The sequence below is a fragment of the Micromonospora sp. NPDC049366 genome, from assembly GCF_044466625.1.
Lineage (GTDB): Bacteria > Actinomycetota > Actinomycetes > Mycobacteriales > Micromonosporaceae > Micromonospora.
The window spans coordinates 54969-161551 of record NZ_JBITMV010000015.1; the positions used below are offsets into that span (position 1 = coordinate 54969).

Below are 106583 nucleotides of genomic sequence, written 5' to 3' on the forward strand. Positions count from 1 at the left end.
CGACCTGCCCGGCCAGCCCGTCGAGCATCTCCACGGCGTCGGGCGGCAGCTGACGGCCGGCCCAGCCCCACAACACCGTCCGGAGCTTCTCCTCCACGTGGAAGGTGACGCCGTGGTCGACGCCGTAGATCCGGTCGTCCGGGCCGATCAGCACGTGCCCGCCCTTGCGGTCGGCGTTGTTGATCACCGCGTCGAGCACCGCGAGCCGGGCCAGGCGGGGGTCGTCGGCGTGCGCCAGCGCGTAGGGGGTGCCGTCGTCGTCCCGCGCCGCCGCGATCGGGAACCAGCGGGGCGGCAGCTCGTCGGCCGGGACGAACCCGACCAGCGGCTCGCCGTCGTCCGGCTCGTCGATCCACAGCTGGCAGGAGCCCGGCCCGAGCGGGCCGTCGCGCAGCACGGTCGGCGGCACCAGGTCCCAACCGGTCGCCGCCGAGACCAGGTAGGCCGACACCTCTCGCCCGGCGAGCGTGCCGTCCGGGAAGTCCCACAGCGGCCGCTCGCCGCGCACCGGCTTGTAGACGCAGCGGGCGGTCATCCCGTCCAGCGTCAGCACCCCGCGCAGTGTGGTGTTGGACGCGTCGACCAGCCGACCTTCCAGCTCCAGGTCACCGTCGCGGAGCAACCGGAGCGCGGCGCTGCCGTCCTGGCGGGGTTGGATGCCGGACGAGGTCACCGGTGGTAACCGTTGTGCCGCGGGCAGAGGTGCCCGGCGGGGTCGAGCGGTTGGCCGCAGAGCGGGCAGGGCGGACGGCCGGCGTTGACCACCCGGCGGGCCCGCTCGATGAACTCGCGGGTCGCCTGCGGGGTCAGCCGGACGCGCAGCCGGTCGAGGTCCTCGTCCGGCTCGTCGTCGTCCTCGTCCTCGTCCTCGTCGTCCAGCTCGACCTCGGCCTCCGCCTCACCGGCGGCGATCGCCTCGATCACCACGGTGGCGGAGTCGACGTCGAAGGCGAGCCCGAGGGTGCCGACCCGGAACTCCTCGTCGACCGGTGTGTCCAGCGGCTCGTTGTCACCCGCCGCGACCGGCGCCTCGGGCAACTCCACCCCGAACCGGCGCTGCGCCTCGGTGAGCAGCTCCTCGAGCTTCTCGGCGAGCAACGAGACCTGAACCTTCTCCAGCGCGACGCTGACCAGCCGGCCACCGCCGCGCGCCTGGAGGAAGAACGTGCGCTCCCCCGGCGGCCCGACGGTCCCGGCGACGAACCGCTCCGGCGGCTCGAAGGCGTGCACCTGGTGGGTCATACCCACGACCCTATCCGGCCCGCCGAGGCGCCGCGCACCCCACCGACCCGAATCGCGCCCGGGCGGCGGCCCCCGGTGTAGCGGGGCTCACGACACCGCAGGTGGGGTGGTTCCCCGGGCCCGGGGCGGCGTCAGGCGGTGGCCCCGGCACCGCCGCCCACGGCGGCGTCCGAGTCGGCCGGTCGGGCCGGCCGCCGACGCCGCTTGCGCGCCGGCGGGACCAGGCCCGCCAGGTCGCCGCCGGTGTCGTTCAACCGGACCAGGAACGGGCGCAGCGGCGTGTAGCGGATCGCGGTCACCGACGCCGGGTCCGCGACGATCCGCTGAAAAAGATCAAGGTGTACGCCGAGCGCGTCCGCCACGATGGCCTTGATCACATCGCCGTGGCTGCACGCCAACCAGATCGCCTCCGGGCCGTGCTCGGCGGTGATCCGGGCGTCCCAGGAGCGGACGGCCGCGACCGCCCGGGCGGCCATCGCCGCCATCGACTCCCCGTCCGGGAAGACGGCCGCGCTGGGATGCTGCTGGACCACCGGCCAGAGCGGCTCCTTGGCCAGCTTCTTCAGCGGCTGCCCCTCCCAGCTGCCGTAGCCGCACTCGATCAGCCCCTCCTCGACCACCGGGGCGGCCTCGGGCAGCGCCAGCTCCAGGGTCTGCCGGCAGCGGATCAGCGGGCTCGTGACGACCGCGGCCAGCGGCAGCGCCCGCAGCCGTACGCCCACCGCCGCGGCCTGCGCCCGACCGGTCTCGTCCAGCTCGACCGGTTGCCGGCCGGCCAGCCCGCCGTCGGCGTTCGCGGTCGTCCGGCCGTGTCGCAGAAGCAGAAGGGTCGCCACGGTCCCCACCCTAGGGCCTCGCCGGCCGGTGCGACCGGCCCGCCCGTCGGGCGCGCCACCGGCCCGGTCCCGGGCACCCGGCGAGGGCATGATCGGCTTCTCCGGCGCCGACGGATGTATGGGCTCGGGGCCGGTCCGGCCCGTATGCGATGTGTCGGCGTCGGCATGTCAGGCCGCATCGCGGCCCATGGGGTCCGAGCCGCATCGCGGCCTATCGGGTCCGAGCCGCATCGCGGCCTATCGGGTCCGAGCCTGTCAAGCTGCCCCAGATCTGGGACGGACCCCGATTCGGGGTGTCATTCGTGTCGTTGCCGGCCTCGGTGTTCGGCCACCCCGAGATCGCATCCGCAGGGCGCGCCGCCGTCGGGCGCGGACTCGACGGGCAGCCGCTGCCCACCGCCGGGGCGACGCGAGGCTCACTCGCGGGGAAGGCGTGATGTCACCGGTCGCCGGGCCGAGCAGGATCGACTCCCTTCTCGTGATGTCACGGTGTCCGGCTCGGCCGGATAGCGCGGCATCAAGGAAACGGTGTGGATCACCTCGGCCTCAGGGGGGCCTGTGTTGGGTCACCTCGGCCCCGTTGGCCCCGACGGCGGGGAAGCATGGTGCCGGCCGTGACGTTCAGTCGGATTTGTCCGGCTCCGGAGGGTCGGATCGGGGTGCCCAAAGCCCGGTCGTCTCTCCCAGACCTGCTGCGGATCAACAGGCCCGCACCGTGATCCGGACGATGCGGCGGATCGGGAGACGCTGGCCGTAGATCTTGGTGAGTTGTGGCCCCTCTGGGGGCCTCAATCGTCCAAGATCTGCAAAACCTCGGGTTCGCGCCGCCGGGGGTGGATCGCTGCGGACGCGTCTGTCCGCGTGGTGGTTGGTTGGGGGGTTGTCTGGTTTCGGGTGGGTGGGGTGTCGGGTTTGTGGCGTGGGGTCCTGTGGTCGGGGCCACGGTGGGGTTGGAATGGTGGCTGGGTCGGGGGCGTTGAACATGCTCTGGCGGCCGAGGTAGCAGCCCTGGTTCCGCTGGCCCGGTGGGTTGGTGGGTGCGGGTGAGCGGCCCGGAATGATGGCCCCGCCCCGGTCGTTGGACATGGACCCGGCGATCGGCGAGCCCCGGAATGACGGTGGGCTGCGGGTCGTTGGACATGGACCCGGCGATCGGCGATCCCCGGGAATGACGGTGGGCTGCGGGTCGTTGAGCATGGACCCGGCGATCGGCGGGCCCCGGGAATGACGGCGGGTCGCGGGTCGTTGGACATGGACCCGGCGATCGGCGGGCCCCGGGAATGACGGCGGGTCGCGGGTCGTTGGACATGGACCCGGCGATCGGCAGACCCCCGGGAATGACGGTGGGCTGGCGGTCGTTGGATAGGGACCCGGCGCGGTGAGCCCCCCGGCTCGACCCGGTCGCCGGAACATCCGGTCCAGGTGAGCAAACCTTTCTGCTCCCGGGCCTGTCGGGTCAGGCACACCGCCGACCCACACACCCAAGACTTTCCCCCTTGCTTTTCAGGGCGCCGGTTCCCCGGTGCCGTCCCCGTGCCGATCCTTTCCCCCTGGTCGGTGTGGGCTCCCCCGAGCATTGGAGCTTCTGACATGAACACGATCATGCGTAAGAGCGTTCTTGGTATCGCTGGTCTGGCTTTCGCCGGTGGGATCGCCGGTGGTCCGATCGCCGCGCACGCCGCCACCCCGGCGGTGGACGCGAAGCCCGTCGCCGTCGTGCAGACCGACAAGGTCGATGCGGCGAAGTTGATCCCGCATGGTGTGCAGGGCGCGCAGTCGCACATCGACCTCAACGATGAGCAGGTCGGCAACGTGAAGGCGATCATCGCCGCCACGAAGAAGTCGGGCATGGACGAGCGGGCCGCGGTCATCTCGGTCGCGACGAGCCTGCAGGAGTCGAAGCTGGAGAACCTGGGCCACCTCGGCGACCGTAACGACCACGACTCGCTGGGCCTGTTCCAGCAGCGCCCCTCCTCCGGTTGGGGTAGCCCGGAGCAGATCACCGACCCGATCTACTCCACCCAGGCGTTCCTCAAGGGCCTCAAGCAGGTCGACGGTTGGAAGGACATGCCGCTGACCGAAGCCGCCCAGACGGTGCAGGTGTCGGCCTACCCGGACGCCTACGCCCAGTGGGAGCAGCAGGCCGCCGACCTCGTCGCCCACTACTGGAACAGCTGACCAACAGCAAGAACCACAGCCGCTGGCCGGCACCCCACCACAGGGGTGCCGGCCAGCGGCATGTTCGGCGACGGTCAGGTGGCGCTGATCGTGCCGGTCATGAGCAGGGCCAGGACCAGCGTGCCCAGCGCGACCCGGTAGAGCACGAAGACGTACAGGGTGTGGTGCGCGACGTAACGCAGCAGCCAGGCGATGGCCGCGTACCCGACGCCGAAGGCGATGATCGTGGCCACGACCAGCATGGCGACGGTCGGGGCCGCCGTGCCGGGCGCCGCCGGCTCGAAGACGTCGCCGAGGCTGAACACGCCGGAGAGCACCACCGCCGGGATGGCCAGCAGGAACGAGTACCGCGCGGCCGTCTCGCGGGTGAGGTTCAGCAGCAGGCCGGCGGTGAGCGTCCCGCCGGAGCGGGACACGCCGGGGATCAGCGCCATGGCCTGGGCGAAGCCCATGACGATGCCGTCGCGCATCCGGAAGTTCTCCAGGGTGCGGGTCTGCCGGCCCCAGTACTCGGCGAAGGCGAGCACGAACGCGAACACGATCAGCGTCGTGGCCACCAGCCAGAGGTTGCGGCCGGCGGTGCGGATCTGGTCCTTGAACAGGAAGCCGAAGATGCCGATGGGGATGGTGCCGACGATGACGTACCAGCCCATCCGGTAGTCCAGGCTGCTGCGCACCGAGCGGTCCCACAGGCCCACCACCCAGATGCGGGTGATCCGCCAGATGTCCTTCGCGAAGTAGATGAGCACCGCCGCCTCGGTGCCCAGCTGGGTCACCGCGGTGAACGACGCGCCCGCGTCCCGGCCGAAGAAGATCGCCGAGGTGATGCGCAGGTGCCCCGACGAGCTGATCGGCAGGAATTCCGTGAGCCCCTGGACCAGGCCCAGGACGATGGCCTCGATCCAGGTCACTCGCCCACTCCGGAGAGCTCGAGGGCCTCGGCGACGGTACGCAGGGTCTGCACGCCGCTGTCCCGGTCCGCCACGAACAGGGTCACCGACAGGGTGGTGACGCCCGCGGCGGCGTACTCCCGCATCCGCTCGGCGATGCGCTCCTTCGGGCCGAGCAGCGAGGTGCGGTCGATGAACTCCATCGGCACCGCCGCGGCCGCGTCGCGCTGCCGCTTGGCCAGGTAGAGGTCCTGCACCTCGCGGGCGGCGTCACCGTAGCCCATCCGGGTGGCGAGCTGGTTGTAGAAGTTCTGCTGGCGGCTGCCCATCCCGCCGACGTAGAGCGCGGCGTACCAGCGGACCAGCTCGGCGCAGGAGGCCACGTCGTCGCCGACCACCACCGGCACCGACGGCACCACGTCGAAACCGGCCAGCTCCTTGCCGGCCCGGGCGCGCCCGGCGCGCACCGAGTCGAGCTGCTCCTGGGCGAACTCCGGGGCGTAGAAGACGGCGAGCCAGCCGTCGGCGATCTCACCGGCCAGTTCGAGGTTCTTCGGGCCGACGGCGGCCAGGTAGATCGGGATGTGCTCGCGCGGCGGGTGGAAACCGAGCCGCAGCGCCTTGCCCGGCCCGTCGGGCAGCGGCAGGGTGTAGAACTCGCCGTCGTACGCGACCTCCTTGCGGGAGATCGCCAGCTTCACGATGTCCACGAACTCCCGCGTACGGGCCAGGGGCTTGCCGAAGCGCACGCCGTGCCAGCCCTCCGAGACCTGCGGGCCGGACACCCCGAGGCCGAGCCGGAACCGACCGTCGGACAGCGCGTCGATCGTCGCCGCCGTCATCGCGGTCATCGCCGGGGTGCGGCCGGGGATCTGCATCACCGCGCTGCCCACGTCGATCCGCTCCGTCTGGCCCGCGATCCAGGCGAGCATGCTGGGCGAATCGGAGCCGTACGCCTCCGCAGCCCACACCACCGAATAGCCGAGCCGATCCGCTTCCTGAGCCAGCGCCAGATGATCGGCGGGTTTACTCCACGCCGTCTGGTAGCCGAGGCTGAGCCCGAGTCGCACTGGTCCTCCCCCATCCGCACCACAGGTCGCATCAGGTTACGCAATGGCGGCTGTGCGCTCGATCACCGGCTCACCGACGGCGCCGAGCGGGCCCGGCCGCACGGAGAACCGGCAGAAGTCCAGACATGACGGGAGCGAGGATATCGGTTGCGGCGGGTTCGAAATAAGGTTCACCCATGCAACAGCGACCGCTCGGCCGAAGCGGGCTGGCGGTTTCGCGGCTCGCGCTCGGCACCATGACCTGGGGACGGGACACCGACGCCGACGATGCGGCCGCCCAGCTGAAGAGTTACCTCGACGCGGGCGGCAACCTGATCGACACGGCCGACGTCTACGGCGACGGTGACGCCGAGTCGGTGATCGGGTCGCTGCTCGGCACCCTCGTGCCCCGCGACGAGCTGCTGATCGCCACGAAGGCGGGGCTCCGGCCGGGCAACGGCCGGCGCCGCGACAACTCGCGGGGCCACCTGCTGCGTACGTTGGACGCCTCGCTGCGCCGGCTCGGCACCGACCACGTCGACCTGTTCCAGGTGCACGGGTACGACCCGGACACGCCGCTGGAGGAGACCCTCGCCGCGCTCGACCACGCGGTGGCCAGCGGTCGGGTCCGGTACGTCGGTGTGTCGAACTTCTCCGGCTGGCAGACCGCCCGTGCCGCCGCCTGGCAGACCGCCTGGCCGGGTCGGGCGCCGGTGGTGGCCGCCCAGGTGGAGTACTCGCTGCTGGAGCGGGGCGTGGAGCGGGAGGTGCTGCCCGCCTGCGACGCGCTCGGTCTGGGCGTGCTGCCGTGGTCGCCGCTCGGGCGCGGGGTGCTCACTGGCAAGTACCGGCACGGCCGGCCCGCGGACTCGCGGGCCGCGTCGCCGCACTTCGAGCGCTTCGTCGCCACGTACCTGGAGCCGCGCTGCTCCAGCATCGTCGAGGCGGTGGCCACGGCCGCGGGCGGGCTCGGCGTCTCCCCGCTGGAGGTGGCGCTGGCGTGGATCCGCGACCGGCCCGGCGTGACCGCCCCGATCCTGGGCGCCCGCACGGTCGGTCAGCTGCTGGGCGCGTTGCAGGTGGAGCGGATGACCCTGCCGGAGGAGATCACCACCGCGTTGGACGACGTGTCGGCGGTGCCGGTCGGCTACCCCGAACGCGACAGCTGACTCTCCGGGGCCGACCGGCTCCGGAGGCGACGCGGCGGGCCGGCGGCCGACGCGACAGAGCCGGCCCCGGGGGGCCGAGCCGGCCAGCGGTCAGGTCAGACGGTCGGCCGACGGCCCGGGATCTCCCGGATCGCGGCCAGGAAACGGTAGTGGTCGTCGCGGATCGTCGGGTGGACCACCCGGATCCACGAGCCGTCGTCGAAGACGATGGTGGACGGGAACTGCACCAACCGCGCGTTGCCGTGCTCGGAGTCGATGCGGGCCACCCGGCTGCGCTCCACGCTCCACAGGATCCTCGGCTGCCGCCGGTCGGGCTTGTCCGGCGGCGGGCGCAACCCCATCCGCAGCAGGTAGAGGTGGGTGTCCGTTACCGCGAGCGGCGTCCCGGTGTAGCGCTCCAGGAACAGCAGGAGGCTGCCGGCGAGGCTGGCGAGGTCGCCGCTGAAGACGTAGCGACGCCGGTAGGCGATCTCGGCGAGCTGGTCGGCCAGCGGCCGGTAGAGACTGAGCCGGAACAGGGCGCGGAACGCCTCCTGCTCCTCGGTCAGCGGGATCGGCTCCCGCTGCGCCGGCAGGTGCGGCGGGACCGACAGCGGTGCCGGTTCGTCGCCGGCGCCGGCGGCCACGGCCGCGGCCTTGCCGGGCAGCAGCAGCACGCCGGCGGCCATCCGCACGGGTGTCATCACCGCCTCGACCCAGGCCACCGGGTTGACGATGTTGAGCAGACCGAACAGCAGCCGCGGGTCGAGCGAGTCGGCCAGCTCACCGGCAACCTGGTCGGCGAGCTGGCTGCCCGCCCGATGCGTCTCCGGCGTACGGATCGGAATGACGCCGGCGTAGCGCAGCTCCTGACCCGGCAGCAGCGGCGCGACGAGCGCCCGCTCCGGCTCGTCGTTGCCGCGCAGCTCCTCGCGGAGTTCGCGGGCCTTGTCGCGCGCGGCGCGCGCGCCACCGACCACCGCGTCGGCGAACCGGCCCAGCCGACTCCGCTCCCCAGACGTCACGCGTTACCTCCTCGACCGGTCAACGACCCGCGGGCTGCTCGGAGGGCGGCTGCCCGAAGACATTCTGGTCGATCCAGTCGGCGCCGTCCTGCACCGCCTGGCCGACCTGGTCGCTGACCAGGTCGGAGCCCGGCACCGACAGGCCACTGACGAGGGCCACCGAGCCCCAGGTGACACCGTGGACGACCGAGTTCGGCACGTTCCACGGCAGGTTGGTCGCCCAGTCCCGGGCGATGACCCGGGCGCCGTCGGTGAGGCCGTGCGCGCGCAGGGCGGCGGCCCGGTCGAGGGTGCCCATGTCGAACGGCGAACCGGACTTGCCCAGCTTGAAGGTGCCCTTGGCCGGGTCGGTGACCTTGTGGTACCACTTGTCGGCCTTGCCGGCGGCGCGCCGCTTGTTGACGGACTTCATGCCGCGACGCAGCGCCCGCTGCTTGTCGACCAGCTTGTCGAGGTGGCTGCGCAGGCGGTGCAGGTGGTGGAGCACCTTCTGCAGCAGTCGGATGACCTTCTGCAGGTGCATGGCGAGTGGCCGGATGAACTGCCCGAGCGCCCGGGTCACCGTGATCATGCCGCGGGTCACGGACATGGCCACGCCGGTCGCCCAGGACGCCCCCATCGTGAACGGCGCCATCAACAGGGCGGTGACCAGCGTGACGAGCAGCCAGTTGACGAACTCGACGCACAGGTCGACGAGGACGTCGTGGGTGACCTGGAGGGCCTCGGCGACGTTGCGCAGGTACTCCGCCGTCGCCGCGAACTGGTCGGCGACCTCCATCAGCTGCTGCTCGACCTCGTCGAGCCGCCGCCCGTACGCCTCGCCGGCCGGTGACCGCCACCCCACCTGGGCGGCCTCGCGGGTGCCGCGGTGGTTCTGTGCCAGCTCGCGCACCTTCGTGGCGAGCGCGTCCCACTCGACGGCCTTGGCCTGCAGGGCGGCCGGCTCCCCGTCGACCATGTCGACCAGTTGGATCAGCGGCCAGGCGAGGGTGCGGCAGACGCTGTCGACCGCGGCCTCCACGCCGGAGAGCGCGTTGTCGAGGCCGTTCCAGAGTTGGACGGCGCTGCCGGCGGGCCCGCTCACCGGCCCATCCCCGACTGGATCGCCTTGAAGCCGGCGTCGATGTCCTGCTCGTTGCGCTCGTAGGCGTCGACGGTGTCGGACAGCGCCGAGGCGACCCGGCCGAACGCGGCCTGCGCGGCGCGGAACAGATCCGTCCCGCCGGTGACCTGCTCGGCGTACTTGGCGCGGAGCATGTCGCTGGCGAACGGCAGGTGACCGAAGGCGTCCGACGGCACGTCACCGGCGGCGGTGAGCTGCGCCTCCAGCGCGGTGAGCGTGCTGGTCACCTGCTTCGCGGCGGCCTCCAGCCGGCGGACCGCCTGCTCGTCGACCTCGATGTCCGATGGCATGCCGTTCCTCCCCCGTGTGTCCGGCGCTCCGACGATACGATTCCCCGGCCACCGGGCACCACCCCGGTCCACCGTCCACGGGGGAGGGACCTCATGACTGATCCGATGTCCGCGTTCGACGCGCTCGCCGGGCGGATCGCCGACATCGAACGCCGGTTCGCGGGGCTGCGCGACGATCTGACCGAACTGTCCGCCACGGCGTCCGACGAGAGCGGGCTGGTGTCCGCGACGGTGGACGCCACCGGCGCCCTCACCGGCGTCACCTTCGCGCCGGCCGCGCTGCGCGCCGGCACCGAGGCGCTGGCCGAGCTGGTGCTGGAGGCGTACGGGCGGGCCCGGGCGACCGCGACGGAGCAGGTCGAGGAGCGCACCGAAGGGCTGGACGCCACCCTCGGGGCGGGGCTGGGCGAGCTGTTCGGCAAGCCCGGCGACTTCTCGGCCCTGGGCCGTCTGGAGGAGACCATCGGCCGGCTGGGGCGCCTCGACGGCCGCCTGCCGGGCTCGCCGGCATGACACCGACCTGGCCGGAGATCGTCACGCGGCTGCGGGACACGCTCGCCCGCTGTGACCGGGACACCGACCTGGAGCTGTCCACCGGGGCGCGGAGGATGCGGCTGCTGGTGCGCCGCGACGTCATCCGGGTGGTCTGCCCGGGCTACGACGAGGCACGCCTGGCCGCGCTCGGCTGGCACCGTCCGGTCGGCGGGGCGCAGTGGTGGTACGAGACACCGCGCACCCCGCAGCGGCTGGAGCCGCTGAGTGTTCTGGTCGCCCGTACGGCCGCCGAGGTGCTGACCGACGACCCGGGCACGCTCTCCTGCCGACCGGTGCCGGCGGCCGGCGCTTCGGCCGCGGGCGGGGCGCACCGGGCAGACCCGGGCGTCATAGCGGCCGTGCCGGGGCCGCGCCACGCCACGGCCGCCGAGCCGGCGACCGGCGCGCCCGGCGGCGGCGCGGGACCGGTCGCGCCGGCGACCGGGGTGCCCGGGGGCGCCGTCGGGTCGGCCGACCCGACAGTGGTGGAGCTCCTCGACGCGGCCGCCGACCGGCGGGACCTGCCCGGCTACCTCGGGGTGCTGGCCGGGGCCACGGTGTGCGTCCCCCTGGCGGGCGAGCCGACGCCGGGCGGCGACTTCCCGTGGACGGTCGTCGCCGACGCGACCGGCGGGCACCTGCTGCCGGTGTTCACGTCGCCGGCCGCGCTCACCGCCTTCGCCGGGGACGGGGTGCCGTTCGTCGCGCTGCCCTGCGCCGAGCTCTTCGAGGACTGGCCGGACCCGTCGTGGGGGCTGGCGGTGGACCCGGGCAGCCCGCGCGCGGTGGCCCTGTCCGCGCCGGCCCTGGCGGCCCTGATCGTGGCCAACTCCCCGACCGGCTGACGGGCGCCGCCCACCGTCGCCGGGCGGAACGGACGCGGCGCGGAATCGACCGGCCGGCCCCAGGGTGGCACGAACCACCGCGACGGCGGCGTCGGTCACCCCGCCGGGGGTGGCAAACGGCCGCCGAGCTGGGCAGCATAGGGCCATGGACTACGAATACGCGCCGCTGCGGTTGCCGCCGAACGTCGACCGGTTGACCGCCGCGGCGCAGCTGGCGATCCAGGCGGAGTTCTCCGGATGGGAGTTGGCCCGGGTGCGGCTGTTCCGCGACGGGACGCGGCAGGTGATGCTGCGCCGCCGGCGGGTCAACCAGCCGCAGCCGGGCCTGTCGTACTGAGCGGCCCGCCCGGCGTACGCCGGAGGCCGTGCCCCCGGGGCCGGGCCGGATCGGCCGGGCCCCGGGGCGTCGCGCCCTAGTGGGCGTGGTCGTGCTCCTCGTCGAGGTCGAGGAACGGGTGCTCGTCGAGGCGGCCGATGAGCCGGTCGTCGGCGGCGGGCTGGAAGGGCCCCGCCGGGTCGTCGTCGTCGAACGACTCCAGGTCGACGGGCGTGCCGACCTCGCTGACCATGACCACGCCGTCGAGCGGCTCCAACTCGGGAACGTCGAGCGCGCTGAGCGAACCGTCCCCGTTCTGCAGCAGCTCCAGCACCGCCTCGCCCACGCCCTCCACGGGCGCCGGCTCGTCGTCCTCCGGGGTGCCCTCGCGGCGGGCGATCTCGGCGACCCGGATCAGCGCCGAGACGCTGGGAACCCGGTAGTCCCGGCGCTGGCGCACCGAGATGACCCGCGGGTGCGGGTCGGTGGCCTCGACGCCCTCGCCGCCACCGAAGCGCTCGTCGGCCTCGTCGGGGTCGATCGAGTCGACGTCCCACGGGGTGACCTCGCCGAAGGCGTCGAGGAGTTGCTCGTCGTACGCGTAGGAGGCGTTGTTCAACGCCACGTACGCCTGCCAGACGTCGTCGTCGTCGATGCGGCCCTGCGCGGCACGTACGGCGGTGAGGTGCCGGCGGGCCGCCTCGATCACCCGCTCGAGGGCGGCGTCCAGCTCACCGTGCTGGTCGGTCATGGGAGGGTGTCCCTTCACGATGGGGAGGTTCCGCGCCGGGTGCGGCTAACGGACACGGGCTAGCAGGTGCGGAGGAACCGGTCCAGAACCCGCACGCCGAACTGTAGCCCGTCGACCGGAACGCGCTCGTCGATGCCGTGGAACAACGCGGAGAAGTTCAGGTCGGGCGGCAGCCGCAGCGGGGCGAATCCGAAGCAGCGTACGCCCATCTGGGAGAACGCCTTGGCGTCGGTGCCGCCGGAGAGCATGTACGGCACCGGGCGCGCCCCCGGGTCCTCGGCGCGCAGCGCGGCCGACATCGCGTCGACCAGGTCGCCGTCGAAGGTGGTCTCCAGCGCCGGCTGCCGCTGGATGTACTCGATCGCGATGTCCGGGCCGACCAGCTCGCGCAGCTGCTGTTCGAGCAGCTCCGACTGGCCGGGCAGGCTGCGGCAGTCGATGGTGGCGGTGGCCCGGCCGGGGATGACGTTGTCCTTGTAGCCGGCGGCCAGCCGTGTCGGGTTGGCGGTGTTGCGGATCGTCGCGCCGATGAGGTTGGCGATCGGGCCGAGCTTGGCGATCGCGGTCTCCGGGTCGTCCGGGTCGAGCGCGACGCCGAGCAGGTCGGAGACCTCATCCAGGAACGCCCGCACGGTCGGGGTGACCACCACCGGGAAGCGGTGCCGGCCGATGCGGGCCACCGCCTCGGCGAGCGCGGTGACCGCGTTGTCGTCGTGCACCATCGAGCCGTGCCCGGGGCGGCCCTTGGCGTGCAGGCGCAGCCAGTCGAGGCCCTTCTCGGCCGTCTCGATCAGGTAGAGGCGCTGCGAGTCGTTGATGGAGTAGGAGAAGCCGCCGACCTCCCCGATCGCCTCGGTGCAGCCGTCGAAGAGGTCCCGGTGCCGCTGCACCAGGAAGTGGGCGCCGTAGTCGCTGCCCGCCTCCTCGTCGGCGGTGTAGGCCAGCACGATGTCGCGGGCGGGGCGGACGCCGGTGCGCTGCCAGTGCCGCACCACCGCGAGCACCATCGCGTCGAAGTCCTTCATGTCGATGGCGCCGCGACCCCACAGGTAGCCGTCGCGGAGCTCACCGGAGAACGGGTGCACCGACCACTCGTCGGCGTCGGCGGGGACGACGTCGAGGTGACCGTGCACCAGCAGAGCGCCCCGGCTCGGGTCGGTGCCGGCGATCCGGGCGATCACGTTGGCCCGGCCCGGCGCGGACTCGTGGATCTCGGCGGCGATGCCGACCTCGGCGAGCTTCTCCGCCACGTACTCGGCCGCGCGGCGCTCCCCCGCGCTGGTGTCGTTGTCGCCGGTGTTGGTCGTGTCGATCCGGAGCAGGTCGCGGCAGAGGTCGACGACCTCGTCGGTGGGATCGGGTCGGGCGGGGGCGGCGTCGCTCGTCATCGCTTCTTCATACCAGCACCGCCCGCGCCCACCGGCCTCGACCGTCCGGCCCGCGTCGGCCGCGCCGCGGTGCGGCGTCGCCCCGCCGCCCGCGCGTCCCGACCAGCGGACGGTTTCGCGGCGTGCCCGCCCGGGTAGAGCCGCCCGCGACCGAACGTCCCCGCACCGCCCCCGCGCGAGGAGGGCAACCATGACCGTCCCCCTGCCGCCGCTGCCTCCGGTCCCCGACGAGGGCTACCGGCCCGGCGGGCGCAGCGTCGCCGACATCGTCGACCGGGAGCACCGGCAGCTGCTGGAGCTGGTCGCGCAGCTCACCGGCCCGGACGCGGTGCCCGCCGAGGGCCTGCCGGTGCTGACCGCCGCGCTGTCGCGGCACCTCTCCGGCGAGGAGCAGTACCTGTTGCCGGCTGTCCGCTCGGCGCTGCCCGACGCGACCGACCGGGTGGAGCGGGAGATCGACGCCGACGCCGCCCTGCTCACCGCGTTGCAGGCGCTGACCGAGGACGGGCTGGCGGAGGTGGCGCAGCGGGTCCGCCGCCACGTCGACGGGGTGGGCGCGCTGGTCCGGGAGCTGCGCGCGGTGGCCACCGAGGAGGAGCTGATCCGCCTCGGTAACCGGCTGGAGATCGCCGAGGAGGCGGCACCGACGCGTCCGCACCCGGGCACCCCGGCCACCCCACCCTGGAACCGGGTGGTGGAGCCGGTCGTGGGTGTCGTCGACAAGGTCCGGGACGTGGTGACCGGTCGTCCGACGTACCTCGCGGACCTGCCGGAGCCGCCGCGCGGCTGACGGGCGCGACGGCGGGTGCGGTCCGCGCAGGTCGCGCGGCACCGGTCATCCACCGTCACCGATCCATCCAGGCCCTTCCGCAGGTCCGGCTGTGGTCCTACCGTCACCGTATGAATCTGGAGCTGCGACACCTGCGGGTGGTCTGCGCGATCGCCGAGACCGGCAGCGTCACCAAGGCGGCCTCCACCCTCGGCCTGGCCCAGCCGGCGCTCACCGCCCAGCTCCAGCGGATCGAACGGACGCTCGGCGGCCCGCTCTTCGAGCGGGACCGCCGCGGCGCCCGGCCGACCGCGCTCGGTGAGCTGGTGCTCGCCCGAGCCCGGGTGCTGCTGCCGGCGATGAAGGGGTTGCAGGACGAGGCGGCCCGGCTGGCCGGCGCCGCCGACGCGCCGCGCCGCTACCGCTTCGGCGGAGTCAACAGCCCGATCCTCGGTCGGCTCGTGCACCGGCTCGCCGCCGAGCAGCCGCAGGCGCAGATCACCACGTACGCGTCGTGGTCGGTGGACGAGTTGGCGCAACTGGTCGTCGGCGGGCGGCTGGACTTCGTGCTGACCGGGGTCTGCGGCGATTCGAGCCCGTCGGCGGCGTCCGGGCTCAGCTGGCGGGAGGTCGCCGTCGACCCGGTGCTCGTGCTGCTGCCGGAGACCCACCCGCTGGCCGGCCAGGAGGAGGTACGCCTCGTCGACCTGCGCCACGAGCAATGGGTCGCCGCGCCGGGCGACGGGTGCTTCGGCGACTGCTTTGCCGCCGCCTGCGCCCGGGCCGGTTTCACCCCCCGCAAGGTGTACGAGGCCGACATCCGCGCCTGCATGGACCTGGTGGACGCCGGCGCGGCGGTCGCGCTGTGCCAGGCCACGTTCCGTCCGGTGGCCGGCCTGGTCACCCGGCGGTTGGCCGGCGTGCCGCTGCGCTGGCGGCTGATGTTCGGCTGGCACCCCGACTCCCCCGCCGCCCGGGTCGCCGAGCTGGTGCTGGAGACGGCGAAGGCGGCGTACACCGATTCTCTGGCCGCGCACCCGGACTACCTCACCTGGTTGACCCGCAATCCCGCGTTCGGGGTGCGCCGGCCGGCGACGGCCGGCCCGGTCGGCGGCACCGGCGGGGTGCGAACGGCGTGACGCCGGGTATCACCGCCCCATGACCGACCCGAACAACGCCTCCGACGACCGTCAGCTGCTGCGCCGGGCCGCCGCGGCCCACTCCGCCGCCGCCCAGGACGTGGAGGCGTTCCTCCGCCGGCTCCCCGACGTGCCCGGTCCCGCCGAGATCACCGAGTACGCGAACCTGCTCACCCGGGAGGAGCAGCTGCGCAACGACCGGGCGACGGCCGCCGACGCCGCCGGCCTGACCATCGGCAGCCTCGAACCCGACCAGGGCCAGTAACCCCACCCACCCACCCTGGACCCGGTGAGGCCGCGCGCGGGTGGGTGGGTGGGTGGGTCAGCGTTCGATGAGGATGTCGTGGCCCAGGTCGAGCAGGGAGTGGCGCCACTCGTCGTCGGCGTTTCCGCGCGGCGGCCGGGCGTCCACCAGGGACTGGATGCGGTCGATCGCCTCCCGCATCACCTCGATGTCCTCCGGCGTGATGTCCACCTTGCGCTTCGTCAGCACCTGGAGGATCTGCCGGCCCGGCTCGGGCAGGCCGAGATCCGGGTCCGCGCCGAACGCCTCCTCGCCGGAGCCCCGCGTCAGCAGCCACTGCCGCAGCTGCGCGGACGGGACGTTGACCTGGGCGTGGAAGTCCTCCCAGAGCACCTCCACCTCGGGATCGAGTCGCTGCTCGCGTGCCATCAGCTCTCCTCTCCGGGTGGCGGCCCGGACTCCTCCGGGTCCCCCTCGTGCTTCTTGCGCGGACCGTCCGCCGGCATCCGTACGCGCGACGGGTTGGCCGTCGGTCGGGCATGGATGGGTTCGACGTGCTCGTCCTCCGGCGACTTCCCCGGTTCGCGGTGCTCCTCCGGCCCGCTCATCGCGGGTGCGTCGTCGTGGCGGCGCTGTAGCCACGCTCACCGGCGCCCACGTCGATGGTCAGCTCCCCGTCCCGAGCGTCCACGGTGACCCGCTGCCCGGGCGAGACCTGCGACTCCAGCAGCATCCGGGACAGCCGGTTGTCCACCTCGCGCTGGATCACGCGGCGCAGCGGGCGGGCGCCGAACTCCGGCTGATAGCCGTGCTCGGCGAGCCAGTCGATGCCGGCGGTCGTGAAGGTCACCTCGATGTCCTGGGCGTGCAGCCGTCGCCGGGTGTCCTCCAGCAGCAGCTCGGTGATCTGGCGCAGCTGCGCGGCCTCCAGCCGACGGAAGATGATCACCTCGTCGATGCGGTTGAGGAACTCCGGGCGGAAGTTCTCCTGGAGCCGGCGCATGAGCCGTTCCCGCAGGTCGTCGCTCTCCTGGGCGCTGCCCGGCTCGCCGGCGCCGAAGCCCACCGAGCGCTGCGCGCCGGTGATCAGCTCGGAGCCGAGATTGCTCGTCATGATCAGTACGGTGTTCTTGAAGTTCACCGTCCGGCCCTGACTGTCGGTGAGGCGCCCGTCGTCGAGCACCTGGAGCAGGATGTTGAACACGTCCGGGTGCGCCTTCTCGATCTCGTCCAGCAGCACCACCGCGTACGGGCGGCGACGGACGGCCTCGGTCAGCTGTCCCGCCTCCTCGTAGCCGACGTACCCCGGAGGCGCACCGACGAGCCGGCTGACCGTGTGCCGCTCCTGGAACTCGCTCATGTCCACCCGGACCATCCGGTCCGACTCGCCGAACAGCGCCTCCGCGAGAGCCCGCGCCAACTCGGTCTTGCCGACACCGGTGGGGCCGAGGAACAGGAAGCTGCCCATCGGCCGGTTCGGGTCGGCGAGGCCGGTGCGGGAGCGGCGTACCGCCTCGGCGACCGCGGAGACCGCGTCGTCCTGACCGACCACCCGCTCGTGCAGGTGCCCCTCCAGCCGCAGCAGGCGGTCCCGCTCCTCCTCGGTGAGCTGGGCGACCGGGATGCCGGTGGCGCGGGAGACCACCTCGGCGATCTCCTGCGGCCCGACCTCGGGCACCTGCGAGCCGGTCCCGTCCTCCCCGTGCGCCCGCCGGATCTGCTGCTCCAGTTCGCTGATCCGGTCGCGCAGGTCGGACGCCCGCTCGTACTTCTCGTCGGCGACGGCCTGCTCCTTGTCGCGGCGGACCTCGTCGAGCTGGCGCTCCAGGTCGCGCACGTCGGCGTCGGGGGTGCGGGTCCGCAGCCGCACCCGGGCGCCGGCCTGGTCGATCAGGTCGATGGCCTTGTCCGGCAGGTACCGGTCGGTGATGTACCGGTCGGACAGCTCGGCCGCGGCGATCAACGCCTCGTCGGTGAAGCGCACCTGGTGGTGCGCCTCGTACCGGTCGCGCAGGCCGCGCAGGATGGCGATGGTGTCGTCGACGCCCGGCTCCGGCACCAGCACCGGCTGGAACCGGCGGGCCAGCGCCGCGTCCTTCTCGATGCTCTTGCGGTACTCGTCGAGCGTGGTCGCGCCGATCACCCGCAGCTCACCGCGGGCCAGCGCGGGCTTGAGCATGTTGGACGCGTCCATGCCCCCCTCGCTGCCGGCCCCACCGGCGCCGACGAGGGTGTGGATCTCGTCCAGGAAGATGATCAGCTCGTCGCGGTGGGCCCGGATCTCGTCGATCACCTTCTTCAGCCGTTCCTCGAAGTCACCCCGGTAGCGGGTGCCGGCGACCAGGCCGGCGAGGTCGAGCTGGACGACCCGCTTGCCGAGCAGGGTCTGCGGCACGTCGCCGTCACAGATCCGCTCCGCCAGCCCCTCCACGATCGCGGTCTTGCCGACACCGGCCTCGCCGATGAGCACCGGGTTGTTCTTCGTCCGCCGGGAGAGGATCTCCACCGCCTGCTCGATCTCGTCGGCTCGCCCGATCACCGGGTCGATCTGGTCGTTGCGGGCGAGGTCGGTGAGGTCCTGGCCGTACTGGTCGAGGGTCGGCGTGCCGCGGTCGGGCCGGGGGCCGGTCATCGGGCCCCGCTCGGCGTTGGCGGCCTGCAGCGACTCCGGTTGGATGCGGCCCGCCGCGAGCATCCGACCGGCCGGCGACTCCGGGTTCAGCGGCAGCGCCATCAGGATGTGCTCGGGGCCGATGTAGTTCGCGCCCATCGCCCGGGAGAGCTGGTGGGCGTCGAGCAGGGCCCGCTTCGCCGCCGGGGTGAGCGACAGATTCGGCGGCACCTCCCCGCGCGGCGCGCCGTCGCCCTTGCCGCCCAGCGCGTTGAGCAGGGTGTCCGGGTCGGCCCCGGCGCGCCGGACCAGGTCACGCAGCGGCTCGCGCTGCAATGCCGCCCAGAGCAGGTGGTCGGTGTCCAGGTCGTTGCTCTGCTTCTGGGCCGCGCGCCGGGCCGCGTCGGCGAGCATCTCCCGCGCGTCGGCGGTCATCAGCCGGGTGATGTCGACCCGGTGCGCCGGCCGGCGCCCGCCCTCACCCCGGCCGAAGTACCGGGCCAGGAACTCGTCCCAGGGGTCGGTGCCGAAGTCGCCGGGTCCCATCATGCTGTCCTCCGCAGTCGGCGGCACGGTCGGCAGGGGCTACCCGGCGGTCGGCCCGACAAACGCCACCGGCCGCGTGACGGTGTGGATCCGACACACCGGGCGACCCGCCCGGGAGACCGCGCCAGCCGCTTTTTCGCCCCCGCCGGTGGCAGGCTGGAGACCATGGAGATGCCGCCGCTGCTGATCGTGGACGCCGCCAACGTCGTCGGGTCGCGCCCGGACGGCTGGTGGCGGGACCGCCCCGGCGCCACCGCCCGCCTGCGGGACGCGATCGCCGGGGTGGGCGATTCCGGGCTGCCGGAGCTGCCACCCCCGGTCGAGGTGGTGCTGGTGGTGGAGGGGGTCGCGCGGGACGTGCCGGCCACTCCCGGCGTCGCGGTGGTCGCCGCCCCGGGGTCGGGCGACGACGCCATCGTCGACCTGGTCGCGGCCGCGCCGCAGCGTCGACGCCTGGTCGTCACGGCCGACCGTGAGCTGCGGGAACGCGTCACCGCGCAGGGCGCCGAGGTGTACGGGCCGCGCTGGCTGCGCGACGGCGCACGGGACCAGGCGCCGGCCGTACGGGAGTGAGGCAAGTTGGCCCCGGGTCCCGCCAATCGGACTCGCGGCGCTTCCTGGTGACAAGCGGTCACCGGGGCAGGAACACTGACAGGGCGGATGTTCCCCCGCCGTCCGAATAGGCTCTAATGAAGGCCTCCCCGCCCCCAGGAGGTACGCCCCGTGGCGAGCGTCGCCGAGCTCAAGGCAGCCATCGACGTGGCACTGCAACAGATCGGCGACGGCCAGAGCGCCGTGCAGGCCGCCGGTGAGAAGCTCGCCGAGGCCCAGCAGACCCTGGCCGGCGCGCTGGAGGGCAGCGGGCACGAGACGGTCGAGGCGGCCCAGGCGTCGCTGACCCAGGCCAGCCAGGAGCTGGAGGAGTGCCTCGCCGCCACACTCGTCGCGGTCGAGCAGGCGCAGCTCTACGTCTCCGCCCTCTGAGGCCGGCCGTGTCCATCGTCGAGGATGTGGCTGCGCAGGTGCGCGCCGCCGCCGAGGAGCTGCCCGTCGGCCTGCTCGGGCAGGCGCTGGAGAAGTTCGGGCTGGCCAGCGAGCGACTGCGCTGGGTACGCCAGGAGTCGGCCAACCCGATGGGGGTGCCCGAGCTGTCCGCCGCGACGGAGCACGCCGAGACCGCGGGCTACGCGCTACGGCTGGCGCAGGAGCAGCTCGCCGCCTACCTGGCGGCGATCGGGGTGGGCGCGGGTGGTGAGGCGCCGCCACCGCAACAGCGCCGGGAGCCCCGCCACGACGCGCCACGCGAGGGGGCTCCGGTGGCCGTGCCGCCCGAGCCTGCCGAGCAGGTGCGGCTGCGCCGCTGGTGGGCGGTGCGGGTGGCGGAGCTGACCGGAGGTTCCGAGGGCACCGACGAGCTGGACGAACGGATCGACGACTCCGCCGAACTGCTGCGCCGGGTGGTCCGCGGGGTGCGCGGCGGCGACCGGGACCGACTGCGTACCGAACTGCGGCGGGCACACGCGGACGTGGGGTTGGGGCTGGCGGCCATCGCCCCGCCGCTGCTGCGTGACCTGGCCGGTGAGGTGCTCGGCCACCCGCCACGCGCAGACGACCTGGGGCGGCTGCGCGGCGTGGTGGAGGCGCGGGTGCGGGACCTGCTGCCCGGTCTTCCGGCGCCGGTGCTGGAGACGCTGCTGACCCGGGTGTGCCGGATGCCCCCGCCCCGGCGCTCCGGCGAACCGCCGCACGCCGCCGACTCGGCCGTTACCGCCGGGGTCCTCACCGGTGTGCTGCTGGCCCGCCTCGGTCGGGACCTGCCCGCCGACGCCGGTCGGGCGGCCACCGGCGCGGGGAACGCCCCGGGCGACGGGCGGGCCGCGGCGACCGACGCCGGCCGGCCCGGAACGCGCGACGCCCGGGTGGGCGCGGGAGGCCGGAGCCGGGACGCGGCGAGAGACCGGGCCGGGGACCGTGAGCGGCGCACGGAGGGGTCCGGCGCGGGACACCCACGCCTGCCGGGTGACCGCACGGCGGCCCGACCCGGCGCGGCGTCGCCCGTCACGGAGTCCCGGGCCAGGTCGGGCGGGACGGTGGGTGGCGCCGGGCGGGTCCCGCCCCGGTCCGGCCCGTGGCACGACGCGCCGCAGCGCCGGAGCTCCGATGGCTGACCGGCGCGCCCAGCTGGTCACCCGGGTCCGGGACACGCTCGCCGACGCGCTCGGCGCGACCCGCACCCGGCTGTCCGCCGCGCAGGCCGACCTGACCGCCGGACGTGAGCGGCTGACCCGGGTGCGCCGCGCGGCGGCGGCCGTGCCGGAGCGGGTCGGCGCCGAGCGCGACCGCCGGCTCGCCGAGATCGACGAGCGGCACGCGGCACGCCTCGCCGAGCTCGCCCGCCGGGCGGCGGCGGCCGCCGAGCGGGAGGCGCCGGGCGCGGCCAGCGAGGAGTGGCCACGTTGGAAGGCCATCCCCGCCGGGCGGGGCGAGCCGGCCGGCGCGCTGCGCATCGGCGCCGTCCGCATCCCCGGCGCCGAGCCGGTCCCGGCGCTGGTGCCGTTGCTCGACAGCGGGCACGTCCACCTCAGCGGCGACGACCGCGACGGCTGCGACGCCGTGGTCTCGGCGCTGCTGCTGCGGGCCATCGGCCGGGCCGAGCCGGGCGCGGTCCGGCTGATCGGGTACGACCCGGAGCACCTGGGCGGCGGGCTCGCCGGGTTCGCCCCGCTCGGCACCGCCGGGCTGCTCACCTTCGTCGGCCCGGGTGGCCTCGCCCGGCTCCTCGACGACCTGGTGGAGCAGATCCGCCGGATCAACGAGACGGTGCTGGCCGGCGAGCACGGCTCCCTGCGCGAGCTGGCCGCCGCGACGGGCCGCCGACCCGAGCCGTGGCGGGTGGCGGTGCTGCTCGGCGGCGACGAGCTGTCCCGGCACGAGCGCGGTCAACTCGACCGGGTGGTCCGCACCGGCGCGGCGTGCGGGGTGCACCTGGTCGTCCGCGGTGTGCCGCTGCCCGACGACCCGACGGTCACCCGGGTGGTCGCCGGGGTGGACGGCGCCCGGGTGGGCGGCCCGCCCGGCCTGCCCGTACGGCTCGACCCGCCGCCGCCGGCCACCCTGCTCACCGAGACGTGCCGGGAGGTGGCGTCCCGGGTCAACGCCGGTCCTCCGCCGACGCCGTTCACCGACCTGCTGCCGACGCCCGAGCGGATGTGGCAGGAGGATTCGGCGACCGGGCTCACCGCGCCGATCGGCGAGGGCCCGCACGGCCGGCCGGTCCACCTCACCCTCGGCGACTATCCGCCGCACGCGCTGATCGGTGGGCCGTCGGGCACCGGCAAGACCAACCTCATCTTCGCCTGGATCGGCGCCCTGGCCGCCCGCTACTCCCCCGCCGAGCTGGAGTTCTACCTGCTCGACTTCAAGGAGGGCGTGTCGTTCGCCCGGTTCGCGCAGGGTCGGCGCGACCCGAGCTGGCTGCCGCACATGCGCCTGGTCGGCATCAACGTCAACACCGACCGGGAGTTCGGTCTGGCGCTGCTGCGCTTCCTCGCCGAGGAGCTGCGCCGGCGTGCCGACGCGGCCAAGAAGCACGAGGTCACCAAGCTCGCCGAGCTGCGCGCGGTGGACCCGACCGGGCGCTGGCCCCGGATCGTCGCGGTGGTCGACGAGTTCCAGATGCTGCTCGCCGGGCGGGACGTGGTGGCGCGGGAGGCCGCCGACCTGCTGGAGGACCTGGCCCGCCGGGGCCGTTCGCAGGGCATCCACCTGGTGCTCGCCTCGCAGGACGTCCGGGGCATCGAGGCGCTGTGGGGCCGGCCCGCGCTGGTCGCCCAGTTCACCCTGCGCATCGCGCTGCCGAAGGCGCTGCGCATCCTGGCCGAACGCAACGACGCCGCCCAGTCGCTGCCGCGCTGGCACGCGGTGGTGAACGCCGAGTCCGGTCTGCCGGAGGGCAACGAGGTCGCCCGGATCCCGTCGGCCAGCGACTGGGAGACGTGGAGCGGCCTTCAGCACCGGCTGTGGCGGATGCGCCCCCAGGACGCCGCGCCGGCCCGCCTCTTCGACGGTGACGCCATTCCCCGGCTCGCCGACGCCCCGGACTTCCGGGCCCTGCGCCCGGAGGCCGGCACCCCGCGCGGCCCGGTCGCGCTGCTCGGCGAGATCATCGACGTGCAGGCCCGGTCGGCGGCGCTGCGGCTGCCCCGCGCCCCGGGCCGGAACCTGGCGGTCCTCGGCACCCGGGTCGACGAGGCGTGCGCCGTGCTCGACGCGGCGGCGCGGTCCCTCGCCCGCCAGCACCGGCCCGGCACCGCCCGGTTCTCCATCGCCTGTCTCGACCCGGACGCCGACCCGGTGGCCCGTGCCCTCTACGAGGACCTCGCGGAGGACGCCGCCTGGTACGACGAGGAGACCGTGCCGGAGCTGATGGCCGAGACGGCGGACGGGCTCGCCGCCGCCGGTGACCCGCACTACCTGCTGCTCTTCGCGGTCGACGCGGCGGCCGGCTCGCTCGCCGCCCGGGTCGGCCGGCGCACCGGGCTGGAGCAGCTGCGCCGCATCCTGCACGACGGGCCGGAGCGGCGGACGCACGTGCTGGCCTGGTGGCGGGGGGTGGCCCGGATGCGCGCCGACCTGGGCGGGCCCGCGGCGCGCACCGACCAGATCGGGGCGTGGGTGGCGCTGGACGCCCACGGCGGCGAGCTGGGTTCGTCCCTCTATCCCGGCACCGGGGGCCCGGACTGGTATCCGCGGCCGTGGCGCGGCCTGTTCTTCGACCGCGCGGTGCACCGCACCGGCCAGGTCATCATCCCCTATGGACCGTCACGATGAACGAGCCGGTGACCAGCGAGACGTACGCGGCCCAGGTGCGTCGCCTGGCCGACCTGAGCGCGCGGGTGCACGCCCAGCGGGCGGAGGCGCACGCCTGGTACGAGCGGCAGTGCGCGGCGGCCGAGCAGGCGGTGGCCGAGGCCGCCGAGCAGGTCCGGCACGCCGAGCAGGAGCTGGTCGACGCCCGTGAGCTGCAGGAACGCGTCGACGCGGAGGCGGCCCACCTGTGGCAGCAACTGCGTGGCCGGCTCGGCGGCGCGGGCCGGCGCCTCGGCGGGCCGCCCGCGCCGGCGACGGGGGTGGACGGTGACCCGCGTCCGCTGCTGGCCGGGGTACGGGATCTGCTGGACCGCACCCGCCAGCGCGGTGAGCTGCCCGGATCGGTCAACCCGCTGCTGGCGCTCTGCGGGGTCGCCGGCGCCGGCGTGGCGTACGCCCTCGGGATGGGCGCCCGGGCGGCCGGTGTCGGCTACGGCGGCGACCTGGCCGTCGGGATGCCGGTGCTCGCGCTGGTCGTGACGCTGCTGGGCCCGGCGGCCGGCCTGGTGCCGGCGAAGGTGCTGGCCGACCGGCGGCACGCCGTGCTCGGCCCGCGGGCGATGACCGTGGTGCTGGCCGCCGGTCTGGTCACCACGGCCCTGCTGCTGGTGCTCGGCCGCTGACCCGACCCGGCCCGGATCGGGACGGGACAGCGGCGTGGCGACGCGGACCCGGCTCAGGCCGGGACCACGACCGCCTCCCGGAGCAGCCGGCGCGCGAGGACCAGCCGGTCGTCGTCGTCCGGCAGGCCGGGCAGGTCGCCGACGCGGGTGGCGGCGCCGGTGAGCAGCGCGCGCACGGCCGGCTCGCACTGCGTGGGCAGCGTGATCGTGCGGTCGAACAGGCGCAGCGCCACCCGGTCGCCGTCCTGCGGCACGAGCTGCCAGCGCAGCCCGGCGCGTGGGCTCAGCCGGGCGTCGGCGTCGAGGGCGGCCAGCGCGGCGGCCTGGGCGAGGGGCCGGATCGGCGCGGGTCGGGACGCCGGCCAGGCCCGCTGCCGCAGGCGGCCGGCCACCGCCGCCGGGTCGGCCCGCAGCAGCCAGGCGCGCAGCGCCTCGACGGTCTCGGTGAGCTCCGGCTCGATGGCGTCGGGGTCGGCCACGTCGGTGCCGAACGGCAGGCTCGCCCGCAGCCGGGGATCCTCGGCCGCCAGCGCCAGCAACTCCTCCACGAGCGCGTAGCGGGTCAGCGCGCGGACGCCCACCGTGAGGTGCAGCGAACTGGATTCCTGCGCCTGGGCGCTGTGCAGCCAGCCCCGGGGCAGATAGAGCGCGTCGCCGGGGGCGAGGACGACGTCGAGCGCGGCGGGCCCCTGCGCGGTCGCCGCCACCTCGTCGGCGCGGCCGCCCCAGGGTTGGCGCTCCAGCGGGTCCGGCAGCACCGGCGGGTGGATCCGCCAGTGTTTGCGGCCGTCCACCTGGAGCACGAACACGTCGTGGGTGTCGTAGTGGGTGGCGAAACCCTGGTTGCCGGGCGGGGTGAGGTATGCGTTGACCTGCAACGGCTGGGCGAGCGCGAGGCTCAGGTCGCGGGTGAAGTCGATCAGGGCCGGCCAGAGGCGGTGCAGTCCCTGCAGGACCAGCGTGGCGCCGCCCGCGTACTGCTCCAGCACCCGCTCGTCGAGCACCTGGTCGCCGATCTCGGCGCCGGCGCCGCCACCGCCGGTCCAGCGGCCCGCGGCGACGAGGTCGCCGTCCTTCGCGATCCGCAGGAAGGGGGTACGCAGCCCCCGGCGGCTGAGCAGTTCGTCGGCGTCGGCGGGGCTGAGCAGGTCGGTGAAGCCGGCCGGGTTGGGCAGCTCGTCGGCGCGGGACAGCAGCGGCGTGCGCCCCCAGTGCGCGGCGGCGAACTTCGCGGGCTCGACGGACACGCAGCGGGCGAGCGCCGCGGCCGGTTCGGCGGACGCGACCGCCGGGCGGCCGTGGCCGCCCGGCGGGTCGAGGTGCGTCACGGCCCGCTACCGGGCGCTGCCGTCGGCACCGCCGTCGTGCTGGCCGGGGGTGGCGCCGCCGTCGGCGGGACCCTCGGCGCTGCCGTCCGCGCCACCGTCGTGCTGGCCCGGCGTGGCACCGCCGTCGGCCGGTCCCTCCGCGCTGCCGTCCGCGCCACCGTCGTGCTGGCCCGGCGTGGCACCGCCGTCGGCCGGTCCCTCCGCGCTGCCGTCCGCGCCACCGTCGTGTTGGCCCGGCGTGGCACCACCGTCGGCCGGACCCTCCGCGCCCCCGCCGCCGGTGGTCTGCATGTCATCGTCGTTGAGTGGCATCGGTGCTCCCTCGGATGTGCCGCCCCGCCGTACGCCGGGGTCCGTCGTGCAGCGGGTGGTACCCCCCACGATCTTCTCTAACCCACCGTAGACGCCGGAACGTGCCGGCACGGGCGCTTCCCGCGGGGCCCCGGGGCGGGCGCGGCCGGCGGGCGCGTCGGCGCCGGCGGTGCCAGGATGAGGGAGATGATCCTGGTGGGCACCTCCGGCTGGCGGTACCGCGACTGGCGGGACCGGTTCTATCCGGCCGGCCTGCCCCAGCGGTTGTGGCTGGAGCACTACGCCGAGCGGTTCGCCACGGTGGAGGTCAACGGCGACCGCGCTCGGCGACCGGCTCGGCCCGGCCCTGGTGCAGCTCCCGCCCAACCTCCGCGCCGACGTGCCGGCGTTGGACGCCACGCTGCGCCTCTTCCCGGCGCGGGTGCGGGTGGCGGTGGAGCCCCGTCACCCGTCCTGGTGGACCGCGCAGACCCGGGCGCTGCTGGAGCGGTGCCGGGCGGCGCTGGTGTAAGCCGACCGGTCGGGCCGACCGATCGCCCCGCTGTGGCGGACCACCGACTTCGGCTACCTGCGGCTGCACGAGGGGCGGGCCCGGCCGCACCCCCGCTACGGGCGCGCGGCGCTCGCCTCCTGGGTGCGCCGGCTCGCCGACACGTTCGGCGACGCCACCGCGTACGTCTACTTCAACAACGACCCGGGCGGGGCCGCCATCGTCGACGCGACCGCGTTCGCCGGTCTCGCCCAGCGCGCCGGGCACCCGGTGAGCCGGGTCCCGGCGGCGTGAGCGGCACCGCGGCCCGTCCCCGACGCGGGGCGGGCCGGCGGCTCGTCAGGGCATCATCCTCGCCAGGTCACGCGGCATGGTCTCCTTGACCTCCTGCCACTCACCCTGGGTGACGTGCTTGCGCAGCGTGTCCAGCACCACCTGGGTGACCCGCTCCGGGCCGCCCTCGACGTCGTACGGGAAGCCCTGCCGGACCTCGTAGAGGAAGTCCTCACGGTTCAGCTTCACCGGCACGTCCGACGGACGCCAGCCGTCGAAGTAGATGCCGCGTACCAGGATCGGCAGCTGCTGCGCGAACTCGACGCTCTCCTGCACGGGCAGCCGGTCCCGCAGCAGGTGCAGCACCGTCCGCAACGCCGCGTAGGACTGGTTGCGCTGTGCCTTCGGCCAACCGTAGGCGTTCTCGATGTCCTTCAGGATCAGGTTCGTCTTGTCCAGCGAGGACTCGAACGCCGATATCAACTGCTCAGCCATGTTCCCACCCCCGGTCCTGGGTCTCCCAGCGTCGGTCGTCGTCGCGCCGTGGCGGCCCCGCCGGGCCACCGCGCGCGCGTACCGGGCTCCGCCGGCCGGCGCGCTCGCCCCGCCGGGGGCTCTCGTTCGCACCGACCACCCGCAGGACCGCGCCCCGCCGGGGATCGGCCACCACCCGAGCCGTCATTCCCGGTCACCTCCTCGTGGTGCGCCGGCCGCGTCGGGCCGTACGCGAACTCCACGCTGCCCCCGGACCGGGTGAGCCGGCCTCACCCGGCGGGGGTGAGGGCGCGCTCAGTCCGCGCCGAGCTGCCCGGCGAGGGCGGTGGCGTTGGTCTGGGCGTAGTTCCCAGGAAGACGACGGCGGCGATTGACAGCCCTGAGTTGAGGTCCGAGTTTGGACGCGGGGCGGCTACGTGCGCCGTCCCGGCGTCTCGGACGCGTGAGGGTTCGTGGCGCTGTTCACGTGGGCCGGTTGCTACCCGGACGTCCCCCTGACCGGTATGCCCGCCACCTGGTACCGGCTCGTGCGGAACACGGCGACCGGCACTCGCCGGGTCAATCCGGCGCGAAGTGCCGGGCGCGGCAGAACGGTGCGGCGGCGAGGCGTCAGGGGCGCCACTCGTCGCGGTAGCCGGGACGGTCCGCGAACGGCAGGGCCAGCAGGCGGAGGGTCAAGCACGCCTCACCCTTGAGCACCCACGCGCAGTTGTCCACGATGCGCCGCTTCGCATCCACCTCGGCCAGCACCCGGTGGGGCCGGAACGTGTCGAGGTACGCCTCGGCGGCGTTCAGCTCCACCGCGCCACCGTAGGTGACGTGGTCCGGCCAGACCGGCGTCTGGTCGGTGTCGGCCACACCGAACGCGCTCAGTGACGCCCGCGCAATCCGCTCGTCTTCGTCGAGCTGTGCCCGTAGCCAGATGATCAGGTCGTCCATCCCTACTCCTCGGTCTCGAACATCACGTTAGCGGCTGGCGTTGCGGACCCGCACCGGCGGGCCCGACCCGAGGGCATCTGCATAGCGAGACGGTTCCACGCCTTCCGACCCCACCGCAGCCGGGCGCCGGAGCCCTTGCACCGGCGGCACAGCCGCGGCCCGCCCGTACCGGTCAAGCTTGGTGCGGTTGCTCCACCCGCTGAGAACCAACAGTCCCCTTCGCTGGCGCCAGCCTTCCGGAACTGCGACGCCCAGGTGGCGGAACATGCGAGCGTACGGTGGCGGCGGCGTTCCCGGATGTACCGGTCGAGCGCGCGGGCGGCTTTGGCGCCCAGTGGAACCGCCCGCCTCCGCGGCCCCGACCGGTTGCTGCCTTTCCCGAAGACGAACACCATCCGGGCAGCCAGGTCGGCCTCGTCCACGCGTAGGCCAGCGACTTCAGCGAGGCGAAGTCCGCCGTCGGCGAACAGGAAGATGCTCGCGGCGTCGCGCCGGTCGGCGAACCCTCGCCTGGAGAGGTGGCTAGTGCGGTGGCCGCGGACGTTGGCCGGTTGGTGTCGGTCGGAAAAGTTGTCGTGCGGGTGGTGTCGGGAGTTGGCCGTGCCGGGCCGGGCAGGTTCGGTGAACTGGACAGCACGGGCGCCCGGTCGGTGTTACGGCGGTTCTCTGACGCGCGGTTCGCCGCGGCGAAACCAGTCCCGACGTGACCCCCGCCGCCCGCCCCAGACGACGCGAGGATCAGTCGGCCCGCGGAAGCCCGCCCCACCACCCGGTGAGGAGTCGCTCGCCCCCAGGCGAGGATCCACCACACCACCGCAATGCCGGTGAACGTTAGTGGACACCGCACTAGCTGCTCAGGAGCCCTTTCAGGGTTTGTGCGTTGGTGGTCGCATAGTCCCGATAACAGTTGTTCATGAGCACGTGCGTCTGCTCGGCCGAGTCGGCGAGCTCGCGCAGCCGGGGCGCCCAGTCCCGCAGCTCCCGGTCGGAGTAGCGGTAGCCGAACTTCTCGTGGATGTCGGTGCTCGTCCACTTGTCGCTGTGCCCGTGGAACCGCACGACGGCGAGGTCCGCGGTGGCGGCCAGCACCGGCGGCACCGACGAGCGGTGCCCCTGCGGCATGTCCACACAGACGTACGGCAGCCGGTGCTCGCGCAGGAACGCGAGCGTCTCGTCCCGGTTGGCGCCGTCGAACCAGGACGCGTGGCGGAACTCGTAGACCGCCCGCAGCGGCGCGCAGCGCCGGGCCACCTCCAGCAGGTACTGCTTGTTGTCCCGCTTGATGGTGAACCACGGCGGGAACTGGAACAGCAGGGCGCCCAGTTTGCCCGCCTCGACCAGCGGGTCGAGGGCGGACAGGAAGCGCGTCCACACCTCCTCGTACGCCTGGGCGGGCAGCGCGTCGGGGTAGACGGTGCGCTTGTCCGTCTCCGGGCGCAGGTCCTTGTAGAGGGCGCTGACCTTCGTCGGGTGCCCGGTGAGGAGGCTGAACGCCTTGACGTTGAACGTGAAGCCGGCTGGGGTGCGCTCCGCCCATAGCCGCGCGGTGCGCTCGGCGGGCGGCGAGTAGTAGGTGGCGTCCACCTCGACCAGGGGGAATCGGCGGGCGTAGTACGCGAGGCGCTTCTCCGGTGTGTCGGCGGTCTGCGGATACCAGCCGGAGTCCAACAGGGTCCGGTCGGTCCAGGACGCGGTGCCCACCTTGATGTCACCCATGGGTGGAGTCCACCGCGCTCCGGACCGACCGGCAACCGCTGCGTCTGATCAGGCCGCCCGACGTTCGCGGGTCTGCTTGCAGGACACGCACGTGGTGGCGGAGGGGAAGATCTCCAGGCGCTCGACGGGGATCGGCTTCGAGCAGCCCTCGCAGAAGCCGTAGGTGCCCTCGTCGAGCCGGGTCAGCGCGTGCTCGTACTGGGCGCGGCGGTCGAGGATCGTGCGCAGCAGGGACTGAGCGGTGTCGCGCTCCGCGGTCTTCGTGCCGCTGTCGGCCTGGTCGTCGCCGGCGGTGTCCCCGACCTCCACCAGCCGCAGCACCTGGCTCTGCAGCACGGCCTGCTCGTACTCGGCCGACAACTCGTCGTAGCGCGCCTGCAGGGACTGCCGGATCTGGTCGGTCTCCGCCTGCGAACGGGCCGTTCCGACCGTGTCATGGACGAGCATCGCTGGCCTGCCTTTCTGGCATCTGGTCAACCGGCGGCCCGGTGCCCCCTGGCCCCGGTCACGGTCGCGCGCGGTGCACGGGCGATCACCCGTGCTCTGTGAGCCGGGCGATTACCCGCCGGATGACTCGACCAAACCGGCGAATTCGGGGACGTCACGCAGCCCCGGACGGCTCCACGACGGCGGGGTGACGGGGGTCGTCGAGGCGTACCACGACGTCGGCGAAGGAGGCGGGGTCGACCTCGTCGGCGTACCGGTCGAAGGCCGGCAGCGTCCACCGCTGCTCCGGGTCGGTGCGGCGACGCAGCGCCGCCGGTGAGAGGGCGAGGTGGACGGTCACGTCGAAGTCGAGGGCCCCGCCGAGCAGCAGCGCCCCGCTGACCAGCACCACCCCGCCGGTGGGCAGGTCGACGTACGTGGCCCGGCTGGCCCGGTCGGTCGTGGCGTCCCAGAGCGAGGGCAGCACGCGTCCGGAGCCGCCGGGGCCGGCGGGGTCGAGCACCTCCCGCCGGAGCCCTGCCTCGTCCACCCAGCCCTCGTAGTAGGCGTCGGGATTGGTCCGGCCCTGCTCCAGCCGCACCGAGGCGGGGCGCAGGAAATCCGTGGTGCGAACGTGCAACACGGGCCGCCCCCGGGCGCGCAGCGGGTCGATCAGCGCCGCCGCGAGGTCCTCGGGGCGCGCGGCGCTCGGGCCGTCGACGCCGACGCGCAGCCGGGCGTCGGCGACCTGGTCGGCCCGCTCGGTCAGGCGGTCGGTCAGCTCGGTGACGAGTCGTTCGGGTGTGATGGGGCGGATGCGCACCCGACCATCCTGCCGCGCCGGCCGGGCGGGCCGTCGGGGTCGGGCGGCGCGGGGGTGCCCGTCACGCCGCGCGGTCAGGCGTTGCGGTCGACGGTCACCCGGGCGTCGTCGGCGAGGCGGTAGCCGACGCCGTAGACCGTGGTGACCAGCGGCACGTCGACGCCGACCTTGCCGCGCAGGCGGCGGACGTGCACGTCCACGGTGCGGACGCCGGCGTGCTCGTAGCCCCACACGGCGTTGAGCAGTTGCAGCCGGGTGAACACCCGGCGCGGGTGGGCGACGAGGTGCAGCAGGAGGTCGAACTCCAGTCGGGTGAGCGGCAGCGGCTCGCCGTCGCGCAGGACGGAGCGGGACGACGCGAGGATGTGCAGAGCCGGGATGGTCGGGGCGAGGGGACGGGCCGGGGCGCGACCGGCCGGCACCTGGTCGGGGCGCCGCTCCTGGGGGACGGTGCTCGCGATGACCCCCTCACCACGCTCGATCATCTCGCGGGCGGCCTCCAGCAGCCGGCGGGCCGGCGCGGTCAACGTCTCCTCGGCGGCGAGCGGGATGCAGAGCGTCACGGTGAGCACGGGCCCGGCCGTCGTGTTGGCCGGGCGACGCTGGCCGCCCGGGGGTCGACCGGGGACCGCGGGTTGGGACGTATGCCATCCGGCGCGCGACGAGGCGGGGCTGACCGACATGGTCCTCCTTGGCTGATCCGGGTATCTCCCCACGGCCCGGGACGCCGCTTCATCGATGCTTCCCGGCGCCCGTGCGAGGGTCAAGAGGCGGCTGCGTTGCATGAATGTGACAATTGACGAACACATCGGAGCCGTCTGCTCGCTCTGCGTACGAGGCCTGATGATTACAGCAGAGTCGACGAGATGACCCGATACGGGGGGTGCCCGCCCGGTTCACGTTCCGTCTCCGGCGCCACGGACGGTGGTGGCGCCGGGTCGGCGACCTCGGGCGGTCGCGCTCCCATGTGGACGTCACCGTCACGGGGACGGGACACGACGCGGGCGGACACGCCGACCGGGGGTGCCGCGGCCCGGTGTGCCGCATCCCGGACACGCCGACGCGGCACGTCCGTTCCTCCGGGCGTGCCGCGTCGGGTCGGCGGGTCAGCGGGAGGGGTCGACCGTGATCGGGGCGTCGTCGGCCAGCCGGTAGCCCACGCCGTAGACGGTGGCCACCACCGGCGTGTCCACGCCGAACTTGGCGCGCAGCCGCCGCACGTGCACGTCGACCGTCCGGGCCACGGCGTGCTCGTAGCCCCAGACGTTCGCGAGCAACTGCAGCCGGGTGAACACCCGTCGGGGTCGCTCGGCCAGGAACAGCAGCAGGTCGTACTCGATCCGGGTGAGCGGGACGACCCGGTCGCCGTGTCGTACGACCCGGGAGCCGGCCTGGATGCGGACCTCGTCCGGCCGCGCGGCGGGCAGGTCCGTGACGGCGCGGGGACCGGTGGGGACGGGCTCCGCGGTGCGGGGCGCCGGGACGGCGGCGTCGGCGCGCAGCCGCCCCTCCCCCGACTCGGCGAGCTCCCCGATCAGGTCGAGCAGGCGGGCCAGCCGGGGCGTCACCGGGCCTGGCGCGAGGTCGACGGTGAGGGTGAGGGTGGCCGCAGACCGCGCCGGGCCGGTCCGGTCTGCGCGGACCGGCCGATGAGGCCGTGGGGAGACGGCGACGACGGACATGGTGCCTCCTGTGACGGCGTACGCCCGCCACGCCCGGTCGAGCGTGACGGTCAGCGAAGCGCCCGGTCGGCGGTCACCGGGGGCGCGAGAGGGGACGGCCGCAGCGCGGTCGGGCCGAGGGCGGGAAGGCCGGCGATCCGCCAGGCGGCGAACCCGCCGACGACGTCGGTGGCCCGGTGCAGCCCGAGGTCCTGGAGGGCGGCGGCGGCGAGCGACGAGGTGTAGCCCTCCTGACAGATGATGATCACCTGGAGGTCGTAGTCGACCGCCTGGGGCAGCCGCGCGGACGAGCGCGGGTCGAACCGCCACTCCAGCACGTTGCGCTCCACCGCGAGGGAGCCCGGCACGGTGCCGTGGGCGGCCCGCTGGGCGGCGGGCCGGATGTCGACCACTAACGCGCCCGCGCGGTACGCCAGGTGCGCCTGCTCCGGGTCGAGTCGGTCGAGCCGGGCGCGGGCCGCGGCCAGGATCTCGTCGATGCCGCGGGAGCCCGGCGGCGGGACCGGGGCCGGACAGCGGGTGGCGCGGGACTGGTGCATGCGCGGTTCCTTCCGGGAACGTTGGCGGACGGTGCATCCGGGTCAGCCGGAGGTCACCAGGCGAGGCCGGCCTCGGCCACGTCGGCGACCCGGAGTCGACCCTCGATGATGGTGTAGCGCGTCATGCGACGCAGCGCCGGGCGGTAGACGTGCACGCTGACGGCCGGCTCGGCGTCGTGGTTGGTTACCTGGTGCACGTGCCGGGTGCCGAAGCGACGTCCGGCGCCGGCGGTGAGCCGGTGCGGGCGCAGCCGTCCCCCGCTGACCGTCTCCTCGGTCAGCGTCCCGGAGACCACCAGGAAGGCGCCCGCCGAGCCGCCGTGGTCGTGCAGGTCGGTGCCCTGGCCGGGCAGCCAGCTCAGCGCCCACACCTCGTGGTCGGCGGCGGTGGCCAGGCGCGCGTACCAGCGTTCGGCGGGATCGAAGCGCAGCGGCACCGGCCAGTCGGCGGGCTCGGCCGCCCACCGGGTGGCGACGGCGAGCAGGTCGGGCTCCGGGCGGTCGCGGTTCATCGGGTCCTCACGGGTCGGGCGGCGCGGTCACTCCCCACTCTAGGCGGCAAACCCTATCGGTTTAGTAGGTCTTCCGTATGCTGGGACGCGGGTGAACGCCCGACCGCCGCAGGTCAGCGCCGCACCGGCGGCCCCACCCGGTAGCCCGGCACCGACGGCCAGCGCACGGTCAGCACCACCGACTCGGTCTCCGCGTACCAACTGTGGTCCACACCCCGGCCCCACACCACGTAGTCGCCGGGCTCACCGAGCACCACCGTGCGGTCCGGCAACTCCACCCGGAACCGACCGCTGACCAGCACCAGAAGCGCCGTACGCCGCTCCCCGGTCGCCCACCGGGCCCGGGTCTCCCCCGCCGCGTGGACGCCCCACTTCACCTCGACCTCGGTGCTGTGCCGCGGGTCGCCCGGCGGCATGAAGTGCCCGAGCAGCCAGCCCGCGTTGACCGCGCCGTCCGCGCCGGCGTTGCCCACGTACACCCGGTCGTCCATGTCCTCCCCCACCCGCCGGGCGAGGACCGTACCAGGCGGGGCCACGCCGTCAGCCGTGTGCCGACGGTCCATCTCGGCGAAACGGTCGACACCCGCCTAACCTGGACCGGTGAGCGAGGAACTCGACACCGCGACGCTGGCGTTCGCCCACCGGATGTTCGACCTGGCCCGGGCGGGCGCCACCGAGGAGCTCGCCGCGCAGGTCGACGCCGGCCTGCCGGTCAACCTGACGAACGACCGGGGCGACACCCTGCTGATCCTGGCCGCGTACCACGCCCACCCGGACACCGTGGCCGCGCTGCTGGCCCGGGGCGCCGACCACACCCGCACCAACGACCGGGGGCAGAACGCGCTCGCCGCGGCGGTCTTCCGCAGCAGCGCCGACGCCGTACGGGCGCTGCTCGACGCCGGCGCCGACCCCGACCTGGGCAGTCCGTCGGCCGTGGACACCGCCCGCTTCTTCGACCTGCCCGAGATGCTGGCCCTGCTCCGGCCGGAGTGACCGTCGGGCCGGCGACCGGGGCGCGCGCCGCCGGCGGTGAGTGCCGGCGGCCGGGCGTGGGGCGGCACGGGTGAGATCCGCGCGGGCCGCGACGACAGCCGGTATACAGAGGCGGTGGAGGATCCCCTGCCCGAGCAGATGCGCGCCGCCGGCACGGCGCTGCTGGCCGCCCTGAACGAGCCGGCGCGCGCCGCCGCGGCGTACCGGTTCGACGACGAGAGCGCCCGGCGCTGGCTGGAGTACCGGCCGCGGGCCCGCCCCGGGGTCTGCCTGGCCGACCTGGACGTCGCCGGCCGCAAGGCCGCCCACCGGTTGCTGGCGACGGCGCTGAGCCCGGCGGCGTACGCCCAGGCGATGGCGATCATCGCGCTGGAGGAGGTGCTCGACCGGGCCGAGGGGTGGCGCCGGGGCCGACACAGCGGCGACTACTGGGTGGCGGTCTTCGGGGACCCGCGACGCGACGACCGGTGGGCGTGGCGGCTGGAGGGGCACCACCTGTCGGTCAGCATGACGGTGGTGGACGATCGGGTCTCCCCCGCACCGATCTTCTTCGGCGCCAACCCGGCCGCCGTCCGGCACGCGGGCCGCCCGGTGTCCCGCCCGCTGGGCATCGAGGAGGACCTGGGCCGCGAGCTGCTGGCCGCGATGGGACCGGCCGCCCGCGCCGCGGCGATCATCGCCGACGAGGCGCCCGACGACATCGTCAGCGCCACCCGACCCCGGGTGGACGCGCCCCTCGAACCGCTCGGCGTGCCCGCGGAGCGGCTCGGCCCCACCGGCCGGGCGCTGCTCGACCAACTCGTCGCCCTCTACCTGGACCGGCTCCCGCCCGAGCTGGCCGTCCGGGAGGCGCGCCGGCTGGACGGGCGGGAGCGACACTTCGCGTGGGCCGGCCCCACCCGCCCGGGCCAGCGCCACTACTACCGGGTGCAGAGCGACGACCTGCTGATCGAGTACGACAACACGACCGAGGACGGCAACCACGCGCACACCGTGCTGCGCCGCCCATCCAGTGACTTCGGCGAGGACGTCCTGGCCACCCACCACCAGTCCCCCCACCCCTAATGTCTGACCCACCCACCCACCCACCCATCCCCGCCCAACTCCGGCACCGGCCCCACCCCCACCCGGCTCGGCTCACCCCGGTGATCATGAAGTAATCGCTCCGACACGCCGTGCGCGAGCGCAACAACTTCATGACTGCCGGGGGCAGGGATCGCCGGGGGCAGGGCGGGGCCCGCGGCGGGGCGGGTCAGCGGTGGGCTTCGATCAGGAAGCGTCGGGCGTGGGCCACGAACGGGCCCTCGGCCCGGATGCGGTGGTGCAGGGCGAGCAGCTCCGCCCGGTACCGGTCCACGGTGAAGCCGGGCACCGTCCAGACGACCTTCCGCAGGAACCAGACCACCGCGCCGATGTCGTGGAAGACCGTACGCAGCGTGGCCTCGCGCAGGTCGACCACGGTGAGCCCGGCGGCCCAGGCGGCGGCCACGGCCTGGTCCGGGTGCCGCTGGGTGGGCGGCGGCAGCGGACCGAGGATCGCCTCGCTGACCTCGCGTACGGTGCCCGCCCCGATCTGCTGCGACAGGAACGTGCCGCCGGGGCGCAGCACGCGGGCGGTCTCCGGCCAGTCCGTGCGTACGGGGTGCCGGCTGACCACGAGGTCAAACGCGGCGTCCCGGAACGGCAGCGGGGCGTCCGGGGTGACCGCCACGACGGTGGCGCCGAGCGGGGCCAGGGTCCGGCGGGCGACCGCCACGTTCGGCGGCCAGCCCTCGGTGGCCACCAGCAGCCGGGGCGGCCGGGGCACCTCGGCGAGCACCTCACCGCCGCCGGTGTCCACGTCCAGTGCGGCGTCGGCGCTGGCCATCCGGGTGGCCACCATCCGGGCGTACCCCCAGGGTGGCCGCTCCTCGGTGGCCCGCCCGGCGAGCCAGTCGAAGGCCCAGCCGTCGACGGGCGCGGCGGCACCCTCGGCGAGCAGCTTCGCGAACTGCGGGTCGGTCGTCACCCGGGCGAGCCTGCCGGGCCGCCGGGGGCCGCGCAACGGAGTTCAGCGCGACGGTGACGGCGGTGGGGCGGCGACGCCTCACGGACGGGGTCGGACGATCTCCACGGTGGAGCCGGCGACGCCGGGCAGGGCGTCGAAGTTGGTCTCGTCGGCGCCGGCCTCGTCGAACCGCCGGACGAGCCGCGCGCCGAGGCGTACGCCCACCGCGCCGACGGTCAGGGCGACCAGCTCGGTGACGAGCATCGGGACGGAGGCCCCGCGCTGCGGGGAGTCGGACCGGATGAGGCAGGTCACCAGGAACAGCCCGGCCATCGCCAGGTTCACCAGGTTGAACGCGATGGCGGTGCGCCGGGTCCGGCCGCCGGGCACGTCCCACAGGTCGACCATGCCGGCCATCGCGGTCAGCCCGGCGGCGACCAGGGCCGCCACGGCCGTCCAGTAGCCGACCTCGCCGAGGAAGGCGGGCCCGCCGATCACGTCGGTCAGGTCGAAGACGACCGCGCTGACGAAGAGCCCGTACGGGAACGTCACCAGCATCGGTTGGATCGGGTGCCCCTGGACCCGCAGCCGGCTCTGCATCGTTCCCTCCCCTGGTCGCTGCGCTCACTGAGCCCAGGGTGCTACCCGGGCGCACGCGGGACGAAACGACACGACCGGGACGGGGTCAGCTCTCCCGGGGTCGGGCCACGGTGCGGACCAGCCGTTCGGCCACCTCGCGGAGCGGGATGTCGAGCGAGGACGCGGCGGTGCGCAGGACGTCGAGGGCCTCCTCGGCGGGGCAGCCCCGCTGCGTCATGATCACTCCGACGGCCTGCCCCACGACGCCGTCGTGCAGCAGCGCGGCGTCCCACTCGCCGGCCACCGCCAGCCGGTGGGCCCGGTCCCGGACGGCCGCCAGCAGCAGACCGGCGTGCTCGGCGAGCAGCATCGCGGTGAGCTGGTGCTGGGTGCCGAGCCGGTCGGGGGCGTCGGCGTAGAGGTTGATCGCACCGAGCACGTGGTCGTCGACGTCGAGCGGTGCCGAGATCACGCCGTGGACGCCGAGGTCGACGGCGCGCAGTCGCCAGTCCGGCCAGCGGGTCTCCCGGCCGAGGTTCTCCGACAGCACCATCTCCCGCCGCCGGATGGCGTCCATCGCCGGCGAGTCGGGCCCGCGCCGCGGGTCGTCCAGGTCGGCCAGCCGCGGGTCGGAGGCCGCGCCGCCGGACGGTTCACCGGCGCGCAGGACGGTGAAGCCGGACCAGGTGACGCCGGTCACCGCGTCCCGGGTGATCCGCACGAGGGCGGCCAACGCCTCATCGAAATCGGTCACGGCGATGAGGCCGGCGGTCAGTTCGCGGAGCAGCGCGGCGGTCTCCAGCGCGCCGACGGTCTCCACCACCGGTTGCTGAGTGTCCAGGTTCACCGGGTCACAGCCCCCGCTTCCGGGCCCGCGGCGGCACGCCCGGCCGGTGTCCTCACGTGCGTCATATCTGCTCTCCCGAGTCTTCAGACCCGCCCCTACTACCCCGGGAACATGGGTCGAAACGGACGTAACGGGGTCCCGCACGGGCCGTGACGGCCGAACGGGACCCCGCGGACGTCAGCGGGGCGCGCCGGTGAGCCGCCGGCCCACCGCGGCGATCAACCGGTCCAGCTCGGAGCCGAACGGGTTGTCGTGGACCAGGTAGGTCCAGGTGGCGCTGGGGCGCACCAGGTCCGCCTCGTCCGGCTCCCAGTCGTCGTCGAATTCGGTCTCGGCGAAGGTGGCGAGCGTACGCGCCTCGATCTCCGGGATGAGCGCGTTGAACGCCGGCACGGCGGCCCGGTGGAACTCGTCGAGCGGGTCGAGCCGGCCCAGCGCCCGCAGGTGCACGCCCTCGCGGACCTCGGACAGCTCGGCCAGGTGCTCGGCCCAGAGCCGGTCGAGATGGTAGAGCGCGATCGAGCGGGCGACGCGGGCCAGCAGGTCCTCGTCCATCTCGCCGGCCTTCTCCGGCATCTTGTCCAGCAGCATGAGCGCGGCCACGTCGCTGGTGAGCAGGCGCTCGCGCCGCTCGGCGAGGGCCTTGCGCTGCTGCTCGATCACCACGCTGTAGCGCCAGGTGTTGCGGTGGATCTCGTGGTTGACGCCCTCGGCGACCCGCTGGGCGTGCTCCACCGCGTAGTCGACCTGCTCGTCGGTGACCAGACCGTCGGCGTTCATCCGGGGCGACGCGGGCACCGAGTCGGCCGCGTGCCGGACGACGAGGTCGTCCTCCAGGCTGACGAAGAAGATCGAGCCACCCGGGTCACCCTGCCGGCCGGCGCGGCCGCGCAGCTGGTCGTCGACCCGGCGGCTGTCGTGCCGGCCGCTGCCGATCACGTAGAGCCCGCCGAGGTCGGCCACCCGGTCCCGGTCGGACTGGTCGCTGCCGCCGAGGCGGATGTCGACACCCCGACCGGCCATCTGGGTGGAGACGGTCACCGCGCCGTACGCGCCGGCCTCCGCGATGATCGAGGCCTCCTCGTCGTCGTTCTTGGCGTTGAGCACCACGCAGGGCACGCCCGCGGCGTGCAGGCCGGCGGCCAGTCCCTCGGACTCCTTCACGTCCAGGGTGCCCACCAGCACCGGACGCCCGGCGGAGTGGCAGCGCCGGATCTCGTCGATCAGCGCCTCCTCCTTCTCCGCCCGGGTCGCGTAGATCCGATCCGGCTCGTCCTCACGGACGCACGGCGTGTTCGGCGGGATCACGGCCACCTCGAGGCCGAAGAACTCGCGCAGCTGGTCGCCGACCAGCACGGCGGTGGCGGTCATCCCGCAGACCTTCGGGTAGAGCCCGATGAACGCCTGCACGGCGATCGTGCCCAGCACCTCGCCCTCGGCGGTGGCGTCGAGCCCCTCCTTGGCCTCCACGGCGGCCTGGAGACCGTCCGGCCAGCGGCGGCGCTGGGCCACCCGGCCGCGCATCTCGTCGATCAGCTCGACCGACCCTTCGCGGACGATGTAGTCCACGTCACGGTGCAGCAGGGCGTGCGCGTGCAGCGCCACGTTGACGGCGGAGAGCTGCTCGACGTGCTCCTCGTCGTACAGGTCGATGCCGAGCTTGGCCTCGACGGCGGCCAGGCCGGCGGAGGTGAAGGCCACACTGCGGCCGTCCTCGGCCACGGTGTAGTGCCGACCCCGACGCAGGCCACGGACCAGCGCGGCAGCGGCGTGCACCGGGTCCTGCTCGCCGGGCACGGAGCCGGCCAGCACCATCGGCACCCGGGCCTCGTCGATCAGGATCGAGTCGGCCTCGTCGACGATCGCCGTGCGCAGCGGCGGCTGCACCCGATCCTCGATGTCGGTGACCAGCTGGTCGCGCAGGAAGTCGAAGCCGGCCTCGCTGACCGAGACGTAGGTGACGTCACAGGCGTACGCGTCGCGGCGCTCCTGCGGGGTGGACGCCTCGTTGACCCAGCCGACGGTGAGACCGAGCAGGGTGTAGACCGGCTCCATCCACTGCGCGTCGCGGCGGGCCAGGTAGTCGTTGACGGTGAGCACGTGGACCGGACCGTTGCCCATCCGGACGTGCCCGTAGGCGGCGACGGTCGCGGTCAGGGTCTTGCCCTCACCGGTGGCCATCTCCGCGACCTTGCCGGAGAGCAGCGACATCGCGCCGAGCAGCTGGACGTCGTAGGGCCGCTGGTCGAGCCCGCGGCGCGCGGCCTCCCGGCCGATGGCGCAGATCTCCTCGTAGCCGGTGGCCTTGCCGGCGGCCTCTGTGAGCTCGGCGTCGTCGAGCGCGGCGAGCTCGTCCTCGCGCGCCTCGATCGCCGGCAGCAGCTTCTCCAGCGGGGCGAGGTCCACCGTCGTCCCCGGGCGCTCGAGGAACCGCCGGAACCTGCTCTTCAACCGTTGCGACACACCCATGAGCGGCAACGGTACGCGAACCGGGGCCCGTTCCGCGTACCACCCGGGCAGCATGTCGACCCGATCCGGTCGCGCCCGGTGATCGGCAGGTCAGGGGGTGAACACGACCTGCAGTTCCGGCCGCCGACGCCGCGCCAGGTCGGTGAGCAGGGCGGGGGCCTCGTCGAACGGGACCACCGCCGAGACCAGGTGCGCCCGGATCCCGTCTCCGTACGCGCGCAGCAGGTCGATCGTCTCGGCGGAGAGCCGCTCCCGGTCCCAGGTGGGAGCGAGCCCACGGGGGACCCGCCCGATCTGGGCGCAGCGCAGCGACAGCCCGTTGTGGTGGAACTCCTCGCCGAGGCGGACGGCCGCCGCGCCGGACTGGTAGAAGGCCAGGTCGATCACCGTGCCCTGCGGCCGGAGCAGGCGCAGGGCCAGGTGCAGGGCCCAGTCCCGCCCCCGGCACTGGAACACCACGTCCGCGCCCCGGTCCCCGGCCTGGTGGGCCCAGCGGGTCTTGAGCGCCACCGCCGGGTCGTCCGCGTCCGGGTCGAGGGTCTGCAGGCCGAGCGCCTCGGCGACCCGCCGGCGCGGGGCCGTCGGGTCGAGCACCACCACCGAGGCCGCGCCGTGCCGGCGGGCGAACAGGGCGGTGAGCAGGCCCACGACGCCGGCGCCGACCACCGCCACCCGGCGTCCACGCACCCCGTCGCCCAGCGACCGCACGTCCGTGCCGTGCAGGTCGGCGGCGGCGTGCAACAGCCCGTTCGCGCAGATCGGACCCATGTGGGCGGCGTAGACGCCGAGCAGCGGGTCCAGGTCGTCGGGCAGGGGCACGAACCGCTCGGCGAGCGGGTCGGCGACCCAGCCGGTGCGGTGGCCGTACGTCATCGCGCCGACGGCGCCCACGGCGACCGCCGGGGTGGCGCTCTCCACCACCCGACCCACCTGCATGTAGCCGAGCCGCTCGACCGGGTACGGCGTGCCGGCCACGCCGGGGCGGAACAGGCCGAGGTCGGCGTCCCAGGTGACGGTGAGGTAGGGGTTGGTGCCCTTGACGTAGGTCAACTCGGTGCCGGCCGAGACCCCGCTGAACAGGGTCTCCACCCGGAACGTGCCGGGGCGCACCGGTGCGGCCTCCCGCTCGACCAGCGCCACCCGGCCCGGCCCCTCGACCACCACCACCCGGTCACGCATCGACGGTCACCCCCGGATCGGGCACCGCGGCGGTCGGCGTCGCCAGGCGTACGGGCGCCCCGGTGCGCGCCGAGTCGGCCAGCGCGAGGGCGAGGCGGTGAGTGGCCAGCCCCTCCGCGTACGGGACGCGCACGTCGTCGCCGACGCCCCGGACGGCGTCCACGAACGCCCGGTCCACCGCCACCCGGGCGGCCTCCGGGTCGGCGGGCAGCCGGCGTTCGCCGTCGGCGTCGCGGATCAGCAGGCCGTCCTCGGTCACCGTCAGGGCCAGCCCGTCAGCCAGGATCTCCAGCCCGGCCCGGTGCTTCCAGCCGAGCACGCACGCGGCGCTGAGGGTGCCGACCGCGCCCGTGTCGAACCGCAGGACGGCGGCGGTCACCGAGTCGATGTCGGCGCCGTCGACCGGCGGCGGGCTGCCGTCGCCGTACGCGGTCACCTCGGTGGCCTCGCCGACGAGCACCCGGACCAGGTCCAGCACGTGCGCGGCCTGCTCCACGACGGGCCCTCCGGAGCGGTCCCGCCGCGACCACCAGTCGACCGGCGGCACCCTGTCCCACCAGGTGCCGTTGACCATCCGGACGCGGCGGCCGGCGAGCAGCTCGCGGGCCTGTCGCACGACCGGCAGGTAACGCCAGTGGTGCCCCACCGCGGTCAGCAGGCCGCGCCGCGCCACCCGGTCGGCGATCCGTTCGGCGGTGACCAGGTCGACCGCGACCGGTTTCTCGACGAACAGCGGCACCCCGGCGGCGACGACCGCCTCCTCCACCGGGCCGTGCGCGAACGGCGGCACGCACACGTAGACGGCGTCCGGCGCGGCGGCGAGCAGCTCGTGCACGTCGGTGAAGGTCCGCGCGTCGTACGCGCCGGCGAGCGCCTCGGCCGCCGCCGGCCGCACGTCGGTCACCCCGACCAGCTCGGTGTCGTCGAAGCCGGCGAGCACCCGCGCGTGCCGCTGCGCCACCCCACCGGCCCCGACCAGTCCCACCCGGCACACCCGCATCCGACCGGCTCCTTCCGTCACCGCGTCCCCTGCGAACACTCTCCCCGCAGCCACGCAATCAAACGTTCACTCCGCCGGAACGAGGACGGTGGAAGCTTCGTGATCAAGCTGTTAGGGATGATTCGGTTAACGCGAGGTCGGGTGTGGGAAAACCGGCAAGCGTTTCCGCGACGACCTGGGGGTGCCCGTGCGGGATGAAGAACCGGCCGTATCACCGGTGGTGGAGGCCTGGGCGACCTACCGGACCGGGTCCGCGGACGACTGGACGCCGCGGCGACTGGTCCGGGCCAAGGGCACGAGCCGCGTCAGCGTGGTCCTGCCGGCCCGCAACGAGGAGGCCACGGTCGGCGCGATCGTGGCGACCATCCGGGAACACCTCATGGACCGCGTGCCGCTCGTCGACGAGCTGATCGTGGTCGACTCGCGCTCCACCGACCGGACCGCGCAGGTGGCCCGGTCCGCCGGGGCGGAGGTGGTCAGCCAGGACGCGATGACGCGAGGGCTGCCGCGGCTGACCGGCAAGGGGGACGCGCTGTGGGCCGGGCTCGCGGCCGCCGAGGGGGACGTGGTCGCGTTCGTCGACGCCGACCTGCGGGAGTTCCGCCCGCACTTCGTGACCGGGCTGCTCGGCCCGCTGCTCACCGACGACTCGGTCGAATTCGTCAAGGGGTTCTACCACCGGCCCCTGATCGGGACGGCCGGCGTCGAGCAGGACGGCGGCGGCCGGGTCACGGAGCTGATGGCCCGCCCGCTGCTCAACCTCTTCTGGCCGGAGCTGGCCGGCTTCGTGCAGCCCCTCGCCGGCGAGTACGCCGGCCGACGCGAGACGCTCTCCCGGGTGCCGTTCGTCTCCGGCTACGGGGTGGAGACGGCCATGCTCATCGACCTGCTGGAGCTGGTGGGGCTGGACGCGCTGGCGCAGGTCGACCTGGGCGAGCGCAAGCACCGCCACCAGGACACGGCGGCGTTGGGCCGGATGTCGGCGCAGATCATGCTCACCGTCTGGTCGCGGCTGCAGCGGCGCGGCTGGGCGGCCCCCGGCGTCGCGCCCGGCGCCCTGCTGACCCAGTTCCGGCGGGGCGGCTCGGCGGCCCTGCCCAACCTGGATCGGGAGATCGTGGTGAGCGACGTCTCGATCGAGGAGCGCCCCCCGCTGGCGCACCTGCGGCACCGGGTGCCGCACCGCCGGGTGGCGGCGTGAGCAGCCGCGAGGGAGGTCGGGACCGATGAGCCTCACCGTCCTGATGAACGCCGGGCCGTGGCTGTCCGTGCCGCCACCCGGCTACGGCGGCATCGAGAACGTGGTCGCCACGCTGGTGCCGGAGCTGCGGCGGCTGGGCGTACGGGTGGTGCTGGCCTCGGTCGGCAGCAGCACCCTGCCGGTCGACGAGCGGGTGTCGGTCTTCCCCGACGGGCAGTTCGCGGCGCTGCAACGGCCGTACAACCAGGTGTGCGGCATCTCCCAGGCGCACCTGTCCGGGGTGGTGCGCGAGCTGCACTCCCGCGACGACATCGACCTGGTGCACGACCACGTGGAGGCGGTCGGCCTGGCCACGCTGGCCGCGATGGGCCCGGACGCCCCCGCGGTGCTGCACACGCTGCACTGGGACCTGGCCAAGCACCCCGCGCTCTACGGCAACCTGGACGGCGGCGACCGGGTCCGGGTCAACGGCGTCTCCGCGTCCCAGTTGGCGCGCGCGCCGCAGGCGCTGCGGGACCACTCGGTCGGCCACGTGCACCTGTCGACGCCGCTGGCGGTGGGCGCCGACCGCCGACCGCCGCCCATCAAGGGCGACCATGTCGTCATCCTCGGCCGGATCAATCCGGGCAAGGGGCAGGACCTCGGGGCGCGGTTGGCCCACCGGGCGGGCTTCCGTCTGGTGCTGGCCGGCCCGGTCGGGCCGTACCACCGTCCGGCGGACCTGGCGGCGGCCGGCGACGAGGCCCGGCAGAACCCGGACGTCCGGTTCTTCCTCGACGAGGTGGCGCCGTACGTGGACGGCGACCGGGTGCGTTGGGTGGGCACGGTAGCCGGGCAGGAGCGCGACGACCTGCTCGTCGGGGCGCGCGCGTCGCTGTTCCCGCTGCGCTGGGAGGAGCCCGGCGGCACCGCCGTGGTCGAGTCGCTGGCGCTGGGCACACCGGTGGTGGCGATCACGCGGGGCTGCCTGCCGGAGTTGGTGGAGCACGGCCGGACCGGGCTGCTCACCGCCGACGAGGAGGAGCTGGGCGACCTGGTGCGGGAGGCGAGCCTGGTCGACCCGGCCGAGTGCCGGCGCGAGGCGGCCGTCCGGTTCACCCCGGCGGTGATGGCGCAGCGGTACGTCACCCTGTACGAACACGTCCGCCGGACCGCCGCCGCGCGCCGCCTCCAAGCCGCCTGAACACCGCCGCCGGGCCGACTGAGCCGCCGCCGGGCCACCGGAACCCTCGACGGGACGACGTGCGGCCGGCGCGGCCCGGGCCGACTCCGGTTTGCCGCGGCGGACGGCGGGTAGCCGCGCCTTCTCAGCTCCGGCTGTGGTGGCCGGGTAGGCGCACACCGGGCGGCGGGCGCGAGGAGGAGGCCATGGTGACCGGACCGATGGCACACGCCCGGGCCCGGGCCAACCCGGCCGACGGCAAGCCTCCGGTCCGGCGGGCCGCCGGCGTCGTCGCCGTGGTGTTCCTGCTGCTCGGCCTGCTCGGTTTCCTGCCCGGGGTCACCAGCGACTTCCAGGCGCTGCGGTTCGCGGGCCACCACTCCGACGCCATGCTGTTCGGCGCGCTCCAGGTCTCGGTCCTGCACAACCTCATCCACCTGCTCACCGGGGTGGCTGGGCTGATCCTGGCGCGCACCGCCACCGGCGCCCGGGCCTTCCTGGTCGGTGGCGGCACGTTCTATCTGGTCCTCTGGCTCTATGGGGTGGTCGTGGACCGCGACAGCGGGGCGAACTTCCTTCCGCTCAACCCCGCCGACGACTGGCTGCACCTCGGCCTCGGCATCGTCATGCTCGCGTCCGGGCTGCTCAGCGCGCGGTCCCACCGTTGACCGCCGCCCGCGCCGCCGGCACCGCCCTCGGTTTGCCCGACCGGATCGCCGGGTAGTTCCCGCAGTCCCACCGATGAGACGCGGAGAGGGCCCCTGATGGCGAGCGGGATCACCTACCAGGTGTGCGACGGGTCCCCCGTCACGGTCGTCCGCCTCGCCGGGCCGTTGGACCTGGGCACCATGCGGTCGGTGTACGAGGTGCTCGACGACTGCCTGGCGGCTCAGCCGGACGCGCTGGTGGTCGACCTCGCCGGGGTCACCGTCCGGGACCGGTTGGCGCTGTCCGTCTTCGCCGCCGCGGCCCGGCGGGCGGAGGAGTGGCCGGCCGTGCCGGTGGTGCTCTGCGACCCGCCGCCGGACGCCGCGCGCTGGCTGGCGGAGTCCACGGCGTGCCGGGCGGTGCCGGTGCGCCGGGACCGGACCGAGGCGAGCCGGTTGGCCGCCGCCAGCGCACCACGGCTACGGGCCCGGCTGGAGCCGGTGGCGGAGGCCTGCCGCCGGGCCCGGGACCTGGTGGCGGACGCGTGCGCGCGATGGAACCTGCCGGAGGCGGTCGGCCCGGCCTCGGTCGTGCTCACCGAGCTGGTCGCCAACGCGGTCCGGCACGCCGGCACGCCGATGCAGGTCACCCTGACCCTGCGCCGCCCCTACCTGCACCTGGCCGTGGTCGACGGCAGCCGGGCGGGGCTGCGCCCCCGCGACCCGGGCCTGGGCGCCGAGGGCGGGCGGGGGCTGCTGCTGGTGCGGGAGCTGGCCCAACGCTGGGGCAGCGTCGAGGCGGTCGGCGGCAAGGCCGTCTGGGCGATGCTGCCCGCGAACTGACCGCCACCGGCGAACTGACCGAAATTACCGCTTCGACCTGGTTACATGGAGGCTGGGTCGGGTAGGAACGCCCGTCCTTTTGTCGTCCTGACGGGGTGAGAATCATGCCCAAACGGGTTACCACGGAGCCAGCCCGTGACCGGGGGGCGGCGATTCTGGCACCGGCCCAGTTCGGCGGCTACCCCGGCCCGTTTCGCGAAGTGGTGCGCGGCAGCAGCCTGATCAAGATCCTCGGCACCACCGACGCCAAGCTGATCGGGCTGATGTACCTCGCCACCTCGTTCATCTTCTTCCTCGTCGGCGGCGTGATGGCGCTGCTGCTGCGGGCGGAGCTGGCCCGGTCGGGCCTCCAGTTCCTCTCGCCGGAGCAGTACAACCAGCTCTTCACCATGCACGGCACGGTGATGCTGCTGCTCTTCGCGACGCCGCTGGTGTTCGCCTTCGGCAACTACATCGTGCCGCTGCAGGTCGGCGCGCCGGACGTCGCCTTCCCCAGACTCAACGCCTTCGCGTACTGGCTCTATCTCTTCGGCGGCACCATGGTGGTCGCCGGCTTCGCGGTGCCGGGCGGGGCAGCCGACTTCGGCTGGTTCGCGTACTCGCCGCTGAGCGACGTCGAGCACTCGCCCGGCGTCGGCGCGAACATGTGGGTGGTGGGGCTGGTCATCTCGGGTCTGGGCACCATCCTCGGCGCGGTCAACATGATCACTACGATCCTCACCCTCCGCGCCCCGGGCATGACCATGTTCCGGATGCCGATCTTCACCTGGAACATCCTGCTCACCAGCGTCCTGGTGATCCTGGTCTTCCCGCTGCTCGCCGCGGCGCTGCTGGCGCTCGGCGCGGACCGCATCTTGAACGCCCACGTGTACGACGCGGCCACCGGCGGCCCGATGCTCTGGCAGCACCTGTTCTGGTTCTTCGGTCATCCCGAGGTCTACATCGTCGCGCTGCCGTTCTTCGGCATCATCACCGAGATCATCCCGGTCTTCTCCCGCAAACCGATCTTCGGCTACACCGGTCTGGTGCTCGCCACCATCGCCATCACCGTGCTGTCGATGACCGTGTGGGCGCACCACATGTTCGCCACCGGCCAGGTGCTGCTGCCGTTCTTCAGCATCCTGAGCTATCTCATCGCGGTGCCCACCGGCGTGAAGTTCTTCAACTGGATCGGCACCATGTGGAAGGGCCAGATCACCTTCGAGACACCGATGCTCTTCTCCATCGGCTTCCTGGTGACGTTCCTCTTCGGCGGCCTCACCGGGGTGCTGCTGGCCAGCCCGCCGGTCGACTTCCACGTCTCCGACACATACTTCGTCGTCGCCCACTTCCACTACGTGCTCTTCGGCACCATCGTCTTCGCCGCGTTCGGCGGGGTCTACTTCTGGTTCCCGAAGATGACCGGGCGGCTGCTCGACGAACGGCTGGGCAAGGTGCACTTCTGGACGATGTTCGCCGGCTTCCACACCACCTTCCTGGTGCAGCACTGGCTCGGCAACGAGGGCATGCCCCGGCGCTACGCCGACTACCTGCCCAGCGACGGCTTCACCACGCTGAACACCATCTCCAGCATCGGCTCGTTCGTGCTCGGCGCGTCCACCCTCTTCTTCATCTACAACGTCTGGAAGTCCTGGCGGTACGGCGCGAAGGTCACGGTGGACGACCCGTGGGGCTTCGGCAACTCCCTGGAATGGGCCACCACCTGCCCGCCGCCGCTGCGCAACTTCGACCGGATGCCGCGCATCCGCTCCGAGCGCCCGGCCTTCGACGCCAAGTACGGCCCGCTCGTCGCCGACCTCGGCCGCGACCTGCCGCAGCGCACGACGCGACCGCCTCAGGAGTTCGGTGAGGAGCTGCGGCACGTCACCCAGGTGCGGGAGTCACCGGCGGCGGAGGGCGCGCACGGTCCCCGCGAGGTGGTCGAGTTCGAGCCGGCTCCACAATCCGGCGCCCGACCGGTGGAGGTACCGGAGCCGACCGAGATCCGCCGGCCCAGCTTCGACGAGAGCGACGCGCCGGCGGACAACCCGCCCGACCCCCAGACGAAGCGGGAACGGTGGCGTCACCCGCATCGCGACCAACCCGACGAGTGACGACGGACGACCCGGACGTGAGCGGGGCCGGCACCCGAGAAGGGGCCGGCCCCGCTCACGTCGTCGACGGGCGAGCCCGCCGATCACGGCCGGATCCGGACCGCGCCGGTCAGTCCCGAGCCGGAGCCAGGCCGGCGGCGGTGAGCGAGCGGCGCACCGCGGGCTGCACCCGGGTCAGCCGCAACGGCACCCCGGTCCGCGCCGCCGCGTCCCGACCGGCCATCAGCGCGGCGATGCCGCCGGCGTCGAAACCGCCCGCGCCCACCAGGTCCACGACGACCTCGCTCGGCTGGCCGGTGACCGCCTCCAGCATCGCCCGGCGCAACTGGTTGGCGCCGTCGCGGTCCACCTCGCCACCGACCTCCACCACCACCCGGTCGCCGTTGTGCCGCACCGAGATCCGGGCCTTCGCCGGCTCGGACTCGGCCGCGCCGTTCTGCCACGGCGGCGGGGCGTCGGCGAGCATCGCCTGGCGCAGCCAGGTGAGCGCCCGGGAGAGCAGTCGGGACACGTGCATCTGGGAGATCCCGAACCGGGCGGCGATCTCCGCCTGGGTCTGGTTGCCGTAGAAGCGCATCGCCAGGATGCGCCGTTCGCGCCAGGGCAGCCGGTGCAGCAGGCCGCTGACCGTGACCCGGTCGTCGACGGACTCCAGCGCGTTGTCCGACTCGCCCACCAGGTCGCCGAACTCGGCGGAGCTCTCGCCGCCCACCGGGGCGTTCAGCGACGCCGGGCTGTAGCCCGCCGCCGACTCCAGCGCGGCGAGGATCTCCTCCTCCGGCGTCTCCAGCCGCTCGGCCAACTCGGCCACCGAGGGCGCCCGGGACAGCTCACTGGTCAACGCGGCGGTCGCCTGCCCCACCTCGAGGATCAGGTCGCGCAGCCGGCGGGGCACGTGCACGCCCCACGTCCGGTCCCGGAAGTGCCGCTTGATCTCGCCGACGATGGTGATCGCCGCGTACGCGGTGAAGGAGCCCCGTTCCGGGTCGTACCGGTCGACGGCGTTCACCAGCCCCAGCCGGGCCACCTGCTCCAGATCCTCCAGCGGCTCACCCCGACCCCGGTATCGGCGGGCCAGCCGGCCGGCGAACGGCAGGGCGAACCGGACCAGGTCGTCGCGGGCCTCCTGCCGCCGTTCGGGTGGCAGCGCGGCGATCCGCGCCGCGTACGCCAGAGCGGCCGCGTCGAGGTCCTCCAGGCCCCGTTCGGTGGGTGGTGGTGTGCTTGTGGTGGTCTGTCCGAACATCCGCGCCTCCCTCAGGAAGGTCCCCCGCCCGGATTTGGGAAACCGGTCGTGCGCGTGGTCAGGCCACGCACCGGGCCGGAAGTGGGTTACGTGACTGGGACGCCAGCGGGCGACGACACCGCAGGCTGCAGGGCGTGATCAGGCCGTAGCAGCCAGCGATGTTCCCGCTCCGTAGGTACTCAATCACGGGACCCCGGGTTCGCGAGGATGTTTCGGTGTGCTGCCCTCAAGAGACGAGCAACCCCTGGTGGGTGCCGCTGTCGCGGAGCACCTCGATGGCCTCGGCGGGGGCCATCGGAGGCGGTACGGGCAGGTCGTACGGCTGGGCGCGGAGAACCTCCGTGGCCCGCCGGGTGGGCACCGACGTCACCGGGTAGCCCCGCGCGGAGGTGCGGTCCAGGGCGCGACGCCGGCCACCGAAGCCCGCCACCGCCAACCACTGGGGCAGCCCGGCGAGCGCGGGCGAGCGGACCCCGGGCGGCTCGGGCAGCACGTCCACGGAGGTGAACGGCTCGCTGCCGGCGAGCCACCACTCGACCCCCTCGACGCTGCGCCGCGTCGCGTTCTCACACCAGTACGGCACCAGCCCCGCGCGCACCACCTGCCACGGGTCCAGCAGCCGGCCGCACTCCACCACCAACCGGTTGCCGGTCTTGCCGGCCGCCCGCAGCCACCGCCGGTACAGGTCCGCGACCGCCGCGCTCAGCGCCTCCGGCCGGGGCGAGAGAACCCGGTGCAGCCGACGTCCCGCGCGGGCCGCGCAGTCCCGGGCGCTGAGCTCGAAACCGGACTCCACACCGTGTTCGGCGTAGCCCGCCGCGGAGGAGACCTGCGGCGGCTCCCACCGGGTGGCGTCCCCGCCCGCCGAGCGGAGCACCTGCCGCAGCGCGTGGCTGTCCGGGTGGAAGTCCACCGGGTCCAGCCCGCTGCCCGGGCAGCCGACCTGGAAGCTGTGCCCCGGCCCGGAGTCGAGCACCGGCCAGGTCCGCGCGTCCCGCAGCAGCAGCACCGGCGCGCCGGGCGCCAGGCGGTCGACCAGGAACCGCCGGTACGCGGCGGGCAGGGTGCTCCAGCGGGCCGTCAGGGAGACCGTGACGCCGGCCAGCGCACCGCGGCTGGCCGGGCAGTGCACCTGGCGTACGTGCAGGTCGTCGTTGCCGGCGAGCAGCCGCCCGGTGAGCGCCGCCCCGTGGTCCAACGCGCCGCCGGGGCGGTCGACACCGCCCTGGGCCCAGTGCACCGTCATCTCGAAGCCCGCCGGCAGCCAGGGCATCCCCAGGGCGACCGCCAGGTGCGCCGCGGCACCGTGCGGCGAGCCCAGCACCACGCCCGGGTAGCTGCCGCGCCCGTACTGGTCGACGAACCACCGGGCCACCCGCTCGGCGTCGACCTCGGCGGTCTGCCCGGGGGTCAGCGCCACGCGGCCGGCCGCCCGGGTGACCGCCGCGCGGCGGACCGGCTCGGGCGCCCCGGGGAACCGGGACACCGGCCCGGTGTGCCCCAGGTCGGCGCAGTCCGCGCCGCGCAACGCGCGGGCCGTGGCGGCGACCAGGACGCGGGCCGTGCTGCCGGCCGACACGATCCGGTCGCCGGCCAGACCGGCGCCGTCGGCCATGAGCCCCTCGCGCACCGTGTGCACCGGCTCCACCTTGCCTCGATCGCTCACCACGCGGCCCGGCTTCCCGTCCCGATGCGGTTCAAACGGGCCGTCACCCACCCGGCGGGATCAATCCGCAGGTCGGTGGCCCTTCGCCGGTCACGGGCGATGGCGGCGCCCGTGCCCGCCTCGGGGCCCGCCGTCCCGCCCGGCCGGATTCACCCCGCCTGCCCCCGGGCCCGGCCGCCCCGCGGACGGACGTGGCGGCGCCCCCGGTCGGGGCACCGCCACGTGACACTCCGGTGGTCCGCTCAGATGAGCTCCTCCGCCGCCAGGGACAGCCGGCGCTCCAACCGCTCCCGGACCCGCTGGCTCGGGTCGCCCTCGGCGAACACGCTGCGCAGGTCGGCGAAGGCCGGCTCCGGCGGCGACAGCGGCACGGCCGGGTCCACCACCGCCTCCAGCACCGACGGCCGGTCCGCGGCCAGCGCCTCGTCCCACGCCGCGCCGACCAGCTCCGGCCGGTCGACCCGGACGCCGTGCAGGCCCAGCAGCCGCGCCCAGCCGGCGTACGGCACGTCGGGGCGGCGCTGCGACGCGTCGGTGACCGGCTGCCGCCCGCCGCCGACCCCGGAGTGGTCGCGGTTGTTGAGCACCAGCACCACCAGCCGCGGATCCTCCCACCGGGACCAGTGGTGCGCCACCGTGATCAGCTCGGCGAGGCCGTTGAGCTGCATCGCGCCGTCACCGACCAGCGCGATGACGGGCTGGTCCGGCGCGGCGAGCTTCGCCGCGACCGCGTACGGGAGGGCGCAGCCCATCGAGCCGAGCGTGCCACAGAGCTGCGCGTTGACCCCGGGTGGCAGCTCCAGGTGGCGGGCGTACCAGTAGAGGACCGACCCGACGTCCACCGCGATCGCGCCGGTGCGGGGCACCCGGGTGGACAGCTCCTGGAGGACCAGCTGCGGGTTCACCGGCTCGGCCGGCGAGGCGGCCCGATCGGTCACCTCAGCCCGCGACCGGTCCACCGAGTTCTCGACAGTGGCCCGCCACCGCGGGTTCGGCCGGTCGGGCACCCGGTCCAGCAGGGCGCGCAGCGTCTCGGCGGCGTCGCCCACGAGCGGGACGTCGACCGGGTAGCGGCTACCGATCCGCCGGCCGTCGATGTCGATCTGCACCGTCCGGACCTGGCCGGGCATCGGCAGATAGTCGACCCACGGGTCGTTCGTGCCGACGAGCAGCAGCGTGTCGCAGCCGCCCATCAGCTCCGCCGCGGCGCGGGTGCCGACCTCGCCGACCACTCCGGCGTGGTACGGCAGGCGCTCGTCGAGGACCGGCTTGCCGAGCAGCGAGCAGGCCACCCCGGCCCCGAGTCGGTCGGCCAGGGCGATGATCTCGTCCTCGGCGCCGCGCCCGCCCTGCCCGACCAGGATCGCCAGGCGCTGGCCGGCGCCGAGCAGCTGGGCGGCGGCGGCCAGGTCCACGTCGTGCGGCAACACCCGGGCCAGCGGCTCACCGGGAGTCGCGGCGATGACGCCCCCGGCGTACGTCTCCATCGCCGGCACGGCGGCCTCCTGGAGCTGCCGGGGCAGCACCACGCAGACCGGGCTGCGGGTCGCGGCGGCGGTCCGGAACGCCTGGTCCAGCAGCGCCGGCACCTGGCCGGGGCTGCGGCCGTACCGGACGAACTGGTTGCACACGTCGGCGAACAGACGGCTCAGCCCGATTTCCTGGTGCGCGCCGCCGAGCGGTCCGGAGACGTCCTCGCCCACGATCGCCACCACCGGTTTGCTGTCCAGCTTCGCGTCGTAGAGGCCGTTGAGCAGCTGCACCGCGCTCGGCCCCTGGGTGGCGAGGCAGACCCCGATGCCGCCGGTGAACTTCGCGTGCCCGGTGGCCATGAACGAGGCGGCCTCCAGGTGCCGGGCCGGGATGAACGCCGGTTCCCCGCCGGTGCGGTCCAGCGCCGCGACGATCGGGGCGATCGCCTCCCCCGGGTAGCCGAACGCCCGGGGCACCCGCCAGGCGAGCAGCCGGTCGACCACCAGGTCGGCCACGGTCCGGTCAGCCATTGCCGCGCCCGGGCGTGCTCGCGTCCGCGTAGCGCAGCACGGCGCCGACACCGTCGACGAGGTCGGGCGCCTCGTCCGGGCCGAGCACCGCCAGTTCGCAGTCGGTGCCGACCAGCGCCCGCACCAGGGCCGCGTCGGCGCGTACCCGCTGCGGGTCGGCCACCGACATGGCGGCGAGCTGCCCCGGGTCGACGGCGATCTCGGTGGCCTCGGGGCCGATCCACAGCTCGCCGTTGGCGGACGGGTCGTCGACGATCAGCATCGTCTCGACCTGGCCGCGCTGCAGGGCGGTGACGACCGCGTCCAGCCCGGCGCCGATGTCCTCCTGCATGCCGAACCGGTCCAACGCCGCGGTGATCCGCTGGTCGGCGACCTCGGCGATGGTCTGCACGGTGAGGTCGTCGAGCCGGGTCTGGTCGGCCCCGCCGGCCCGGGACCCGGCGTCCGTACGCACCACCAGGTCCTGCCAGCGCTCCGGCATCTGCGCGGCGATCATGCCGGTGGCGCGGACGTCGCCGGCCACCACCACCACGTCGGCGCCGACCTTCTCGGCCAGCTCGACCGTGGCCGCCGTGACGTCGCCGGCGTTGTGGTGCCACGCCTCCATCGCGGCGCGCTGGTAGCGGGACTGCGACCAGCCGCCGGGCTGCACCCGGCGCAGCTGGAAGTCCTCCCGCCCGACGATGTGCGCGCGGCGCGGCACGCCCCCGGCGCTGACCGCCATCGCGTCGGCGCCGGTGCGGTCGGCCAGCACCCGCACCCAGGCCACCTGCTCGCCGCGCTGCGCCAGCAGCGGCATCACGTGCGGCAGCGGCGCGTACGAGGCGAGGTCGCGCAGCGGTGGCGCGGACAGGTACTCGGTCAGCACCACACGACCGGCGGTGGCGAACGCGGCGAGGCCGTAGTCCCCCGCGATCGGATCGTGGCCGCGGATCACCCGGTCCAGTGCGGCGACCGTCGGCTCGTCGGCGCCCTGGTCGACCAGTTGGCCCTGGAGGGCCCGCCAGCGCAGGTCCAGCGCCGGGTGGGCGTCGTGCGTGTCGGCGGACGCGTCGAGGTACACCGAGCACCACGGCCCGGGGCGGTCGTAGAGCGGGCGCAGGAAGGACAGCTGCATGCTCGACCCCTTTCCAGCTCGGCCCCCCGCTTACCCGTGCCGTCCCGGAGTTCACCTCGCCGTACGTGAGGGCGTGACCAGGTTTCATTCACGCCGTTCAACGCCCACCGCCGATACCATCAGTGAACGGATCAGGACTCTCGGTGGTGGTCATGGACAGCGGACTCGATACCCGGCGGATCGTGCATCCCTCGGAGCGCATCGTCACCGGCCGGGTCGTCCGGCTGCTCGACGGCTACTCCCGCGAGGTCTCGGTCGGCCAACCCGTGCTGGTCGCCGTCCTCGCCGCGGCGGGGGTGGCGGGGCTGCTGATGATGCTGGTACGCGCGGTGCTGCCCGGCCTCTCCGGCGGCAGCCGGCGGCGCTGGAAGGACCTGAAGAAGGGCCCGGAATATCTGGTGACCCCGCTGCGGCTGCGCGACAAGGCGGGCCGGCTCTGCGAGGTCGAGCTGCACGGTCACCTGCCGCAGAGCGCCCTGCACCCCGCCGACCACGTGCAGATCACGGTGCGTCCCCAGCGGGACCCGGAGCTGCCGCCGCGGATCGAGCGGATCGTCAACCTCACCACGGGGCAGCTGCTCACCCCGCGCACCGCGACGCTCTGGTCGCACCTCGGCCCGCCGCTGCTGCTCCAGGCCACGCTCGGCGCGCTGCTGCTGCTCGTCGTCGCCGCCTGGTCGGCGCTGGGCTGAGGCGGCGACCGCCCGTCAACCGACGGGGGTGGGTTCGCGTCGCGTCGGGGCGCTCGTCGCGCCGAGCATGCCCCGGCGGTGGGCCCAGCGCTCGAAGACCAGGGTGGCGAACGGAGGAACCGCGCAGGCCAGCGCGACGCCGGTCGCGAGCAGGCTCCACCGGTGCCGGCGGGCCACGGCGAGGACCAGCAGCAGGTACACGACGAAGAGCGCGCCGTGGACCGGTCCGAAGATCTTGACACCGAGCTCGTTGGCGGGCGGGCCGTACTTGACGGCCATGCCGGCGAGCAGGCCCAGCCAGGAACAGGCCTCGGCGATCGCCGCCCCGACGAACAGCCTCGTCACCCTGTCGCGCATCGACACCCCACCACCTCTCGGGCGGCCATGGTAGCGAAGCCGTCGGCGCGTACCGGCGGAAACCGGCCGGCGGCGACGGGGATCACCGATGCCTCGGCGGGGTAGAGAAAGGGGCTGACGGCTCTTCCCCCGCTTGCGCGCGCGTGCGAGGTTTAGGGGAACCAGCGGTGACAGGGTGGTGACCATGGGCGAAGAAGTGGGCGCGCGGACCTTCAGCCGTGAGGACCGGGCCCGCTACCGGGACAAGGTGCGCCGTTGCCTGGACGTCTTCGCCGAGATGCTGCGGGAGTCCCGCTTCGACGTGGACCGCCCGATGACGGGCCTGGAGATCGAGCTCAACCTGGTCGACGACGCGTCGCAGCCGACCATGCGCAACGCTGACGTGCTGGCCGCCGTCGCCGACCCGAGTTTCCAGACCGAGCTGGGCCAGTTCAACGTGGAGATCAACGTGGCGCCCCGCCGGCTGACCGGCACCGGGACCGCCGAGTTCGAGGAGCACGTACGCGCCAGCCTCAACGCGGCCGAGGAGAAGGCGCGCGCCATCGGCGCGCACATGGTGATGATCGGCATCCTCCCGACGCTGCGGGCGGCGCACCTGACCGCCGGCACGCTCTCCGCCAATCCCCGCTACGAGCTGCTCAACCAGCAGATCTTCGCCGCGCGGGGCGAGGACCTGCGGATCGCGATCAACGGGGTGGAGCGGCTGGCCGTCACCGCCGACACGATCACGCCGGAGGCGGCGTGCACGAGCACGCAGTTCCACCTGCAGGTGAGTCCCGCCCAGTTCGCCGACTACTGGAACGCGGCGCAGGCCGTCGCCGGCGTGCAGGTGGCCCTGGGTGCCAACTCGCCACTGCTGTTCGGTCGGGAGTTGTGGCGGGAGACCCGCATCCCCCTGTTCCAGCAGGCCACCGACACCCGCTCGGAGGAGATCAAGGCGCAGGGCGTCCGGCCACGGGTCTGGTTCGGCGAACGCTGGATCACCAGCGTCTTCGACCTGTTCGAGGAGAACGTGCGCTACTTCCCGGCGCTGCTGCCGGTCTGCGACCCGGAGGACCCGGCCGAGGCGCTCGCCTCCGGCGGGGTGCCCAAGCTCGCCGAGCTGCGGCTGCACAACGGCACGGTCTACCGCTGGAACCGGCCGGTCTACGACGTGTGGCGCGGCCGGCCGCACCTGCGGGTGGAGAACCGGGTGCTGCCGGCCGGGCCGACGGTGCTCGACACCATCGCCAACGGTGCCTTCTACTTCGGGCTGGTCCGGGCGCTGGCCGAGTCCGACCGGCCACTGTGGTCGCAGATGTCGTTCAGTGCCGCGGAGGAGAACTTCACCAGCTGCGCGCGGCACGGCATCGACGCCCAGGTCTACTGGCCGGGCCTGGGCTACCTGCCGGTCACCGAGCTGGTGCTGCGCCGGCTGCTGCCGCTGGCCCACCACGGGCTGGACCGCTGGGGTGTGGACCCGCAGGAGCGTGACCGTCTGCTCGGCATCATCGAGCAGCGCTGCCTGACCGGGCGCAACGGCGCGACCTGGCAGGTGGGGACGCTGCACCGACTGGAGTCGGCCGACCACCTGGACCGGCCGGCCGCGCTGGCCGAGGTGGTCCGGCACTACGTGGCCCTCATGCACAGCAACCGTCCGGTCCACGAATGGCCGCTGCCGTGACGACCGACGGGGTGGTCAGTGGCGCGACGGCCGACCCGCAGCCCCCTGCCGGGCGTGCCCGTCCTCCCGGTCGATGCGCAGTTCCCGTTCGAGTTCGGCGATGACGGCCCGCAGGTCGTCCAGTCGCTGCGTCAGCGCGATGCGGTCCACCTCGTCGGGCACCCCGTCGCCGTCCTCGTCATAGCCGGGGGCCAGCCGTTCGGTCATCTCCAGCCGGCGCGCCTCCTCCATCGAGTTCACGATGACCGCGATGAGGATGTTGAGCAGCAGGTTGACCGTGATGATCACGTAGCTGACGTAGTAGAGCAGGGTCCACGGCGACACCTCCATGCCCTGCGCGATCAGGTCCGGCAGCGTCTCCAGGGACAGCAGCACGAAGAGCGTGAGCAGCGACCGTCCGATGTCGCCGTACTGCTCCGGGTTGCTGTCGGCGAAGATCAGCCAGCCGGCCATGCCGTAGACGTAGAGCGTCACCACGGCCAGGGCGAGGAAGCCGGCGACCCCGGGGAGGCTGCGCAGCAGCGCCGCCACGATCGTCCGCAGGCCCGGCGAGAAGCGGACCAGCCGCAGCACCCGCGCCACGCGGACCACGCGCAGCAGCGCGGGATCGCCGTGCAGGCCGGGCAGGAAGATCGCCGCGGTGACCACGAAGTCGAAGACGTTCCACCCGTGTCGGAAGAAGTCCTGTGGGCGGCGCCCGTGGGCCAGCACGCGGACCACGATCTCGGCCACGAACGCGACCCGGAACGCCACCTCCAGCCCGCGCAGCAGCGGCACCGCCGACCCCAGGTGCCGGTAGGTCTCCAGCCCGAGCACCACCCCGTTGGCCAGGATGAGGACGATGATGGCGATCTCGAACGGTCGGGAGCGGACGGTGCGGGCGCACCACTGCGGCAGCCCCGGCCGTCCGGACGCCGACGCCTCGCCCCGCCGGGGAGCGGGCACGATCGGACGCCTCACCGGCCCGTGCACCCCGCCGTCGGCACCCCGGTCCCGCGGCGCTGCGCCTGCGACGTCACCGACGAGGGCTCGGCGGGCACCATCGGGCCCTGGGGTACGACGCGCATCGTGCCAGCCTAACGACTGCCCCCGGTCAGACGGTGAGCACGACCTTGCCGCAACCGTCCTGTCGGAGACCTCAGCGGTGACACGGATCGCCGATGTCCAGGCCGCTGAGGTAGCGGTCGTACGGTGCGGACGGCTTGGGCATGCCGACGAGCCCGCAGAGCGTATCCCGCCACGCGCCCAGATCCACCGTCGAGGCGGTGAGCGAACCGTCGGAGGCAAGAGTGACCAGGTTCCGCCCGGACGCCATTGTCATCCGCACGTCGCCGCTCCGCCGAAGGGTCCAACTGCCGGCGGGCTCGGCGGTACCGGTGTCCCAGAACCGGAGCACGACCTCGGCCCCTGTCTTGACCGGCTGCACGAGCAAGCGGTCGTCGTGACTGAACGTCGCCGGATCGCCGGCCGTCCCCGCCAATCCCTCGACCAGGTCGCCGCTCTCGACGTCGACTATGAACAGGCGTCCATCGCTATCGATCAGAGCGACCTTGTCGCCGCGTGCACTGATGGTGACATCGTCGCCCAAGGTGACCGCTGACGAGACCTGCAAAGCCCGCACCCTCTGCAGCTTGCCGTCGGTCCAGCGCCAGACCTCGATGGTACTGGTACCGGAGTCCATGAACGCCAGAGTCAAACCGTCGTCACTCAACGCGGCGGTGTGAGTGACGATCCCCTCCGCCCCCACCTTTCGGACCGTCCAGTCGCGCGTGTCGACAAGCAGCGGGCCGTCATTCCCGAGGACGATGATGTGAACCCCGTCGCCCAGGAATTGGACCCCGCCATCGGCATGAAGCGGCACGCCGTAACCGAGAGGGGTCTGATCTCGCCCGATCTGCTCACCGGTCCGGAGGTCCCACATCGTGAGTCGTGCCGTGTACTGCGGCTCGCCCTCGTCGAGGAGGACAGCTCGGGTCCCGTCGTGGGTGGTCCCGATCGCGTCGTGCCTCGGATCGAACTCAACGGGAAGACTACCCAGCCGTCGGATACCGGCATCGTCGTCTGGCCCCGTCCATACCTCGGTGGTCGAGCCGACGCGGCGCAGGGCGAGCCGCCCGTGGTAGGTGAACTCGTCCGGCTTCGGCGCCACGGTCTGCACGGCCCGGTTGGCGTGCGACACATCGGCGTCGAAGAGGGTCACCGCACCATCGAGTGTCCCTACAGCCACCCACCGACCGTCGCCCGACGCGGCGATACTGGTGGCGGACCAAGCGAACGAGCCGAGGGGCACCTGGGACCGCAGGGCCGGGTCGTAGACGTCAACGATTCCGCCACGAGCGCCCACCACCCGTGCGGGGTTGTCAGCCGGCAGCGCCGCCAGCAGCCCGCCGTGGCGGTCGATCCCCTGCCTCCGTCCCGCAATGAGGTCCCAGAGCTCGGTCCCGCCATCGAGGTCAGTGCTGATCAGCGCACGACCGTCTGGAGAGAGCACGGTCAGTCTCTCCTCGTCCTTGATGTGATGTGGCTTGCCGACGACGCTCCACGCTCGGCTATCGGGCGCAAACCGACGGAGTCGACCTGTTTCCCAGGCAAGCAGGCGGTCCCGGTCATCGAACGCCACCTGCTCCGCACGGCTCGCACCCTCAATCAGGGGCGCGCCGGTCTGGGCGTCCCAAATCGCGAGTTGGCGATCTTCGGTGCCAGAGGTGTGGAACGTGGCTGCCAGCCACCGACCACTCGGTGAGAAGGCGACGGCCCAGAGCCCATCTGCGGCGTTGGGCAGCTCCGTCGGGTCGCCGGCTTGCAGGGTCCGCAGCCGCACCGCACGCTGCACGTCCCAGACTTCGATCTGATTGGGCCAGACCTCGATCGCCAGGAGCCGGGCGTCCGCGCTGAAGGCGAGCCAGCCGCTACCCATCGGCAGGGACTCGGTGTCCAGGCTGCGCTCGACGCCCGTGCCGATGTCGTACAGGTGGACCACCGGGTCGGACTCGTAGAGCGAGTAGTAGGCCATCATTGCACCGTCGCGGCTGATCGCCACCTCTGTGGATAGCCCTCCCGCGGACCCCTGGTACCCCGCCACGGCGCTGGAACCACCACGCAGGTGTCGTACGACGTGCTGGTTGGCCTCCATCGCGGCCGCGAGGGCCCGCACGGATTCGCTGGTCGGCTGGGCGGCGTGGGAGTACAACGCGAGCTGGGCGGCGACGCGTGAATCCTGGTCGGACAGCTCAAGCGACCGGGCCGCCATCGCCTGAGAGGCGGATGTGCGCGCACGATCCAGTGCATCGTTCTTCTGCCGCACGGCGACGAAGGAAACGACCACGACGATGGCCAGGAGGACCGAGAGCACGGTGAGGGCGCCGCGGCGTATCCAGGTGATCTTCCGGTGCTGACGGACGTCCTCGCTGTCGAGGTCGTCCTTCGTGCGCCCGTGCAGGGGCGCGGCGAGAGTGGCGACCGCGTCGCGGAACTCGCTCTGTCGCAGCGAGTACTTCTCACCGATCCGGACCTCGGCGAGATCGACCCAGAGCGGCTCGGCCGTAAACGTCCCACGCAGTGTGGGCGGGAGAGCATCGGTGCGTGACCAGTCGAAGTCATTGGCGTCCGAGTCCCAGACGAGGGATCCGGCGCTGACCGCAATGAGCAGGCGCTCCATGGGCCGGTTGGCCACCCAGAAGTCGATCTCCTTGCGGACCCACCGCGACGCCGCCGCCTCCGGTGAGGCGAGGTAGATGAGGTACCGGCTCTCCCGGAGCTCAGCCAAGATCGAAGACCACAGGTCGTGGTTGGCCGACAGGCTCGTGGTGTCCCGGAACACGCGGATAGCCGAGCGCCGGGACCACGGGCGCGCAAGGTCCTTGAGGCCGTGCTCGAGGGCCCTCGCGAGCTGCTTGTCGCGCTGATGGCTGTACGAGATGAAGGCGTCGCGCTTGATGAGCGGACCTTTCTGCCACTGTCCCCGACCGGTGAGGTCGGATCAACTGCCCAGGGTGAGCCCGGCGGCGGTCAGCCGGCGTTGCGCGGAGACGGCAACCGGCCCTGATCGGTCGACGCCATATCAGGACGAGGGAGCTGACCGCGCAACAGCGCGTCGGCGGTCTCGTCGCTCATGCCGGCCAGTTTCCCGAAGCCCAGTACGTACGAACGCAGCCGTGTCTGCATGGCGGCCAACTCGGCACGACACTCGCTGTTACGCGGCCACTCCTGCTCGGGTCGGTCAGGCGACTCCTGCTCCCATGCCTGCAACTCCGGGTGCCAGCGCGAGAGGAACGGGGCGAGCTCGTTGTTCACCATCGCGAGCGCGAGATGCTCGACCGACGGGGCGGCGCCGACGTGCCGGCCCGGCTTCACCTCGTCGAGGATCTGCCGGGTGAACAACACCAACGCATGCAGCGAGGACAGGGCCTCCCGCAGCCGTCCGGTGCCCGGTGCCAGGGGCCGTATCGCCACCCGGCTCGTCATCTCCTTGAACAGCCGCCAGGCGACCTGTTGTGTGTCGCGGGTGAGCACGAAGTTCAGCTCACTCAGCTGAGGCACGGTCACCTTCACATCGGTCAGCCGGATCCCACCTGCGCTGTACGCGTGCACCACCACGGCGGCCACGGCGCCCGCAGTCGCCCCGGCGAGGACAAATAGGCTCTGCCCCTCGAGCAGACTGGCGTAGTAGATGGCCACGCCAACTGCGGCACCGACGACGAGGCCCACTACTATCTTGAGCCACCACAATCGACGCATGCCGCCCCACCCGCTTCCCGTGACACAGACGTCGCCCGCATCGGTTTCCAGCGGTGCCATCCAATCACGACGGAGCGTGTCCGGCGGGTACGCCTCGACGGGTCAGACGGTGAGCACGACCTTGCTGCACTCGTCCTGCTTCTTCTGGAAGATCTTGTAGCCCTTGGCGGCGTCCTTGAGCGGCATGCGGTGGCTGACGATGAACGACGGGTCGATCTCGCCGCGCTGGATCCGCTCCAGCAGCGGGCGCGTGTAGCGCTGCACGTGGCACTGTCCGGTCCGCATGGTCAGCGACCGGTTCATGAACGAGCCCATCGGGAACTTGTCGACGAAGCCCCCGTACGCGCCGACCACCGAGACCACGCCGCCGCTGCGGCAGGCCAGGATCGCCTGGCGCAGCGCGAAGGGCCGCTCGGTCTCCGCGCGGACCGCCTGCTTCGCCCGGTCGTACGCGTAGATGGCGGCGTTGCCGTGGTGCCCCTCCAGGCCGACCGCGTCGATACACGCGTCCGGTCCACGGCCGGCGGTCATCTCGTTGAGCGCGTCCAGCACGTCGGTGTCCTCGTAGTTGAGGGTCTCCGCGCCGGTGTGCTCCCGGGCCAGCGCCAGCCGGTACGGGTACCGGTCGATGACGATCACCCGGTCGGCGCCGAGCAGGCGGGCGCTGGCGGCGGCGAGCAGACCGACCGGGCCGGCACCCCAGATCGCGACCACGTCGCCGGGCGTGATGTCGCACATCTCGGCGCCCATGTAGCCGGTCGGCAGGACGTCGGCGAGCATCACGGCCTGCTCATCGGTCACCTCGTCGGGCACCTTCACCGGGCCGACGTCGGCGAACGGGACGCGGGCGTACTCGGCCTGACCGCCGGCGTACCCGCCGAGCAGGTGGGAGTAGCCGAAGATGCCGCCCGGCGAGTGGCCCATGATCTTCTCGGCGATGCCCGCGTTCGGGTTGGAGTTCTCGCAGACCGAGTAGAAGCCCCGCTGGCAGGAGTTGCAGTGCCCGCAGGCGATCGGGAAGGGCACCACCACCCGGTCGCCGGGGCGCAGGTTGCGCACCTGCGGGCCGACCTCGACCACCTCGCCCATGAACTCGTGACCGAGAATGTCGCCCTTGCGCATGGCGGGGATGTAGCCGTGGTAGAGGTGCAGGTCGGAGCCGCAGATCGCGGTCGTGGTGACGCGTACGATCGCGTCGCGGGCGTTCATGATCTTCGGCTCTGGCACGTCGACGACCTTGACGCTGTCCTTGCCCATCCAGGCGGTGGCCCGCATCGTCCCTCCTCCTTCTCGGGTCAGCGCCGGTGGCCGTTCGGCAACGGCTGGGCGGGGCGCTGCATGACCTGCTGCCGCACCGAGATGCCCTCCGGGCTGCCCTCGGAGCGGACGACCTCGCCGGTCTCCAGCACCTGCTTGAAGCGCCGCAGGTCGTCGCGGACCTGCTGCTCGGGTTCCTCGCCGAAGAGCTTGGCGACCGCCCGACCCAGCGCCCCGGCCGGCGGCGCGTAGCCGAGCTGCACGCGTACCTCCGTGCCCCGGTCGCCGGGGGCGGGCACGAACCGGACCCGGCCGGCGTTCGCCACCCGGGTTCCGGGCAGCGAGCGCCAGGCGATGGAGCGGTTCGGCTGGTCGTCGACGATCTCCGCGTCCCACTCGATCCGCCGTCCGGCCGGCCCGCGGGCGGTCCACCGGGACCGCCGCAGGTCCTCGGCGCGGACCGACTCCAGGTGCGACATGAACCGGGGCAGGTTCTCCACGTCCCGCCAGAAGCGGTACGCCTCGGCCGGTGACCGGTTCACGGTCACCGCGAGGTCGACGCGGATCATGCGGTCCCGGGCCCGGCGGGCGCGAACCGCGGCGACGGCGGCGAGCACGTCGATCGCGGTGATGCCGGCGATCGCGGCGGTCGTGAGGGCGACCCGGCGGCGCCGCTCGCCCCGGCGGTCGGCGAGGGCGCGGGCGAGCAGAGTCAGGTCCATGGCGTCGCCCGCCACCCGGGTCCACGCCCAGCCGGCGGTCCGGCGGCCGGCGACGAGGCCGGCGCCGTGGGCCAGTTCGCGGGCACCGACGGCGGGGATGATCGTCCGGGCGGCGGGCGAGTCGTCCACTCCGGTGAGCCGGGCGAGCGGTCCGGTCGCGGCGATCGCGCCCGCGCCGAGGGCGAGGCTGACCCAGCCGAGCGCACGGGCGAGCCGGGGCTCGCGGCTCGGGTCGTCCAGCTCGGGCAGCAGCACTCCGTCGATGCGGTTCACGTGGGTCCCTCCGCTGCGGGCGGGGCCGCCGGTCCCCCGGCGACCTGGCGGTGACGCCGCCACCGTGACGCTATGCCGTACGACAGGTCGACGTGCCCGGTTCGAGGGAGAACATCCCGGCTCGACCGGGCGCGCCGTCGGGATCGGCGGTGAACCGCTCGCACGCGTGCGGGTGACGGCGCCGGAGATGAGCGCGATACCGGTCCGGGCTCGCGTCCACCTGCCCTAGCATTCGCCGCATATGCCTGACTTATCCGGTCGTCGGCCACTTTCACGCGTGGAGGGAAGATGGCACGCACCCGCACCCTTCGGACCCTGGTGTCCGTGGTCGCCGCCGTGGTCGCCCTCAGCACGCTCGGGCCGGGCTCGACCGGTGCCCCACCGGCCTCCCGGCCGACCGGGGCGGACGACAGCGCCCCGGCGGGGTCCCCACCCCACGGCGAACGACCCGCACCACCCCGCCCGCCGGAGGAGCCGCGGCCCCCGCTGATCCCGGCGGACTTCCGCGCCACCGGCCGGTACATCGTCCGGGACCTCGGGGTCGACGTCCCGTTCATCTGGCAGGGGCGCGGCGGCGACAGCCAGATGACCGCCGGCGGACCGGACCACCCGATCTGGTTCACCAACCTGATCTACCGGAACACGCTCTACACCCTCACCTACAAGTGGCCCAACATCCCACTGGATCCGCCGCGCCCCTGCGACCGGGTCGGGTTCGTCAACCGGCAGATGCTCAACGACGTCCTGAAGACCTCCCGCTACGTCGGGCCGGAGATTCTGCAGGGCAACCGGAACCGCCAGGTCGACCACTGGCGGGTCGGCGTCGTCGGCGGGTCCACCGTGCCGGGCGAGCAGTTCCGGTTCCCGATCGCGCTGGGCGACGTCTACGTCGACCAGCGCGATCCGAGCCGGTGGTGGCAGGGGTTGCAGTTCGGGTTCCAGAACCTCTTCGACCCCGCGCTGGACGAGTGGTTCACCCTGTCGACGTTCACCCACCAGCCGGGGCTGGTCACGCTGCCCGACCGGTGCCCGCCGCCCCGGTGAGCGCCCCGGGTCCTCAGAGTTCGCCGCGGGCCATCCGGATCAGCCGGTCGAGGACACGGCCACCGCTGGACCGCAGGCCCTCGTGCTCGTACTCGTTGGTGATCCAGGTACGCAGGCCGCGCACCGCCCCGGCGGTCGCCAGCGAGTCGGCGGTGTCGACGTACATGTCGTCGTGGTAGACGGCGGCGACCACCGGCACCTCGTTGCGGGCCAACTGCGCCGGGTCGTACAGGTCCGGCCACTCCTCCCGTCGCGCCAGCAGGTCCGCGACCTCCCGCAGCGGAGCCAGCGCCGGGTCGGTCGTGAACATCCACGGGTAGATCATCTCGCCGGTCAACAGCACCGGCCGCTCCTGCGCCAGCGCCACGTCGACGTCGAAGCCCGGGAACTCGGCCCGCACCGCCTCGGCCGCCCAGCCGGTGGCCGCCGGAGACACCGAACGCTGGCCGTAGATCGACTCGTGCAGGACCGCGTAGAGCGGGGCGCTCGCGTACGAGAGGTGCCCCTGGACCTGGGCGAGGAACGCGTCGGACAGCTCGTCGCCGGCCAGGAAGGCGTCCTCGATCAGATAGTGCAGCGTGTGCGACCCGCTGCCGGTGCCGAGCATGTTGCCGAGCGCCTGGAACGCCTCGGCGCTCAGCAGCCCGCCGCCGGGCAGCCGGACCTCCCGCTCCCGCAGGTGCCGCACGACGGCGCGGACCGACTCGACGTCCTCCGGGTAGCGGGCGTAGTGGGCCTCGACCTTCCGCTGCACCCGGGGGTACGCGGCCCGGTAGACGTCCGTCGCCGTGCTGCGCAGCCCGGCGAGGCCACCGGTCACGAATGCCTCGCGAAGCCCCTGCGGCGCGTACGACAGGTAGGTGAGGGTGCAGAAGCCGCCGTAGCTCTGCCCGAGCACACTCCACTTCTCATCCTCGCCCAGCAGCTCCCGCCGGATCAGCTCCGCGTCCCGCACGATCGAGTCGGCCCGGAAGTGCGCCAGGTAGTCGGCCTGCGCCGCCGCGTCCCCGCGACGTGGCAGCGTCTGCCGGTTCGCCGGGGTGGAACGGCCGGTGCCCCGCTGGTCCAGCAGCAGCACCCGGTAGTCGTCCAACGCCCGGCCCAGCCAGCCGCCCCGGCCCTCCGGGCGCGGTGACCGGTTGCCCGGACCGCCCTGCAGGAACAGCAGCCAGGGCAGCTCGTCGTGCTCCCGGCCGACGGCCACGACCTCCCGGGCGTACACCTCGATCTGCTCACCGCCGGGATCGGCGTGGTCGAGCGGGACGGCGAAGCGGTGGTCGGTGAGGACGGTGCCGGGCTGGCGGTAGGTGGGCACGGGTCGCCTTTCGGACGTGCTGGCCTGGGACGTCGGTCAGCTTCGGCGCTCGGCAAGCACCTCGCCGAACAGGGCGAGATAGCTGTCATGAGCCAGGGACAGGTCGTTGAGCGCGTCCGCGGTGAACCACGCGACGGCATCGTGTTCGTCGGGCGCGGCGTTGATCGGCGTACCCGTCCACGCGTCGATCAGCCAGATCCGCATGTCGAACGTCGCGGCGTGAACCTCGTGCACGGGTGGACCCGATGGCGCCGCGACATCGATGCCCAACTCCTCCCGAAGCTCCCGCGCGAGTGCCACGCCGGGCAGTTCCCCGGGCTCCACGTGCCCGCCGGGCATGTCCCAGACGTCGGGATACCAACGACGCCGGGGAGATCGGTGACACAGCAGTATCCGATTGCCGTCGCGCAACAAGCCGGTGACGATGCGCGCCCTGGGCGAGCCCGCCGCGGAGTTCGACACGGGCACATCTTGCCACCGGTCGTCGCCGACGGTCGTGCCCTGTCTCGGTCGCCGACGCCCGGAGGCCTCGGTCGCACGTCGGAGCCGTCCGCCGGGCGGACGCGGGCCGCGGCGGCTGGGCCGCGGATCCGCGTGGTGCCCGGTGGACGGCTCCGACCTGGAGTGGTGGTGACGGATCAGGCCGGGAAGACCTCCGCGTGGGTCAGCCCCGCGTCGCCGTGCCTCCAGTCGACGACCGCGATCGCCACATAGCGCCCGGAGGCCTGGACAGCGATGTCGGATTCCTGGCGCGGACGTGGGACGGAGGCGACCTCGACGTAGTCGAGGCCGTCGGCGGAGACCGCCACGGTGACCGGCCGGCGCCGACCGGGGGTCCAGGTCAGCCGGAGCGAGGCGAGATCCTGGCGGGTTCCGAGGTCGATCACCATCCGGCCGGTCGGGCCGGGTTCCCAGGCGGTACGCGGGTCGCCGTCGACGGCCGCCGACGGGTCGGTCATGCCGGCCGGCAGCGGCGACGTCGGGTAGGTCGTCCGGGATCGGGCGAGGTCGCCGGTCGGCGTCACCGGCGCGCCGGTGAACTCGACGTCGCGGCTGTGACCAGCGGGTACGGTCACCTGACGGGTGGCACCGCTGGCGGTGCACTCCACCTGCACGTGCACCTTCTCCGTGGCGGGTGCGGTGACGGTGAGGTGGTGGGAGTCGGTGACGACGAACCGGGTGCCGGCGGGGATCGCCTTCGCGGGCCGTACCGCGGTCGCGGTGAACCGGGGCGGCTCGACGCGTGCGGTGGCGGCGGCGAGGTCGACCTGGTAGTCGGTGGTGCCGGATCCGGTGACCTGGCTCCCGCGGTACAGGCGCGGCGTCGTGGGTTGCGGGAGCGTGACGGTGGCCGTCGTGATGTCCACGTCGGACAGGTTGAACAGGCTGAGATATCCGTCCGCGTCACTGACCCGCAACGCCTCCGGACCGCCGCTGGGCAGCGCACGGGACGCCGCCGCGGCCAGGGCCGAGTGGTTCGCGTCCGCGTACCCCTCGACGATCAGCCGGGTGCTGCCGGCGGCAGGTCCGCTGGAGAGGGTGACGTTGGTGCCGGTCACCGTGATCGGGTTCTGGCCGTTGTGGACCACCAGGCCGGCACGCCCGTCGACGTCCAGCCAGGAGCCGGCGATGGTCGGGCGGTCGGGCACCACCGCCGCGTCGCTCCAGGTGACGCCGTCGAGCGAGGTCTGGATGACGTACCGGGTGCCGTAGGCGGCCTCCCAGTCCAGGCGTACGCCGCTGATGTCCGTCGGCGCACCGAGGTCGACGGCGAGCCAACTGTCCGGGCGGGCGCGCTCCTCGCGAGCCACCGCCCAGCGGGTTCCGGCGTTGCCGTCGGTGGCGTTTCGTGCGGGGTAGGTCGGGTCCGCCGACGAGGCGGTGGTGGGTCGGCCGGTGGCGAGGTCGACGCCGCGGGCATCGAGCACGGCGAGCGCGAACAGCGAGTAGCCGTACTGGGTGGCGGGGGTCTGACCGAGCATCCGCACGTGGCGGGCCGGCCGGGGCGGGAAGCTGATCTGGTCGGTCCCGCCGTCGCCGAGGCCCGACTGTCCGGCGAGGGTGACGGACCCCTGCGCGCCGGTGAAGGTGCGGGTGCCGGTGAGCCCGGGCACGCCGGGCATGTCCAGGTTGAACAGGGTGAGCGCGCCCTCATCGGCCGCGATGCCGGTGGTGGCGTACACGACCGTGCCGGTGGGGAGCGTGACATATCCGGCGGTGCCGCCGGCGACGCGCAGGACGGTGGCGGTGGCGTCGACACCGTCGCGGGCCACGGTGTACGCGGCGGAGGTGCGGCCGAGGACCGGCGCGGACTGCCTCGGCAGCAGCGACGCGGCCCGCGTGTCGAACAACCAGTTGTCGTGGGCCGGTGCCCACAGGAACGACACGAACCCGGTCTTGCTGACCGCCGCGGCAAAGGCGGTCGCGGTCTGCTGGGCGGTCAGACCGGCTTGTTCCCCGAAGTCCCGGGTGCCGGCGGCCGCGGTGAAGAACGTGGTGCTGTCGACCGGCTGAACGACACCGCCGTTGGCTGCCCGCCAGGCGTGGAAGAGGTAACTGATCGCGACCTCGGCCCGTGCCTCGGGCTCGTACTTCGGTTCGCCGCTGAACTTGGTGAGCCGGTCCTCGGGCGGGTAGTTCAGGTAGGGCATGAGCCGGTCGGCCAGGTCCGCCTCGGCCCGGGCCGCGTGCCGGTCCCCCTGGACCTGCGCGAGGAAGGCCAGCGGCAGAACGTCGCGGCCGTACAGGTGGTAGCGGTCGGCGACCATCGGCATGAACGGTTCACCGGCGTCGCTGGCCATCAGTCGCATGGTCCGCCACAGCTCAGCCCCGTTGGGCTGCCGAACGAGGGCCTCGGGGAGTGGCTGGCCGGCGGTCAGGAAGTGCGCGGCGGTGCGGCCCGCAGTACGCCAGAGTTCCTCCTGGTAGTGCGGCCCGAAGGAGCCGTGGTTCTCGACCAGGAAGGAGTCGTAGATGTTGTGGGCGGTGTTCCACTGCGCGACCGTCCGCCCGTCGATGACGGCCGGGTTGGCCCGGTCGGCCGGGGGCAGCCCGGTCGCGTTGATCGTCCACGTCAGGAACCGCTCGCGCCACCCGGCGGCGCGGTCGTCGTCCGCCGCCCAGGCCAGGCCGGGCGCGATCGCCTGCGCGTAGACGCCCATCTCTTCGAGCTTGGTGTCGCCGATCCACCCACCGGTCAGGCGGTTCGGCGTCCAGTCGCCACTGAGCGGGTCGTCGGCGGTGCCCAGGTCGGTGGCGTAGGCGGCCTGCCCACGGGCGATGCGGTCGACGTTGTCGCGGGTCGCCTCGTCCAGGTCGGCCCAGAGCAGCCGTGCGGCCAGGATGAAGTACAGCTCGAAGGTGCTGTCCCAGAAGAGCCGCTGGCCCCACTCGGTGCCGCCGGTGAGTCGGTTGGTGGCCGCGTACCGTCGGATGGTGGCGATGGTGCGGCTGTGCAGGGTGTCCCGGTCGACCCCGGCGGCTGTCGCGTCGTATCCGGGCGAGGTGAGCAGGACGGCGTTGCCGAGGACGACGGCGAAGCGGAAGTCCGCGAGCCGGTACGCGTTGATCGCCGGATCCCACTGCTGCTCGGACCATCGCGTGTGGGCGAGCAGCAGCGCGTGGTAGGTGGCGGCGACCGGGCCGGTGGCCGCCACCGGGGGCTCGGGCGCGACCGGCGCTGCCTGGGCGCTGCCGGCGGGCGAGGTGATGACGAGGCCGCCGCCGATGGCGCCGGCGAGGATGAGGAGTCGCCGGCGACTCAACTCGAAATCGGACATGCGTGCGGCCCCGCCCTCCCAGTTGACAACGTTGTCTCGGCCTCCACAGGCTCTGATGATCTTCTCCGGTTGTCAAGGGGCGGGCGAACCGTCGCCGCATGGTCGTCCACCAAGACGGCTGCGCCTGCGCCCCACCCGCCGCTCCAGCCTGTACTGAGCGGCGACCATCACGCCGCCCCGGACACATGACCCGCCGTCACCCGTGTCGTACGGGGTCGCCCGCCTTGATCGTCCCGCCGACGATCACCCGGGCGTTGAGGCCGCGTAGTCGCAGTCGCTTCCCCTCCTCGGACCAGACGATCTTGTGGGCGTCACGTCCGAACCGGGCGGCGAACTTGGCACAGCCGTTGTGCGGCTGGTCGGTCACCTCGATGACGGCCCGGTCGCCGATGGCCAGGCGTGAACCGGCTGGCAGGGCGTCGAAGCTCAGGTCGAGATCGACGTAGAGCTGATCCCCGGCGAGCGCCCAGGCGTCACGATCGGGACCGGCGATCAGCTCGACGAAACGGGAGTTGATGACGTTCAGCTGCATGTCGGGGTGCGGTGCCCGGTCGGTCGTCCGTGAGCTGGGACGTTGACTCCAGCTGTCGCCGACCAAACCCGCGACGGGGTCCAGCTCGGCGACGGCCAGCACCTCGCGGGCGTCGACGGCGGGCCGGCGTACGGCCAGCGCCAGGGTGCCGACACCCCGTGGGGAGTGCCGCACGAGGTGCAGCCCCTCCGTGATCTCGTCCATGGAGCGATGGCGCACGGTGATGGGATCGTCCATGGATCCGACTGTGGGCCACGCACGCCAGCCCGGTCCAAACACTTCTCGGAACCCGGGACCCCGGCGTTCGTCGCGGACACCCTCCCTACAGCGCCACGATCGCCGCCGTCTCCGCCGGCAACTGGATGCGGTCGCGCATCACGGTGACCCCTTCGCCGGTGGCGAGCAGCACCTGCCGGGCCACCCCCGGCAGCGAGATCCCCTGCGCCCGGCCGGCCAGGTTGGCCACGACGAGCGTGTCGCCGCGACGCATCACCAGGAACTGGTCGCCGGTCTGCACGCTCACCTCGCTCAGCCGGGGGTCGGTCAGGTCGGGCCGGCTCTTGCGCAACGCGATCAGTCGCCGGTAGAACTCCAGCATCTCCCGGTGGTCGGGCTTGTCCAGCTCGGCCCAGTCGAGCCGGGACCGGGCGAACGTCTGCGGGTCCTGCGGGTCGGGCACGTCGCCCTCGGGCCAGCCGTGCGCGGCGAACTCCCGCCGCCGCCCGCTGGCCACCGCGGTGGCCAGCTCCGGCTCCGGGTGCGACGTGAAGAACTGCCACGGCGTGCTGGCCGCCCACTCCTCCCCCATGAACAGCATCGGGGTGAAGGGCGCGGTGAGCAGAAGGACGGCTCCCACCCGCAGCAGCGCGGGCGAGAGGGTGGCGGAGATGCGGTCGCCGGTGGCGCGGTTGCCGATCTGGTCGTGGTTCTGCAGGTAGGCCACGAACCGGTGGCCGGGCGTGCGCTGCCGGTCGACGGGACGGCCGTGGTGCCGGTTGCGGAAGCTGGACCAGGTGCCGGCGTGGAAGAAGCCGCCGGTGAGCACCTCGGCGAGCGTCTCCAGGGAGCCGAAGTCGCCGTAGTAGCCCTGCCGTTCACCGGTGAGCAGCGTGTGCAGGGCGTGGTGGGCGTCGTCGTTCCACTGGGCGTGCAGGCCATAGCCGCCCGCCTCACGCGGGGTGATCAGCCGCGGGTCGTTGAGGTCGGACTCGGCGATCAGCGACAGCGGCCGGCCGAGGTGCGTGGAGAGCGCCTCGACCTCGATCGCCAGCTCCTCCAGCAGCGGCACCGCCCGGGTGTCCGGCAACGCGTGCACGGCGTCGAGCCGCAGGCCGTCGACGTGGTAGTCGCGCAGCCACATGAGCACGCTGTCGACGATGTAGCGGCGGACCTCGTCGGAGTGCGGGCCGTCGAGGTTGACCGAGCGGCCCCACGTGTTGCTCTGCTCGGCCAGGTAGGGGCCGAACCGCGGCGCGTAGGCCCCGGAGGGCCCGAAATGGTTGTAGACGACGTCGAGGATCACCCCCAGCCCTTTGGCGTGCGCCGCGTCGATCAGGCGTTTGAGCCCGTCGGGGCCGCCGTAGGGCTGGTGCGGCGCATACCAGCAGACGCCGTCGTAGCCCCAGTTGTGCTCACCGTTGAAGGCGTTGACCGGCAGCAGCTCGACGAGGTCGACGCCGAGCGAGACCAGGTGGTCGAGGCGTTCGACGGCCGCGTCGAAGGTGCCCTCCGGCGTGAAGGTGCCGATGTGCAGCTCGTAGAGGACGCTGCCGGGCAGCTGCCGGCCGGTCCACGCGCCGTCGGTCCACTCGAAGGCCGCGTGGTCGTAGAGCCGGCTCGGCCCGTGCACCCCGTGCGGCTGCCAGGCCGAGCGGGGGTCGGGCAGCGGGAGGTCGTCGTCGTCGAGGAGAAAGGCGTAGTCGGTGCCGGGGCCGGCGTCGGGCACCTCGGCCCGCCACCATCCGCCCGGGGCGGCGGTCATCTCGTGGTCGGCGGCACCGGTGAGCCGGAGCCGGACCCGGGCGGCTTCGGGCGCCCACACCGTGAACTCGGTCATGACGCAGCCTCCACGGACTCGGTGGTGGGAGCCAGCAGCGCGACAGGGTAGGTGGCCAGCAGGTCGGCCAGACGAGTCTCCCCGCCACTGTAGACCCGACCGGTGAACAGGTCGGTCAGGTTGTGAACAGGAAGCGACAGGATCGTGTCGCGCCACCCACCGTCGCGGGCCAGGCGCAGCGGCAACCGGGTGGCGATCGCGACGGCCCCGCCCCGGTCGAACGCCACCGCGTGCGGCCCGGCCGGCCCGCGCGCCGCCACCGGCCGGTAGCCGGTGAACAGGTCGGGTCGGTCGCGGCGCAGCCGCAGCGTCCGGGAGACCACGAGCAGCTTCGCCGCCCCGCCGGCGTCGACCGGGGGCTGCCAGCCCGCGTCGAGCCGGGCCAGCAGCTCCCGGCGTACGGCGAAGTCGACCGGGCGGCGGTTGTCCGGGTCGACCAGCGAGTTGTCCCACAGCTCGGTGCCCTGGTAGGTGTCGGGCACCCCGGGCAGGGCGAGCTGCACGAGCTTCTGGCCGAGGGAGTTGGACCAGCCGGCGGGGGTGATCTCGTCGGCGAACGCGGTCAGCTCGGCGTGCAGCCGGGGGTCGTCGTACAGGCGGTCGACCAGGGCGTGCATCGCGCGCTCGAAGACCGGGTCGGGGTCGGCCCAACTGGTGGAGACCGACGCCTCCCGGGCGGCCTTCTCCACGTACGCGTGCAGCCGCTCCCGGGGTATCGGCCAGGCGCCGACGGCGGTCTGCCACAGCAGGTGCGCGAAGGCCGGGTCGGGCAGCTCGGTGGCGGCCATCCATCCGGTGACCCGCTGCGCCCACTCGCGCGGCAGCTCGCTGAGCACGGCGAGCCGGGCCCGGACGTCCTCGCCACGCTTGGTGTCGTGGGTGGACAGGGTGGTCATCGCGGCGGGCCAGCGCACCGCGCGGGCGGCGACGAAGCGGTGGAACTCCGCCGGCGGCACGCCGAAGTGGGCGGGGCTGCCGCCGACCTCGTTGAGAGCGACGAACCGGCTCCACCGGTAGAAGGCGGTGTCCTCCACCCCCTTGGCCATGACCGCGCCGGTGAGCTGGGGGAAGCGTCGGGCCAGCTCGTCGTCGGGGTCGCGCAGGCGGCGGGTGACCGCGTCCAGCGCGGCGGCCAGGTCGGGGCGGCGCCGGCCGGCCTCGGAGCGGGCCACCGCGAGGTGCCGGGCGCCGTGCGGCGGGTAGCCGCGGTAGACGGGGAAGGCGGCGGCCAGCTCGGCCAGCGCCACCCGGGCGGCCGGCGGGTCCACCTCGGGGGCGAGTGCGGCGAGCCGGGTCAGCTCGGTGGCGAGCAGCCGGGTGGCGGCGGCCAGCTTGGTGTCGTGGGTCAGGTCCTCGAAGGACGTGTGATGCCCGACCAGCCGGGTGTCCAGGGCGGTGAAGTCGCCCTCCGCGGCCGGGTCGACGAAGAGCCCGCAGACCGCGGCCAGCGCCTCGTAGCCGGTGGTGCCGTCCACCGGCCAGTCGGGCAGCTCCTCGCCGTACTCCAGGATCTTCTCCACGACCAGCCACCGACCCGGCGCGGCGGCCCGCAGCCGGGCCAGGTAGCCGGCGGGGTCACGCAGCCCGTCGGGGTGGTCGACGCGGATGCCGTCGACGTCGCCGGCCTCGACCCAGCGCAGGATCTCCGCGTGGGTGGCGGCGAAGACCGCCGGGTCCTCCACCCGCAGGCCGGCCAGGTCGGAGACGGCGAAGAACCGGCGGTACGTCAGCTCGGTGTCGCCCCGGCGCCAGGAGACCAGCTCGTAGTGCTGCCGGTCGTGGACGTCACGGGCGGTCCCGCCGCCGGTGCCGTCGGCGATCGGGAATCGGTGCTCGTGGTAACGCAGCTCCCCGTCGACGAGCTTCAGGTCGGCCAGGGCGTCGTCGGTGTCGGCGAGCACCGGCAGCAGCAGCCGACCCCGATCCCAGTCGATGTCGAACCACTCCGCGTAGGCCGAGGACCGTCCCCGGCGCAGCACGTCCCACCAGGCCGGGTTCGCCGCCGGCACGGCCACCCCGGCGTGGTTGGGCACGATGTCGACGACCAGGCCGAGCCCGGCGGCACGCAGCGCCCGCAGCAGCCGCTGCCGGCCCGCCTCGCCGCCGAGTTCCGGGTTGACCGCCCGGTGGTCCACGACGTCGTAGCCGTGCGCCGAGCCGGGGGTGGCGGTGAGCAGCGGCGCGCTGTAGAGGTGGGTCACGCCGAGGTCGGCGAGGTAGCCGGCGAGGCCGGCGGTGGCGTCCAGGTCGAAGCCGGGGCGGACCTGGACCCGGTAGGTGGCACCGACCCCGGCCACCGTCGTCGTCGTGTCGTCGGAGTGAGGGGGCACCGACATGGCTCAGACCGTCCTCTCCAGGACCACCAGGGAGCGGTCCGGCACCCGGATGGTGCCGCCCGCGCTGATCACCGTGACCTCGTCCGGCTCCGGCTCGGCGGTGGTGATCACCCGTTCCCACTTCTGGCCGTACTCACCGCCGGGCAGGGTGAAGTCCAGGGGCGCGTCGTGGGCGTTGAAGAAGAGCAGGAACGAGCTGTCGTGGTGGCGCTGGCCGTACTGGCCGCGCTCGGGGATGCCCTCGCCGTTGACGAACAGCGCGACCGAGCGGCCGAAATCGTTGCCCCAGTCCTCGCCGGTCATCTCCCGGCCGTCCGGGGTGTACCAGGCGAGGTCGGGCAGCGGGGCGTCGACGTCGCGGCCACCGACGGGCAGGCCGGTGAAGAAGCGGCGGCGGCGGAACACCTGGTGCCGGCGGCGGAACGCCACCAGTGTCCGGACGAACTCCAGCAACTGCTCGTCGGCGTCGTCCCAGTCGACCCAGGACAGTTCGCTGTCCTGGCAGTAGGCGTTGTTGTTGCCGTGCTGGGTGCGGCCCAACTCGTCGCCGTGGCCGATCATCGGCACGCCCTGGGAGAGGATCAGCGTGGCCAGGAAGTTGCGTCGCTGCCGGGCGCGCAGGGCGAGCACCGCCTCGTCGTCGGTGGGCCCCTCCACCCCGCAGTTCCACGACCGGTTGTGGCTCTCCCCGTCGCGGTTCTCCTCGCCGTTGGCCTCGTTGTGCTTGTCGTTGTACGACACCAGGTCGTGCAGGGTGAAGCCGTCGTGGCAGGTGACGAAGTTGATGCTGTGGAACGGGCGGCGTCCGTCGTCCTGGTAGAGGTCGGCCGAGCCGGAGATCCGGGACGCGAACTCGGCGAGGGTGGCGGGCTCGCCGCGCCAGAAGTCGCGGACGGTGTCGCGGTACTTGCCGTTCCACTCGGTCCACACCGGCGGGAAGTTGCCCACCTGGTAGCCGCCGGGACCGACGTCCCACGGCTCGGCGATCAGCTTGACCTGGCTGACCACCGGGTCCTGCTGCACCACCTCGAAGAAGGTGGAGAGGCGGTCGACCTCGTAGAACTCGCGGGCCAGGGTGGCCGCCAGGTCGAACCGGAACCCGTCGACGTGCATCTCCTGCACCCAGTACCGCAGCGAGTCCATGATCAGTTGCAGGGAGTGCGGGCTGCGGACGTTGAGGCTGTTGCCGGTGCCGGTGTAGTCGACGAAGTAGCGCCGGTCGGCCTCGCTCAGCCGGTAGTAGCTGGGGGTGTCGATGCCCTTGAAGCTGAGGGTGGGGCCGAGGTGGTTGCCCTCCGCGGTGTGGTTGTAGACCACGTCGAGGATCACCTCGATGCCGGCGGAGTGCAGCGCCTTCACCATGCCGCGGAACTCCTGCACCTGCTGACCGAGCCGGCCCAGCGCCGAGTAGCCGTGGTGCGGGGCGAAGAAGCCGATGGTGTTGTAGCCCCAGTAGTTGCGCAGGCCCAGGTCGGCCAGCCGGTGGTCGTGCACGAACTGGTGCACGGGCATCAGCTCGATCGCGGTCACCCCGAGCCGCGTCAGGTGCTCGATCATCGGCGGTGCGGCGATCCCGGCGTACGTGCCGCGCAGCTCCTCCGGGATGCCCGGGTGCCGCATGGTCAGCCCGCGCACGTGCGCCTCGTAGATGACCGAGTGGTGGTAGGGGGTGCGCGGGGGCTTGTCGTTGCCCCAGTCGAAGTACGGGTTGACCACCACCGACTTGGGCACGAACGGCGCCGAGTCGGTCTCCGACATGCGCTCCGGGTGGCCGAGCTCGTAGTCGTAGACCGCCGGGTCCCAGACCACGTCGCCGTCGACGGCCTTCGCGTACGGGTCGAGCAGCAGCTTGTTCGGGTTGCAGCGCAGCCCGTTCGCCGGGTCGTACGGCCCGTGCACCCGGTAGCCGTAGCGCTGCCCCGGCTCGATCCCGGGCAGGTACGCGTGCCAGACGTACGCGTCGACCTCGCGCAGCTCGACGCGGCGCTCCAGGCCGGTGTCCCACTCGTCGAACAGGCACAGCTCGATCCCGTCGGCGACCTCGGAGAAGATCGCGAAGTTGGTGCCCATCCCGTCGTAGGTGGCGCCCAGCGGATAGCGCTCGCCCGGCCAGACCTGCATGTCGCTCCCTCGATTCAGATCATGAGCGCACCGCGCCATGAGCGCACCGCACGGCGGGCCGCGCGGTGTGCACGCCGTTAGTGCCCCACGCCCGGCTCGGCCAATCCATCCTCCCAGCCGGTACGGCGAATCGACCCGAGTCGCCCGGGCTGGGGGTTCTGGTGTCTTCCGTCACCCTGGCCGGTTTTCGGGATGCGAGACGCGGCTCGATGCCTTTTCCTAGTTCGGGGACGCGCGCGTGCGCGCCACGAGGCCCTCGGCCGCCCACCCACCTTCGTTCCTGCCGCCACCGCTGTCGGCGGTCCCTCCCTGCCTGGACGGAGATCGATGTGACCACCACGCGGCTCGGCGAGCAGCTCGCCACCGCCCCGGACCGCACCTGCCGGCCCGCCCTGACCCGCCCTCAGCTCCCGCAGCCCGCCGCGGCGGCCGTCCCGCCGCCGGCCTCGCGCATCCTGATGCTGTCGTGGGAGTACCCGCCGGTGCTGGTCGGCGGGCTCGGACGCCACGTCCACGCCCTCTCCGTCGCCCTCGCCGCCGCCGGCCACGACGTCACCGTCGTCACCCGCCACGCCGACGGCGCACCCCTGGAGGAATACGCCGACGGCGTCCGCATCATCCGCGCCGCCGAAGACCCCGTCACCTTCCCCCTCGCCACCAACAGCCTCCTGGCCTGGACCATGGCCTTCAACCACACCCTCACCCGCGCCGCCCTCCGCGCCACCGACACCGCCGACTACGACCTCATCCACGCCCACGACTGGCTCGTCGCCCACACCGCGATGACCCTGCGCGAGCACCTCGACCTGCCCCTGGTCACCACCATCCACGCCACCGAAGCCGGCCGACACCAGGGCTGGCTCCCCGAGGAGATGAACCGCACCATCCACGGCGTCGAACACTGGCTCAGCACCGAGTCGGGGCGGGTCATCGTGTGCTCCGGCTACATGCGCGACGAGGTGAGCGGGCTGTTCGGGGTGCCCACCGGTCGGGTGGACGTGGTGCCCAACGGCGTCGAGCCGCAGCGGTGGCGGGCCCCGCACCAGGCGGTGGCGGCCGCCCGGGCGCGGTTCGCCGGCGACGGCCCGCTGGTCACGTTCGCCGGTCGGCTGGTCTACGAGAAGGGCGTGCAGCACCTGCTCGCCGGGCTGCCGCGGCTGCGCGAGCGGCACCCCGGCCTGCGGGTGGTGGTCGCCGGTGACGGGCCGTACCGCGGTGAGCTGGAGTCCGACGTACGCCGCCTCGGCCTCGGCGACGCGGTGAGCATGCCGGGTTTCCTCGGCGGCGCGGAGCTGCCCGCGGTGATGGCCGCGTCGGACTGCTTCGCGGTGCCGAGCATCTACGAGCCGTTCGGCATGGTGGCCCTGGAGGGCGCGGCGGCGGGGGCGCCCCTCGCGGTGGCGGCCACCGGTGGGCTGGCCGAGATCGTCGAGCCGGGGGTGACCGGGATGACCTTCCGGCCGCAGGACCCGGACGGGCTGACCGAGGCGGTGGACGCGCTGCTGTCCGACCGGGACCGGGCGCGGGCGCTGGCCCGGCGGGCCCGCGCGATGGTGCACGAGCAGTACGGCTGGTCGGCGATCGCGCGGCGCACCGCGGCGACCTACGCGGCCGCCGTCGCCCAGGACCGCGCCTTCACCGCCGAGCGGACCGAGCAGCGGATGAGCCGAGGCCGGTCGCTGCCGGCGACACCGGCCGGGAACCTGCTCGCCGCCGTCGGCCTCCGCTGAGCGGTCGCCGGGCCGAGGTCACGCGCCGGGAGCGGCCCACCGGACACCGGTGGGCCGCTCGCCGGTGGTGACGTACTCGATCACCGCGCGACGCGCCGTCTCGGCGCTCACCCGGGCCAGCTCGCCGGGGACGGTGACCAGCGGCTCGTCGACCGACCACATGACCGTGATCGGGGGGCCGGGCGCCAGCTCGACGCCGACGCTGTCGTCCGCCAGCCAGGTCAGCGCGGCGCGGCCGGCTTCGACGTCGATGTCGACGCGCAGGTCCTCGTCAGCGCCCTCCGGCCCGAACCAGAGGGACTGGCCCGACCCGCCGTGCGGCAGGACGGCGTGGACGGCCTCGTCGAAGCTCTCCCCCGCCTGGGCCGGGTCGGCCAGCGACCGCGGGTGGGCGAGGTGGTCGATCATCACGTACGTCATGGTCGGATCAGCCTACCCGTGCCGGTGATCACGTTCTGGTAGAAGGTGGCGCCGCCGTCGAGAGTGGACCACACGGTCATCCGCGACCCGGCGGGCATCGTGTCCGCGAGGAGCTTGTCGCAGGTCAGCGGATAGTTCTGGTCGAAGGGGCGGGTGCCGCACATGCTGTTGTCCACGACCACCTCGGCATCGGCCACCGTGCCGTTGCGGCGCAACTGCTCGCGCAGGTCGGCCGCGACCTTCATCTCGGGGTGCTCGAAGAGCACGTTGGGCGCCTGCGGGTACGGCCGCCCGTCGTCCCGCCGTAGCCGCTCGTGCGCGAGGTCGTCGGCGAGGTGCCGCTGACCGCCGCCGGAGGTGATCGTCTGCCCGTTGTAGGAGGCGGTGGTGGGTCGGGGCTCGCCGCTGTACCGGGGCTGGAAGTCCTGTGCGGCCGTGCGGACGTGCTGCGGGGCGGCCTGCCCGGGGACCTGGGTCCAGCCGGGCGTGACGGGCTGCAGGGGTTGGCTGGTCGGCGGGCTCTGGCCGGGGCGGCGCTGGCCACCGGACCCACTGGGACCGCCACCGGCGGCGCGGCCAGCGCGCGGGGTCGGCATGTGGAACTGCGGCACGGCGTGCTTCATCGGCCCCTGCACCCCGGGCGGCAGCCCCCGGCCGCCCGGCTGCCCACCACCGGTCCCACCCGGCCCACCGCCGGTCCCACCCGGCCCACCGCCGGTGCCACCGTTCCCGCCCGGCCCGCCGCCGGTGCCGCCGGTCCCGCCGCCTCCCGGGGGCTTGCGCCGGCCCACGTCAGCCGCCCAGCAGGGCGTTGACCGCCTGGTCGAGCAGCAGGCCGACCACGGTCTGCGTGATCAGCTTGAAGATCGGAATCTCCAGCAGCGACGCGCCGAAGGTGGCCGCCGCCGTCGCGATGGCCTGGGCGATCTGGATCGCCAGGAGGACCAGTTGGACGATCACCTGGATCTTCAGGAACAGCACGACGGCCGCGCAGACGATCAGCCCGGCACCCAGAACCATCGCGCCGGCCGGGGCCTCCGAGAGCGCGGCGGGGGCGCTGTCCTGGCCGCCCCACCAGGTCTGGAACGCGGCCACCGCCTCGCCGACGTTCACGTCCGTCACCCGCCGGGCGCCGGCGTCGACCTCCGCGGCGACCTGGCCGACGTCCCCGGCGAAGGTGATCCACGCCTGGCCCAGCCGGAACAGCTTCTCCTCGTCGGAGGTCGGCCAGTCGTAGCCGATCATGCCGAGGACGGTGACCAGCTCACCCGGCAGCGTCAGACCCACCGGCTACCCCAGCCGTCCGTCGAGCTGCGCGAAGAGGGCCCGCGCCGACTCCTCGACACGCTCGTAACCGTCGGCCATGGCGGCCAGGTCCGTGCCGGCGGCGACCAGGTCGCCGGCGGCGGCCCGGAGGCACTCGAACGCCCACTGGGACACCGCCTGGTAGGCCGTGCCGATCAGGGCCCCGATCGTGTCGTCGCCCCACGCGCCCTCGAAGTCGGCGAGCTCGGCCTGGAACGACCGGAGCCGGGCCTGGAACGCCTCCGCGCCGCCGCCGATCGTCGCGCCGCCCTCGCGCAGACTCTCGGGCACCACCTCGAAGCCGCTCACTGCTGCCGCCCGAGCCGCGTCATGACGTCGTTGAGCGTGGTGGTGAAGCGGGCCATCTGCCGCAGGCCGTCGTCCTGGATCCGCTGCACCTGCTCCGACAGCGCCGCGAGGTCGGTGGCCGCGGCCTCGGGAGTCGTCCCGGACCGACGCGCCGCGGCCTCGGCGAGCGCGTCGTTGACCGCCGCCGTGATCCCTTCGGCCACCTCCTCCAGGGGCAGCCGCTTGGCGTGGGGAGCGATCTCGATCCGCTCGATCCGACCACCCGACGTCGCGGTCACCAGCACCGCCCCGTCCAGCGCGTCGCCCTGGGGCGGATCGTCGCCCGCGCCCGCAGGGCTCGCCGCCACGGACGCGCGCAGCGATTCGAGCATCCGCCGGGTCGCCGTGAGGGTCTGTTCCAACTCGTCCGGTTCCCGGGAAATCGACATCCGCGGCCCCCTCGGCGTGCTGGGTCGAACTTTCGGGGAACCTAGCACCGCGCCGAGGGTGGTGTCGTCACCGCCTGTCGTACATATCGGACACGCCCGGTATCTCGGGTGAGGCAGGCGTTACGGCCCGTGTACGCGCGAAGGCCGCCGACCCCGGCGGGGTCGGCGGCCTTCGCGTACGCGGCGGACGGGTCAGCGGTCGCCGAAGGCGACGTAGTCCCGCTCGGCGGCACCGGTGTAGACCTGCCGCGGACGGCCGATCTTGGTCTCCGGGTCGTTGATCATCTCGCGCCACTGGGCGATCCAGCCGGGGAGCCGGCCGAGCGCGAAGAGCACCGTGAACATCTTGGTGGGGAAGCCCATGGCCTTGTAGATCAGGCCGGTGTAGAAGTCCACGTTCGGGTAGAGCCGGCGGGAGACGAAGAAGTCGTCGGCGAGGGCGATCTCCTCCAGCTCCATCGCGATGTCCAGCAGCGGGTCCGGCTTGGCCATCCGGCCGAGCACGTCCTGGGCGGCCTTCTTCACGATGGCGGCGCGCGGGTCGTAGTTCTTGTAGACCCGGTGGCCGAAGCCCATCAGCTTGACGCCGTCCTGCTTGTCCTTGACCTTCTGCACGAAGGAGCGGACGTCGCCACCGTCGGACTTGATCTTCTGGAGCATCTCCAGCACGGCCTGGTTGGCGCCGCCGTGCAGGGGGCCGAAGAGCGCGTTCACGCCGGCCGAGACCGAGGCGAACAGGTTGGCGTTGCTGGAGCCCACCAGCCGCACGGTCGAGGTCGAGCAGTTCTGCTCGTGGTCGGCGTGCAGGATGAACAGCATGTCCAGCACCTTGGCGACCACCGGGTCGACCTCGTACGGCTCGGCCGGCACGCCGAAGGTCATCCGGAGGAAGTTCTCCACGTAGCCCAGCGAGTTGTCCGGGTACAGCAGCGGCTGCCCGATCGACTTCTTGTAGGCGTACGAGGCGATGGTGGGGACCTTCGCCATGAGCCGGACCGTCGAGATCTCGACGTGCTCGGAGTCGAACGGGTCGAGGCTGTCCTGGTAAAACGTCGAGAGCGCGCTGACCGCCGACGACAGCACGGCCATCGGGTGCGCGTCCCGCGGGAAGCCGTCGAAGAAGCGGCGCATCTCCTCGTGCAGCAGCGAGTGCCGGCGGATCCACTCGGTGAATTCGCTCAGCTGCTGTTCGGTCGGCAGCTCACCGTAGATGAGCAGGTAGGAGACCTCCAGGAAGGAGGACTTCTCGGCCAGCTGCTCGATCGGGTAACCCCGGTAGCGCAGGATCCCCGCGTCACCGTCGATGTACGTGATCGCGGAGGAGCAGGCCGCGGTGTTCACGAAACCGGGGTCGTACGTCGTCATCCCGGTTTCCTTCAGCAGCTTGCTCACCCCGATTCCGGCGGGGCCCTCGACGGCGGGGTGCACCGGCATCGACAGCTGCCCACCGGGGTGATCGAGCTTGACTTCCGTCATGTGGTTCCTCGCTTCGCCGGCGAATCTACGTTGAATTGCCTTCGCTTTTACCGTAATCGCGGCCGCCGGGACACCGCTCCCCCTGGTTCTGCGGTGAGGTATGCGTCACCTGATTCCCGACCGCCCAGCTCGGAAACCCGGGAATCGTCCGATTCAGGAGAGCGCGAGATGCCGCAGCCCGCCGTCGCCGGTGACCTGGTAGACGTCGAGTTGGTTGGCGCCCGCTTGGAAGAGCCGGTCGTCGGCGAGGAGGGCGGCGAACCGGCGGCCACCCGGGTCGGGCGGCACCACCGGCACGACCGCGCCGACCCGCCCGTTGACCGCCACCGCCAGCAGGGTGCCCTCGGGTACCTCGTCCGGAACGCTACCCCAGACCATCGCCGGCAGCGTGCCGGTGTCCGGGTCGGTGGCGCGGAACGCGGCCAGGTCGGCGACCCGTGCCGACCCGCCGCCGGGCGGCCGAGGCCCCACGGCGGTGCCGACCAGCGGGTGCGGGCTCGGCAGCGGCGGTGGGGTCGGCACGCCGTCGGGAATGACGACGGGCTCCCCCGGCCGGTCGTAGAAGTGCTTCTGGCCGGCGGGGCGGGCGGCCGCGCGGGCGGACCGGCCGTCGACCCGCCAGGGCAGCCGGATGCCGGCCAGGTCCGCCACCGTCGGCAGCAGGTCGACGTGCTCCCAGTTGCGGTCGTCGGTGCGCCCGGCGCGCTGGCCGGGCTCCTTGACGAACATCGGCACCCAGGCCACCTCCCCCGGGGCGGCCTTGATCGCGTCCATGCCGCGCCCCTGGAAGCCCTTCGTGAAGCTGACGCCGTGGTCGGCGGTGACCACCACGGCCGCCTGGTCGTACAGGCCGGTCTCGCGCAGCCGTCGGAGGGTCTCGCCGATCAGCCGGTCGGTGTAACCGAGCTGGGCGAGGTGCCGTTGCCGGGCCAGCTCGACCCAGCCGGCGCCGTCGTTGGGCAGGTCCTCCGGCGCCTCGTAGCGGGCCCCGGAGGGCAGATAGGCCCACGGTGAGTGCGGCATCAGCAGGTGCAGGAAGTGCAGGGTGGGCCGGGGCTCGGGTTTGAGTCCGGCCAGGAAGCTGGTGAACCGGGCCGGCTGGTTGTCGTCGAGGCTGTCCCAGCGGAACTTCGGGTCGTCCGGCACCGGCTCGGCCGCGTCCAGGCCCGCCTCGGCGGCGGTCCGCTCCCGGTATGAGTCCTCCGGGTCGATCCGGCTGTCCCAGGGGGAGGTGACCTGGCCGAGCAGGGTTCTGGTCTCGCGGACCAGCACGCCGAGCCCCTGCTCCGGGTCGACCGGTTGCTCGCAGCGGCTCGGTGGGCAGAGCCGGGTGATGCTCTCCTCGGCGCGGATGTCGTACAGGCCGCCGAAGGCGGTGAACAGGTTGTCGGGGTGCTGGGAGTAGTGCGGCGCCACGCCCCGGGTCGGGTAGCGGCCGGTGAGCATGGCCGGCAGGGCGTACGGGGTCCAGCCGCTGACGCCGGTGGCGTCGCGGTACCAGGTGGAACCGCCGGCCAGCTCGGCGAAGTGCGGGAACCGGGTGGCGTCGATCCGGCCGTCGGGCCCGAGCAGCGACACCAGCGGCAGCTCGTCCAGGACCAGCATGACCACCGGCGGGTGGACGTCGGTCGCCGCGGTGCCGGCGGCGCCGCCGGACTCGCGGGGCAGGACCAGCACCGACGTGGGCGAGACCAGCAGGAACAGCGCGATGAAGACGAGTGGGCCGGCGGCGACCAGGCGCAGCACGCGGCGGGGTGCGCGCCAGCGCCGGTGGGCCGCGGCGCCGGCCGCGCCCACGACCGCCGCGGCCACCAGCAGCGGTACGCCCCGCAGCGGCGTGCCGTGCCGCCCGGCCTGCACGGCGAGCGCGGCGAGGAGCAGCCCGACCAGCAGGGTGTGCGTCCACGCCCGCGCGGTGCGGCCGGCCAGCCGGCTGAGCGCGCCGACCACCGCCACCGGCACGGTGGGCGCCACCGCGACCAGGGCCAGGAGGAGCAGGATGTCCTCCCGGTCGGCGCGGTGGAAGAGGAAGAAGTCGGGGCTTCGGCCGAGTACGTCCAGCAGCGGCTGGGTGACGACCAGGCCGACCAGCGCCACGATCTCCAGCAGCCGGCCGCCTTCGGCCCGCGCCCCGGCCGTCCAGCGCCGGCGCCGCGCTCCCGCCGTCGGGGTGCCGGACGGCACGGCGCCGTCGGCCGGGACCGGTGGTGGGTTGCCGACGGGGAGCGGGTCAGCCACCCACGACCGCCGTGTACAGCGTGCGGGTACCCGAGGGCAACTCCTCGCGGTGCGTGATCCGGGCGCGGGTCGCGAGGTGCCGTTCGAACTCGGCGCGCCGGTAGTCGGGGAAGATCCCGTCGGGCTTGTTGGCGAGCAGCCGCCGCGCCATCGGGTCCTCCGGGTGGACGAACTCCACGACGATGCGGGCGCCGGGTGCGCAGAGGTCGGCGAGCCAGCTCACCACGTCCGGCAGCGGCACGTTACGACCGATCGCGAGGTGGTGCACGACGGCCAGGGCGAGTACCACGTCGGCGGCGGCCCGGTCGGCGAAGGAAGCCCGCTCGACCCCCCGCCACCCGCCGCCCGGCGACGGATCGGCGAGGTCCATCACCAGCGGCAGGATGCGCCGCTCCCCCTCGGCCCGCAGCTCCCGGTACAGCGTGTCGACCACGACCGGGTCCTGCTCGACGGCGACCACCTGGTCGGCGTGCCCGGCGGCGAGACGCGAGTACCGGCCGTCGTTGGCGCCGAGGTCGAGCACCAGCCGGGGCCGGGCACCGTCGGTCAGCGCGGCGGTGACGAACCGTTCCTTGCCGGCGCGGTCCTGCGCCGTGTAGCCGCAGGTGCGCTGGTAGTCGACCCAGTGGGTGGGCGTGGTCCGGCGGTCGAGCCGCCGGACCAGCTTCTCGATTCCGCGTACGGTGGCCAGCGCCAGTTCCCGCGAGTAGCCGGCGGCCCGCAGTTGGGCGCGGACGTCGGTCGTGGTGGCGGCCGCGTTGCGGCTCTGCATCGCGCCGTGCAGGTGCACATGGGTCGGTACGCCGGGCAGCAGTCGCCGAACCCCACGGAACAGCGGACGCAGTTGGTCGGCCTCGATCCCGTCCACCCGGGACCTCAGCCACGGCTGGAAGTCCACCCCGAGGTGGGCGGTGAGCAGCAGCGGGTAGAGCATCGTCTGGCAGAACTGCCGGTAGCCCGCCCAGGGCTCGCCGTCACGCAGTGGTTCGAAGGAGCCGACGTCGATGAAGACCGGGTCGGTGCCCCGCCACTGGAGGTTGTACGCCGACCCGTCCTTGGTGGTGAACCCGGCGGGGATGGCGGCCCGGAGGATCTCCAGGTGCCGCAGCGCCGCGTCGCGCAGCATGCCGAAGGACCACTCGTACGGGTGGGAGACGAACGGGATGCGTTCGTGCCGCAGCACGGCTGCCCACGCCTGCGCGCCCGGCACCCGGGTCGGGTCGACGGCCTCGGTGCCGCAGACCTTGCCCTCGGCGAGGAGGGTGGTGAAGAAGTCCGCGCCGGCCAGCGCCCGCCAGTCCTCGGCGGCCCGCGCGTCGAGGCCGCGCAGCACCTCGTCGCCCAGGTGGAAGACCCGGTTGGCCGGGTCGCGGAAGGAACCGGGTTCGGGCCGCACGCCCGTGGGGGAGATCGCCATGCCGGCCGGTCAGCGTTGGTCGGTGGGCTGCCGGCGGAACCGGTCGACCAGCCGCCGCCAGTAGAGCTTGGCTGCCACGGCGGCGCCGGCCACCCCGCCGACCACCGCCTGCACGATGAGGCTGCCGGATCCCGCGTCCAGGTAGGCCAGGTGGATCACTGACCGCTCCTTCCCTCGCCGTCACGACACCGACGTCCCGAGCGGTAGAGCACTGAGGCTTTTGACCCGGAAGGCCGGACTTGTCTGACACCGTACGCCGATCATCCTCGCCATGAAGGGCACACCGGCCACACACCCCCCGTCCGTTTCGTTCAAGACGGTCAACGAACGCGCTCCTAGCCTGGACACCATGACTCTCCGGTTCGACTTCATCAGCCTGCTCGTCACGGACATGGCACGCACCCTGGACTTCTACCGGCGGCTCGGGCTGGAGATCCCGCCCGGCGCCGAGTCGGAACAGCACGTCGAGTCGACCCTCACCGACGGCGTCCGCATCGCCTGGGACCACGTCGACCTGGTCCGCTCGTTCAGCCCGGAGTGGACGCCGCCCACCGGCAGCTCGCGGATCAACCTCGCCTTCCGCTGCGCGGAACCGGCCGAGGTGGACCGCAGGTTCGCCGAGATGACCGAGGCCGGCTTCCACGGCGAGCTGAAGCCGTGGGACGCCTTCTGGGGCCAGCGGTACGCGGTGCTGCACGACCCCGAGGGCAACGGCGTGGACCTGTACGCCCCGCTCGCCGCCGGCTGAGCCCCGCTCAGCCGGCGAGCAGGGCGGTCGGCGGGACGCCGGCCAGATCCCGCACGTCCCGGCTGAGGTGCGCCTGGTCGGCGTAGCCGCAGACGGCGGCCACCTCGGCCAACGGCGTGCCCGTGCGGGCCAGGGCGAGCGCCCGGCGCATCCGCAGGATCCGGGCGAGGGTCTTCGGGCCGTAGCCGAACAGGTGTCGGCAGCGCCGGTGCAGGGCGCGCGGATCCAGGTCGAGGTCGGCGGCGATGGCGGCGACCGGAACGCCGGCGGCCGCCCCGGCCGCGATCCGGGCGCCCAGCCTGTCCGGTCCCCCGGCCGCGCGCAGCCGCCGGGCGGCGAGCGCCGGCAGCAGCGCCGCCGGGTCGTCGGCGGCCCGCTCCACGAGGTCGGCCGCCGCCCGGTCACCCCACAGCGCGGCGAGCGGCACCCGGCTGTCCCGCAGCTCGTCGGCGGGCACGCCGAGCACCGCGGGGCCGACGCCGGGCGGGAACCGCAGCCCCACCCACCGCTGCCCCGGCGCGCTGACGCTGACGAACGCCCGCCGGTCCGGCCCGGCCACCAGCAACCCGGCCGCGCTGGACCAGATCAGGTCGAGGCAGCCGTCAGGCAGCACCCGCACGGACCGGGCGCCGCCCGGGTCGGCGCTGGTCCAGAGGACCGCGCCGGCGACGCCCGCGGAACGCTCCCGGTACACGCGCCACAGCGTGCCACGCGGGTACGACACCGAAGCGCGGTGCCGCCGATACCCTGCCGGGATGGGGTGGGTGGTGGTGGACGCGCCGCTGGACTCGTCCGGCCGGGGCCGGGGCGAGCAGCGGGCACCGGCCGCGCTGCGCCGCGCCGGCCTGCTCGCCGCGATCGGCGCGGACGACGGTGGCGAGATCGACGCCTGGATGCGGGACCCGACCCGCGACCCGGCGACCGGCCTGGTCGGCGCCGCGGCGGTACGCCGGGCCGGCGGGGCCATCGCCGCGCGGGTCGGCGAGCTCGTCGCCGCCGGACGTCGACCGCTGGTGGTGGGCGGCGACTGCGCGATCCTGCCCGGCATCTGCCGCGCGCTGCCGCGGGAGGTGGAGCTGTGGTTCGTCGACGGCCACCCGGACTTCTACGACGGGGTCACCTCGGAGACCGGTGAGGGCGCCGACATGGATCTGAGCGTCGTCACCGGTCACGGCCCGACCGTCGCGGCGGGCGTCGACGACGTGCTGGTCGAGCCGCACCGGGTCCACCTGCTGGGCCACCGGCCGCCGGCGGACGAGGCCGGGCGCCGGGAAGCCGCCCGTGTCGACCCACGGATCCACCAGCTGCCCGCCGCCGAGCTGCGTCGGCGCGGGCCCGGGCCGGTCGGCGCGGCGCTCGCCGCCGGTGGCGACGGTCCGGCCTGGCTGCACCTCGACCTCGACGCGGTCGACCCGCGCGACCTGCCGGCGGTCACCTACCCGGAGCCGGACGGGCTGCGCTGGCCCGACCTGGTCGATCTGGTCACGCCGCTGGCTCGCGCCGATCGGCTGCTCGGGATGAGCGTCGCCGACCTGAACGCCGACGAGGACCCCGACGGGCGGCACGCGCGACGCGTCGTCGAGGTCCTCGCCGAGGTGCTGGGGCGCTGAGCCGACCGTACGGTGGCCCGGCGGGCCCGTGCGCCCTGCGGGGTGGGACCGGCGGTCAGACCCGGCGGTCCGCCCGTTCAGGTCCGGCGGTGGTGCATCCCGAGCCGCAGCAGGACGAACCGCAGCACCGTCGCGACCAGATTCGCCGCCACCAGGACGGCCAGTTCGAGCGGACGGCCGGGCGCGGCGGTCGCCGCGTGCAGCGCCGCGAGGGCCCCGCTGGTCAGCGCCAGGCCGAGCCCGAAGGCGAGCAGCCCCTGGAGGTGGTGCCAGCCCGCGTGGCGGCGGCCGGTGATGCCGAAGGTCAACCGACGGTTGGCGGCCGTGTTCGCCACCGCCGTGAGGAGCAGCGCCAGCAGGTTCGCCGGTTGGGCACCGAGGACGCCACGGCTGGCCACGAAGAGCAGCAGGTACGCGACCGTGCTGGCCACCCCGACGGCGGCGAAGCGGGCCAGTTGCCGGGGCAGCCCCACCGGCACCCGGGCCGGCGGCGCGGCCAACGGCGCCCGACCGAGCTGTTCGCGCAGCTCGGCCAGGGGCAGCGCGCCGGTCAGCAGCGCCCGGCCCAGCCGCCCGATGCCCCGCAGGTCCGCGTACGCGGTGGCCAGGACGTCCACCCGGCTGTCCGGGTCGTCCACCCAGTCGACCGGCACCTCGTGGATCCGCAGGCCGGCCCGCTGGGCGAGCACCAGCAGCTCGGTGTCGAAGAACCAGCCGGTGTCCTGGACCAGCGGCAGCAGGCTCGCGGCGACGTCGGCGCGGATCGCCTTGAACCCGCACTGGGCGTCGGAGAACCGGGCCGCGAGGGTGCCGCGCAGCAGCAGGTTGTAGGCCCGGGAGATCACCTCCCGTTTAGCGCCGCGGACCACCCGGGCGGTACGCGCCAGGCGGGTGCCGATCGCCAGGTCGGAGTGCCCGGAGATCAGGGGCGCGACCAGCGGCAGCAGGGCGGCCAGGTCGGTCGACAGGTCCACGTCCATGTACGCGAGCACCGGCGCGGACGACTCCGACCATGCGGCCCGCAGCGCCCGCCCGCGCCCCTTGGCGTCCAGGTGCCGCACGCCCACCGACGGCAGCTCGGCGGCCAGCGCCTCGGCCAACGCCAGCGTCGCGTCGGTGCTCGCGTTGTCGGCGATCGTGATCCGGAACGGGTACGGGAAATGCGCGCTCAGGTGGGCGTGCAGCCGCCGTACGCAGGGGCCGAGGTCGACCTCCTCGTTGTGGACGGGGACCACCACCTCGAGCACCGCGGTCGGGGTGGCCGGGACGGCCCGGGTGACGGCGTACGCCTCGCGGGAGCGAGTCATGCTCAGCCCTCCCGTCCGCTGCTCAGGTCGTAGACCGTGACGCCGTCGACGGTCCGCGCCTCGAACGTCGACGCCACCCAGGAGGCGATCTCGGACGACGCGGAGCTGCCGCCGTTGGCCCGGAACCCGCCGCCGCCGAGGAAGTAGTGGATCCGGCCCTCGGCGACGTACCGCTGGAACCGGGCGAGGGTTGGTGACGGGTCGCTGCCATTGAACCCGCCGATCGGCATCACCGGGTCGCCGGTGGCGAGCTGGTAGCCGGAGGCGTTGTTCGACCCGACGGTGGCGGCCACCCAGGTGTACCGGTCGCTGTCGCGCTCCAGCAGCTCCCGCAGCGCGACGCTCGGCTCACGGGAGTCGAGCAGTCCGCCCATTCCGCCACCCCGGACCGCCCGGCCGTCACCGCCCTGGCCGGGCCAGCCGCCCGGAAACTGGCCGCGGCCCGGGAACTGGCTGGAGCCCGGGAACTGGCTGGGGCCGCCGGGGTTCGCGCCGCCGCGGAGCTGCCCGGCGGCGCCGGTGCTCGGGTCGCCGCCGGACGCCTGGCCCGTGTTCGCGCCGCCGGGAAAGCCGGGGAACCGGCCCGGCGTGCCCGCCGTGCCGGACTGTCCACCGGGGAAGGCACCGCGCCGGGTGCCGTCCGGGCCGCCGGGGAAGCCACCGCGACCCGGACCCGCCGCGACGGCCGGCCCGGCGCTCGGGATCGACCCCGTGTGCGCGGTGGCGGCGGTCTGCACGGAGTACGCGACCGGCCCGGCGAGGGCGGCGGCCGCACCGAGGGTGAGCACCACCGGCACCGCCCGCCGGGGCAGCCGCTCGGCCAGGACGGTCACGGCCGCGGCGGCGAGCCCGGTGACGAGCACGGCGGTGCGCAGCCACGGGTGCCAGTCGGGGCTGCGGCCGAGCAGCTTCCACGACCACCAGGCGGTGACCACCAGGACCCCGGCCAGCGTGGCGGTGGCGGCCCGGGACCGCCACCCCGTCCGCCGGTCACCGGCCCGCCCGGTGGCGTCCGCCTCGGATCGGCCGGCGTCGGCGGTCGCCCCGGGCACACCCGGGTCCGGGCCGTCCGGTGCGACCGGCGAGGCCGCCGTGCGCCAGAGGAGGGTGACGCCGACGCCGACCAGCGCGCCGACCGCCGGGGCGAGCGCCACGGTGTAGTAGGCGTGGAAGATGCCCGACATGAAGCTGAAGATCAGACCGGTCACCAGCAGCCAGCAACCCCACAGCAGCAGCCCGGCGCGGGTCCGGTCGGTCCGGGGCGCCCGCCCGGCCACCACCAGGCCGGCGACGAGCAGGATCAGCGCGGCCGGCAGCAGCCAGGAGATCTGACCGCCGACCTCGCCACCGAACATTCGCAGCCAGCCGGTCTGTCCCGAGAACGGTCCGCCGCCCGTCCGACCGCCGCCTCCGCCGACGCTGCCCACCTCGTCGCCGGTGATCCGGCCGAGGCCGTTGTAGCCGAGGGTCAGCTCCAGGATCGAGTTGGACTGGGAGCCACCGATGTAGGGCCGGGCGTCGGCCGGCACCAGTTCGACGACCGCCACCCACCAGCCGGCGGTGACCACCAGGGCGAGCCCGGCGAGGAGCAGGTCGCGGAGCCGCCGCCACAGCCGGGTCGGCGCGGCCAGCAGGTAGACGCCGACGAAGACCGGCACCACCAGGAACGCCTGGAGCATCTTGGTGAGGAAGCCGAGGCCGACCAGGGCGCCGGCGAACACGATCCACCGGGTGGCGGCCGTCTCGACGGCCCGGACGGTGGCGTACGCGCCGGCCACCAGCAGCAGCACCAGCAGCGCGTCGGGGTTGTTGAAGCGGAACATCAACGTCGCGACCGGGGTGGTGGCGAGCACGGCCCCGGCGAGCAGCCCGGCGACCGGGCCGTACCAACGCCGCACGGTGGCGTACAGCACACCGACGGAGGCGACGCCGCACAGTGCCTGGGGGACGAGCATCGCCCAGCTGTTGAGGCCGAAAACGCGGACGGAGAGGGCCATCAGCCACAGCGAGGCCGGCGTCTTGTCCACGGTGATCGAGTTGGCCGCGTCGGACGATCCGTAGAAGAACGCCTTCGCGTCGACCGATCCGGCCTGCACGGCCGCGGCATAGAAGGAGTTCGCCCAGCCGGAGGCGCCGAGGCCCCAGACGTACAGCAGGCCGGTGGCGAGCAGCAGGGCCGCGACGGCCGGGCGGGTCCACCTCCGGGCGCGTTGTCGCGGCGCTGATCCACCGTCCCGGCCGGTGGGCCGGGACGCGGGTGCGGCGACGGCGGGCACGGTCAGGGTCTCGGTTCTGTCCATGCCGGCAACCCTCGGTGGCCGGGCTGGCTGGGCCCCGTGCGCCGGCTATGCGTCCGCTGTGGGATTCGGCAGCCGGACCGTGAACACGGTCCGGCCCGGCCGGCTCTCCACGGCGACCGCGCCGCCGTGCGCCTCCACCACCGCCGCCACGATCGCCAGGCCCAGGCCGGTGCTGCCGTGCGCCCGGGACCGGGAGCCGTCCCCGCGCGCGAACCGTTCGAAGACCTCGGGTTGCAGGTCGGGCGGCACTCCGGGGCCGTCGTCGGTGACGCTGAGCACGGCGGCGTCCGGGTCGGCGCGCAGCGTGGTGGTGACCGTCGTGCCGGGCGGGGTGTGCACCCGCGCGTTCGCGAGCAGGTTCGCCACCACCTGGTGCAGCCGGGCGGCGTCGCCGGGCACCCGGATCACCACGTCGGGCAGGTCGAGCTGCCAGCGATGCTCGGGCCCGGCGACGTGCGCGTCGCTGACCGCGTCCACGACCAGCGCGGACAGGTCCACCGGCGCCACCGCGAGGGGCCGGCCGGAGTCGAGGCGGGCCAGCAGCAGGAGGTCGTCGACGAGGCTGGTCATGCGGGTGCTCTCCGACTCGACCCGGCGCAGGGCGTGCGCGACGTCGGGCGGGACCTGGTCGCGGCCCCGGCGGGCCACCTCGGCGTACCCTCGGATCGCCGCCAGCGGCGTCCGCAGCTCGTGGCTGGCGTCCGCGACGAACTGGCGGACCCGGGTCTCGCTGGCCTGACGCGCGGCGAGCGCGGCGGCGACGTGCCCGAGCATCCGGTTGAGCGCGACGCCGACCCGCCCCACCTCGGTACGCGGGTCGGTGTCGGAGCCCGGGACCCGCTCGGAGAGCGCCACCTCGCCCCGATCGAGGGTGAGCTCGCTGACCCGGCCGGCGGTGGCGGCGACCCGGTTGAGCGGGCGCAGGGCGGCCCGGACGATCAGCGCGCCGAGCCCGCCGGCGACCAGCAGCCCGGCGGTGGCCACGCCGGCCTGGGCGACGATCATCCACATGACCGTCTCGTCGACCCCGGCGAGCGGGATGGCCACGGCCACGACCACTCCGCCGGCCGCCGTGCGGGCCACCGCACGGTAGTCGCCCCGGGCGCCGAGGTCCACGGTGTGCGGTCGCCCGTCGGTGGCCAGCTCCGCCAACGGGCGGACGTCGGTGGCCGGCACCGCCTCGACGCCGCCGCTGTCGGTGCGGACGCCCGCGAGGGTGGTTCCGTCGACCACCCGCACCGCGATGGAGCCCGGCGGGAACCCGCCCGGCGGTTCGGGGGTCCGCGGTCCGCTGTCGGCCTGCCGGCCCGGCCACGGCGGCTGCGCGCCCTCCCGGAACCACGGTGGGCCGCCGGGGCGGCGGTCGTTCATGGTGAGCTGGTTGTCGACCTGCTGAACGAGGAAGTGGCGCAGCGCGACGGTGGTCAGGCCGCCGATCCCGACGCTCACCAGGGCGAGCAGCGCCACCACGGAGAGCACGAGCCGGCGCCGCAACGACCAGCCGGCGAGCCGGCGGCGCAGGGCGTGCGCGGGGCGATGCCGGGCAGCCTGGTCACTCGGCCGGCTTGAGGACATACCCCGCGCCGCGCAGCGTGTGGATCATCGGCTCCCGGCCGGCGTCGATCTTCTTCCGCAGGTACGAGATGTACAGCTCGACCACGTTGGCCTGCCCGCCGAAGTCGTAGTTCCAGACCCGGTCGAGGATCTGCGCCTTGCTGAGCACGCGGCGTGGGTTGCGCATCAGGTAGCGCAGCAGCTCGAACTCGGTGGCCGTGAGGGTGACCAACCGCCCGCCGCGGCGCACCTCGTGGCTGTCCTCGTCGAGGGTGAGGTCGCCGACGGTGAGCACGGCCTCCTCGCGGGCGGCGACCGCGGAACCGGAGCGGCGCAGCAGCGCACGCAGCCGGGCGATCACCTCTTCCAGGCTGAACGGCTTGGTGACGTAGTCGTCGCCGCCCACCGTGAGCCCGGCAATCCGCTCCTCCACCGCGTCCCGGGCGGTCAGGAAGAGCACCGGGACGGTGGGCGTCTGCTCACGCAGGCGGCGCAGCACCTGGAAGCCGTCGAGGTCCGGGAGCATGACGTCGAGCACGACCGCGTCCGGCTGGAACTGCCGCGCCGCGGTGAGGGCCGCCATGCCGTTGCCGGCGCTGCGCACCTGCCAGCCCTCGTAGCGCAGCGCCATCGACAGCAGGTCGGTGAGCGTCGGCTCGTCGTCGACCACCAGCACCCGGACCGGCTCGCCGTCCGGGCGGCGCAGTTCGATGCGGCCCTGCGCGGCCCTCCCCTCCATGACCATGCCCTCCATGGTGGGCGTCTTCCCTGTGTGGTGGCCCTGCGCACCCTGTGTGCCGGCTGTGCGCGCCACTACTCGGAGACGCCGAGGGGATCGGTGCGGACGAAGCGCATGGTCCAGGCCCCGCCGCCGTCGGATCCCTCGCGTTCGTAGAGGTGGTCGGGGCCGCCCTGCACGGGCCCCTCACCGCGCGGATGGCGCATCACCCAGCGCGCGGGCGGGCGGCCGTCGGGGTCGGCGGGCAGATCCCGGACCAGGTCGTGGGCCGGTCCGCCGACGAAGCGTACGGTCACCTCACTCATCGCCGCTCCCCTCGGTGTTCGGGTCGGCACTGTGGGTGACGCCGCCCCCGGCTCGCAAGCTACCGCACGGGCCGGGCGGACGCAGCGCGCCACCCCTTCTTGATCATCACGGTTTGCCCTGTTGGGAGCCCGGGTACCGCTCGTGCAGGCGCCCACCGGGGCGCGGGACGAGGACGAGGAGTCGACCGATGCGGACGTTGGACGGGCGGTACCGGCTCGAACAGCGCATCGGGATCGGCGGGATGTCCGAGGTGTGGCGCGCGCACGATGTCGTCCTCGACCGTCCGGTGGCGGTCAAGCTGATCTCCCCCAGCCAGGACCGGGACGGCTCGGTCGAGCGGATCCGCGCCGAGGCCCGCGCGGCGGCCCGGCTGGTGCACCCGAACGTGGCCAGCGTCCACGACTTCGGCACCTGCGCGACGGGGCCGGAGCACCGGACGCCCTACATCGTGATGGAGTTGGCCGAGGGTGAGACGCTCGCCGCGCACCTGCGCGCCGGCCCGTTGGACTGGCGCATCGCGGCACGCGTCTGCGCCGAGGTGTGCGGCGCCCTGGCCGCGGCGCACGCGCACGGCATCGTGCACCGCGACGTAAAGCCGGCGAACGTCATCCTCACCCCGGCCGGGGTGAAGGTCCTCGACTTCGGCATCGCCACCCCTTCCGGCACCCCGGACGCGCTGCCGGACGGCATGATCGTCGGCACGCCGGCGTACCTGGCGCCGGAGCAGCTGGACCGGGCACCGGCCACGCCCGCGGCGGACATGTACGCGCTCGGCGTGCTGCTCTACTACTGCCTGACCGCGCGACTGCCGTACCCCGCCGGAACCACGACACAGCTGTTCGGCGCCCGCCGCCGCCAGGCACCGGACCCGCTGCCGGAGATCGCCGGGCTGCCGCCGGAGGTGGCGGAGCTGTGCCACCGCTGCCTGGCCGACGATCCGGCCGAGCGGCCGACGAGTCTGGTCGCGGCGCTGCTGCTGGCCGAGGCAGTGGACGCGCGGGTGTACGTACCGATGCGGCTGCCGTCGGTGCCACGACCGCGACGCGCGGGGGTCCGGCCCTGGACCGAGCAGGCCGCGGCCGAGGTCACCGAGGTGGCTTCCGGGCGGCGCTGAGCCCGGCATCCCGCGCCGCTCAGGGGGCCCCGAGCCGGCGCCCTGGCCGCCCCGGGAACGGTTTCGCCGCCCGGGGGCCGGGTAGCCGTCACGGCGAGTGACGGGAGGAACGCGATGCCGGATCCGAGTTCCTGGCTGCATGAGGCCACCGCGACCGCCGAGGGCGGGCACGTACGAACCGACGACGGAGGGCTCTCCACCGCGCTGGCGTCCCCGCTGGCGGCGCACTGCACGGGGCTGCGACCCGAACAGCTGCTGGCCGCCGCGTTCGCGTCCTGCCTGCACCACGCCGCGGTGGAGGCGGCCGGTGAGATCACCGACGAGTCGCACACCGTGCAGGTACGCGCCGAGGCGAAGCTGGGGCGCGACGGCGACGGCCGGTACCGGGCGGACGTGCACGCCGAGATCGCGTCCGCCGGGTTGACCCGGCAGCAGCTGGCCCAGCTGGTCGAGTACGCCGACCGACTCTGGCCGTTCTCCAGCGGCGACAACAGCCGCCACCGGCTCACCGTCACGCCGGCCGAGAACGGCCGGCACTAGAGGGCTGTCACCAGCGGAAGCTCGCGGTGACCGCCCGGTGGTCGCTGTCCGGGGTGCGGAGCACGCCGGCGGAGGTGGCCGTCAACCCGCGGTAGAGGACGTGGTCCGGGCGGGTGACCGGGACCGCCGCCGGCCAGGTGAAGCCGAAGCCCCGGCCGGCGTCGACCTGCGCGTCGTCGAGCAGCCGGCCGAGTGGGGCGAAGACGCGGTCGGAGCTGGCGGTGTTGAGGTCGCCGAGCACCACGAGGCGCGGCGCCGGGTCCGCGCGTATCCGGGCGGCCAGCGCGGCCACGGTCTGGTCCCGGGTGGCGGTGTCGCCGGCCCGGGCCGACCCGAGGTGCACCACGTACACCGCCAGGTCGCCGCTCGGGGTGTCGACGACCGCGCGCAGCGCCCGCGTCCAGCCGAGGCCGGTGTCCACGCCGGCGCCGTCGCGCACCGGGTAGCGGCTGTAGAGGGCGACCGTGGAGACGGCGACCCGGTGCGGGTGACCGGGTCGGAGGACCTCGGCGACGGGCGTCTCGTCGCCGATCTCCTGCAGGGCGATCAGGTCGGCGTCGGCGAGGGCCCGGACGGTCGCGGCCGGGTCGGGGTTGCCGGCGCGCAGGTTCTGGCTGGCGACCCGCAGCCCACCGGCGGTCGCGCTCGCGGCGGGCCCGTGCCGCAGCCAGGGCCCGGCGTAGAGGGTCGCCCAGACGACGGCGGGGAGCAGCACCGCGACCAGCGCGAGGCGCGCGCGACGCAGCAGCGCGGCCACGGCCAGCAGCGGTACACCCAGGCCGAGCAGCGGAGTGACGCTGTCGAGCAGGCTGCCGAAGCCGCGCACGTTGGGGACCGCCCGGTGACCGGCGATCACCCCGGCGAGCAGCACGGCCGCGGCGGTGATCAGCCAGCCACGCCGCCGGCGCCGGGGGGCGTCCGGCCCACCGCCCGTTCGACCGTACGGCGGAGCGACGTCTCCGTCGGACGGCGGAGGCGTCGCCGGGTGTCGCGCCGGCTGCCCAAGATCACCCATGTGCCCAGCTTATGACGGCATTTCGGTCATAGCCGTAATACCCGAGATCAGTGGTCCATCACCTTCGTGGACGACTGCGGACAATCATCCGGTCGAAGGCGGCAAATTGTGGCGCATGCCACCAACCCGGCAGCTGGAAACGCTCCCCGGACCCCCTAGCCTCGGCGGGTGCATCCCGACGACCCCTCCGACCAGAAGCTGACCGCCACCGAACCCACCACCGGTTCGAGGGAGCGGGCATCCACCGAACGGACGATCGGCCGGCACCGGGCCCCCGAGCCACCTCGGCGCGGCGCCCGGGCGGTGCTCACCTCGACGCCGCTACGGGTGGCGCTCGCCACCGGCGTCTCCTGCTGCCTCGGCTTCGCCGCGTACGCCGGCGTCCGGGACGACGCCCCGGAGCGCACGGAGCCGCTGGCCGAGGCGGTGGCCGACCGCGCCGCCCTGGCCGACCAGCGCGCCTCCCGGTCGCTGGAACGCACCGCCTCCCCCACTCCGGTCAGCCCCAGCCCCAGCCCCACCCCGACCCCCACCCGCACCGCGACGAAGAAGCCGACGCCGAAGAAGCCGGCGAAGCCCCGCCGACCCAAGCCGGTCGCCGGGCTCACCCAGGCCCAGATGGACAACGCGAAGGTGATCGTCGACGTCGGCCGGGAACTGGACGTGCCCAAGTTCGGGATGGTCATCGCGGTCGCGACCGCGATGCAGGAGAGCACCCTGCTCAACTACGCGAGCGGAGTGCTGCCGGAGTCGCAGGACTACCCGCACCAGGCCATCGGCTGGGACCACGACTCGGTCGGCCTCTTCCAGCAGCGACCCAGCAGCGGCTGGGGCACCGTGGCCGAGCTGATGCGCCCGGCGTTCGCGGCACGCGCCTTCTACCTCGCGCTGCTGGAGGTCCCCGGCTGGCAGGACATGAGCCTCACCGTGGCCGCCCAGACCGTGCAGGTCTCCGCGTTCCCCGACGCGTACGCCCAGCACGAGGACCGCGCGACGGAGGTCGTCGAGGCGCTCACCTGAGCCGTGGCGGGCGGGCCGGCCTCGCGACGCTACTCGGTGCTCCCGGCCGCCGCCCGGGTCGCCGGGACCCCGGTGGCACCGGCCGCCGCGGTCGGCGTGTCGACGGGCACCGGCTCGGCGGTCAGGCCGCCGAGGATCTCGTCGGCCCGGGCCTCCCGCCGCCGGCGCAGGTACAGGGCCGCCTCGAAGTCGCGGCGGGTCTGCACGGCCTCCGCGTACGCCCGCTCGCGCAGCTGCCGGGCCTCCTCGCGGGCCGCGTCCAACTCGACGCGCGCCCGGGCCAGCAGCGCCGCCGCCTCCCGCTCCGCCTCGCCGAGGCCGCGCCCCGCGCCCGGCTCGGGTCGGCGGAGCAGCACGCAGAGTCCGTCGGCCTCCTGCCGGATCCGGTCCCATTCCCGGCCATCCCCGGCGGCGCTCTCCGCCAACGCCGCGAGCCGGGTCAGCCGGACCCCCAACTCGTCCAGGCAGGAATCCACCTGCCGCTGGTCGTAGCCCACGTCCACGACGGAGAACCTCATACTGTCGCCCCCAGGCAGCTGGTTGTTCTTCCCCACCTGGGATCCTCGGCCGCGCCGCGCAGGCCCCGCACGGGTTCGGGAAAAATGTTCACCATGCGTGCGGGTACGCCTCCCGCCACACCCGCGACGGGCGGCGGGGGTGGGTCCGTCAGAGGCGCTTGGGCAGCACGACCACGCGGCCGAAGAACTCGTCGATGCGGTGCACCACGTCGTTGAAGTCGTCCAGGTCGATCGGCTTCGTCACGTACGCGTTGGCCTGCAGCGTGTAGCTGCCGACGATGTCCGTGTCCGCGTTCGAGGTGGTCAGCACGACGATCGGGATGGTCCGCAGGTCCTCGTCCTGTTTGACGGCGCCGAGCACCTGACGCCCGTCCATCCGCGGCATGTTGAGGTCGAGCAGGATGACGTCGGGGCGGACGGCCTCCGTGTGCCGCCCCTCGCGGCGCAGGAACTCCATCGCCTCCTCGCCGTCGCCGACCACGTCGATCACCTTCTCGACATCGGAGTCCCCGAGGGCCTCCTCGATCATCAGCACGTCGCCCGGGTCGTCGTCCACCACGAGGATGCGCACCGGGTTCGGGCGGGAAGTGCCCATGAGTTACCTGCTTCGGTCGGGGGAAAAGGACTGACGCTCACATACCGGCGGGGAAATCTAGCCCATCACGGGACGATCCGCGACGCCGGGGAGGGGCGTGTCCGGCCCGCAGCCCAGCACCTCGTCGATGCCGGTGAGGCTCAGGACCCGCTGCACCGAGCCGGTGGCGCCGGTGACCCGCAGCCACCCGCCGTCGACCGCGGCGCGGTTGTCGCCCCGGACGAGCGCGGCGATGCCGGTCGAGTCGCAGAACGTCAGCTCGCCGAGGTCCACCAGCAGCCGGCGCTCGCCGGCCGCGACGAGCCGGTCGATCACGGCGTTGAGCGCCGGCGCGGTGCTCATGTCGAGCTCTCCGACGAGGCGAAGATGCGTGCCACCGCCGTCGCGCTCCTCGTGCGTGACGGTGAACGTCACCGTGCCCCCCTCGCTCCCGCCGCGACGGGATGTTTGCAGTGTGGCAAGTATACGCGGGAGGGTGTCGTGGGCCAGCCGGCGACGGCCCGACCCCGTCAGGCGGCGCCCGGCCGACCGAGCAGGCACCGACCCCGGTCCAGGTAGCGGGCCGCCCGGGGGAAGTCCCGCAGGACCCGGCCGTAGTACGCGAGGCTCAGCCCGAGCGCCGCGGGCGGCACGCCACGGCTGGTCAGGATCGTCACCAGCCACTCCACGAACTCGGTGAACAGCGAGCCGTCGTCCACGTAGAGGGCCGCGGCCAGGAAGTCCACCAGGTGTCCGAGGTCGCTCACCGTCGAGTCCAGCTGGGCCGATGTGTAGGACCGGGTCGCCGGCACCCGCTCCCGCAGGTCGGCCAGTGCGCCGTCGATCAGCTCGGCCCGCCGGGTGACCAGGCCGGCGTACTCGTCGTCGGCGAGGTGCGACAGGTCGGCCGCCGGCACCCGGCGTAGCGCCCGCTCGTCGGCGATCAGGTCGGCGGCGGACGGGGCGTCCGGCACCCACGCCACACCGAGCCGACGCGCCCAGCGGCCGTCCCCGCCGAAACCCCGCCCGCCCACCACGACCGGAACCTCCGACCGGCGGCACACCTCGATCATGCGGTGCGCGTGCGGCAACCGCATCGGCAGCGCGCAGGCCAACGCGACCGCGTCGGCGTCGTGCCGGTGCAGGTACGACACCAGGTGGGCGGCCGGAACGCTGGCGCCGAGGAAGGTGACCTGCCAGCCGCGCAGCCGCAGCACCTCGGCCACCAGCCGGGGCGGGAGGGCGTGCCACTCACCGTCCATGCAGGCCACCACGACGCGTCCCCGGCTCGGCCGGGGCACGGCGTGGGCGGCCACCGCGGCCACCACCCGCTCGCTGATGTGTGTGGCCGCGTGCTCCTGCGCCACGCTCCACTCGTTGCGCGCCCACCGCTCGCCGACCTCCGCCTGGGCGGGCGCCACCAGGTCCAGCAGGACACGCTCGGCGGACACCCCCCGCGTCAGCAGGCCCCGGGCCACCTCGATCGCGGCGTACTCGTCGGCCTCGTCGAGGCAGGCCAGGTAGCGGGGGTAGACGGCGGCCGTACCCGCGTCGGCGCCGGCGGTGGTGGTCACCCGCGCTCCGTCGCCGCGGCGCCCGGATCCGGAACCGCGTGCAGGTGACGCGGAGCGCGGCCGGCCGGCCCCGACGCCCGCAGCGCCAGGACGGCGATGTCGTCGTGGTCGCCGCGCCCGAGCCAGTCGCAGGTGACCTGCTCGACCCGTTCGGCCAGCGCCGGCGCGGGCATGCGGTGGCAGTCGGTCAACGTGTCGACCAGGCGTTCCGGGCCGAACTGCTCGTCACCGCGCCGACCGCCGCGCGCCTCGGTCACCCCGTCGCTGTAGAGCACGCAGGTCTCGCCCGGGGCCAGCCGCACGGTGGCCTCGCCGATGCGTGGATCGGGGACGACACCGATCAGCATGCCGCGCAGCGGGACGGTCTCGACCTCCCCGGTGGCGCGCAGCACGAGCGGGGGCAGGTGCCCGCCGCCGGCCATGGTGAGGGTCAGCCCGCCGTCGCGGTGCGGACGCACCACGCCGAGCACCAGGGTGGCGAACCGACCCTGGCCGTGGGCCTGGGTCGTCTCCAACAGCGCGTCGTTGAGCAGCCCCAGCAGCCGGCCCGGTTGCGACTCCACGCGGTGCAACGCCTGGAGGCACTGTCGCAACTGGCCGGTGAAGACGGCCGCCTCCACACCCTTGCCGGAGACGTCGCCGAGGAAGAAGACCGAACCGCCGTCGGGCAGCCGGTGCGACCCGTAGAAGTCGCCGCCGATGCGCAGTCCCGCCTGCGCCGGCCGGTACGCCGTGCCCCACTGCACACCCGCCGACTCGGCCGGCTCCACCGGCAGCAGGCTGGTCTGCAGGGTGTCGGCGACCTCGGCCTGGTCCCGGTAGAGCAGCGCGGTGGTCAGCGCGGCACCCGCCCGGGCCGCGAACGCGCGCAGCAACTCGACCTCGGCCTCGTCGTACCAGCGGGTGGCCCCACGCGCGACCAGCAGAACCCCGGCCGGTGCGTCCGAACCGGGCAGCGGCACCACCCGGGCGTCGGCGTCGCCCGCCGGCAGCCCGGGCAGCCATCCCGCCTCGGCCGCCTGCTCGACCAGCCAGTCCACCGCGTGCGGCTCCAGGCCGGTCAGGCCGTCGGCGATCGCGGCGGGCAGGTCGGCGGCCACGAGCACCCCGCTGCCCACCGTGGGCGCCTCGTCGTCGGCCCGGGACGCCCGCCACCACCGCGCGCGACCCGAGCGGGGGGCGAGCACCAGGACCGCCACGTCGGCGAGGGTCGGCACGGCCAGCCGGACGACCGCCGCCGCGGCGCGGTCGGGATGAAGGGGATTGCCGAGCTTCTCGCCGACGGCCGCCAGGAACGTCGAGCGGGCCCGCTCGGCGAGCAGCTCGTCGGCGCGGCTCACGCTCTCGGTGACGTCCTCGACGTACCAGCAGCAGCGCCCACCGGACAGCGGCACCCGGCGGGCCGTCAACCGCCGCGACCGGTGCGTGAAACCCGCCGGGTCGGGGTCGCCGGCCAGGCCGGCGACGCCGGACGCGGCCAGCACCTCCCCCGGGGTCACCTCCGGCAGCAGACGCCCGACGACCGGGCTCACGTGTCGGACGACACCGTCGGCGTCGCAGACCACCAGGCCCTCCCGGACGTGCTCCACGACCTCCGACCAGTCGGGGGCCGGGAGCGGGCGGTCGGGGGCGAGTGGCGGCAACGCGGCCGTCGGGCGGGCGGACGCGGCCGGGGACCACGCGGAGGCCCGCGCGGCACTCGGCGTGGAGACCCGTCCGTCGCCCGGGTCCCAGTCCCTGACGTCGGCGGCAGTCACCAGCTGAGCCCCACTCCTCGTCGCCCCGCGATGCCCCCGGGAAACCGGAGGCGGTGGTCAGATCCTTCCGCCCACCCTACGCCGCCGCGCCGACCGCGCCACCCCACGCCGAGGTGGGGGCGGGTCACCGGCGGCGCGCGCCGGTGGGCCCGGCCGCGGTGACGGGCGGCGGCGGGCGTCGATTGTTACGATCCCCGCACGGGAGCGGCAGTCAGGAAAGGCGTGATCGTGGTACCCCACGGGCGGACACCCGAGACGACACCGCTGACCCTGACCGTCGACCGGTCCGACCCGGACCGGCCGCTGATCCGGGTGGGTGGCGACCTGGCCTACACCACGGCGGCGCCGCTGCGCGACGAGATCGACCGCGTCCTGGCCGCGAAGCCGTCGGTCGTCGTCCTCGACTTCGCCGACCTGTCGTTCATCGACAGCACCGGGCTCGCCGTGATCGTGCACGCGTGGCGGGAGGGCCAGCCGGGCGGCACCGGCGTCGAGCTGCGCTCCGTGCCGCGCTTCCTGACCACGATCCTCGACCTCACCGGCGTGACCGGCCTGCTCGCCCGGCCGACCCCGGAGGCCGGGGTGAGCGATCCCGTCAGCCGCCCGGGCGCGGCGGGCACACCCGACCGGCCGGCGGCCAGCGCCTGATCCTCCGGTGACGTCCCCGCCCTCGGCTTGCGCGTACGCGCCGGCCTGCGACCATGAGGACATGGCCGCGCCGCTGTTGACGATCGAGGTGAGCCGCCACGACGGTGGGCGCGCCCGGGTCCGGCTGGCCGGTGAGCTCGACTTCGACACCGCGCCGCAGTTCGTCGAGGCCGTCAGCGAGCTGCGCCGGGACGGCTACCAGGCCCTCGACGTCGACCTCGCCGGGATCACCCGCTGCGACTCCTCCGGCCTCAGCGCCCTGCTCGTGGCCCACCGCGCCGACGGCGGCCCGATCCGGCTGACCGGCATCAGCCCCGCGCTGCGGCACCTGCTGGACCGCACCGGACTGACGGAGGTGCTGGCCGTGGCGTCGTCGTCCGGCGACGACCAGCGGGCCACCGGCTGACGCGCCGGACGGCCCACGGCGGGGTGGCCCCCGACCCTGGGACCTGGGGTCGGGGGCCGGAGTAGTGCCTACTGTGCGGTGACCGGCTGCAGCCGCGGCCCGTCGTCGCGCCGGTCAGCGGCCGACAGGGGCGGCTCCGCGTCCTCCGGCGGGCCGGCATCCGGCGTCTGGAACAGGTAACGGACGAACTCCCCACCTGCCTCGTTGTCGTCCGCACCGGGCCACTGACCGACGCAGTCCACGCCGATCACCTCCCGACCGGTGCCGTCGGCCTCCTCCAGCAGCGCCCACAGGCTCACCGGGTAGCAGCGGGTGGCCTCGGGCGAGAGGCGCCAGCGGGCGTACCAACCCGGCCGGGCGGGGACGATCTCGACGATCCGCTTCATGACGACCTTCCCTTCCGCGTACCTCGGAAGAACTCCGGTCACTGCCCCGATCGTGCGGGCCGGGCGGGTGACCGCCCCTCACCCCCGCCGGGTGAAGCCGGACCGACCGCCCGCCGACCCGACGAGGAGCGTCCGTTTCGCTCCCGGCGACCCCGGGAAGGCGACCGGCGGAACCATGGATCCCCAGCGGAAGGGTGCCACCATGCGCAAGCAGATGGAGGGTGACAACCAACGCCGCCGGACACTCGCCCGGCAGGCCCGCGAGCAGGGCCGGCAGCCCAGCGAGACGGGTGCGAGCCTGAGCGCGTCCAAGCAGCTCACCCACCTCGACCGGGGCAAGCGCGCCGGGCCGCCGCCGGCCGGCAGCCGGCACAAGCCGGACCCGACGCGCGGCGGGCCGTCCCCGCCGCAGGGCGGCACCCCGGCCAACCCCCGACCGCGGGTCACGCCGGGCGTCAACGCCGGGGGCGCGACCTCGGTGGGCTACCAGGACCTGGTGGAGAACGTACGGCGCCGGGCCGGGGTCGACTTCCGGACGGCCAAGGTGGGCGCCGAGGCCACCGTGCTGGTCCTGGCGTTCTCGCTGGGCCAGGCGGAACGCCAACGGCTCCTCGCGGCGGTGCCGCAGTCGCTGCACGACGTGCTGCCCGCCGACGGCGTCAAGGAGAGCCGGGACCTGCCCGGTTTCCTCGCCGAGGTGGGCCGGATCAGCGGCAACACGCCCGAACAGGCCCGCTACCAGGCCGCGGCGACGCTCGCCGCGCTCGCCGACGCCGACGGTGACCTGATCGAGTCGCTGCACGTACCGGAGAGCCTGCGGGAGCTCCTGGAACCGCCCGCGGTCGGCGGTGGCCTGGTCGGCGCGGACACCGCGTCGCCCCTGCTCGACAGGGTGGAGCTCGAGGCGGCGCTGAACGCCCTGCCGTACTGGTCCGGTGACGAGGGCGGCCTCTACCGGGTCGTCGCCCTGCCGCCGGACAACCTCGACCGGGTCCTGGATCGGGTCGAGCAGCTGCGGCAGGAGACCGGACGCGCGCCCGCGATCGCCCGCCCCGGCCGGACCGCGGCGGTGCTCACCGTCCGTTCCGGGCAGGCCGGCGCGGTTACCGCGGCCGACCTGGACCTGGCCCGCCGCGTCGACGACGCGATCGACGAGGCGGGCGCCGGGATGGCCGGCTGACCGCGGGGGGGGGGGGGGGGCCCCCCCCCCCCCCCCCCCCCCCCCCCCCCCCCCCCCGCCCCCCCCCCCGGCCGGGCCCAAAAACACCACCACACTG

General features: G+C 73.9%; 102 protein-coding genes and 2 pseudogenes (1 of these 104 only partly in view). 33 read left to right on the top strand and 71 right to left on the bottom strand.

The window, feature by feature from the left end; all coding sequences use genetic code 11:
- The 3 genes from ACIBTV_RS21365 to ACIBTV_RS21375 form a co-directional block, all read right to left on the bottom strand.
- Positions 1-673, bottom strand: partial view of an SCO1664 family protein gene (locus ACIBTV_RS21365; RefSeq protein WP_396707356.1) — the 5' portion only. The gene continues 146 nt to the left of window position 1, outside the view; the window shows 673 of its 819 coding nt (coding positions 1-673); its start codon is at positions 671-673; its stop codon lies beyond the left edge, outside the window.
- Positions 670-1242 (bottom strand): DUF3090 domain-containing protein, encoded by a 573-nt coding sequence (locus ACIBTV_RS21370; RefSeq protein WP_396707357.1) that lies wholly within the window; start codon positions 1240-1242, stop codon positions 670-672. Before ACIBTV_RS21370 ends, ACIBTV_RS21365 begins: the two co-directional genes overlap by 4 nt.
- Positions 1243-1373: 131 nt before the next feature.
- Complete coding sequence (locus ACIBTV_RS21375) at positions 1374-2087, bottom strand: MSMEG_4193 family putative phosphomutase (RefSeq protein WP_396707359.1); 714 nt, start codon at positions 2085-2087, stop codon at positions 1374-1376.
- A gap of 1581 nt (positions 2088-3668) precedes the next feature.
- Between ACIBTV_RS21375 and ACIBTV_RS21380 the strand changes: the two genes are divergently transcribed.
- Positions 3669-4256, top strand: a complete 588-nt coding sequence (locus tag ACIBTV_RS21380; RefSeq protein ID WP_396707360.1) for a hypothetical protein — start codon at positions 3669-3671, stop codon at positions 4254-4256.
- A 74-nt stretch (positions 4257-4330) separates the two neighbouring features.
- Here ACIBTV_RS21380 and ACIBTV_RS21385 read toward each other — a convergent pair whose 3' ends face one another.
- Entirely contained in the window at positions 4331-5167 is an 837-nt protein-coding gene (locus tag ACIBTV_RS21385; RefSeq protein ID WP_396707362.1) for an undecaprenyl-diphosphate phosphatase, read from the bottom strand.
- Entirely contained in the window at positions 5164-6216 is a 1053-nt protein-coding gene (locus tag ACIBTV_RS21390; protein ID WP_396707364.1) for an LLM class F420-dependent oxidoreductase, read from the bottom strand. The genes ACIBTV_RS21385 and ACIBTV_RS21390 overlap by 4 nt, the downstream gene beginning before the upstream one ends.
- A gap of 176 nt (positions 6217-6392) precedes the next feature.
- On the opposite strand from ACIBTV_RS21390, the gene ACIBTV_RS21395 reads away from it, so the two are divergent.
- Positions 6393-7364 carry an aldo/keto reductase gene (locus ACIBTV_RS21395; RefSeq protein ID WP_396707366.1) on the top strand — a complete coding sequence of 324 codons (972 nt, stop codon included), beginning with the start codon at positions 6393-6395 and terminating at the stop codon, positions 7362-7364.
- A gap of 95 nt (positions 7365-7459) precedes the next feature.
- Here ACIBTV_RS21395 and ACIBTV_RS21400 read toward each other — a convergent pair whose 3' ends face one another.
- Genes ACIBTV_RS21400 through ACIBTV_RS21410 form a run of 3 tightly spaced genes read right to left on the bottom strand, consistent with a single transcriptional unit; the run spans position 7460 to position 9781 of the window.
- Positions 7460-8368, bottom strand: coding sequence for a hypothetical protein (locus tag ACIBTV_RS21400; RefSeq protein WP_396707367.1), 909 nt, complete (start codon positions 8366-8368; stop codon positions 7460-7462).
- 19 nt (positions 8369-8387) lie between these two features.
- Positions 8388-9452: a WXG100 family type VII secretion target gene (locus tag ACIBTV_RS21405; RefSeq protein ID WP_396707368.1), complete on the bottom strand. Its 1065-nt coding sequence runs from the start codon at positions 9450-9452 to the stop codon at positions 8388-8390.
- On the bottom strand, positions 9449-9781 hold the full coding sequence (locus ACIBTV_RS21410; RefSeq protein WP_396707370.1) for a hypothetical protein: 333 nt from the start codon (positions 9779-9781) through the stop codon (positions 9449-9451). The genes ACIBTV_RS21405 and ACIBTV_RS21410 overlap by 4 nt, the downstream gene beginning before the upstream one ends.
- 93 nt (positions 9782-9874) lie before the next feature.
- On the opposite strand from ACIBTV_RS21410, the gene ACIBTV_RS21415 reads away from it, so the two are divergent.
- The 3 genes from ACIBTV_RS21415 to ACIBTV_RS21425 all read left to right on the top strand — a co-directional run bounded on the left by ACIBTV_RS21415 (position 9875) and on the right by ACIBTV_RS21425 (position 11497).
- Positions 9875-10294, top strand: a complete 420-nt coding sequence (locus ACIBTV_RS21415; RefSeq protein WP_396707371.1) for a YbaB/EbfC family nucleoid-associated protein — start codon at positions 9875-9877, stop codon at positions 10292-10294.
- Positions 10291-11160, top strand: coding sequence for an SseB family protein (locus tag ACIBTV_RS21420; RefSeq protein WP_396707372.1), 870 nt, complete (start codon positions 10291-10293; stop codon positions 11158-11160). Before ACIBTV_RS21415 ends, ACIBTV_RS21420 begins: the two co-directional genes overlap by 4 nt.
- Positions 11161-11305: 145 nt before the next feature.
- Positions 11306-11497: a DUF5703 family protein gene (locus tag ACIBTV_RS21425; RefSeq protein ID WP_039906151.1), complete on the top strand. Its 192-nt coding sequence runs from the start codon at positions 11306-11308 to the stop codon at positions 11495-11497.
- 76 nt (positions 11498-11573) lie between these two features.
- Here ACIBTV_RS21425 and ACIBTV_RS21430 read toward each other — a convergent pair whose 3' ends face one another.
- Both ACIBTV_RS21430 and ACIBTV_RS21435 read right to left on the bottom strand, forming a co-directional pair.
- The gene (locus ACIBTV_RS21430; RefSeq protein WP_396707373.1) at positions 11574-12227 is read right to left on the bottom strand and encodes a hypothetical protein; all 654 of its coding nucleotides are present in this window, start codon (positions 12225-12227) and stop codon (positions 11574-11576) included.
- A gap of 59 nt (positions 12228-12286) precedes the next feature.
- The gene (locus tag ACIBTV_RS21435) at positions 12287-13615 is read right to left on the bottom strand and encodes a M20/M25/M40 family metallo-hydrolase (protein WP_396707375.1); all 1329 of its coding nucleotides are present in this window, start codon (positions 13613-13615) and stop codon (positions 12287-12289) included.
- A gap of 190 nt (positions 13616-13805) precedes the next feature.
- Between ACIBTV_RS21435 and ACIBTV_RS21440 the strand changes: the two genes are divergently transcribed.
- From ACIBTV_RS21440 to ACIBTV_RS21450, 3 genes are all read left to right on the top strand, one after another.
- Positions 13806-14405 (top strand): hemerythrin domain-containing protein, encoded by a 600-nt coding sequence (locus tag ACIBTV_RS21440; protein WP_396707377.1) that lies wholly within the window; start codon positions 13806-13808, stop codon positions 14403-14405.
- 110 nt (positions 14406-14515) lie between these two features.
- Positions 14516-15523 (top strand): LysR family transcriptional regulator, encoded by a 1008-nt coding sequence (locus ACIBTV_RS21445; protein WP_396707379.1) that lies wholly within the window; start codon positions 14516-14518, stop codon positions 15521-15523.
- A 19-nt stretch (positions 15524-15542) separates the two neighbouring features.
- Complete coding sequence (locus ACIBTV_RS21450; protein ID WP_396707381.1) at positions 15543-15788, top strand: hypothetical protein; 246 nt, start codon at positions 15543-15545, stop codon at positions 15786-15788.
- Between the two features lie 57 nt (positions 15789-15845).
- Here the strand turns inward: ACIBTV_RS21450 and ACIBTV_RS21455 are convergent, their stop codons facing one another.
- From ACIBTV_RS21455 to ACIBTV_RS21465, 3 genes are read right to left on the bottom strand one after another with little or no spacing between them, the layout of a single operon-like run.
- The gene (locus ACIBTV_RS21455) at positions 15846-16196 is read right to left on the bottom strand and encodes a DUF3140 domain-containing protein (protein ID WP_396707383.1); all 351 of its coding nucleotides are present in this window, start codon (positions 16194-16196) and stop codon (positions 15846-15848) included.
- Entirely contained in the window at positions 16196-16375 is a 180-nt protein-coding gene (locus ACIBTV_RS21460; RefSeq protein WP_396707385.1) for a hypothetical protein, read from the bottom strand. The genes ACIBTV_RS21455 and ACIBTV_RS21460 overlap by 1 nt, the downstream gene beginning before the upstream one ends.
- Positions 16372-18927, bottom strand: a complete 2556-nt coding sequence (locus ACIBTV_RS21465) for an ATP-dependent Clp protease ATP-binding subunit (protein ID WP_396707387.1) — start codon at positions 18925-18927, stop codon at positions 16372-16374. Before ACIBTV_RS21465 ends, ACIBTV_RS21460 begins: the two co-directional genes overlap by 4 nt.
- A gap of 162 nt (positions 18928-19089) precedes the next feature.
- On the opposite strand from ACIBTV_RS21465, the gene ACIBTV_RS21470 reads away from it, so the two are divergent.
- The 5 genes from ACIBTV_RS21470 (at position 19090) to ACIBTV_RS21490 (ending at position 24416) form a co-directional block, all read left to right on the top strand.
- Positions 19090-19497, top strand: a complete 408-nt coding sequence (locus tag ACIBTV_RS21470; protein WP_396707388.1) for a hypothetical protein — start codon at positions 19090-19092, stop codon at positions 19495-19497.
- Between the two features lie 150 nt (positions 19498-19647).
- Positions 19648-19908 carry a hypothetical protein gene (locus ACIBTV_RS21475; protein ID WP_091589290.1) on the top strand — a complete coding sequence of 87 codons (261 nt, stop codon included), beginning with the start codon at positions 19648-19650 and terminating at the stop codon, positions 19906-19908.
- 8 nt (positions 19909-19916) lie between these two features.
- Positions 19917-21092 carry a hypothetical protein gene (locus ACIBTV_RS21480; RefSeq protein WP_396707389.1) on the top strand — a complete coding sequence of 392 codons (1176 nt, stop codon included), beginning with the start codon at positions 19917-19919 and terminating at the stop codon, positions 21090-21092.
- Complete coding sequence (locus tag ACIBTV_RS21485) at positions 21085-23754, top strand: FtsK/SpoIIIE domain-containing protein (RefSeq protein WP_396707391.1); 2670 nt, start codon at positions 21085-21087, stop codon at positions 23752-23754. Before ACIBTV_RS21480 ends, ACIBTV_RS21485 begins: the two co-directional genes overlap by 8 nt.
- The gene (locus ACIBTV_RS21490) at positions 23751-24416 is read left to right on the top strand and encodes a hypothetical protein (protein ID WP_396707393.1); all 666 of its coding nucleotides are present in this window, start codon (positions 23751-23753) and stop codon (positions 24414-24416) included. Before ACIBTV_RS21485 ends, ACIBTV_RS21490 begins: the two co-directional genes overlap by 4 nt.
- A 53-nt stretch (positions 24417-24469) precedes the next feature.
- On the opposite strand, the gene ACIBTV_RS21495 is transcribed toward ACIBTV_RS21490, so the two are convergent.
- Both ACIBTV_RS21495 and ACIBTV_RS21500 read right to left on the bottom strand, forming a co-directional pair.
- Positions 24470-25744, bottom strand: a complete 1275-nt coding sequence (locus ACIBTV_RS21495) for a cupin domain-containing protein (RefSeq protein WP_396707395.1) — start codon at positions 25742-25744, stop codon at positions 24470-24472.
- A gap of 6 nt (positions 25745-25750) precedes the next feature.
- The gene (locus tag ACIBTV_RS21500) at positions 25751-26056 is read right to left on the bottom strand and encodes a hypothetical protein (RefSeq protein WP_091589295.1); all 306 of its coding nucleotides are present in this window, start codon (positions 26054-26056) and stop codon (positions 25751-25753) included.
- Positions 26057-26405: 349 nt separating this feature from the next.
- Here ACIBTV_RS21500 and ACIBTV_RS21505 point away from each other — a divergent pair.
- Positions 26406-26840: pseudogene (locus tag ACIBTV_RS21505) on the top strand (DUF72 domain-containing protein).
- A 45-nt stretch (positions 26841-26885) separates the two neighbouring features.
- Here ACIBTV_RS21505 and ACIBTV_RS21510 read toward each other — a convergent pair.
- From ACIBTV_RS21510 to ACIBTV_RS21560, 11 genes and pseudogenes are all read right to left on the bottom strand, one after another.
- Positions 26886-27314, bottom strand: a complete 429-nt coding sequence (locus ACIBTV_RS21510) for a DUF2267 domain-containing protein (protein ID WP_396707397.1) — start codon at positions 27312-27314, stop codon at positions 26886-26888.
- 609 nt (positions 27315-27923) lie between these two features.
- A complete protein-coding gene (locus ACIBTV_RS21515) occupies positions 27924-28253 on the bottom strand; it encodes a DUF6221 family protein (RefSeq protein ID WP_396707399.1) in 330 nt (109 codons plus the stop codon).
- 2 nt (positions 28254-28255) lie between these two features.
- Positions 28256-28738, bottom strand: a pseudogene (locus ACIBTV_RS21520) (tyrosine-type recombinase/integrase); the annotation flags it as partial.
- A 361-nt stretch (positions 28739-29099) separates the two neighbouring features.
- Positions 29100-29969, bottom strand: a complete 870-nt coding sequence (locus ACIBTV_RS21525) for a DUF72 domain-containing protein (protein ID WP_396707401.1) — start codon at positions 29967-29969, stop codon at positions 29100-29102.
- 48 nt (positions 29970-30017) lie between these two features.
- A complete protein-coding gene (locus ACIBTV_RS21530; RefSeq protein WP_396707402.1) occupies positions 30018-30416 on the bottom strand; it encodes a TraR/DksA family transcriptional regulator in 399 nt (132 codons plus the stop codon).
- A gap of 154 nt (positions 30417-30570) precedes the next feature.
- On the bottom strand, positions 30571-31218 hold the full coding sequence (locus ACIBTV_RS21535) for a uridine kinase (protein WP_396707403.1): 648 nt from the start codon (positions 31216-31218) through the stop codon (positions 30571-30573).
- A 74-nt stretch (positions 31219-31292) separates the two neighbouring features.
- Positions 31293-31901, bottom strand: a complete 609-nt coding sequence (locus ACIBTV_RS21540) for a winged helix-turn-helix domain-containing protein (RefSeq protein ID WP_396707404.1) — start codon at positions 31899-31901, stop codon at positions 31293-31295.
- Between the two features lie 423 nt (positions 31902-32324).
- Positions 32325-32900 (bottom strand): winged helix-turn-helix domain-containing protein, encoded by a 576-nt coding sequence (locus ACIBTV_RS21545; protein ID WP_396707406.1) that lies wholly within the window; start codon positions 32898-32900, stop codon positions 32325-32327.
- A gap of 50 nt (positions 32901-32950) precedes the next feature.
- The gene (locus ACIBTV_RS21550; RefSeq protein WP_396707407.1) at positions 32951-33439 is read right to left on the bottom strand and encodes a rhodanese-like domain-containing protein; all 489 of its coding nucleotides are present in this window, start codon (positions 33437-33439) and stop codon (positions 32951-32953) included.
- A gap of 53 nt (positions 33440-33492) precedes the next feature.
- Positions 33493-33951, bottom strand: coding sequence for a cysteine dioxygenase (locus ACIBTV_RS21555; protein ID WP_396707408.1), 459 nt, complete (start codon positions 33949-33951; stop codon positions 33493-33495).
- Positions 33952-34064: 113 nt separating this feature from the next.
- Entirely contained in the window at positions 34065-34442 is a 378-nt protein-coding gene (locus tag ACIBTV_RS21560) for a signal peptidase I (protein WP_396707616.1), read from the bottom strand.
- Positions 34443-34551: 109 nt separating this feature from the next.
- On the opposite strand from ACIBTV_RS21560, the gene ACIBTV_RS21565 reads away from it, so the two are divergent.
- Together ACIBTV_RS21565 and ACIBTV_RS21570 are read left to right on the top strand one after the other, a co-directional pair.
- Positions 34552-34944: an ankyrin repeat domain-containing protein gene (locus tag ACIBTV_RS21565; protein ID WP_396707409.1), complete on the top strand. Its 393-nt coding sequence runs from the start codon at positions 34552-34554 to the stop codon at positions 34942-34944.
- Between the two features lie 114 nt (positions 34945-35058).
- Positions 35059-36009: a DUF3500 domain-containing protein gene (locus ACIBTV_RS21570; protein ID WP_396707411.1), complete on the top strand. Its 951-nt coding sequence runs from the start codon at positions 35059-35061 to the stop codon at positions 36007-36009.
- Between the two features lie 187 nt (positions 36010-36196).
- Here the strand turns inward: ACIBTV_RS21570 and ACIBTV_RS21575 are convergent, their stop codons facing one another.
- The 6 genes from ACIBTV_RS21575 to ACIBTV_RS21600 form a co-directional block, all read right to left on the bottom strand.
- The gene (locus ACIBTV_RS21575; RefSeq protein ID WP_396707412.1) at positions 36197-36952 is read right to left on the bottom strand and encodes a class I SAM-dependent methyltransferase; all 756 of its coding nucleotides are present in this window, start codon (positions 36950-36952) and stop codon (positions 36197-36199) included.
- A gap of 78 nt (positions 36953-37030) precedes the next feature.
- Positions 37031-37531, bottom strand: coding sequence for a DUF2231 domain-containing protein (locus ACIBTV_RS21580; RefSeq protein WP_396707414.1), 501 nt, complete (start codon positions 37529-37531; stop codon positions 37031-37033).
- Between the two features lie 85 nt (positions 37532-37616).
- Positions 37617-38357 (bottom strand): GAF and ANTAR domain-containing protein, encoded by a 741-nt coding sequence (locus tag ACIBTV_RS21585; protein ID WP_396707416.1) that lies wholly within the window; start codon positions 38355-38357, stop codon positions 37617-37619.
- A gap of 177 nt (positions 38358-38534) precedes the next feature.
- Positions 38535-40826, bottom strand: a complete 2292-nt coding sequence (gene secA2 / locus ACIBTV_RS21590; protein WP_396707418.1) for an accessory Sec system translocase SecA2 — start codon at positions 40824-40826, stop codon at positions 38535-38537.
- A gap of 90 nt (positions 40827-40916) precedes the next feature.
- The gene (locus ACIBTV_RS21595) at positions 40917-42005 is read right to left on the bottom strand and encodes a zinc-binding dehydrogenase (RefSeq protein ID WP_396707420.1); all 1089 of its coding nucleotides are present in this window, start codon (positions 42003-42005) and stop codon (positions 40917-40919) included.
- Entirely contained in the window at positions 41998-43005 is a 1008-nt protein-coding gene (locus tag ACIBTV_RS21600) for a Gfo/Idh/MocA family protein (RefSeq protein ID WP_396707422.1), read from the bottom strand. Before ACIBTV_RS21600 ends, ACIBTV_RS21595 begins: the two co-directional genes overlap by 8 nt.
- Positions 43006-43225: 220 nt before the next feature.
- On the opposite strand from ACIBTV_RS21600, the gene ACIBTV_RS21605 reads away from it, so the two are divergent.
- The 5 genes from ACIBTV_RS21605 to ctaD all read left to right on the top strand — a co-directional run bounded on the left by ACIBTV_RS21605 (position 43226) and on the right by ctaD (position 48951).
- The gene (locus ACIBTV_RS21605; protein ID WP_396707618.1) at positions 43226-44206 is read left to right on the top strand and encodes a glucosyl-3-phosphoglycerate synthase; all 981 of its coding nucleotides are present in this window, start codon (positions 43226-43228) and stop codon (positions 44204-44206) included.
- Between the two features lie 25 nt (positions 44207-44231).
- The gene (locus ACIBTV_RS21610) at positions 44232-45389 is read left to right on the top strand and encodes a glycosyltransferase (RefSeq protein ID WP_396707424.1); all 1158 of its coding nucleotides are present in this window, start codon (positions 44232-44234) and stop codon (positions 45387-45389) included.
- 185 nt (positions 45390-45574) lie between these two features.
- Positions 45575-46036 (top strand): DUF4383 domain-containing protein, encoded by a 462-nt coding sequence (locus tag ACIBTV_RS21615; RefSeq protein ID WP_396707425.1) that lies wholly within the window; start codon positions 45575-45577, stop codon positions 46034-46036.
- 96 nt (positions 46037-46132) lie between these two features.
- Positions 46133-46858 carry an ATP-binding protein gene (locus ACIBTV_RS21620; RefSeq protein WP_396707426.1) on the top strand — a complete coding sequence of 242 codons (726 nt, stop codon included), beginning with the start codon at positions 46133-46135 and terminating at the stop codon, positions 46856-46858.
- Between the two features lie 104 nt (positions 46859-46962).
- Complete coding sequence (ctaD, locus tag ACIBTV_RS21625) at positions 46963-48951, top strand: cytochrome c oxidase subunit I (protein WP_396707428.1); 1989 nt, start codon at positions 46963-46965, stop codon at positions 48949-48951.
- A 109-nt stretch (positions 48952-49060) separates the two neighbouring features.
- Here the strand turns inward: ctaD and ACIBTV_RS21630 are convergent, their stop codons facing one another.
- The 4 genes from ACIBTV_RS21630 to ACIBTV_RS21645 all read right to left on the bottom strand — a co-directional run bounded on the left by ACIBTV_RS21630 (position 49061) and on the right by ACIBTV_RS21645 (position 54983).
- Entirely contained in the window at positions 49061-50197 is a 1137-nt protein-coding gene (locus ACIBTV_RS21630; RefSeq protein WP_396707429.1) for a SigB/SigF/SigG family RNA polymerase sigma factor, read from the bottom strand.
- A 226-nt stretch (positions 50198-50423) separates the two neighbouring features.
- Entirely contained in the window at positions 50424-51812 is a 1389-nt protein-coding gene (locus ACIBTV_RS21635) for a hypothetical protein (RefSeq protein WP_396707620.1), read from the bottom strand.
- Between the two features lie 293 nt (positions 51813-52105).
- A complete protein-coding gene (locus tag ACIBTV_RS21640; RefSeq protein WP_396707431.1) occupies positions 52106-53866 on the bottom strand; it encodes a thiamine pyrophosphate-dependent enzyme in 1761 nt (586 codons plus the stop codon).
- Complete coding sequence (locus ACIBTV_RS21645; RefSeq protein WP_396707432.1) at positions 53859-54983, bottom strand: Vms1/Ankzf1 family peptidyl-tRNA hydrolase; 1125 nt, start codon at positions 54981-54983, stop codon at positions 53859-53861. The genes ACIBTV_RS21640 and ACIBTV_RS21645 overlap by 8 nt, the downstream gene beginning before the upstream one ends.
- Before the next feature lie 143 nt (positions 54984-55126).
- On the opposite strand from ACIBTV_RS21645, the gene ACIBTV_RS21650 reads away from it, so the two are divergent.
- Positions 55127-55675 (top strand): hypothetical protein, encoded by a 549-nt coding sequence (locus ACIBTV_RS21650; protein ID WP_396707621.1) that lies wholly within the window; start codon positions 55127-55129, stop codon positions 55673-55675.
- 15 nt (positions 55676-55690) lie between these two features.
- On the opposite strand, the gene ACIBTV_RS21655 is transcribed toward ACIBTV_RS21650, so the two are convergent.
- Positions 55691-56032, bottom strand: coding sequence for a DUF3817 domain-containing protein (locus ACIBTV_RS21655; RefSeq protein ID WP_396707434.1), 342 nt, complete (start codon positions 56030-56032; stop codon positions 55691-55693).
- Positions 56033-56216: 184 nt separating this feature from the next.
- Here ACIBTV_RS21655 and ACIBTV_RS21660 point away from each other — a divergent pair, with 184 nt between their 5' ends.
- Entirely contained in the window at positions 56217-57695 is a 1479-nt protein-coding gene (locus tag ACIBTV_RS21660; RefSeq protein ID WP_396707436.1) for a glutamate--cysteine ligase, read from the top strand.
- A 15-nt stretch (positions 57696-57710) separates the two neighbouring features.
- On the opposite strand, the gene ACIBTV_RS21665 is transcribed toward ACIBTV_RS21660, so the two are convergent.
- From ACIBTV_RS21665 to ACIBTV_RS21685, 5 genes are all read right to left on the bottom strand, one after another.
- On the bottom strand, positions 57711-58640 hold the full coding sequence (locus ACIBTV_RS21665) for an ion transporter (protein ID WP_396707437.1): 930 nt from the start codon (positions 58638-58640) through the stop codon (positions 57711-57713).
- Between the two features lie 193 nt (positions 58641-58833).
- A complete protein-coding gene (locus tag ACIBTV_RS21670; protein ID WP_396707623.1) occupies positions 58834-61632 on the bottom strand; it encodes a TIR domain-containing protein in 2799 nt (932 codons plus the stop codon).
- A 71-nt stretch (positions 61633-61703) separates the two neighbouring features.
- A complete protein-coding gene (locus tag ACIBTV_RS21675; protein WP_396707439.1) occupies positions 61704-62492 on the bottom strand; it encodes a hypothetical protein in 789 nt (262 codons plus the stop codon).
- A gap of 42 nt (positions 62493-62534) precedes the next feature.
- Positions 62535-63707, bottom strand: a complete 1173-nt coding sequence (locus ACIBTV_RS21680) for a zinc-dependent alcohol dehydrogenase (RefSeq protein ID WP_396707441.1) — start codon at positions 63705-63707, stop codon at positions 62535-62537.
- 20 nt (positions 63708-63727) lie between these two features.
- Positions 63728-64684, bottom strand: coding sequence for an SRPBCC family protein (locus ACIBTV_RS21685; RefSeq protein ID WP_396707443.1), 957 nt, complete (start codon positions 64682-64684; stop codon positions 63728-63730).
- A 288-nt stretch (positions 64685-64972) separates the two neighbouring features.
- On the opposite strand from ACIBTV_RS21685, the gene ACIBTV_RS21690 reads away from it, so the two are divergent.
- Positions 64973-65728 (top strand): hypothetical protein, encoded by a 756-nt coding sequence (locus tag ACIBTV_RS21690; RefSeq protein WP_396707445.1) that lies wholly within the window; start codon positions 64973-64975, stop codon positions 65726-65728.
- Between the two features lie 13 nt (positions 65729-65741).
- Here the strand turns inward: ACIBTV_RS21690 and ACIBTV_RS21695 are convergent, their stop codons facing one another.
- The 7 genes from ACIBTV_RS21695 to glgX form a co-directional block, all read right to left on the bottom strand.
- On the bottom strand, positions 65742-67043 hold the full coding sequence (locus ACIBTV_RS21695) for an alpha/beta fold hydrolase (protein WP_396707447.1): 1302 nt from the start codon (positions 67041-67043) through the stop codon (positions 65742-65744).
- A gap of 36 nt (positions 67044-67079) precedes the next feature.
- On the bottom strand, positions 67080-67505 hold the full coding sequence (locus tag ACIBTV_RS21700) for an NUDIX domain-containing protein (RefSeq protein WP_396707449.1): 426 nt from the start codon (positions 67503-67505) through the stop codon (positions 67080-67082).
- Positions 67506-67681: 176 nt separating this feature from the next.
- Positions 67682-70822, bottom strand: coding sequence for a discoidin domain-containing protein (locus ACIBTV_RS21705; protein ID WP_396707451.1), 3141 nt, complete (start codon positions 70820-70822; stop codon positions 67682-67684).
- A 196-nt stretch (positions 70823-71018) separates the two neighbouring features.
- On the bottom strand, positions 71019-71591 hold the full coding sequence (locus tag ACIBTV_RS21710; RefSeq protein WP_396707453.1) for an MOSC domain-containing protein: 573 nt from the start codon (positions 71589-71591) through the stop codon (positions 71019-71021).
- A gap of 85 nt (positions 71592-71676) precedes the next feature.
- Positions 71677-73410 carry a malto-oligosyltrehalose trehalohydrolase gene (gene treZ, locus ACIBTV_RS21715; RefSeq protein WP_396707455.1) on the bottom strand — a complete coding sequence of 578 codons (1734 nt, stop codon included), beginning with the start codon at positions 73408-73410 and terminating at the stop codon, positions 71677-71679.
- Positions 73407-75746 carry a malto-oligosyltrehalose synthase gene (gene treY, locus ACIBTV_RS21720; RefSeq protein ID WP_396707457.1) on the bottom strand — a complete coding sequence of 780 codons (2340 nt, stop codon included), beginning with the start codon at positions 75744-75746 and terminating at the stop codon, positions 73407-73409. Before treY ends, treZ begins: the two co-directional genes overlap by 4 nt.
- A 3-nt stretch (positions 75747-75749) precedes the next feature.
- Complete coding sequence (gene glgX, locus ACIBTV_RS21725; RefSeq protein ID WP_396707459.1) at positions 75750-77867, bottom strand: glycogen debranching protein GlgX; 2118 nt, start codon at positions 77865-77867, stop codon at positions 75750-75752.
- Positions 77868-78196: 329 nt separating this feature from the next.
- Between glgX and ACIBTV_RS21730 the strand changes: the two genes are divergently transcribed.
- Complete coding sequence (locus ACIBTV_RS21730) at positions 78197-79597, top strand: glycosyltransferase family 4 protein (RefSeq protein ID WP_396707461.1); 1401 nt, start codon at positions 78197-78199, stop codon at positions 79595-79597.
- Between the two features lie 18 nt (positions 79598-79615).
- Here ACIBTV_RS21730 and ACIBTV_RS21735 read toward each other — a convergent pair whose 3' ends face one another.
- The 9 genes from ACIBTV_RS21735 to ACIBTV_RS21775 form a co-directional block, all read right to left on the bottom strand.
- Positions 79616-80017 carry an Imm1 family immunity protein gene (locus ACIBTV_RS21735; RefSeq protein WP_396707463.1) on the bottom strand — a complete coding sequence of 134 codons (402 nt, stop codon included), beginning with the start codon at positions 80015-80017 and terminating at the stop codon, positions 79616-79618.
- The gene (locus ACIBTV_RS21740) at positions 80014-80640 is read right to left on the bottom strand and encodes a DddA-like double-stranded DNA deaminase toxin (RefSeq protein ID WP_396707465.1); all 627 of its coding nucleotides are present in this window, start codon (positions 80638-80640) and stop codon (positions 80014-80016) included. The genes ACIBTV_RS21735 and ACIBTV_RS21740 overlap by 4 nt, the downstream gene beginning before the upstream one ends.
- 169 nt (positions 80641-80809) lie before the next feature.
- Complete coding sequence (locus tag ACIBTV_RS21745) at positions 80810-81304, bottom strand: hypothetical protein (RefSeq protein WP_396707467.1); 495 nt, start codon at positions 81302-81304, stop codon at positions 80810-80812.
- A 3-nt stretch (positions 81305-81307) separates the two neighbouring features.
- Entirely contained in the window at positions 81308-81631 is a 324-nt protein-coding gene (locus tag ACIBTV_RS21750) for a WXG100 family type VII secretion target (protein WP_396707469.1), read from the bottom strand.
- Positions 81628-82059, bottom strand: a complete 432-nt coding sequence (locus tag ACIBTV_RS21755) for a YbaB/EbfC family nucleoid-associated protein (protein ID WP_396707471.1) — start codon at positions 82057-82059, stop codon at positions 81628-81630. Before ACIBTV_RS21755 ends, ACIBTV_RS21750 begins: the two co-directional genes overlap by 4 nt.
- A 192-nt stretch (positions 82060-82251) precedes the next feature.
- A complete protein-coding gene (locus tag ACIBTV_RS21760; protein WP_396707473.1) occupies positions 82252-83535 on the bottom strand; it encodes a citrate synthase in 1284 nt (427 codons plus the stop codon).
- Between the two features lie 153 nt (positions 83536-83688).
- Positions 83689-85719, bottom strand: coding sequence for a sulfatase-like hydrolase/transferase (locus ACIBTV_RS21765; protein WP_396707625.1), 2031 nt, complete (start codon positions 85717-85719; stop codon positions 83689-83691).
- Between the two features lie 46 nt (positions 85720-85765).
- Complete coding sequence (locus ACIBTV_RS21770) at positions 85766-87190, bottom strand: class I SAM-dependent methyltransferase (protein ID WP_396707475.1); 1425 nt, start codon at positions 87188-87190, stop codon at positions 85766-85768.
- Positions 87191-87199: 9 nt separating this feature from the next.
- Positions 87200-87349, bottom strand: coding sequence for a hypothetical protein (locus ACIBTV_RS21775; RefSeq protein WP_007459587.1), 150 nt, complete (start codon positions 87347-87349; stop codon positions 87200-87202).
- Positions 87350-87539: 190 nt separating this feature from the next.
- Here ACIBTV_RS21775 and ACIBTV_RS21780 point away from each other — a divergent pair, with 190 nt between their 5' ends.
- Positions 87540-87938 carry a VOC family protein gene (locus ACIBTV_RS21780; RefSeq protein ID WP_396707477.1) on the top strand — a complete coding sequence of 133 codons (399 nt, stop codon included), beginning with the start codon at positions 87540-87542 and terminating at the stop codon, positions 87936-87938.
- 7 nt (positions 87939-87945) lie between these two features.
- Here ACIBTV_RS21780 and ACIBTV_RS21785 read toward each other — a convergent pair whose 3' ends face one another.
- Complete coding sequence (locus tag ACIBTV_RS21785) at positions 87946-88632, bottom strand: helix-turn-helix domain-containing protein (RefSeq protein WP_396707479.1); 687 nt, start codon at positions 88630-88632, stop codon at positions 87946-87948.
- Between the two features lie 61 nt (positions 88633-88693).
- Between ACIBTV_RS21785 and ACIBTV_RS21790 the strand changes: the two genes are divergently transcribed.
- Positions 88694-89548, top strand: a complete 855-nt coding sequence (locus tag ACIBTV_RS21790) for an arginase family protein (protein WP_396707481.1) — start codon at positions 88694-88696, stop codon at positions 89546-89548.
- A gap of 77 nt (positions 89549-89625) precedes the next feature.
- Here the strand turns inward: ACIBTV_RS21790 and ACIBTV_RS21795 are convergent, their stop codons facing one another.
- The 5 genes from ACIBTV_RS21795 to ACIBTV_RS21815 all read right to left on the bottom strand — a co-directional run bounded on the left by ACIBTV_RS21795 (position 89626) and on the right by ACIBTV_RS21815 (position 95753).
- Positions 89626-90855 (bottom strand): glycosyltransferase, encoded by a 1230-nt coding sequence (locus ACIBTV_RS21795; RefSeq protein ID WP_396707483.1) that lies wholly within the window; start codon positions 90853-90855, stop codon positions 89626-89628.
- 2 nt (positions 90856-90857) lie between these two features.
- The gene (locus tag ACIBTV_RS21800; RefSeq protein ID WP_396707485.1) at positions 90858-93155 is read right to left on the bottom strand and encodes a glycosyltransferase family 39 protein; all 2298 of its coding nucleotides are present in this window, start codon (positions 93153-93155) and stop codon (positions 90858-90860) included.
- A 45-nt stretch (positions 93156-93200) separates the two neighbouring features.
- Positions 93201-94730 carry an ATP-binding protein gene (locus tag ACIBTV_RS21805; RefSeq protein ID WP_396707487.1) on the bottom strand — a complete coding sequence of 510 codons (1530 nt, stop codon included), beginning with the start codon at positions 94728-94730 and terminating at the stop codon, positions 93201-93203.
- Positions 94708-95448 carry a response regulator transcription factor gene (locus ACIBTV_RS21810; RefSeq protein WP_396707627.1) on the bottom strand — a complete coding sequence of 247 codons (741 nt, stop codon included), beginning with the start codon at positions 95446-95448 and terminating at the stop codon, positions 94708-94710. The genes ACIBTV_RS21805 and ACIBTV_RS21810 overlap by 23 nt, the downstream gene beginning before the upstream one ends.
- A 74-nt stretch (positions 95449-95522) precedes the next feature.
- Entirely contained in the window at positions 95523-95753 is a 231-nt protein-coding gene (locus ACIBTV_RS21815) for a hypothetical protein (RefSeq protein ID WP_396707489.1), read from the bottom strand.
- Between the two features lie 188 nt (positions 95754-95941).
- Here ACIBTV_RS21815 and ACIBTV_RS21820 point away from each other — a divergent pair, with 188 nt between their 5' ends.
- Together ACIBTV_RS21820 and ACIBTV_RS21825 are read left to right on the top strand one after the other, a co-directional pair.
- Positions 95942-96868, top strand: coding sequence for a serine/threonine-protein kinase (locus ACIBTV_RS21820; RefSeq protein WP_396707491.1), 927 nt, complete (start codon positions 95942-95944; stop codon positions 96866-96868).
- A 114-nt stretch (positions 96869-96982) separates the two neighbouring features.
- Positions 96983-97408, top strand: a complete 426-nt coding sequence (locus ACIBTV_RS21825; protein ID WP_396707493.1) for an OsmC family protein — start codon at positions 96983-96985, stop codon at positions 97406-97408.
- A 7-nt stretch (positions 97409-97415) separates the two neighbouring features.
- Here ACIBTV_RS21825 and ACIBTV_RS21830 read toward each other — a convergent pair whose 3' ends face one another.
- Positions 97416-98423: an endonuclease/exonuclease/phosphatase family protein gene (locus ACIBTV_RS21830; RefSeq protein ID WP_396707495.1), complete on the bottom strand. Its 1008-nt coding sequence runs from the start codon at positions 98421-98423 to the stop codon at positions 97416-97418.
- A gap of 168 nt (positions 98424-98591) precedes the next feature.
- Between ACIBTV_RS21830 and ACIBTV_RS21835 the strand changes: the two genes are divergently transcribed.
- A complete protein-coding gene (locus ACIBTV_RS21835) occupies positions 98592-99443 on the top strand; it encodes a hypothetical protein (RefSeq protein WP_396707497.1) in 852 nt (283 codons plus the stop codon).
- 29 nt (positions 99444-99472) lie between these two features.
- On the opposite strand, the gene ACIBTV_RS21840 is transcribed toward ACIBTV_RS21835, so the two are convergent.
- From ACIBTV_RS21840 to ACIBTV_RS21860, 5 genes are all read right to left on the bottom strand, one after another.
- A complete protein-coding gene (locus ACIBTV_RS21840) occupies positions 99473-99961 on the bottom strand; it encodes an ATPase (protein WP_396707499.1) in 489 nt (162 codons plus the stop codon).
- Positions 99962-100109: 148 nt separating this feature from the next.
- Positions 100110-100556 (bottom strand): response regulator, encoded by a 447-nt coding sequence (locus ACIBTV_RS21845; RefSeq protein WP_396707501.1) that lies wholly within the window; start codon positions 100554-100556, stop codon positions 100110-100112.
- A 57-nt stretch (positions 100557-100613) separates the two neighbouring features.
- The gene (locus ACIBTV_RS21850) at positions 100614-100970 is read right to left on the bottom strand and encodes an STAS domain-containing protein (RefSeq protein ID WP_396707502.1); all 357 of its coding nucleotides are present in this window, start codon (positions 100968-100970) and stop codon (positions 100614-100616) included.
- 95 nt (positions 100971-101065) lie between these two features.
- Positions 101066-102109 carry a B12-binding domain-containing protein gene (locus tag ACIBTV_RS21855; protein ID WP_396707504.1) on the bottom strand — a complete coding sequence of 348 codons (1044 nt, stop codon included), beginning with the start codon at positions 102107-102109 and terminating at the stop codon, positions 101066-101068.
- Positions 102106-103866 carry a SpoIIE family protein phosphatase gene (locus ACIBTV_RS21860; protein WP_396707505.1) on the bottom strand — a complete coding sequence of 587 codons (1761 nt, stop codon included), beginning with the start codon at positions 103864-103866 and terminating at the stop codon, positions 102106-102108. The genes ACIBTV_RS21855 and ACIBTV_RS21860 overlap by 4 nt, the downstream gene beginning before the upstream one ends.
- A gap of 222 nt (positions 103867-104088) precedes the next feature.
- Here ACIBTV_RS21860 and ACIBTV_RS21865 point away from each other — a divergent pair, with 222 nt between their 5' ends.
- Together ACIBTV_RS21865 and ACIBTV_RS21870 are read left to right on the top strand one after the other, a co-directional pair.
- Positions 104089-104514 carry an STAS domain-containing protein gene (locus ACIBTV_RS21865; protein ID WP_396707506.1) on the top strand — a complete coding sequence of 142 codons (426 nt, stop codon included), beginning with the start codon at positions 104089-104091 and terminating at the stop codon, positions 104512-104514.
- Between the two features lie 61 nt (positions 104515-104575).
- Positions 104576-104920, top strand: coding sequence for an STAS domain-containing protein (locus ACIBTV_RS21870; RefSeq protein ID WP_396707508.1), 345 nt, complete (start codon positions 104576-104578; stop codon positions 104918-104920).
- A gap of 68 nt (positions 104921-104988) precedes the next feature.
- Here ACIBTV_RS21870 and ACIBTV_RS21875 read toward each other — a convergent pair whose 3' ends face one another.
- Positions 104989-105306, bottom strand: coding sequence for a hypothetical protein (locus ACIBTV_RS21875; RefSeq protein ID WP_396707510.1), 318 nt, complete (start codon positions 105304-105306; stop codon positions 104989-104991).
- A 202-nt stretch (positions 105307-105508) separates the two neighbouring features.
- On the opposite strand from ACIBTV_RS21875, the gene ACIBTV_RS21880 reads away from it, so the two are divergent.
- Positions 105509-106486 (top strand): 4a-hydroxytetrahydrobiopterin dehydratase, encoded by a 978-nt coding sequence (locus ACIBTV_RS21880; protein ID WP_396707512.1) that lies wholly within the window; start codon positions 105509-105511, stop codon positions 106484-106486.
- Positions 106487-106583 lie beyond the last annotated feature (97 nt).

Excerpts from the sequence above, each read along its gene's own strand:
- ACIBTV_RS21370 (WP_396707357.1), bottom strand. The coding sequence starts at position 1,242 with ATGACCCACCAGGTGCACGCCTTCGAGCCGCCGGAGCGGTTCGTCGCC.
- ACIBTV_RS21380 (WP_396707360.1), top strand. The coding sequence starts at position 3,669 with ATGAACACGATCATGCGTAAGAGCGTTCTTGGTATCGCTGGTCTGGCT.
- ACIBTV_RS21395 (WP_396707366.1), top strand. The coding sequence starts at position 6,393 with ATGCAACAGCGACCGCTCGGCCGAAGCGGGCTGGCGGTTTCGCGGCTC.
- ACIBTV_RS21410 (WP_396707370.1), bottom strand. The coding sequence starts at position 9,781 with ATGCCATCGGACATCGAGGTCGACGAGCAGGCGGTCCGCCGGCTGGAG.
- ACIBTV_RS21415 (WP_396707371.1), top strand. The coding sequence starts at position 9,875 with ATGACTGATCCGATGTCCGCGTTCGACGCGCTCGCCGGGCGGATCGCC.
- ACIBTV_RS21420 (WP_396707372.1), top strand. The coding sequence starts at position 10,291 with ATGACACCGACCTGGCCGGAGATCGTCACGCGGCTGCGGGACACGCTC.
- ACIBTV_RS21425 (WP_039906151.1), top strand. The coding sequence starts at position 11,306 with ATGGACTACGAATACGCGCCGCTGCGGTTGCCGCCGAACGTCGACCGG.
- ACIBTV_RS21430 (WP_396707373.1), bottom strand. The coding sequence starts at position 12,227 with ATGACCGACCAGCACGGTGAGCTGGACGCCGCCCTCGAGCGGGTGATC.
- ACIBTV_RS21435 (WP_396707375.1), bottom strand. The coding sequence starts at position 13,615 with ATGACGAGCGACGCCGCCCCCGCCCGACCCGATCCCACCGACGAGGTC.
- ACIBTV_RS21440 (WP_396707377.1), top strand. The coding sequence starts at position 13,806 with ATGACCGTCCCCCTGCCGCCGCTGCCTCCGGTCCCCGACGAGGGCTAC.
- ACIBTV_RS21445 (WP_396707379.1), top strand. The coding sequence starts at position 14,516 with ATGAATCTGGAGCTGCGACACCTGCGGGTGGTCTGCGCGATCGCCGAG.
- ACIBTV_RS21450 (WP_396707381.1), top strand. The coding sequence starts at position 15,543 with ATGACCGACCCGAACAACGCCTCCGACGACCGTCAGCTGCTGCGCCGG.
- ACIBTV_RS21455 (WP_396707383.1), bottom strand. The coding sequence starts at position 16,196 with ATGGCACGCGAGCAGCGACTCGATCCCGAGGTGGAGGTGCTCTGGGAG.
- ACIBTV_RS21460 (WP_396707385.1), bottom strand. The coding sequence starts at position 16,375 with ATGAGCGGGCCGGAGGAGCACCGCGAACCGGGGAAGTCGCCGGAGGAC.
- ACIBTV_RS21465 (WP_396707387.1), bottom strand. The coding sequence starts at position 18,927 with ATGATGGGACCCGGCGACTTCGGCACCGACCCCTGGGACGAGTTCCTG.
- ACIBTV_RS21470 (WP_396707388.1), top strand. The coding sequence starts at position 19,090 with ATGGAGATGCCGCCGCTGCTGATCGTGGACGCCGCCAACGTCGTCGGG.
- ACIBTV_RS21485 (WP_396707391.1), top strand. The coding sequence starts at position 21,085 with ATGGCTGACCGGCGCGCCCAGCTGGTCACCCGGGTCCGGGACACGCTC.
- ACIBTV_RS21490 (WP_396707393.1), top strand. The coding sequence starts at position 23,751 with ATGAACGAGCCGGTGACCAGCGAGACGTACGCGGCCCAGGTGCGTCGC.
- ACIBTV_RS21500 (WP_091589295.1), bottom strand. The coding sequence starts at position 26,056 with ATGCCACTCAACGACGATGACATGCAGACCACCGGCGGCGGGGGCGCG.
- ACIBTV_RS21510 (WP_396707397.1), bottom strand. The coding sequence starts at position 27,314 with ATGGCTGAGCAGTTGATATCGGCGTTCGAGTCCTCGCTGGACAAGACG.
- ACIBTV_RS21515 (WP_396707399.1), bottom strand. The coding sequence starts at position 28,253 with ATGGACGACCTGATCATCTGGCTACGGGCACAGCTCGACGAAGACGAG.
- ACIBTV_RS21525 (WP_396707401.1), bottom strand. The coding sequence starts at position 29,969 with ATGGGTGACATCAAGGTGGGCACCGCGTCCTGGACCGACCGGACCCTG.
- ACIBTV_RS21530 (WP_396707402.1), bottom strand. The coding sequence starts at position 30,416 with ATGCTCGTCCATGACACGGTCGGAACGGCCCGTTCGCAGGCGGAGACC.
- ACIBTV_RS21540 (WP_396707404.1), bottom strand. The coding sequence starts at position 31,901 with ATGTCGGTCAGCCCCGCCTCGTCGCGCGCCGGATGGCATACGTCCCAA.
- ACIBTV_RS21545 (WP_396707406.1), bottom strand. The coding sequence starts at position 32,900 with ATGTCCGTCGTCGCCGTCTCCCCACGGCCTCATCGGCCGGTCCGCGCA.
- ACIBTV_RS21550 (WP_396707407.1), bottom strand. The coding sequence starts at position 33,439 with ATGCACCAGTCCCGCGCCACCCGCTGTCCGGCCCCGGTCCCGCCGCCG.
- ACIBTV_RS21555 (WP_396707408.1), bottom strand. The coding sequence starts at position 33,951 with ATGAACCGCGACCGCCCGGAGCCCGACCTGCTCGCCGTCGCCACCCGG.
- ACIBTV_RS21560 (WP_396707616.1), bottom strand. The coding sequence starts at position 34,442 with ATGGACGACCGGGTGTACGTGGGCAACGCCGGCGCGGACGGCGCGGTC.
- ACIBTV_RS21580 (WP_396707414.1), bottom strand. The coding sequence starts at position 37,531 with ATGCAGAGCCGGCTGCGGGTCCAGGGGCACCCGATCCAACCGATGCTG.
- secA2 (WP_396707418.1), bottom strand. The coding sequence starts at position 40,826 with ATGGGTGTGTCGCAACGGTTGAAGAGCAGGTTCCGGCGGTTCCTCGAG.
- ACIBTV_RS21595 (WP_396707420.1), bottom strand. The coding sequence starts at position 42,005 with ATGCGTGACCGGGTGGTGGTGGTCGAGGGGCCGGGCCGGGTGGCGCTG.
- ACIBTV_RS21600 (WP_396707422.1), bottom strand. The coding sequence starts at position 43,005 with ATGCGGGTGTGCCGGGTGGGACTGGTCGGGGCCGGTGGGGTGGCGCAG.
- ACIBTV_RS21610 (WP_396707424.1), top strand. The coding sequence starts at position 44,232 with ATGAGCCTCACCGTCCTGATGAACGCCGGGCCGTGGCTGTCCGTGCCG.
- ACIBTV_RS21615 (WP_396707425.1), top strand. The coding sequence starts at position 45,575 with ATGGTGACCGGACCGATGGCACACGCCCGGGCCCGGGCCAACCCGGCC.
- ACIBTV_RS21620 (WP_396707426.1), top strand. The coding sequence starts at position 46,133 with ATGGCGAGCGGGATCACCTACCAGGTGTGCGACGGGTCCCCCGTCACG.
- ctaD (WP_396707428.1), top strand. The coding sequence starts at position 46,963 with ATGCCCAAACGGGTTACCACGGAGCCAGCCCGTGACCGGGGGGCGGCG.
- ACIBTV_RS21630 (WP_396707429.1), bottom strand. The coding sequence starts at position 50,197 with ATGTTCGGACAGACCACCACAAGCACACCACCACCCACCGAACGGGGC.
- ACIBTV_RS21635 (WP_396707620.1), bottom strand. The coding sequence starts at position 51,812 with ATGGCCGACGGCGCCGGTCTGGCCGGCGACCGGATCGTGTCGGCCGGC.
- ACIBTV_RS21640 (WP_396707431.1), bottom strand. The coding sequence starts at position 53,866 with ATGGCTGACCGGACCGTGGCCGACCTGGTGGTCGACCGGCTGCTCGCC.
- ACIBTV_RS21645 (WP_396707432.1), bottom strand. The coding sequence starts at position 54,983 with ATGCAGCTGTCCTTCCTGCGCCCGCTCTACGACCGCCCCGGGCCGTGG.
- ACIBTV_RS21655 (WP_396707434.1), bottom strand. The coding sequence starts at position 56,032 with ATGCGCGACAGGGTGACGAGGCTGTTCGTCGGGGCGGCGATCGCCGAG.
- ACIBTV_RS21660 (WP_396707436.1), top strand. The coding sequence starts at position 56,217 with ATGGGCGAAGAAGTGGGCGCGCGGACCTTCAGCCGTGAGGACCGGGCC.
- ACIBTV_RS21675 (WP_396707439.1), bottom strand. The coding sequence starts at position 62,492 with ATGGCACCGCTGGAAACCGATGCGGGCGACGTCTGTGTCACGGGAAGC.
- ACIBTV_RS21680 (WP_396707441.1), bottom strand. The coding sequence starts at position 63,707 with ATGCGGGCCACCGCCTGGATGGGCAAGGACAGCGTCAAGGTCGTCGAC.
- ACIBTV_RS21690 (WP_396707445.1), top strand. The coding sequence starts at position 64,973 with ATGGCACGCACCCGCACCCTTCGGACCCTGGTGTCCGTGGTCGCCGCC.
- ACIBTV_RS21705 (WP_396707451.1), bottom strand. The coding sequence starts at position 70,822 with ATGTCCGATTTCGAGTTGAGTCGCCGGCGACTCCTCATCCTCGCCGGC.
- ACIBTV_RS21710 (WP_396707453.1), bottom strand. The coding sequence starts at position 71,591 with ATGGACGATCCCATCACCGTGCGCCATCGCTCCATGGACGAGATCACG.
- treZ (WP_396707455.1), bottom strand. The coding sequence starts at position 73,410 with ATGACCGAGTTCACGGTGTGGGCGCCCGAAGCCGCCCGGGTCCGGCTC.
- treY (WP_396707457.1), bottom strand. The coding sequence starts at position 75,746 with ATGTCGGTGCCCCCTCACTCCGACGACACGACGACGACGGTGGCCGGG.
- glgX (WP_396707459.1), bottom strand. The coding sequence starts at position 77,867 with ATGCAGGTCTGGCCGGGCGAGCGCTATCCGCTGGGCGCCACCTACGAC.
- ACIBTV_RS21735 (WP_396707463.1), bottom strand. The coding sequence starts at position 80,017 with ATGACGTACGTGATGATCGACCACCTCGCCCACCCGCGGTCGCTGGCC.
- ACIBTV_RS21740 (WP_396707465.1), bottom strand. The coding sequence starts at position 80,640 with ATGAAGCACGCCGTGCCGCAGTTCCACATGCCGACCCCGCGCGCTGGC.
- ACIBTV_RS21755 (WP_396707471.1), bottom strand. The coding sequence starts at position 82,059 with ATGTCGATTTCCCGGGAACCGGACGAGTTGGAACAGACCCTCACGGCG.
- ACIBTV_RS21760 (WP_396707473.1), bottom strand. The coding sequence starts at position 83,535 with ATGACGGAAGTCAAGCTCGATCACCCCGGTGGGCAGCTGTCGATGCCG.
- ACIBTV_RS21770 (WP_396707475.1), bottom strand. The coding sequence starts at position 87,190 with ATGGCGATCTCCCCCACGGGCGTGCGGCCCGAACCCGGTTCCTTCCGC.
- ACIBTV_RS21780 (WP_396707477.1), top strand. The coding sequence starts at position 87,540 with ATGACTCTCCGGTTCGACTTCATCAGCCTGCTCGTCACGGACATGGCA.
- ACIBTV_RS21790 (WP_396707481.1), top strand. The coding sequence starts at position 88,694 with ATGGGGTGGGTGGTGGTGGACGCGCCGCTGGACTCGTCCGGCCGGGGC.
- ACIBTV_RS21795 (WP_396707483.1), bottom strand. The coding sequence starts at position 90,855 with ATGACTCGCTCCCGCGAGGCGTACGCCGTCACCCGGGCCGTCCCGGCC.
- ACIBTV_RS21800 (WP_396707485.1), bottom strand. The coding sequence starts at position 93,155 with ATGGACAGAACCGAGACCCTGACCGTGCCCGCCGTCGCCGCACCCGCG.
- ACIBTV_RS21805 (WP_396707487.1), bottom strand. The coding sequence starts at position 94,730 with ATGTCCTCAAGCCGGCCGAGTGACCAGGCTGCCCGGCATCGCCCCGCG.
- ACIBTV_RS21810 (WP_396707627.1), bottom strand. The coding sequence starts at position 95,448 with ATGGAGGGGAGGGCCGCGCAGGGCCGCATCGAACTGCGCCGCCCGGAC.
- ACIBTV_RS21815 (WP_396707489.1), bottom strand. The coding sequence starts at position 95,753 with ATGAGTGAGGTGACCGTACGCTTCGTCGGCGGACCGGCCCACGACCTG.
- ACIBTV_RS21820 (WP_396707491.1), top strand. The coding sequence starts at position 95,942 with ATGCGGACGTTGGACGGGCGGTACCGGCTCGAACAGCGCATCGGGATC.
- ACIBTV_RS21825 (WP_396707493.1), top strand. The coding sequence starts at position 96,983 with ATGCCGGATCCGAGTTCCTGGCTGCATGAGGCCACCGCGACCGCCGAG.
- ACIBTV_RS21830 (WP_396707495.1), bottom strand. The coding sequence starts at position 98,423 with ATGGGTGATCTTGGGCAGCCGGCGCGACACCCGGCGACGCCTCCGCCG.
- ACIBTV_RS21840 (WP_396707499.1), bottom strand. The coding sequence starts at position 99,961 with ATGAGGTTCTCCGTCGTGGACGTGGGCTACGACCAGCGGCAGGTGGAT.
- ACIBTV_RS21845 (WP_396707501.1), bottom strand. The coding sequence starts at position 100,556 with ATGGGCACTTCCCGCCCGAACCCGGTGCGCATCCTCGTGGTGGACGAC.
- ACIBTV_RS21870 (WP_396707508.1), top strand. The coding sequence starts at position 104,576 with ATGGCCGCGCCGCTGTTGACGATCGAGGTGAGCCGCCACGACGGTGGG.
- ACIBTV_RS21875 (WP_396707510.1), bottom strand. The coding sequence starts at position 105,306 with ATGAAGCGGATCGTCGAGATCGTCCCCGCCCGGCCGGGTTGGTACGCC.
- ACIBTV_RS21880 (WP_396707512.1), top strand. The coding sequence starts at position 105,509 with ATGCGCAAGCAGATGGAGGGTGACAACCAACGCCGCCGGACACTCGCC.